The organism is Amycolatopsis sp. NPDC089917 (genome assembly GCF_040684635.1).
GTDB lineage: Bacteria > Actinomycetota > Actinomycetes > Mycobacteriales > Pseudonocardiaceae > Amycolatopsis.
This window is the reverse complement of record NZ_JBFBGL010000022.1, coordinates 1-115,343: the sequence shown is the minus strand read 5'-3', so window position 1 is coordinate 115,343 and position 115,343 is coordinate 1. Positions and strand designations below refer to the sequence as shown.

The window sequence follows — 115,343 nt, the reverse complement described above, 5'->3', positions numbered from 1 at the left end:
CCGTCGCCCGCCGCATGGGCCTTCGCGGCCTACGACTCGAACTGCTGAACCTACTCACGAAACTGCGCCTCTGGGTCGGTCCGCCGCCACTTGCTCTCCTCAGCCGACTTGACGAGCCGGGCAGTTCCACATCCGCAGAGCGGACATGATCAACTCACGCTGAAGAGGTTTCAGATGAGGACGATCCCGCGTACGCAGGACGAACGGAGCGGGTAGCGCACCGTTCGTACGTCTTGCGATCCCCACATACGCGGGGCAGACCCGCCCAAGATCCCGCTGAGCATGCAGCAGTACGGGCCATCCCCGCATACGCGGGGCCGACGTCGGCATGGACGTAGGACATGACCCAGGTGGTGGGGCCATCCCCGCATACGTGGGGCGGACGACGCCAGTGAGCAAGGAAAGAGTTCGGATCGCTACCCCAGCAGTCGTGATCGCACGGTTTCGTGAACCTGTGTTCGCCGTCGGTGACGTATAGAGACATGAAAAGGGGCCCCTGGTGGTGACAGGGGCCCCGTGGCGTCTCAGGTCTGGCTGGACCACCAGGCAACGCTTCGAGACGTTCCCAGTGTGTCAGCCGTTGATCTTGATCAGCAACCCGAGGGTGTTCGGTGGTTGTTCACTGAACGATGTCCTGATCAGTGGTAATCAATTCCTGATCTGCGAAAACAGTGCTGGCGGTGCCAGGCCGGGGAGGTCCGGTTCATGGCGCCGGTGATGTAGTGATGCTGGACGCGGTAGGGAACAGAGTGGCTTGCGCCATGTCGATCCCGAGAGGCTTGCAGATGGGACTGCCCTGTTCAGCCTTAATCGTGATCTTCAGACGCAGAACACCCGTAAGGTCGGTATCGAGCCGCAGCGCACCGGCTCCGAACGACAGCTGGTTGCTGGAAATCGTCCGGCCATCGGCCTCGATGACGATCGACGCCGTGGACGAGGAGTTCGGGCTGTTGTCGTCGATCCCGACGAACGCGACCAACCGCGTGAAGTTCTTCCCGAGGTTGTACTCAACCGCCGCTTCTGGCGCGGTGCACGGTTCCAGATTCTGGCGCATCGTGTCCGGATAGGTGGCCCCGCCGAGGTTGGCGGTCTGGCCCCTGAAGGCCCAGCCTCCCTCCACGATCGACAGTGTGTCCAGCGCTACCGCCGTGCCGACACGTTCCTCCTTCTGTCTGGCAGAGGGCTCGTCACTCTGACGTAGAACCGTCATGTAGGCGGTTATCGTCAGCGCTATCACCAACCCGAGGCATAGGGCAATCACCGTCGTACGGCGCGTGAAACGACGCCGGCGATAGTCCGACTCGGAGAAGAACTCGGGTCCCTGACGTACCCACGTTTCCTCAGGCTCCCAGGCCTGTTGATGGGGAGTGGGCTGTTCATCTGTCAACGTCGCGCGAACAGCGCTCCATCGTTCATGCCACGCCTGGACGTCACCGCCACACACCTCCACGTAGGCCTTGGTGACCTCCCAGCTTGGGAGTCGCTTGCCAGCGGCAGCGGTGGACAACGCGGTCGGGGAGTAATGGGCGAGAGGAGCCATCGCGCGATAGCTCAGCTTCTTCGCCGCCCTGAGGTCGCGCAGCCCGCGGGCGAACCGCGCGACCTCACCAGCGGCAGGATCGACTGGGATCTGCGGCCGTCCTGGTCCCGCCACCGCCGACTACCCGGCGACCCGGCGACCGAAAGGCGCGGCCGTGCTAGGCAGGCCGCCGGTGATCCACGGGCGGTGGTACGCACCGGCGAGAACCGTCCGGCGGATCACCTCCGCCGCCGCGAAACCGACGGAGATCGCGACCGCCTCCGCGACGAGGATGTCGATACCCAACAACTTCAGCACGATCACGTTGACCGCGATGATGCCGTACACGACCGGCACCCAGGTCACGAGAAACAACTCACGAAGCCGTTGCGACAACGGCAAGCACCGCATCATCCCGGCAGGCAGCATCGCCCCTTGAGCGGGGAAGTAGTTCACGAGAAGGTCCTCCGTCTCAACGTCGTCCTGGTGGTCCATACCGAGACCGAGACCGGGAAACCTGGTGTGCAGCCGCACCACACAGCTCCACACCACACCGAGCACGCTCTCAACCTCAGCAAGTATGGATTCCAGTCGAGAAAGGACGCCAGCCGAACAGCGAAGCTCTAATCAATTGCCCTGGCAACGAAGCCCACCATCGGCGATGATGGCCATCCGACAAGCACAATCCGCAGGTACTCGGTGCAGGCACCTGCCGCTGGTCCTAACGTGCCCGCAGCACCGGCGGCATGGTCCGAGCGCGCGGAGGTCATGAGCGCCCGTCAGTCGGCTGGTTTGCGTGTTCAGCGTTGGGTCCGGTTGCATCGTTGTAGATGCGTGCAGCGAGCCTAGTGTCGTCCTGCAGTATCGCCAAAATCGGCCGCCGAGACTCGTAGAACCGGTAGCGCTTCGATCGAGGAGCCCTTTTCGGTCGTTTCGCCCGTTTGATCTCGTCGTCGGTTAGTGGGACGGCGGCCATCTCGCGGAGCACGTCGCGCACGCCGTCGATAACGTCTGCGGCTGTTCGCGTCGACTTCTTCCAACTCACCGTCGGCATCTCATGACCAGCCGAAGCATCGGGATCACCGATGAAGGCCCGGTAGAGGCCGGCGAGGTCGTCCCCGCCTCGGGGAGTCAGATCGCCATCCGCGAACACCTGGCCACCGGCACGCAGCAACTTACGGAAGGCGCCCATAGGGTACGCCTCAGGCGCCTCGATCAGCCGTTTGCCTACGCAGGCGAGATTCTACGAGTCGCTGACCCAGCTCGGAAGGTCGTCGATGGTGGTGGTGGTGGTGGTGCTTAGCAGCGCAGCACCGGCAATATAGGGCAGAACCCGCTCGAGGACGACCTCGCCACCGAAGGTTTCCATCCGGAACGGGTAACCCTGCAGTTCTCGATCCCACGTCATGGCAACAAGTACAGTCTCGGGATCGACCACGATCTCACCCGCCTTCAACACCGCCCTTCGTCTGCCTTCAGGTAATGACGACATGACAGCAGGGGACGGCGCTACCCCTGGCCCCAGATCGTGTCGAGCATCGCGATGGTGTCGCGTGTCTGCGGTACGTCGTGGACCCGGACGACGTCGACGCCCGCCGACCACGCCGGAGCGAGAACGGCCAGCGAAGCCGGCAGCCGGTCTTCGACGGCACGTCCGGTGACCGCGCCGAGGAACGACTTGCGGCTCACCCCTAGCAGGACCGGGATCCCCAGACCACACAGTTCCGGCAAGGCACGAAGCAGCCGCAGGTTGTCCTCGGTCCCTTTGCCGAAGCCGATTCCGGGGTCGATCCAGACTTCGGTGGAGCCGTCGGCGTGCGCGGCCGCGGCGACGCCGAGCAGGTAGGCGCTCACCTCGGCGACCACGTCGCCGTACGCCGGCTGGGCGCCCGCTCGCACCGGCACCGCGGTGGAGTGCATGCCGACGTAGCCCGTGCCGAGCCGGGCGGCGAGCCGGTGCAGGGTGCCGGAGACGTCGTTGATGATCGAGGCGCCCTGCTGCACGGCCGCTTCCGCGACCCCGGGGTGGCGGGTGTCGACCGAGACACGTCCACGTGCCGCCAGCGCGGAGACGATCGGAGCGATCCGGTCCCATTCCTCGTCCGGGGACACTTCGGCGGCCCCCGGCCGGGTCGATTCACCACCGATGTCGACGGCCCAGGCGCCGTCCGCGAACATCTCCTCCCCGGCCGAGATCGCCCGTTCGGTGGCGTCGTACCTGCTGCCCTGCCAGAACGAATCCGGGGTGACGTTCAGGACGCCCATGATCTTGAGTTGCCCGACGTCCGGTCTCGTGACGGGACTGGGGCGGTCGAGGCCGGGCAGCGGTGACCGGTCGATCTTCATCATTTCACACCAAGCCCTTCGGGCATTTTGTCGTTCCACACCAAGGTTTCAGGCCCCGCGGTCGCCGTCGCGGCCCGGGCGGTTCGCGAGTTCGGCGAGCAGCTCGGGCGGGCAGGCGGGCAGGGCAGCCGCGACCTTTTCCAGGCGGTCGACGAACGCGTTGAGCTGGTCGAGCTGACCGCGCAGTGCCCGGACGCGAGCGCCCTGCGCGCCTGCCTGGCGTCGCTGGCCGTCCAGGCTTTCGTAGGCGGCTTTGGTCAGCACGACCAGCTCGGTTCCATCGACCCGGATCCGGCGCGGCTTGGGAGGCATCAGCCGGGTCCCGGGAGTTCGGCGACGACCTCCGTGGTGGCCTTGGCGTAGTTGAACGTGATGAAGTGCAGCCCGGGCGCGCCTTCCGCCTGCAGGCGGCGGGCGAGCAGGATCGCTTGTTCGATGCCGAGCGCGCGGACGGCTTTCGGGTCGTCGGCCACGGCGGCGAACCGTGCCGCCAGGTGCGGCGGGAACGGTGCGCCCGACAGCTGCTCCGACCGCGCGATCGTCCGCGTCGTGGTGACCGGCATCAGCGCGGGGATGATCGGTGTTTCGCAGCCCGCCTCGACGACCCGGTCCCGCAACCGCAGGTAGTCTTCGGCGTCGAAGACCATCTGCGTGATCGCGTAGTCGGCGCCCGCCCGGCATTTCGCGACGAAGCGCGCCGTGTCTTCCTCGACGCTCATCGAACGCGGATGACGATGCGGGAAGGCGGCCACGCCGACACAGAAGTCGCCGTGATCACGCAGCAGCCCGACGAGTTCGCTCGCGTAGGCGAGTCCCTCCGGATGTCGTTTCCACTCGCCGTCTACGTCGCCGGGCGGGTCGCCGCGCAACGCGAGCACGTTGACGACACGGGCGTCGGCGAGCTGCCCGACGAACGACCGCAGCTCCCGGACGGAATGGTCGACGGCGGTGAGGTGCACCACCGGCAGCATGGTGGTCTCCCTGGCGATCCGGGCGGCCACGGCGATCGTGTTGTCCCGGGTGGATCCGCCTGCCCCATAGGTGACGGAGACGAATCCCGGTCGCAGCGACTCCAGCTTGCGGACGTTCTGCCAGATCCGGTCCGCGTCGTCGGTCGGGCGTGGTGGCATGAACTCCAGCGAGATCATCGGTGTGCCGGAGGCGAGACGGTCACGGACCGTACGCGGGCGAGCGGTCCGCTGCGCGGGTACCGCGGCGGGTGGGAGGGCCACCCGCCGCGGGACGATAGAGCCAGCCGTCACGAACGGGCCCGCACTTGGCCGGTGGCCTCGACCAGGTTGGCCAAGGTCGCCCGCACCTCGGGGTAGCCACGGGTCTTGAGCCCGCAGTCGGGGTTGACCCACAGCCGGTCCGCGGGGAACGCCGAAGCGGCGGTCCGCAGATGGCCGGCGATCTCCTCCACCGACGGGACCCGCGGCGAGTGGATGTCCCACACCCCGGGACCCGCCTCGTTGGGATATCCGGCACGCGCGAGGTCGGCGACGATGGCCATGTTCGACCGGGCCGCTTCCAGGCTGATGACGTCGGCGTCCATGTCGATGATCGCCTGCAGCACGTCGCCGAACTCGGCGTAGCACATGTGCGTGTGGATCTGCGTCTCGTCCCGCACGCCCGAGGTCGCCAGGCGGAAGGACGCCACGGCCCACTCCAGGTACGCGGCACGGTCGGCCGTGCGCAGCGGCAGGGTTTCGCGCAGCGCGGGCTCGTCGACCTGGATGACCTTGATCCCGGCGTTCTCCAGGTCGACGACTTCGTCCCGCAGGGCGAGCGCGACCTGGCGGGCGGTGTCGCCTTCGGGCTGGTCGTCCCGCACGAACGACCACGCGAGCATGGTCACCGGGCCGGTCAGCATGCCCTTGACGGGCCGCTCGGTCAGGCTCTGGGCGTAGGTGGCCCAGGCGACGGTCATCGGCTCGGGGCGCGCGACGTCGCCGACGATCAGCGGCGGCCGGACGTAGCGGGTGCCGTAGGACTGCACCCACCCGTGCTGGGTGGCCAGGAATCCGGTGAGCTGCTCGCCGAAGTACTGGACCATGTCGTTGCGTTCCGGCTCGCCGTGCACCAGCACGTCCAGGCCGATCTGTTCCTGTTCGGCGATGACCGCGCGGATCTCGGCCTTCATCGCCTCCTGGTAGGCGTCACGGTCGAGCTTGCCCGCCCGCAGCGCCGCGCGCGCCTTGCGCAGTTCACCCGTCTGCGGGAACGAACCGATCGTGGTCGTCGGCAGCTCCGGCAGCCGCAGCCGATCCTGCTGTGCCTGGCGGCGCTTGCCGTACGGGGCCGCGCGGTGCAGGTCCGCGTCGGTGATCGCGGCGACCCGGTCGCGGACGGCGGGCACCCGCACGATCGGTGACGCCGCGCGCGAGGCCAGTCGGCTGGCGTTGACGTGCAGGAGGTTGTTGATCGCGCCGCGGTCCTCGGTCAGGCCCCGGCGCAGGGTGACGATCTCCTCGAGCTTCTGCCGCGCGAACGCGAGCCAGCCGGCGATCTCGGGGTCCAGGTCGGTTTCCAGGGTGACGTCCAGCGGGACGTGCAGCAGCGAGCAGGACGCGGCGACGTCAACGGTGCCCGCCAGCCCGAGCAGGGTGCCGAGCGTGGTCAGGGCGGCGGTCAGGTCCGCGGCCCAGATGTTGCGGCCGTTGACGATCCCGGCGACCAAGCGCTTGCGGGGAATACCTCCCGCGGCGGCGAGCCCGTCGACGTTGGCCGCGGCCGCGCCGGTGAAGTCGATCGCGAGGCCCTCGACCGGCGCGGCGGCCAGCACCGGCAGTGCCTCGCCGAGCCGGTCGAAGTAGGAGGCCACGAGGATCTTCGGGCGCGCTTCCTCGCGGGCGAGGGCGGCGTAGGTCTCCTCGACCTTGGCCAGCACGTCGGACGGCTGGTCGGTCACCAGCGCGGGCTCGTCCAGCTGGACCCATTCCGCGCCCGCTTCACGCAGCTGCCGCAGCAGATCGATGTACAGCGGGACGATCCGGTCCAGCAGGTCCAGGGGCCGGAAGCCGTCGGTCCCGGTCGGGTCCTTGGCCAGCAACAGGAAGCTGACCGGGCCGAGGATGACCGGCCGGGTGGTGGCGCCCTGGTCGAGAGCTTCGGCGAACTCGGCGAGCGGCTTGCTCGCGTCGAGGCTGAACCGCGTGTCCGGGCCGAGTTCGGGGACGAGGTAGTGGTAGTTCGTGTCGAACCACTTGGTCATCTCCATCGGCGGCGCGTCCGCGGTGCCGCGCGCCATGGCGAAGTAGCGGTCCAGCCGTCCTGCGGGCGTGGTCACGTCCGGGACCGCGGTGAGGTGCCGCTGCGGGATCGCGCCGAGCATCCAGGAGGTGTCCAGGACGTGGTCGTAGAACGAGAAGTAGTTGCTGGGGATCTCGTCGATGCCCGCGTCGCGCAGTTCCGTCAGGTTCCCCTGGCGCAGCTCGCGGGCGGTCGCGAGCAGGGCGTCGGCGTCGACGCGGCCCGCCCAGTAGGACTCGATCGCCTTCTTCAACTGCCGGTCGGCACCCTGGCGGGGGTAGCCGTACACGGTGGCGCGGCTGGTTGTGGTTGTCGAGGTCACGGGGCTCTCCTTCGCGAGTCCACGTGGACCCCGCGAGAGCGCGCGACAAATCACGACCGGCACCCGGTCGTGATTCGGCGAGACCCAACCCGCGAGGTCGCAGCCACCACCCCACGGTCGTGGGGTGCACAGCGGGCAGGTCTTCGGACTCGTGGGCGTTCCGACGCACGCCGGGTTCCTACTGTCCGTCGCTTCCCAAGCCATCCCGGCTCAGTGCTGTCTCCGGAGAGACTGACGGAGGTCGTTCCCACTCACCGCTGCGGGGCAGTCCCGGATTCGCACCGGGTTCCCTCTTGCCTCGACCACCACCGTGAAACTCGCGGCGGCCGAACCAGCTGCGTCGCCACTGTAGCGTTTCGCGCTCGGGTTTTCCTCAAGTCTTTTCGGGCCGGCCACGCCATCGAGCGTGGCCGGCCCGGCGATCAAGGACGCTCGATGGCGCGCTGCGCCTTACCGGAGTAGACGCTCGACGGACGGATGAGGCTGTTGGCCGCGAGTTGTTCGGTGATGTGGGCGGTCCAGCCGGTGATCCGCGCGGCGACGAAGATCGGGGTGAACACCGGGGTGTCGAATCCCATCAGGTGATACGCGGGGCCAGCCGGGTAGTCGAGGTTGGGGTGCAGGCCCTTCTCCGCGTACATCGCCCGGGCCAGCGCCTCGTACAGGTCGAGCAGTTCGTGCCCGTCGCGGAGTTCGGCGACCTCCTGCAGCGCCTGGCGCATGGTCGGGACACGGGAGTCGCCGCTCTTGTAGACCCGGTGCCCGAAGCCCATGATCTTCCGCTTCTCGGCCAGTGCGGTCTTCAGCCACGCTTCGGCCTTGTCGGCCGAGCCGATCTCCTCGAACGTGGCCATCACGGCTTCGTTGGCGCCACCGTGCAGCGGGCCCTTCAGCGCGCCGATTCCCGCGGTGACGGCGCTGTAGAGGTCCGACAGCGTGGACGTGACCACGCGCGAGGTGAAGGTGGAGGCGTTGAAGCTGTGCTCGGCGTAGAGCACCAAGGACGTCTCGAACGCGCGGACGATCACCGGTTCCGGCACTTTACCGAGTGTCATGTAGAGAAAGTTCTCGGCGTATCCGAGGTCGTCGCGCGGCGGGAGCGGGCGCAGGCCGTGCCTGCGGCGCTGGGTGATGGCCACGACCGCGGGCAGCACCGCGAAAAGCCGCAACGCCTTGGCGTGGTTGGCTTCGGGCGAGTTGTCGTCCTCGCTCGGGTCGTTCGCGCCGAGGATGCTCACCGCGGTGCGGAGCGTGTCCATCGGGTGCGCGGTGTCGGGCAGCGCGAGCAACGTCGTCACCAGGTCGGCCGGGAGATCACGCTGCGCCCGCTCGGTCTCGTTCTGCGCGGCCAGCTGGGCGGCGTCGGGTAGTTCGCCGTGCCAGAGCAGGTACGCGACCTCTTCGAACGAGCAGCGCGCGGCGAGGTCCTGGACCGGGTATCCCCGGTAGGTCAGGGAGTTGGTGTCGGGGTTGACCATCGACACCTCGGTGGTGTCGACGACGACCCCGGCAAGTCCTTTGTAGACAGTGGGTGCGGACATGGTTGTCCCCTTGAAGGAATTCGGGCGTCCCAGGAAATCTAGACGCGGAAATTGAAGATGTTCTCGTCGAAAGCGTTGTAGGAGTTGTAGTCGAGCAGGTCGTACAGGTCGCGCCGGTGCTGCATCCGCGGAAGCAGGCTCTCCTGACTTCCCTGTTCTTCGATGGTGCGCAGGCCGTTCTCGGCGGCTTCCATCGCGAGCCGGAGCAGGGTGACGGGGTAGATGACGATGTTCACCCCTAGCGAGTCCAAGGTCTTCACATCCAGCAATTCGCTTTTGCCGAATTCGGTCATGTTCGCCAGGATCGGAACGTCGACCGAAGCCCGCATACGTTCGAAATCGGCCGGTCCGCGCATCGCTTCGGGGAAGATGAGATCGGCCCCGGCGTCGGCGTAAGCCTTCGCCCGGTCGATCGCGTCGTCGAGACCGTTCACCCCGGCGGCGTCGGTACGGGCGGCGATGACGAAGTCCGGATCACGCCGGGCCGCGACCGCGGCGGTGATCCGCCGGACGGCGACGTCGCGCTCCACGACGTCCTTGCCGTCGAGGTGGCCGCAGCGTTTGGGGTTGACCTGGTCTTCCAGGTGCATTCCCGCGACACCGGCGTCTTCCAGCAACTGGGTGGTGCGGGCGGCGTTCATCGGCTCGCCGAATCCGGTGTCGGCGTCGACCAGCGCGGGCAGCGCGGTGACACGGGCGATCTGCTGGGAGCGGCCCGCGACCTCGGTGATCGTGGTCAGCCCGATGTCGGGCAGGGCGAGTTCGGCCGACAGGACCGCGCCGGAGATGTAGACACCCTCGAAGCCACGCCGCTCGATGAGTTTGGCGCTCAGAGGGTTGAAGGCACCCGGAAAGCGTTGCAAGGCGCCGGAGTTCAGTCCGGCTCGGAACGCGGCGCGTTTCTCGGCGGGACTGGTGGTGGCGTGCAGCATCAGAAGATCCCCTTGCTCGCCGGCGTGCTGTCGAGTCCGGCGGGAAGCGCGATTCCGGCGACCTCGGCCGCGTCAAGCTCCCCGAGCCGGGTGACGGTGTCGAGGAACCAGTCCTGATCCTCGGGAGTGATCACGCCGTCGGCGAGCGTGCGGAACTTCGCGATGTACTGCTCGCGGGCGAACGGCCGTGCCCCGGCCGGGTGGGCGTCGGCGACGGCGATCTCGTCCGACAGCACCGTCCCGTCGGCGAGGGTGATCTCGACACGGCCGCCGAACGCCGGTTCGGGCGCGTGATAGCGCTCGGTCCAGTGGGGATCCTCGACGGTGCTGATCTTCTGCCAGAGTTCGACGGTGTCCGGGCGCGCGGCCCGGTCCGGCGCGTAGGACTTCTCGTGGTGCCATTCCCCGTCCTGCAACGCGACCGCGAAGATGTACGGGATCGAATGGTCCAGCGTCTCCCTGCTGGCCTTCGGGTCGTACTTCTGCGGGTCACCGGCGCCGGAGCCGATCACGTAGTGCGTGTGGTGGCTGGTGTGGATGACGATCTTCTCCACCTTGCCGAACTCGCCGACCTTCGGGCCGAGCCGCCGCGCGAGATCGATCAGCGCCTGGCTCTGGTACTCGGCCGAGTGCTCCTTGGTGTAAGTGTCCAAAATGGCCAGTTTGGCTTCACCCTTGCCGGGCAGCGGCACGGTGTACTCGGCCTTCGGCCCGCTGAGCAGCCAGGCGATGAAACCGTCCTCACCCTCGTAGATCGGGCTCGGCGCGCCCTCGCCGCGCATCACGCGATCGACGGCCTCGATCGCGGCCTTGCCGGCGAACGCCGGGGCGTACGCCTTCCACGAGGAGATCTCGCCCTTGCGGGACTGCCGGGTCGTCGTCGTGGTGTGCAGCGCCTGCCCGATGGCCTGGTACACCGTCTCCGTGTCCAAGCCCAGCAGTGCCCCGATGCCACCGGCGACCGACGGGCCGAGGTGGGCGATGTGGTCGATCTTGTGTTCGTGCAGGCAGATCCCGCGGACCAGGTTCACCTGGAGTTCGTACCCGGCGGCGATCCCGCGCAGCAGGTCCGCGCCGGTGCGCCCGGTGTGCTGGGCGACGGCGAGGATCGGCGGGATGTTGTCCCCGGGGTGCGAGTAGTCCGCGGCGAGGAAGGTGTCGTGATAGTCCAGTTCCCGCACGGCGACGCCGTTGGCCCACGCGGCCCATTCCGGCGAGTACCGGCCTTCGACACCGAACACGGTCGCGCCCGGCTTGCCGAGGTGCGAGAGCGCCTGGTCCCGGGCGGAGCGGACCGGACGGCGGGTCAGCGACGCGGCGGCCACGGCGGCGTTGTCGATCACCCGGTTGATCACCATGTCGGCGACCTCGGGCGTGACCTCGACGTCGTCGGTGGCGACAGCGGCGAGCTTCCACGCCAGCTGCTCCTCGCGCGGCAGGGCTTCGGCGGAGGGATACGTGCGGACGGTGTGGTCGATCATCACTTTCCTTCGTAGACGTAGAAACCGCGGCCGGCCTTCTTGCCGAGCAACCCGGCGTCGACCATGCGCAACAACAAGGGAGGAGGCGCGTAGAGCGCTTCCTTGAATTCGGCGTAGAGCGAGTCGGCGATCGCGGCGACCGTGTCGAGGCCGATCAGATCCGTCAGCCGCAACGGCCCCATCGGATGCGCGGTCCCGAGTTCCATCCCCCGGTCCACATCGGACGCCGAGGCGAATCCCGACTCGACCATCCGGATCGCCGAAAGCAGATAGGGCACGAGCAGCGCGTTGACCACGAACCCGGCCCGGTCACGCGCCCGCACGGTCTTCTTGCCCAGCACGTCCTGGGCGAACCGTTCGGCCCGGTCGGTGGTGGCGGGGCTGGTCAGCAACGAGCCGACCACCTCGACCAGCGGCAGCACCGGGACCGGGTTGAAGAAGTGCAGGCCGACGACCTGCGCGGCCCGCTCGGTGGCCATGCCCAGCCGCATGATCGGGATGGACGAGGTGTTGGAGGCGAGGATCGCGTCCGGGGCCTCGACCACCTTGTCCAGCGTCGCGAACAGCTCGGTCTTGATCTGCTCGTCCTCGGCGACGGCCTCGATCACCAGCTGCCGGTCGGCCAGGTCACCGAGATCGGTGGTGAACCGCAGCCGCCAGGCGGCACGCTCGGCGGCCGGGCGTTCCAGCTTGCCCGCCTTCACCGCGCGGTCGAGGGACGCGAGGATCCGCGCGCGGCCGGCGTCGGCCGACGGGGCGTCCTGTTCGCAGACCACGACGTCCAGCCCGGCGCGGGCACAAACCTCGGCGATCCCGGCGCCCATCTGCCCGGCGCCCACGACGGCGACCCTGGCGATCTCGGTGCTCATGGAGCCCTCCTGTGAACCTTGTAGTGCCTGCGATCAGCGTGGCACCGAGATCACCGCCGGGTCGATAGCCTGCGGTTGTCAAATGTTGTGAACGTTTGAGGCCGATCTGTAAATGTTGTTACAGTCGCCGCTGTGGAGAAGCTGTATGCCGGGGCGCGGCTGAAGCAGTTGCGTGAGGACCGGTCGATGACGCAATCGGACCTGGCCCGGCTGCTGGAGATCTCGCCGAGCTACGTCAACCAGCTCGAGCACAACGGACGGCCGCTCACCCTGCCGGTCCTGGTCCGGCTCACCGAGCACTTCGGCGTGGACGCCGAGTTCTTCGCACCCCAGGACACCGCCCGGCTGGTCGCCGACGTCCGCGAAGTCTTCGCCGACGACACCGTCGACGGCACGATCTCCACCGGACAGGTCGACGAGCTGACCACCCAGCTTCCCGACGTCGCCCGGACCCTGGTGTCCCTGCACCGGCGCTACCGCGAGGCCATGGAAAACATCGCGACTTTGGTGTCCGAACAGGGGCTCGACCGCACCGCCGCCCAACAGCCGCACGAAGAGATCCGGGACTGGTTCTACCGGCGCCGCAACCACGTCGCCGAACTAGACGAACCCGCCGAGCGGCTGGCCTCACGGCTGCGACTGGTTCCCGGCGAGGTCCGCGCGGGACTCGCCGCCGGACTGAAGGAGCGACACGGCGTCGAGGTGACCGCAGCCGCCCTGGGCGCCGATCAGCACAGGTTCGACCCCACCGGCAAAGTCCTGCACCTCTCTCCCGCACTCCGCCCCGGGCAGGCCGCGTTCCGGCTCGCGTCGGAACTGGCGCTCCTGGAAGCCGGGGACGTGATCGACAAGCTGGTCGACGACGGGAACTTCAGCGGCGACACCGCGCGCCGTCTCGCGCGGATCGGACTGGCCAACTACTTCGCAGGCGCGCTCGTCCTGCCTTACCGGGTCTTTCTCGGCGCCGCGGAACGCTACCGCTACGACATCACCCGCCTCTCCGACCACTTCGGCGTGGGCTTCGAGACGATCTGCCATCGGCTCTCGACGCTGCAGCGCCGGGGAACACGCGGCGTGCCGTTCTCGTTCGTCCGGGTCGACCGCGCCGGGAACATCTCGAAACGCCAGTCCGCCACGGGTTTCCACTTCTCCCGCGTCGGCGGCTCGTGTCCACTGTGGATCGTCTACGAGGCGTTCAGCTCGCCCGGCCGGATCCTCACCCAGGTCGCCGAACTACCGGACGGCAAGAAATACTTCTGGCTCGCCCGCACGGTGAACCGCACCGTCGGCGGACACGGCGATCCCGGAAAGACCTTCGCCATCGGACTGGGCTGCGAACTGCGCCACGCGCGCAGGCTGATCTACTCCGACGGCCTCGCCCTCGGAACCGACGCCGCGGTCACCCCGATCGGGATGGGCTGCAAGGTCTGCGAACGCCCGGCCTGCCCGCAACGCGCGTTCCCCGCGATCGGGAAAACCCTGCGCGTCGACGAACACACCTCCAGCCTGCTCCCCTACCCGCCACTCGGATGAGGCACGCGCACCGCTCGACATGGCCGGGCTTCCCAGCCCCTTGGTCACCGCCAACGCGGTGGCGATTTCAGTCGCTCGCTCACATGTCGGACCGGTGCTCGGCGGGGACGAGTGAGGTGAAGGGGACTTTCCCCGTGTCGCATGAGCGGAAGGTCCCCTTCACCGCGGGACTTGCGGTCCGCAGGGGCGGAAGCGTCGCGAAAGGCAGGCGAGCGGTCGGTACAGTTGCCTTGACCGTCGCTAAATCCGGCTGCCCAGATGCCAGGTGGTGGCCTGGAGCACGAAGAGGTCGGGCCGGTTGACGAGGGCGACCGGGTCGGCGGGGTCGAGCAGCCGTGCCAATGCCGCACTGTCCTCTTCGAAGAGCGCGGGGCCGACGAGCCGCTGGATCCGGGTGAACCGATCGACCACGTGACCGCGGACTTCGGGACTGGCGGGGGCGGGCAGGTCGAGAAGAAAGGTCCGTGTCACGCGATGGCGGAGACCGGCGTCCGCGAGCAGCAGTGGCCAGTCCCGGCCGCCACCCACGGCGGCACCGGTGAGCGACCACGAACCGACGAAGTGGTCACTCAGGGCCGCCTCCAGCCTGCTCACGAAGCCGGGATTCCCGACGCCGTAACCGCCGGGCAGGAACCGCGCGGACAACCCGCCTTCGGCCACGGCCAGCACACCCGACCCCGGCACGAGCAGCGACGACAGTTCGCGCAGCGCCGCGACCGGATCGGGAAGGTGATGCACGACGTGTGCGCACCACACCAGATCGGCCGGTCCCAGCGCGGGCAGCGACGAAGTGCCGATCTCGCCATATCCGGCCCGCACCCGCCGCCCCAGCCCGTGTTCGGTGAACCGCGCGGCCGCCCGGGCGGTGAACCCCGCGGTGGGGTCGACCGCGATCACCTCACTGTCCGGGAACTCCTCGGCCAGGATCACCGTGGCACATCCCGGGCCGGAACCCACGTCCAGCACCCGGGAGCCGTCTCCCAGCGGATGCGTTCGCGCCAGCCAGCGGACCGCCTGGCGCACCATCGGCTCACTCACCGCCGCGTCACGTTCGACCGTGGCCAGTTCGTCTTCCCAGGTCGCGGCTTCGGTCATCGAGTACCCTCCCGCCGATCCGGACCCTCAGCCCTGGCGAGCCTTGTACTTCGGATTCTTCTTGTTGATCACATACGTCTTCCCGTGGCGTCGCACCACCTGCGATCCCGGCTTGTTGTTGAGTGAACGCAACGACTTCCGCACCTTCATCCGAGCTCCCTCCGCGATCTCCCGGTTTCTCGGCACACCAGGCCGACACCTCCACCATAACACATAACGATTATCATTTTCACTAAAGCACTGGTGGGTTACACCGGGTTGCCGAGGACATATCGCCATGTTCCTATGAATTGGCTCGCGAACCGACCACGAAGGAGACGGCGAGATGACCGTCCACACCGAACACCAGGTACACACCCATACCCACGGTGACAGCTGCGGCCACGTCGCGGTTCCACACGGAGACCACGTCGACTACGTCCACGATGGACACCTGCACCGTGAGCACGACGGCCACTGGGACGAATGTGAACCCACCGGCCACGTACCGCACGAACACGCCGAGCACACCCACGGCGGCGGCTGCGGCCACGTCGCGGTCCCACACGGAGACCACGTCGACTACATCCACGACGGACACCGCCATGCCGCCCACAACGGCCACTACGACGAACACTGACCCTCACCGGAGGAACCGGACTTCGCCCCGCCGGATACCCGCCGCGTCCTTCGAAGACAGTGGAGAAAGGACGCTTTCAGCCCGCGCAAGCGGCACAACGGCCGATGATCTCCAGCGAGTGGCTGACGTCGACGAAGCCGTGCTCGGTGGCGATCCTGCCCGCCCACCGCTCCACCGCGGGGCCGGTGACCTCGACGGTGCGGCCGCAGTCGCGGCACACGAGATGGTGGTGATGACCGCGCGAACATCGGCGGTAGTAGGCCTCTCCGCTTTCGAAACGCAGCGTGTCGATCTCGCCGGCGTCGGCGAGCGACTGCAGTGTCCGGTAGACCGTGGTCAGGCCGACCTCCTCGCCCCGGTCACGCAGGTGCTCGAACAGGTCCTGAGCGGAGCGGAACTCGTCGATCTCGTCGAGCAAGGCCGCGACCGCGGCCCGCTGCCGGGTCGATCGCCTGCCGGGAACGACCGGGACGGAACGATTGGTGCTCACGGGGACTCCATGGATCAGCCAGGTGGTTCCGGCCAAGAGTAGAGCGTCCGGTCCCGGTTCGCCGCCGGGCCGCGGGCCGGTCACGCGCACACGCCCGTGGCCATGACGAGCACGTGGACCGGGACCAGCCGTCAGCTCGCGGGAAGACGAGGCCGGTACTGATCAGCGGTTGTCCCAGTCCCGGCGGCCAGGTAGGTGATCCGAAGCGTGCCGGTGACGGGTTCATGGTCGATGAGCACGTCGACGCCGTAGACGGATTCGATCAGCTCGGCGGTCAGCACGGCCTCGGGCGCACCGGCGGCGACCACCCGTCCGTGTTCCAGGATGACGACGTGGTCGCAGTAGCGGGCGGCGAGGTTGAGGTCGTGCAGGGCGACGACGCAGGTGGCGTCCAGGGTTCCCAGCAGGCCGAGGAGTTCGAGCTGGTGGCGGATGTCGAGGTGATTGGTGGGCTCGTCGAGCAGGATCTCTTTCGGCTCCTGGGCGAGCGCACGGGCCAGCTGGACGCGTTGTTTCTCCCCGCCGGACAAGGTGTGCCAGCTCCGGTGCTGCTTGTCGGCGATGTCGACACGCGCGAGCGCCCCGTCGATGATCCGCAGATCGTCTTCGGTCAGGGCGTCGAATCGGCCGCGGAAAGGGGTGCGGCCGAGCTCCACCACCTGACGGACGCTGACGTGATTGTGCGCGGTCACGTCCTGCTCGACGACAGCGAGCCGCCGGGCGAGCACCCGGCGGCCGAGGTCGCTCAGGCCGGTGTCGTCGTAGCGCACCGACCCGCTGTCGGGGCGGCGCAGCCCGGCGAGCAACCGCAGCAGGGTGGACTTCCCCGACCCGTTGGGACCGAGCAACCCGACGATCTTCCCGTCGGGCGCCGCCAGGTCGATGGTGTCCAGCAGCCGGTGGCCCTTGACCGACCAGGAGAGTTCGGTGGCGGTGATGCGGCCCATCAGGTCTCCAGACGCTTCAGGATCAGCGCGAACACGGGCGCGCCGAGCAGCGCGGTGACGACGCCGGCGGGCAGTTCCTGCGGTGAGAACGCGGTCCGCGCGAACGTGTCCACCCAGATGAGGAAGATCGCGCCGATGATCGCGGAAAGCGGCAGCAGCGAGCGGTGCATCGGGCCAGCCAGGATGCGGACGGCGTGCGGGATGAGCAGCCCGATGAAGCCGATCGCACCGGAGGCCGACACGGCGGCCGCCGTGATGATCGAAGTCAGCACCATCAGCCAGACGCGGACCGCGGTGACGTTGACACCCAGCGCGGCGGCGGAATCCCAGCCGAAGGTGAAGGCGTCCAGTGCCGGCGCGAAGAACAGGATGGCCAGCACCCCGATCAGGATGATCACGACGGTGACGGTCACCCCTTCCCACCGGACGCCCGCGAGAGTGCCGAGCAGCCAGTAGGTGAAGCCCCGGGTCGAGTTCGCGTCCCCGCTGACCATGAGGACGAGCGAGGTGACGGCCGAGAAGAACCAGTACACGAGCATGCCGGTGAGCACCACGCGGGAGGGACTGGAGACGCGTCCCCCGCCGAGCAGGAGCAGCAGCAGGCCGAAGGCGGCCATTCCGCCGACGAACGCCCCTGTCGACAGGGAGACACCGCTGACGATGCCCAGCAAGAGAACGACCACCGCGCCGGTCGAGGCGCCGGAGGAGACCCCCAGCAGGTAGGGGTCGGCCAGCGGGTTCCGGGTGATCGCTTGCAGGACCGCCCCCGAGACAGCCAGGGCCGCGCCGACGCCGGCGGCGAGCAGTACCCGCGGGAAACGTGACTCCCAGATCAGGGCGTCCAGCAGTTTCGGCAGTGGCGGGGCCGGAGCGATCCCGCCGAGGCCGACGTGCCGCATGATCGTGGAGACGACATCGAGCGGGCCGACGTTCGCGCTCCCGAACAGGGACGTCACGATGATCGACACGAACAGCCCGGCGGCGGCCACGAAGAAGACGACCGCCATCGAAGTGCGCCGCGGGCGCGCCGGAACGGTCTTCCGGCTTGTGATCGGGTTCCTGGCGCTCCCGGCGGTGCTGGGTGAGCTCGTCATAGCGGCCGTCCGCTCACTGGACTTCGTTCAGGCCGTCGACGAGCGACGGAACCATCCGCACACTGCCGTAGCTCGGATCCATGTACGAGCCGGGGATGGTGATGAACCGGTTGCCCGCCACGGCGCCGAGCTTGCTCGTGAGCGGGTCCTTCTTGAGTAGGTCGATCTTCTCCTGCGCGGTGTCGTTGGGCTCGCCCCGGCTCAGGTCGGCCAGGATGATGACGTCGGGATTCCGGGCCGCGACCTCGTCCCAGCTCACCTCGGCCCATTTGGTCGGCGCGTCGTCGAAGATGTTCTTGACCCCGGCGAGTTCGGAGACGCGCTGAGGCAGCCCACCGGGACCGGCCGCCCATGGCGTTCCCGCGTAGGTGGAGTAGAACCACATCACCTTGAGCGGGGTGTCCCGCTTCTTGACCTCGCCCAGTGCCTTGTCCACCACGGCCTGTTGTTCGGTCGCCAGCTTCTCCCCCGCCGCGGGGACGCCGAAGATCTTGGCCAGCCGGCGGTATTCCTCGAACAGTATCGGGAAGTCCGCGTTCGCCACGCTGGCGTGATAGGTGCAGTCGAACTCGGTCACGTAGGTCGGCACGCCCAGCTTGTGCAACTGGTCCCGTTCACCGCCCTGCGCCGCCGTGAGGAAACTCGAGAAGGAGCTGTAGACGAAGTCCGGCTGCGCCTCCAGCAGTTTCTCGTGCTTGATCGTCTCCTTCTTCGCCGACAGGATCGGGATCTTCTTGTACTGCTCGGCGATGTCGTCCGGCGCCTTCGAGACCTCGTAGCCCGATCCGACGACGCGGTCTCCCACGCCCAGATGGATGAGGATCTCCGCCGCGGTCTGGTTCATCGTGACGGCCCGCTTCGGCGCCGCCTCGTAGGTCACGTCGACACCGCAGTTCTTGATGCTGAACGGATAAGCCGTCGCACCCTGTCCCGCCGCTTCTCGTCCGCTCGCGTCGGTGGAGCCGCCTCCGCAGCCTGCGAGCGCGACCAGCAGAGTAGCACTCATGACACTGATACCCGATTTCATTTTCATTAAGCGCACGATAGCAGGCTCCGCGCGAACAGCGAAGAGCCTTGGGGCGGAACAGAACGAGGGTCACCGATAGTAGATATGCGCGTCACCGAAACGATCGGGGCCGACTTCCGCTTCGACACCGAACACCTCCGCGATGCGGGCAGGTGTCAGGACGTCGAGCGGGGCCCCTGATGCCACCACCCTGCCCCCTCCCATCAGCGCGAGCCGGTCGCAGAACCGGGCCGCCAGGGACAGGTCGTGCAAGACGACGACCGCGGTCCGCCCGGCGCCGGCGAGCAGGCGCATGAGGTCGAGCTGGTGGGCGATGTCGAGGTGGTTGGTGGGTTCGTCGAGCAGGATGGCCGAAGGCTCCTGCGCGAGGGCGCGCGCGATGTGCGTGCGCTGACGTTCCCCGCCGGACAGGGTTTTCCACGGCCTGGCACGCAATTCGGCCAAGCCCATCCGTCGCAGCGCGGCGTTCACGACGGCGTCGTCCCGATGGTCGTGCCCCCGCCAGTTCGAGTGGAACGGGGTCCGGCCGAGCGCGACGAGGTCGGCGACGAGGAGGTCGCTCTCGGTGTCGGTGTACTGATCGACGAAGGCCACGCGGCGAGCGATCCGTTTGCTGTCCCAGTCCGCTATGTCCGAGCCGCCGTAGCGGACGGTCCCGCTTCGGGGTTTGCGCAGGCCCGCCAGGCAGCGCAGTAGTGACGACTTGCCGGAACCGTTCGGCCCCACCAGGCCCAGCACTTCGCCGGTATCGACGCTCAACGCGACATCGTCGACGATGACCCTCGCGGGCACACCCCAGCACAGGGATTCCGCGTCGATTCTCACAGCTCTCCCCGTTTGCGCAGGATGACCAGGAACAGCGGAACCCCGATCAGGGCGGTGACGACGCCGACCGGGACCTCCCTGGGGGCCAGCGCGACCCGGGCGAGCGCGTCGGCCCACACCAGGAACACCGCCCCCGTGAGGGCGGCGAACGGCATGAGGACCCGGTGCCGGGGGCCGATGATGAACCGGGCGGCGTGCGGGACGATGAGGCCGACGAAGCCGACCGCCCCGACCGAGGCCACCGCGACCGAGGTCAGCAGCGCGGTCAGGACGAGCGTGGTGATCCTGGTCGTGCGCACGCTGATCCCGAGTGACTCGGCGGTGTCCTCCCCGAAGGAGAAGGCGTCCAGCGCCTGGGACCGGGTCCAGCAGCCCACGAGTCCGGCCGCACAGGCGATCGCGCAGAGCACGACGGAGTCCCAGCGCGCCGAGGTCATCGAACCCAGCAGCCAGTAGGTGATGGCGCGGGTGGTCTCCGCGTCCGCGGACGCCATGATCAGCAGCGAGGTCAGCGCGGCGAAGAGCTGACCGACGACGACGCCGGTCAGCACGATCCGGACCGTCCGCATCCCGCCGCGCAGCAACAGCATCATCAACCCGAAGGACAGCAACGCGCCCAGCAGCGCCCCGCCGGACAATCCGAGCGCGCCAGCACCGAGCCCGAACAGGGTCACCGTGACGGCTCCGACCGAGGCGCCGTTGGAGACACCGAGCAGGTAGGGATCGGCCAGCGCGTTGCCGGTCAGGCCCTGCAGCACGGTGCCGGACACGGCCAGCATCGCACCGACGAGGGCAGCCAGCAGCACCCTGGGCACCCTGAGCTGCCAGATCAGCGAATCGAGCAAGCGGGACAACGGCTCCACGGGCAAGCCGAGCCTGCTCCCGACCGCCCTGGCGATCTCCGGCAGGCCTACGTCGTTGGCGCCGACACAGGCGGCGAGCCCGACCGAAAGCACCAGCGCCACCAGACCGATGGTGAACAGCGCCCAGGTGGGCATCGCGGTGCGCCGGGTCCGGGCCGTCACCGCCGGAGTGTCCAGGACCTGTTTCCCTGACGCGGTCACCCCAGCTTCGCCAAACCGTCGCTGATCAGCTTGAGGGCGTGCACACTGCGGACCGTGGCGTCCAGTTCGAGACCGGGAACGACGATGAACCGGCCGGCCCGGACGGCGTCCAGCTGCGACAGCACCGGATGCGCCCGCATCATCCGGATCTTCTCGTCGGCGGCATCGCCCTCTTCACCGCGATCCGGCAGGTCACCGAGCACGATGACGGACGGGTTCCGCGCGGCGATCTGTTCCCAGCCGACCTCGGGCCAGTCACTGTCGACGTCGGCGAAAACGTTGGTGGCGCCCAGCATGCGGCTCATGTCGGCGGGAAGCCCGCTGCCTCCCGCCACATATGGCGCACCGTTGTACACGGAGTAGAGGTAGGCCACGGTCGGCTTGACCGCCCGGGCCGCACCCGCCTTCTCCGCCTCGGCGACGACCTCGCGCTGCTTGGCGATCAAGGCGGCGGCACGGTCGGGAACCCCGAAGATCTTGCCGAAGTTCTCGTAGTCGGTGAACAGCCGCTCGAACGGGGTCTTGCCGGGCAGGAACTTCGGACAGTCCACGGAACTCACGTAAGTCGGCACCCCGAGTGTGGCGAACTCCTCACGAGGACCGACGCGCTCGCGGGTGAAGTCGCTGACGAACGCGGTCATCGCGAAGTCCGGGTCGGCCGCCCGGAGTTGCTCTCCCGTCAGTTCTTTCGGGTTGAGCATCGGGATCGCCGCGTAGTCGGCGCGGTATTCCTCCGCGACCGGCCCGGATTGCAGAGCGGTACCGGCGATGCGTTCGCGAAGGCCGAGTGCCAGCAACGTCTCGGTGACTTCCTGATCCAGCGCGACGGCCCGCCGCGGTGGCTTGTCCACGCGCACCTGGACGCCGCAGTTCTCGATGGTGACCCCTCCTGCCGCGACGTCCGGCTCCGTGGCACCACAGCCCGCGATGACCGCCAGAAGACCGGCCACGGCACTGAGACGAAGAAGATGCGACATCGGCACCCCCCAACAGATGACAACGATAATCACATCTAACAGCATGCGCGCGCGGAACGGAACCGGCACTCGCGAAGCCAGACGTGGCCCCGCCTTTCGCCTATTGCAAATGATAACCAATTGCAGTAGAAACCTTGGCGTGCCCATGCCTAGACAAGGACAGGGGTCCCTGCTGACCGCTGTCCGCCCCTTCCCGCTCCCCGCTCTCCGACATCCCGTCGTCTCCGCGCTCCTCGACGATCACCGGGCCCTGTTGTCCGACCTCTTGGACGGCCTGGGGTCACCTCTGCACATCGTGCTGCCGGAGGTCTTCGAGGAGAACATCGCCGGCCTCCGGCAGGCGTTCACCGAGACCGGCGCCGACGTCGACATCTTCTTCGCCAAGAAGGCGAACAAGGCAGGCTGCTTCGTCTCCTCGGCCGCCGCGCTCGACGCCGGGATCGACGCCGCCAGCGCCCCCGAACTGGTCAAAGCACTGGCAGGCGGGGTGCCCGGGCACCGGATCGGTGTCTCCGGCCCGGAAAAAGACGACGCCCTGCACTCGCTCGCCGTCCGGCACAACTGCCTGGTCGCGGTCGACTCGATCAGCGAACTCCGCAGGCTGGCCGCGACAGCGCGGCTCGCGGACCGCCGGGTCAGGGTGGTGCTGCGATCCCGCACCTCCGGCCAGCCGGGCAGCCGCTTCGGGATGGCCACCGCCGAACGCGACGCGGCGGTCGGCCTGTGCCTGGACCTCTCTGACCACGTGCGCTTCCAGGGATTCTCCTTTCATCTGAACGGTTATTCCCCTGAGGAACGGGCGACCGCGGCCAACGAAATGATCGAGCACTGCCTCGACGCCAGGCGCCGCGGCGCGCTCTCCGCCGAAGTCGTCGACATCGGCGGCGGCCTGCCGATGCGCTATGTCGAACCGCGGCTCTGGGACGAGTTCCTCCAGCAGAACGAACTCGCCCACTATCACGGAACCAAGGCCGCCAAGGGTTTCTCCTTCTACCCCTACGGCGGGCAGCCGACCGCCGAGGCCGCGCGCACGCTCATGAACCACCCCGTCGAAGGGAACGAGAGCCTGTCGGCGAAGGCGGCCCGGAACGGCATTCGTTTCATCGTCGAGCCCGGCCGGTCCATGCTGGCCCAGGCCGGCTTCACCGTGTACCGCGCACAACAGGTCGACGACCGGCGGGACACCGACGGGTACGCGATCGTCACCGTCGCGGGCAACAGCCTCAGTCTCAGCGAACCGTGGTTCAACACCGACTATCTTCCGGACCCCGTGCTGCTCTCGGCCGAGCCGAGCGCCGACGAGGTCTTCCCGGCCTGTGTCGCGGGTTCGACCTGCCTGGAAAACGACATGGTGACCTGGCGGAAGATCGGGTTCCCCCGGCCCGTGCGGACCGGTGATCTCCTGGTCTACCTCAACACGGCGGGCTACCACATGGACTTTCTCGAATCGCGGTTCCACGACGCCCCGCTGCCACGAAAGGCCGTTCTCCGGCTCGGCGACGGCGACGCCCCACCGCGCTGGCGACTGGACGGAATCTGAGCAGCCTCGAAACGAAGGAGATCTCTCGCATGTCACAGAGCTACGCCGAGCCCGGACAGCTGTGGCTGTTGCCGCAGTCCCACCAAGAAGGCCTGGACTTCGACTACGGGCAGGTGCTCGAAGTCGTCAGCGGGGCCTACCGCGCGGTCCGTGAACGCGGATCGGACAGCCCGGTCAAGACGATCATCGAAGACCAGGACGACCATTCGCTGAGCTACTCGATGGTCGCCAGGGACGCTTCCAGCGACACCGTGTGTTTCAAGGCGGTCTACGAGTTCGACCCGTGCCGACGCCGGGACGAATACCGGTTCCACTCCTTCATCTTCATCGCCGACGACACCACCGGGGCACCGATCGCGCTGATGGACGTCGTGAAACTCGGGCCATTGCGATCCTCGGCCACCAGCGCGCTGTTCGCCCGCGCGGCCTGTCCCGACGCCCGCAGCGCCCTGGTCGTCGGCACCGGCGTCCAGGGACAGATCGCCCTGCCGATGCTGCTCGCGGCGCTGCCGGATCTTGAGCGCCTGCAAGTGTTCGGCACCTACCCCGAGGGGTTGCGTGCCGTGCAGGACAGTGTCGAGGGCCGCGAGGTCGAGATCGTCGACGACCTGGAGAAGGCCGCGGGCGAAGCCGACATCCTGATCGGTACCTCCGGCCTGTCCGTGACGCAGACGGTCCAGCGGGACTGGGTGAAGCCGGGATCGATCTCCGTGCTGCTCGGCTACGGCGTGCACGACGTGTTCCACGGCGCGGACTACCGGATCGCCACCAACACCACGCAGATGCACGTCACCTGCGGAAAACTGCGCGCCCCGGACGGCAGCCTGCCCCCAGTGGACGCCGAACTACCGGACATCCTGCTCGGCGACACCCCCGCCCGCCGTGATCCCGACGACGTGGTTTTCGCCTACAACAGCGGGATGGCGGTCACCGACGCCGCACTGGGTCGTTACATCGCCGATCTCGCGCTGGCGGCGGGGCGCGGGGAAAGGGTCGGCTTCTGGTGAGCATCGGCACGTTCACGACCCGGCTCTCCTTGGTGCGCCAGGAGGTCGCGGGCCTTCCGGCCTACGATCCCGGCGCCGATCCGGACGAGGTGGCCCGCGTCAGCGGCATTTCCCGCGTGATCAAGCTGTCCAACAACGAGAGCCCGTTCGGGGTCTCCCCCGCGGTCGCCGAAGCGATGCGCCTGCGCCTGGCCGAGGGTTTCTCCCGCTATCCCGACCCCACCGGCAAACGGCTGGCCGAGGCCATCGGGCGGAACCTGGCCGTGCCGGTCGATCACGTGGTGCTCGGCAACGGTTCCGAGAACATCCTGGAACTGCTGTGCCAGGCCGTGCTCGATCCGGGCGACCTGGTCACCACCCAGGCACCGGGCTTCAGCCTGCACGAGATCTTCCCGCGCATGATGGGAGCCCGGGTCAGGAAGGTCCCGGTCACCGCCGAGTTCGGGTTCGACGCTCCCGCCTGGCGCGAGGCGCTGGCCGAGGACCCGAAACTGGTCTTCCTCGCCAACCCGTGCAATCCGACCGGCGCGATGCTCAGCACCGTGGAGCTGGAAGACGTCGTGGCGGGCACACCGGAGACGGCCTTGCTGGTACTTGACGAGGCCTACTGCGAATTCGCCCGGCCCGATCCCGCGTACCCCGACGGGCTGGCGGTGCTGCGCGGGCAGGACCGCCCGTGGATCGTGTTGCGCACCTTTTCCAAGGCCTACGGTCTGGCGGGCATCCGGGTGGGCTACGGCGTCGCCTCGGACGCCGATCTGGTTCAGGCCTTGAACCGGGTTCGCACTCCCTACAACGTCAATCAGCTCGCACAGGAGGCCGCTGTCGCGGCGCTGGACGATCACGAACACTTGGCGGACACGGTCCGCCGGACCCGTCTCGAAATCGGCAGGGTCGCGGATCGGTTGCGCGACGCGGGTTTCCGCGTGGCACCGTCCTCGGCCAACTTCCTGTTCGTCGACACGGGCCACAGCTCCGACCGGGTGACCCGGGAACTTCACCGCGCCGGAATCATCGTCAAGGCGTGGCGCGAACCGGGATACGAGACCTTCATCCGGGCCTCACTGTCGACCCCCGAAGAGAACGACGTCTTCGTCAGGTGCCTGACGGAGATCCGCGCGAAGGGCAATCCATGATCAAGGACAGGGTGTCCGACCTGGTCGGGCGAACGCCGCTGATCAGACTGGCGGTGGCGGACGGGGCCGGAACCGTCCTGCTGAAGATGGAGCAGTACAACCCCACCGGCACCGCCAAGATCCGGATGGCCAGGAACATGGTCGACGAAGCCGAGGAACAGGGTCTGCTCGCCCCTGGCGGCTGGCTGGTCGAGGCCACCTCCGGCAACACCGGGATCGGCTTGGCACTCATCGCCGCGGAACGTGGGTACAAGTTCACCGCCGTGGTGGACAACCACGCCAGTGTCGACAAGCTGCGCGGCATGCTCGCCTACGGCGCCGAACTGCTCAACGTCTCCGGAGACGAGGAAGGGCTCGCGACCGCCGCCCGGTACGCCACGGCCCGCCGGCTGGCAGCCGAGCACGGCGCCTTCCTGACCGGCCAGGACAGCAATCCGGGGAATCCCAACGGCTACCGGCCGCTCGCCCGCGAGCTGCACGACGACTTGGGCAAGGACATCGACTATCTGTACGGCGCGGTCGGCACCGGTGGTTCGCTCAGTGGCACCGGGGGTCTCCTGCGGGAGCTCGTCCCGGACCTGAAGATCATCGGTGTCGAGCCGGTGGGCTCCGTCAACTTCGGCGGGGAACAGGCGCCTTACCACCAATCCGGCACCGGGACGCCGGAAATCTCGGAGATCTGCGAGGTTCTCGACTACGACGTGATCGACGAGGGGATCAAGGTCAGCGATTCGGAGGCCTTCGAGACTTGTCGTTACCTGGCAAGGAACTTCGGCATCCTGATCGGCGGTTCGGCGGGCGGCGTGGTCTACAAGGCCCTGGAGCGGGCCCGGACCGTAGGACCCGAGACCACCATCGTCGTGCTGGTGTGCGACGGTGGCGAGCGGTACCTCGACACCGTGTTCAACGACGCCTGGATGGCGGCGAACGGCTTGTTCGACCCGCAGGTCACCGCTTGGCTCGCTTCGATGCTGCCGCACGCCCGAGCCGGCAGGACGCCTGCCGAAGTCCACTGATCCACCGGTAACCGAGATCGCCCGTTCACCGATGTGAACGGGCGATCTCGGTTTTGAGCGGTTCGCCGCTGGTGATCCGGTGCGGCGCACGGGCCGTGGTGCGTCTCCACCGGCGCAGTGTGCTGTCCACAAGGGACAGCAAATTCCGATCACGTGCCCGACTTGTTCGAGGGTAAGGCAAAGGTGTCCCCTTCACCCCGGGGCTTGCGGTCCTTGTGGGTGGCGAAGTCGCGGAGGTGTCGCGAAAGCCACTTTCGCGACATCGGTTGTCCTGAAAGTGGCTTTCGCGACACCCAAGTCGTGTATGCGGGCGAGCGACAGAGCACGCATATTTGGCTTACCCTCTCGGGGTCGTGACTGGATAAAGCGCGTTAGAACGACACTTGCCACTCACAACCACCTGTACCGAGCTGCTCGGCGGCCCCCTTGCCGGACGCGGTGCCGGTCAGGAAACGTCCTGCTCGATGAACCCTTCGAGTTGCGAGGCCAGCAACTCGACATAGGCGCCGTTGAGCACGAGGAGTTCTTCGTGGGTCCCGGTTTCGGCGACCCGTCCCTCGGAGATCACGACGATCCGATCCGCGGTGCGGATGGTGGAGAGCCGGTGGGCAATGACCAGGGTGGTGCGGCCGTGCCGGGCCTCGTCCATCGCCTCGGTCACCGCTTGTTCGCTGGCGGCGTCGAGGTTCGACACCGCCTCGTCCATCACCAGGATGGGAGCATCCTTCAGCAGGGCGCGGGCGATCGCGATCCGTTGCCGCTGCCCGCCAGACATGAGCGCGCCGAGTTCGCCGGCGACGGTGTCGTAGCCGTCCGGCAAGGTGGTGATGAATTCGTGCGCCTGCGCGGCCCGGGCGGCGGTTTCGACCTCTTCGTCGGAGGCGTCGGCGCGGCCGAGGCGGATGTTGTCCCGCAGACTGGTGTTGAACAGGAAGGTGTCCTGCGGCACCAGGGTCATCAGGCCACGCAGGTCCTCCTGCGGGAAGTCGCGGACATCGTGTCCACCGACGGAAACCGACCCGTCGGTCACGTCCCAGAAGCGCAGCAGCAGGTTGGCACAGGTCGACTTCCCCGCACCGGAACGTCCGACCAGTGCGACGGTTTCTCCGGGACGGATCTCGAAGTCGATCTCCCGCACAGCGGGACTCAGGTCACTGCGGTACGCGAAAGTCACGTCCGTGAAGCGGACGTGCGGCACGATCGGCCCTTCAGGCGGCCGGCTGACCAGGTCGGTGACCGGGGCGGGCGCGTCGAGCAGCGTGTTGATGCGGTCCGCCGACGACGCGACCATGGACAGCTCGCGCGCGACCTCGGTCACTTTCAGCACCGGCAGCATCGCCATCCCGGCGAGCACGACGGCGACCGGGAAGAGCGAGCGGTCGAGTTCACCCTCGATGACGAGCCACGCGCCCAGGACGAGCACCAGGAGTATGCCCAGGAGGGCGATGGTGTCCGTGGCGGCGTACTCGATGCCGCTGCGGCGCCCGTGCGCGGACTTCGCCTTCGCCAGCCGGGCACTCTGCTTGCGCAGCAGCCCGAGCCGCTGGGCGTGGGCGCCGAAGTTCACGAGTTCGCGCAGGCCCTGGAAGGTGTCGGTGCTGTCGGCGCTCATCCGGCCGAGGGAGTCACGCAACTCGTTCCCGTGCAGCTCGGCCTGGCGCCGCAACCATGCCGGGACCGACGCGAGCAAGATCAGGATCGGCACCAGGACGCAGGCCAGGGACCAGTGGAACCACCCCAGCGCGACGGTGGTGGCCACCGGAACGGTCGACGCGACGGCCAGCGGGCTGAGGGTGTGCGCGAAGAACAGCTCGATCTGCTCGACGTCCGAGACCGCGGCCGAGCCGAGGTCACCGGAGCGCCGTTCGAGCATGTACCCGGGCGAGAGCCGTTCGAAGGCGGCGAACACCTTGGCCCGGGTGTCGGCCAGGGCTCGAAAGGCTGCGACGTGGGCGTAGGTGCTGTCGGCGATGCTCAGGACGACCAGCGGAAGGATCAGGCAGCCGAGCGTGATCAGCCAGCCCGTGAGCTGATCCAGAGAGGCTCCCGAGGCTGCCCGCGCCACGACGTAAGCGCCGATTCCGGACGAGGCGAGCAGGAGCAGCTGGTGCAGCACTCCCGCCAGGTAGGCCACCGTGATGAGCCTGCGGTGCTCGCCCAAGAGCGGCATCAGGCTCCGCAGCCTGGCGACGAGCGACAGGCCGGACCCTGGCGCGCCCGCGGCGCCGTGCCCGTGAGAGTGGCCGTGGCCGTGCTCGTGGATGGTCGAGGTCATGCCGGCACTCCAGTCTGGGTCGCGACGAGTTCCGCGTAAAGGCCCTTGCGTGCCAACAGATCCGGGTGACTGCCGAACTCGACCACCCGGCCGGAGTCCATCACCACGATCCGGTCGGCGTCGCGCACCGTGGACAGCCGGTGCGCGATGATGATCGTCGTGCGGCCGCGGGTCAGGTCACCGATCGCCTGGGTGATCTCGGCTTCGTTGGCGGCGTCGATGGCCGACGTCGGCTCGTCGAGGACGAGCACGGGAGCGTCTTTGAGCAGGGCACGCGCGATCGCGATGCGCTGCCGCTCGCCACCGGACAGCTTCAGGCCGCGTTCGCCGACGATCGTGTCGAAGCCCTGGGGCAGGCGCGCGATGAAATCGGCCGCCTGAGCCGCCGTCACCGCACGACGGATCTCCTCGTCGGTGGCGTCCGGTTTCGCGAGCAGCAGATTCTCCCGAACCGTGCCGTGGAACAGATAGGTGTCCTGCGCCACGACCCCGATCAGTGATCGCAGGTGCGCCAGCGGGAACTCCGAGATCTCACGGCCGTCGACGCGGATGGAGCCCGCGTCCACGTCGAAGTAGCGCATCATCAGACCCAGCACAGTGCTCTTTCCCGCGCCGGAACGACCGACGATGGCCACCCGCTCCCCTGGCGCGACGTTCAGGTTGAACCCGTCCAGCGCCGGGACTTTCCGGGTCGGATAGCAGAACCGGAGATCGCTGAACTCCAGGCCGGGCGGATTCTGCCGCAGCTCCGGGGCCGTCTCCGCCGTGTCCCGCGCGTCCGGCTCCAGGCGCAGCACGTCGGCGACCGCGCGTCCGGCCGGGATGGCGTAGTACGCCGAGTGGTAGGCCGCTTCAAGCTCGGTCATGGGCCGGAAAGTCTCGCGGGTCAGCATCAGGATCGTGAACAGCCCCGCGACGCTCACCGCGCCGGTCGCCGCGTGCCAGGCCCCCAGGCCCACGGCGGCCGCCGTGCCGATCGGCACCATCAGCGCGCCGATGCTCGATGTGCCGCACCAGGCGATCATCAGCCGGATGGAGTCCCGGCAGAACGCCTCACCCCGTTCGACCATCTCCCGGCCGCGCCTGCCACTGGCGTTGAACGCCTTAAGCGTGCCCATCCCCTGCACCGCGTCCAGGCTTTCGGAATACATGCCGCGGTAGGACACCATCCAACGGCCACCGCGTTCCCTGATCGCGTTTTCCCCGAACAACTTCGACATCGGCGCCAGCAGAGCACACACGAGCACGACCAGACCCACCACCGGATCGACCGCGATCACGTACACCGAAGCCAGGCAGGACCCCAGCACGGACGCCACCACGGCGGGCACGAACCGGCCGACCAGCGGGTCGAGCAGTTCCACCGAGTCCACCAATGTCGACTGAAGATCGCCGGTGCGCATCCGCTGTGCCTGACCGGGCCCGATCTCCATCAGTTTGAGCGTCAGGCCTTCACGCACGGCCTCCTTCACCCGCGCCGACACCTTGGGCGCCCACCAGTCCCGCAGGACGATCAGGCCGATGCGGGCCAGCTGCAGCACGCCGATCACGGCCAGCGACGCCAGCAGCCCACCGATGTCACCCGAGGAGAACGCCTTCGACAGCAGGTCCGCGATCAGCAGGCCTTGACCGACATACGTGGCCGTGATGAGCAACATCAACCCGACGAGCCCGGCTATCTCCACCCAGGCTCGCGGACGCAAGCCCACGAATAACTTGATCGTCGACCACACGGCCGCACCTCCACAAAGTCTCGTTCACTCTCGCCGGACTCGCCCCGCAAAGCCTACAATGAAAACCGTTATCAATATCAGTCGGGTACGCGCTCCCCGCGCGGATCCACGACACGGCATGCGTCAACCTTATTGATAATGATATTCATGTCAAGGTGCAGCGGGCCTCAGCTCACGCCGTGGCGGCGGAGCAAGGCGTCGACGAGCAGTGTCAGATCTTCACGAGGCCGGTCGGGCCGCGGCTCGGTGGCCTGGACGACCCGGCTGATCGCCGGTGATTCCGCGCTGTGCATGAGCCGCATCGCGAAGGTTTCGGGTTGCGCGGTGGCGAGCGCCGATCCGAACACGTGGTCCCAGATCGTCCTGGACGCGGCGGCGATCGCCGAGTCCGGCACCCCCGCCTTGCGCAAAGCTTCGAAGACCCGTTCCAGCACGGGAAGGATGAGCGGCCCGGCCAGCCCGTCGACAGCGAGCGCGGGCACGGCCCAGGGGTCGGCGCGCAGCGCCTCGTGCACGGCGAGGGCGAGCGCCACCACTTCGTCCCGGGGTTCGGAGACCGGTGCCGGTACGACGATGTCTTCGGCGACGGCGTCGAGCATGGCGACGATGAGGCCGTCGCGGTCGCCGATCTCCCGGTACACCGCGTGAAGCCGGGCTCGCAGCCGGTCCGCGACGGCGTGCACGGTGACCGCGCCCAGTCCGTGCTCGCGAGCCAGTTCCCTGCCCTGGGCCACGATCGCGGCCCGGCCGGGTTCCCGGTCCGCGGCAGGCAACGGCTCGGGCGCGGCGACCGGGCCGCCGATCCGCGCCGCGAGCCCGTCGAGCAGGACGGCGACCTTTTCCGTGAGCCAGCCACGGCCCTGCAACGCCGACTCGTCCAGGACGTCCGCGCCGGCCAGCGCCGCGAACGACTCCGCGTACAGCTCGCGCAGGCTGCGCTTTCCGCGCGGCGTGTCGAACGTGCGGGCGAGGCCGCGCATGGCGATCTCGGTGGCCACCGTGAGATCGGCGACGAAGTCGACCGCGAGCACGGCGTCCCGCGCGCTCAGCCCCTCTTCGCGCAGCCGGTTCCCGTAGGTGCTTGCCAGTTCGGTGACCCGCGGGGGAAGCCCCGGTGCCTGCTGGATCGTCTCCGCCATACCCGGGTGGGTTTCCAGGAACCGCCACAGCGCGTCGGCGAACGCTTCCAGCAGCGCCCGCCACGGGCGATCCGCATTCGGCCACTCGAACTCGCGGACGGCGAGGTCGAGTGCGGCGAGCGCGAGGTCGTCGCGGTCGTGGACGTACCGGTAGAGCGTCGAATGGCTCACCCCGAGCCGCCGGGCCACGGCGGGCATCGACGCGGTCAGCACGCCTTCGGCCAGCGCGGCGCGTGCCACGTCGTCGCGGCTCAGGGTCGGTGCCGGGCCGGGTTTGCGGCCGAGCCGTCGCGGTGCGGTCATGGCCACGACGCTATCCGGCCGTCAGCCGCCATCCCTTCGCTCGGTCACGCTCGGCCCAGAACGCGGCGTACCGGCCACCGGCGGCCAGCAGTTCCTCGTGCGTGCCGCGCTCGGCAACGGCGCCGCCGTCGAGCACGACGATCTGGTCCGCGGCGACCACGGTCGGCAGCCGATGGGCGATCACCAGCAGCGTCGAGCGGCTCATCAGGGTCCGCAGCGCGGCACGCACGTACCGCTCGTTCTCCGCGTCGAGCGCGGCCGTCGCCTCGTCGAGCAGCACGATGGGCGCGTTCTTGACGATGGCGCGGGCGATCGAGACGCGCTGGCGCTCGCCGCCGGACAACGCTGTGCCGCCCTCGCCGACCCGGGTGGCGAAGCCTTGCGGGAGCCGGCTGACGATCTCGTCCACACCGGCGAGCCGGGCGGCGTCGCGCACTTCGGCGTCGGTCGCGCCGGGGCGGCCCGCACGGATGTTGGCTTCCAGGGTGTCGTCGAACAGGTAGACATCCTGGAACACCATGGCGACCTGGGCCATCAGGTCTTCGGTGCGCTGCTCGCGCACGTCCGCGCCGCCCACCCGGACGACACCGGCGTCGCTGTCCCAAAAGCGGGCGATCAGCCGCGTCACCGTCGTCTTCCCGGAGCCGGACGCGCCGACGAGCGCCGTCATCGTCCGGGGCGCGACGGTGAACGACACGTCGTCGAGCACGGGCCGCTCCGTCGTGTACCCGAACCGGACTCCCGACAGCTCGATCTCCCCCGGTCGCGGCAGCGCGGCCGTCGTATCCGGCTCGGCAAGGGGAGTCTCTTCCAGCACGGCCGCGATCCGGCGGACGTCGTTGTGCGCCATGCGGACCGCGCCGGAGAGCGCGGACAGCTCGGCCAGCGGCCCGGTGAACCGCGCGGCCAGGGCCAGCACGGCGACGAGCACGATCGCGTCGGCCGAGCCGCCCAGCGCGAGGAGCACCCCGACGACGATGAGCACCGTGAACGCCAGCTGCGTCGCGAAGCCGCCCGCCAGGATTCCCGGCACCGACAGCCACATCGCCTTGCGGCCGACGCGATGCTGTTCGGTGATCGCGTCGTCGAGCGGCGCGTGCCCCCGTGCGCCGCGGCCGAACGCCCGCAGCGTGCGCTGGTGACGCGCGAATTCGACGACGCGGTTCGCGGCGGTCACGGCGGCCGCGTCGGCCAGCTCGTCGCCCTTGCCGACCAGCCGTCCGGACCAGGCGAACACCAGGGACAGCAGCGGCGCGGTGACGAGCATCGCGACCGCGAGCCGCCAGTCGAAGAAGAATGTCGCGAGCGCGATCGTCGCCGGGGTGACCGCGCCGGTCACCAGCGGGGTCAGCAGGTGCGCGAACAGGCCGCCCACCATCATCGTGCCGCTGGTGACGATCCTGGAGAGCCTGCCGACCTTCTCCGTGGTGAACCACCCGACGGGCAGCGCACCGACGTGGTCGCCGACCCGCTCGTGCATGGTCTCCAGCACGATGATCGCGACCGCGAACCCCTTCATCGCCTGCACGTAGTTGGCCACGCAGGTCACGACGACGGCGGCGGCCAGCGCGCCGAGCCAGGACAGCGCGGCGCCGAGGTCGCCTGCGAGCAGCTCCCGCAGCACCGGAACCAGCAGCGCGGCCGCGATCCCTTGCAGTACCCCGAAAGCTGTGACCCACCCGAGATAGATTCGCAGGGCCCGGCGATTCTCCGGCCCGAGGATGGCTTCGAGGTCACGCAGCAGCGGACGCAGGTTCACGCCGGTCACTTCCCTTCGCTTGCTTGGGCTGCCCACAGCCGGGCGTACGCGCCGTCGCGGGTCAGGAGTTCCGTGTGGGTGCCCTGCTCGGTGACGGTCCCGCCGTCGAGCACGACGATCCGGTCGGCGGCGGTGATAGTCGACAGCCGGTGGGCGATCACCAGCAGTGTCCGGCCCCGCGCCAGCTCCGAGAGCGCGTCCTGCACGGCCGCTTCCGATTCCGGGTCGGCGTGGGCGGTGGCCTCGTCGAGGACGAGCACCGGGGTGTCGGCGAGCAGAGCGCGGGCGATCGCGACGCGCTGTGCTTCGCCGCCGGAGAGCTGCGCGCCAACGGTGCCGTAGCCTTCGGGCAAGTCCAGGATCCGGTGGTGGATCTGCGCCGCGGTCGCCGCGGCGCGCACGTCGTCGTCGGTGGCCTCGGGCCTGCCGAGCCGGATGTTGTCGGCGATGCTGCCGTGCACGAGGGCGACGTCCTGCAGCACGAAACCCACCCATCGGTACAGCTCGCCGGGCTCGATGTCGCGGACGTCCACGCCGCCGATGCGCACGGCACCGCCTGCCACGTCGAAGAATCTCGGCAGCAACGTGGCAAGCGTCGACTTGCCCGAACCGGACGGGCCGACGAGCGCGGTCACCGTGCCCGGGCGAAGCTCCAGCGACACGCCTTTGAGCACGTCGGTGTCGCCGTCGTAGCTGAACCGCACGTCGTCGAACTCGACGCGGTTGCCCTCCGGGGTTCGTGGGTTCGCCGGGACGGGCAGGGAGGGGGTGCCCAGGAGTTCGTGCAGCCGGAGCGCGGCGGTCGCGGCGGTGCGGCGCTCTTCGCCGCCGAAGCCCAGCGCCATCACCGTCGTCGGGAGCACCATGGCGACGAGCACCCCGGTCATCGCCTCGACCGGTGTCACCCAGCCCGCGTCGGTGAACCACAGCACGCCCAGCAGGCTCACCAGCCCGACGACCGGCGCGGAGACGAACATCGAACTGATCGCCTCCAGCCGCAGCATCGGACGTACCCAGTCCGCGTAGAACCGGCCGAACTCGCCCGCCGCCCGGTGGTAGGTCTCGTGCGCCCGCCGGGCACGGCCGAACGCCTTCACCACGCTGATCCCGGTGACGAACTCGACGACGGCGGAGCTGATCCGGCCCATCGCCGCGTTCATCAGCGCCATCTTCTCCTGGTAGCCCCGCATCATCCACGCGTAGGCCGCGCCGTAGAACGGCAGCGTCACGACCGCGAGCAGGGCGAGGCGCCAGTCGAGCCAGACCAGGTAGCCCAGCCCGCCCAGGGGCAGGACCACCGCCGCGGTCATTTCCACCGAGTGGTGCGCGACGAGGTGGTGCAGGTCGGCGATGTCGTTCTGCGCCGCCTTGCGCACCGTGCCCGACGAGTTCTCGGAGAACCAGCCCAGCGGCACACCGGAGAGCCGGCGCACGATCCGCCTGCGCAGAATCGCCTGCAGGTCGACGTCCGCGAAGTGCGTGACGGTGAGCGCCACCCCGATCAGCAGCCCGCGAGCCCCCAGGCCGGCGACCACGAGCCAGGCCACCGTGATCACCGCACCGCGGTCCAGCGGCCCACCGGCGGTCAGCAGAGTGCCCAGCTCGGCGAGCGCCACGAACGGCACCAGCGACGCGAGCGCCCCCACAGCCGCGAGCACCATCGCGAAACGGATACGCCAGATCACCGGGCGTCGCAGCTCCTTCAGCGCGGCGGCCGCCTGTTTGGCGCGTTCGCCCGCGGACGGCTCGCCGGAGTGCCGCGTGGCGATGTCGACTTCGGGGGCCAGCTCTGTCGCGGTCATGCCCGGCAGTCTAAGACAGGCTGTCTTGGTTAGGTAAGCCTCAATTTATCTTGGCCGGACCCTCGTTGACGATCACGAAGTCGAGATCGGCTGCCGCTGCCGTAGCCGCGCTGTTCGGCGCACGCCTTGCCCCGCCGATCTACTGGGGCGAGGAGTTCGGATGGACGTGTCATCCGCGATCCCGCCGGCTGGTGGGACGCCGTCCACCGGTCTGACCTGGGGCGGCGTGGCACTACCCGCTCGCGATCGTCGGATACCGAGTTCGAGAACGTCGGGGTGGGTCTCGTCGTGTGGACGACGTCGTTCGTGTGCCTCCGGAACGCCTTGCGACCGAAGGCTTCGCGGCTCTGGACGCGTTCGGGTCCTTGGTGCATGGCGAGGTGGCCGAGTTCGCGGGCCGCGTCGAACCGCTGCCGTTCAGCGGTTTTGCCGGCGTCGATGAAACGAACGGCTCGTTCTCCATGCAGAAGGAGAAGGCGTCGACGTCGCGGACCTCCTGAACGAGGGAGAACACGCGGACACCGCGGGCTTCGAGCAAGCCTGGTGCCGGTCAGCGCTCGCTCATGGTTCACGCATGCCGAGCTTTCACAACTGCGGTGCGCAGGTCGAAGACTACGTCGCGCATGAGGCCGGTGGCGTTAACGCCGGTATCCGTCGTGAGTCCGACGGTACGGCCCTCCACCAATGAGCCGGGCTACTGATCACGGCCCGGCGTACACAGGCTGCTCAGGCGTGGAGGGCGTTGGCGAGGGTGATGTGCACGGTCAGCACGCCGTCGAGGCCGGTGCGGCTGATCGTGAGACGGGCCGCGCCCGCGGCCACCACACTCACCGTGCTGCCCGCTGACGAGCACGTCGTATGTCCAGCTGCGCCAGCAGCTCCGCAAGACCAGGAGCGTGCACGCCTTCGCCCGCGTGCTCCCCCAGGTGATCTGCTTGGCATTCGAACACGGCCCCCACCATCGTGCTCACAGCCGACACAACCGGATCGCGCCGGTCCCCCACCGTCATCGTCCACACCAACCGGCAACGCGACCGCCCCAAGGCGTCTGGACCAAGCAACAGAACCCGGCATCTGCGAGCCCGAGAAGAGCCCGAGAAGTCTGAAACAGTCCGACACCAGGCGACACACCCCGACACAGCGGCTGCCCCGCGACCAGACGAAAAGGTCTTGTCCGGCATTACTCGACACCATCCGACACGCCCAGGTGCCGACTCTTAACCAGCTGGTTTCCAAGGGCAAACGAGCGGAACATGCGCACTAGGCTGTGAACACGGCCCCGGGAGCAGCTTCTCGCGGATCCGCTACGCTACGCACAGCTATCCAGGGCTGCGTATTACCGCTCGCGGGACTATCTGCCCACCACAGTCGCCGAGACATTCGTAAAGGCGGTGCGGTGATGCCTGCTGGTGTCCCTTTGCTCCTGATTGACGGTCACAACTTGCTCTGGCGCGCGGCGTTTGGGTTCCCCGCCGCGATCCTCTCCCGCGACAAAACCCGCGATCTCACCGCCGAGTTCGGGTTCTTTGCCCTGCTCCGCGTCGCGATCCGCGAGGAGATACCCGAACCACCCGAGGTCCTCGTCGTGTTCGACGGCGAACACGGCGCCGCTGGCCGCAAGGACAGCGACGCCGACTACAAAGCCAACCGCGTCCTCGACGAAGCCGCCCTCAAACCCCTGCGCGCGATCCCCCACGTCCAGCAGGCCCTGACCGGCTACGGCATCCACTGGATCGAGATCGACACCGCCGAAGCCGACGACGTCATCGCCACCCTCGTCGCCACCACCCGCGAACACGAACCCAGCCGCCGCGTCTGGATCATGTCCGGCGACCGCGACTTCTACCAACTCGTCGACGAGCACGTCCACGCGCTCAACACCGTCATGAAACGCGGCCGACGGCACATCGGCCCCGCCGAGGTCACCAAACGCTACAACATCACCCCCACGCAATGGCCCGACTTCTGCGCCCTCAAAGGCGACCCCGCCGACAACATCCCCGGCGTGCACGGGATCGGCGAAGGCACGGCGGCCACGCTCCTGGCAGGCGGGCTGCACCTCGACCAGCTCCCGGACTCCGGACGGCTAATCGGTGCGAGGAACGCCAAGGTCTCCGAGACCTGGGCGCAAGTACTCGCCTGGCGCGAACTCATCCGGATGCGCACCGACCTCACACTCCCACACCAGCCCACCGGTGATCCCACGCGAGAACTGCCCAAGCCCGCCGACGTCATCGAGAAACTCGGGCTCTGGTGAGCACCATGCCCTTCGACGCTCCGGCGTCCGTGCTGACCGTGATGGCCCACCCCGACGACGCCGAACTCTGGGCCGGCGGAACCCTCGCACGCTGCAGCGCCTCCGGGGCCGCCGTCACCATCGCCGTCCCGCACCACACCCTGGCGTCCCGATCCCGCGGGACGTCGATCTCGACCGGGCCGACGTCAGTCAGCACGGTCTTCGAGCGGGTGCCGTTGCGCGAGTTACCGGTCCCACGACCGGCTGGGTCGCGCTTGTCTTAGCCGAGGTGATCGGTGATCTCGCCCTCGAGCGCGGACTCCAGCAGCCGCTTGGTCAGCTACTGCAACACCCCGCCCTCGCCGGTCAGCGTCAGCCCACTGGCCTTGGCGCGGCTCAGCAGCTGCGCGACGAGCTGCTCATCCAGGCCGTCCAAGCCGGTCGCGGGCTTCGGGTCCTCAGCGTTCTCCACGCCGGACATCATGTCGGTCATCAGGTGCACTTCCATGATCGGGAGTGACACCGAACGTTTTACAGTCCCTCCGTGCAGTTCAACACGAACATCGCCGCCGAACCGGAGCTTAGGTCATACCGTCAGGTCACCGCGTGGATCCGGGTGACTTTCCGACTGTTCGATCGGGGCGGCGTCAGAGCTCACCGCCTGCCAAGCAGTGCGGCATTTTCTGCGAGTTCCTACGGCTTTCGGTCGTCGGAGTCGCCGGCGTGGTTCGCGCGGGTGTCGAGCTCGGCTATGCGGTTGGCGCCGAGTGCGGCGTCGACGGTGTCCTCCAGTTGTGCTCGCACTATGGGACAGTCTCGAATGGGGTTGTCGCGGGGACAAGTGAGCAGGTGTTCGAGAACGTGTTGTGCCGCGCGGAGCCGCTCTATCTGATGGTTCATCACGCGGATGGATTCGGCCACGACGTGCCGGGGCCCACTGCTCGGTGAGTTGTCGGTGCTCGGCGGGTTGTCGGCGAGTGCGGCCGAGGTGTCCGCCAGACTCATCATCCCGTCGTGGTGAAGCAGTTGGACGAGCGCGAGTCGGCGTAGCTCGTCCCGACCGTAGACGCGGACGGCCCCCCGTCGCCCGGTCGGGTGTAGCAGACCAACCTGGTCGTAGTAGCGCAGCGCCGAGACGGCGATACCGAAGCACCGTGCTACCTCGCTGATCGAGTAGTCCACATCACCATGATCGCAGGTTGCGCTCAAGTCCACTTGAGCGAGCACGGTGAACGCGGCGTGATCAGTGAGGAGAACATCGTGGAGCGATTCGAGGTAATAGTGACCGGCGCCGGACCGGTAGGGCTGTCGACGGCGTTGTTCCTGGCTGATCGGGGCGTCCGGGTGCTGGTGGTGGACAAGCGCGACCCGCTCGATGGCCCACCGCGTGCCAGCACGAGCGTGCGGACGTGGGAACTGTTCCGGGCCATCGGGCTGGGGCCGGCGCTGGATCGTGTCGGCTGGGACGGCCCGCTGCCCATGCGATCGATGATCAAGGACAGCGCGGCCGGCGCCGTGCTGCATCGGGCGGGCCCTCCCCCGCGCTACGCAGAACGACTGGACACTTGCAGCCCGATCGATGCCCGTCGCTGCATGACGCAGTACGAGCTGCAGAAGTTCGCCCTGGACGAGTTGCGGCGTCGTGGTGGGCAGGTTCGGTTCGGCGCCGAGTTGGTCGAGTTCACCACCGACGCCGAAGCCGTGCGCGCTCGGACGATCGACCTCGGCACCGGCCGTGAACAACAGCTGGTCGGCAGTTACCTGATCGGGGCCGACGGTGCTCGTAGCCGGATTCGGGAGCTGCTCGGTGTGGACATGCCCGACCGGCTGGTCGATGCCGGGCTCAACACGGCCTTCTTCCGAGCCGACCTGCGGAGCCTGCTGCCGGAGTCAGCCACCCACGCTTGTTTTGTCCGCAACGAACAGATCCACTGCACACTGTTCGCGAAAGGCGCGGCCGGTGACCGCTGGTCCTCGCACATCCTCGATTATCCCAGCAAACCCGCGGAACTCACCCAGCTGTCGCCGGAGAAGACCCTACAGCTGCTGCACGCGGCGATCGGCGACGACACCGTGCCGATCGACCTGATCGAGTGCAACGGATGGGAGGCCGCTGTCGGCATTGCCTCGGCGCTGCGCCGCGACCGGGTATTCCTGGTCGGAGACGCCGCCCATGTGCAGAGTTCGGCCGGCGGGCTGGGCATGAACACCGGCATCCAGGACGGGCACAACCTCGCCTGGAAACTCGCCGCCGTGCTCAGCGGGCAAGCCGACGACACCCTCCTCGACAGCTACGAACCCGAACGCCGAGCCGCCGCCGAGGCATCCCTGGCGCTGTCCCGCCGCCTGTTCCACGGCTACCAGGCCCGCCAGGACATCAACCAGCTGTTCGCGCAGGCGGCCGAGGACTATCTGCGCGGGATGATGTTCTATCGCTACGACTCCAACGCCGTGCTCACCGACGACTCCAGTGCCGCCGACATTCTCGACAACCAGGCGACACCTGGCTGCCGCCTGCCACACCGCTGGCTCACCGACAACGACCTCCGGCTCTCCACCCTCGACCTCGCTGGCGCGCAATGGACCCTGCTCGCCGGCCCTCACGGCTCCGGCTGGCTCACCGCGAACACGAACGACCTGCGGATCCGGCAGATCACCTCGGCCATGGTCGACGGCGACCCCGCCACATTCACCGAGATGGCCGGCACCGAACCGGATGGCGCACTCCTGGTTCGCCCCGACGGGTTCGTCGCCTGGCGATCGCGCACTACCCCCGACGACCCCAGCGACGCCCTCCGGACCGCTGTGGACACACTTCTCGGGCGCAACTAAGCATGGCGTCTGTCCCGAAAGAAGATTCCCCATTCTTTCAATTCGGCCTCTACAGCATGAGTCAATTCACAAGCCACCAGGAAAACTCCAGGAAATGAGCATGCGACTGCCACGCAATCGATGTTGCCGAACTGCCGTGACGACCGGTGATTTCGGCACCGGTGATCGAGCCACAGGCCGACCAGGGGCAGGCGCAAACTCGTCGATGGTGCTCCGGCTCGGTCCGCGCCCCTGCCTGATCAGCCCTGGGAATGAAGTCACGTTTTTGTTCGTCTGGAGATCCATCGGCATGGCGGAAAAGGGACACACCTGCCACGGACTCCCTCAAGGGCCCGGACCTGAAGGGGTGCGCCAGTGACCGCGGTTGCTGTGCCGAAGCCGCCGCTGCCCCGCTTCGCGACGGGACCGGTCGCGGCTGTCGCCGTCGTGCACATCGCCGTGCTCACCGCGTTGTCCAGCCGCTACGGGTTCCACCGCGACGAGCTGTACTTCATCGCCGCGGGTAACCATCCGGCTTCGGGTTATGTCGACCAGCCGCCGATCACCCCGCTGCTGGCCAGGGCCGCCACCGCGCTGTTCGGCGACACTCCGAGCGGGCTGCGGGTGGCGGCGACGCTGTGCGGCGGGGTGACCACGGTGCTGATCGCGCTTGTCGCACGGGAATTCGGCGGCGGACGCCGGACACAGTTCGCCGCCGCCACGGCAACGGCGTTGTCCGGGTACGTGCTCGTAATGTCGCACATGCTAGCCACCAACAGCGTCGACATGGTGATGTGGACGGCCATCGGGCTCCTCGGCCTCCGGCTGCTGCGCACCGGCGACGGACGATGGTGGCTCGCGATCGGCGCGGTCGTCGGCGTCGGCATGGCGAACAAGTGGCTCGTGCTCGTGCTGCTCGCCGCGCTCGGCATCGCCCTGCTCGTCACCGGACCGCGCGCTGTGTTCGCCAGCGGCTGGACGATCGCCGGGATCGCCATCGCGGTGGTGCTCGTGGTTCCGCAGCTGTTCTGGCAGATCAGGCACGGATTCCCGATGCTGACAGTCGCCAGCGGCATCCGCGCCGACGATGGCACCAAGAACCGCCTGCTCCTCGTGCCGATGCAACTGGTCTACCTTTCCCCCGTGCTCGTGCCCGTGTGGATAGCAGGCCTCGCCCGGCTCTGGCGCGCTCCGCAGTTGCGGTGGGCACGCGCGTACGCGCTGAGCTACCCGGCAGCGTGCCTCATCCTGGTGCTGGTAGGCGGAAAGCCGTACTACGCGGTGCCGCTGCTGCTGATCCTGCTCGCCGCCGGTGCCGATCCCACACTGCGATGGATCGCCCGGGGCGGGAAACGCCGGCACGGCTACGCCGGAATCCTCGCCGCCGCCGGAGCCGCGATCTCAGTCGTCGTCGCACTGCCGGTACTCCCGATCACCGCACTCCGCGGTCCAGTCATGGCATTCAACAAGGACCAAGGCGAACAAGTCGGCTGGCCCGAATTCACCTCCACCGTCGCCCGCGCCTGGCAGCGCATCCCGCCGGACCAGAGACCCAAGGCCGTCATCCTCACCGGAAACTACGGCCAAGCCGGCGCCCTCGAACGATTCGGGCCGGGGCTCGGCCTGCCCCGGCCGTACTCGAACCACATGTCCTACGCCGACTGGGGCCCGCCCCCGGACACGATGACCGGCCCCGTGCTGTACGTCGGCACACTCCGGCCCGCGGTACTCGCCGCGTTCGGCGACTGCCAGCGCGTCGCTGTCAACGACAATAGTTTCGGACTGCCCAATGACGAACAAGGCACGGAAATTTCGCTGTGCAGCCAAGGACACGAACCATGGTCGCGGATCTGGCCTCGGCTCAGGACGTTCTACTGAGCGACTGAGCCCGCCATCGGCCCCGGTCAAGCGCGCCCAGCATCTCGCGGCAGCGCCCACGTCTCATCCGATGGCCGAGCTCTCCAGCGGTTGTGCGGCGGGGGCGACGAGGGTCAGGGTGATGTCGCCTCCGCGCCGGCCGACGATGTGGACGCGATGTCCCAGGCGGGCAAGGAACTCTCGGAAGCTCGCTCGGGTGATGTCCGCCGTCCCGGGTGTCAGTCACATCGATTGCGTCGCACGCGGCGACGAACTGCAGATCCGCTATGCCCGTGAACCTGCCGACATGGTGTTGATCGGCACTCAGCGGGCGACCTCTGGCGGTGTCGACGCAACGCGAGGGCTCCTCGCTGTCAACCCGCGAGCGAACGTCATCGTGTTCGGCGCACCGGACGACGCGTCCACCATCGCGGCAGCTATCGCCGGAGGCGCCCGCGGTTATCTGCGCTGGGACGCCTCCCGTCCCGCGGTCATCGCCGCGCTCGCCAGCACCCTGGCCGACGTCACGTTTCCCGTTCCCCGAGAACCCTCGACGCCTGGAGTCGAGCTGACCAAGCGTGAGATGCAGGTGCTGCACGGAATGAGTCAGGGCAAAAGCAACGGGGAGATCGGCCGGGAGCTGTACCTGGCCGAAGACACCGTCAAAACCCACGCCCGACGCCTGTTCGGAAAACTCGGAGTCCGCGATCGCGCCCAGGCCGTCGCCCACGGCTTCCGCCGCGGCCTCATGACCTGAACCAAACCCACAACCCCGAGCCTGAACTCCCCTTCGCCGGGGTCCCGCTCGCCGCAGCGATCCGACGTCGCGTCGGGAGCTGGTCACCGTAGCGAACAGGTTGTCGAACAGCTGGTGCGACCCGATCCGCCGATCAGGCACCCCAGCTGCCCACTCATCGCGACCTGGCCGGGGAGCTGCGCGACATGGGCCTGCCGGTGGTACGCCGGAAGTGCGCTCACCGGAACCGGACATCGGGCGCGAGCACTCGCGCGGGAATACGGCGATGGCGGCGGCCTCGAGAACCAGCCTCCGCGGCCGCCGCCACGATAACCGCTACCTGCTGGTCGCCGGGCTCTCTGGCGTTTCCTCGTGGCGAATGGTCGCACGGTTTCGACGTTTGTGTCGTTCGACCAGGCCCAGGCTGATCAGCACCAGTTGGCTCGCGATTCCGAGCACGGCCGCTATCGCGGCCGTACCGGTCAGCGCGATAGCTACCAGGACCGCCAGGCGGAGGCCAGCAGGCCACGGCTCCATCAGCCGCGTCACACGACCGCACCACGTTCTGTCGACCAGTTCATGACGACCTCCTCGGCCTCCCCGTTCGGCCTGCGTGCGTTTCGCCACGCCGGCGGGGCTGTCGGCCGGAGTCGTGGCAGCACTGTGGGCGGCGGAGGATCCGGGGGCAGGGCGTTGACCGGTCGGTGAGCCGTGGATGACGAGGGTGATACGAGGCCGCTGCGGGGAAGACGCGCGGGGTGTCTCGTCTGGATTAGTCGGCGACGCGCCATCTATAGTGGGCACGCTGGATCTCCTCTTCCTAGGTGGTGGATTCAGCACAAGTCGGCTCCCTGTCGTCAGCAGGGAGCCGCACTATTTGAGGCCTGTTCGCCAGGGAAATGCACGACCTCGGCTAGCGCGGTGTTCCGACCCGTTAGTCAGTTTGCCCGGGGCACCTCGCGGTGGCGGCACTTCACGATCGGCTGCGCCGAACGGCGGCTATTTGACGACGAACGGTCAACGCCGATAGGCGCAACGAATAGGATGACATAAATTCACGATTACTATCGCCTTCATATTACCCGAATGCCACTGCTTTCACTCTTTTTGGTCGAGCATATCCTCGTGCTCACGACCCATCGTGACCTGACGACGGACACATTGCTCTGTCCTGGCGGCGCATGCTAACTCACTTGGCCGATCCGGCGATTAGTCGGCGGACACAGGTCACACCCGCGAAGAGTCTGCCCGGGCACTCGACGGGAGGACCAGGAGACGCTTCTACCAGCGAAGATGCCTAGACACGTGATCTACTGGGGAGCACGCGGGAATAGTCGGGAACCGCGACTAATCACGACACTCAGACTCGGGGGAGGCTGATTCGATCATGAGTACCAAGTCTCGGGAGCACGAACGCGGCGGCGACGGCGAAGCCCAATGGTTCCGGTCGAGCTACACGACACCGAACAACAACTGCGTGGAGGTGCGAATCGTCGAGTCCGGCGTTCACGTCCGGGACTCGAAGGACGCCGCGAGGAAAACGCTCCAGTTTGACGGAAACGCATGGAAGGCGTTCCTGACACATCTCATGCGCTAAGCTGGTTGTCACGGACAGTCGCGCCTACTCCGGTCACACGGTCCCCGTGACCCGATCGTTGGACGACGACTTTCCCAACCATGATTTTGGGTAGCTCTCGCGGGGCGAGAGTTCCTTCGAGAGGTGAGGCGGGGAGAAGGGCGTGCCACATGACGCCAACACGCGGCGCGTTCAGCTCGGCGCGAAACTGAAGGAGGCCCGTCTCGCCAAGGGCTGGCCCCAGAGTCAGGCCGCGGCGGCGATGCGCTGCACACAGTCGAAGATCAACAAGATCGAGAACGACAGGGTGGCGATCGGCACTACCGACCTCGAGCGCATGCTGCTCCTGTACGAGCTGTCCGGCGTCGAGGCCGAGGAGATCCGTTTACTGGCAATGCAAGCACGGGGTGGCGGTCCCCGCGCCGGGGCACCCGCCAACCGTGACTATGTGAAACTGCTGGACCTGGAACGCAGGGCCAGCAGGGTCTTCTCGTACCACGCCGAGCGTCTGCCGAACCTGTTCCAGAGCGAGCGGTACACGTTGAAGCAGTACGCACTTGCCGACGCACTGCACGACACGACAGCGGTACTCGACAGTCGCCAGGAGAGGGAAGAGCTCTTCCAGATCGAGCGACCGCCGCACTACCGGGCGATCTTCAGCCCGTCGTCGCTCTACCGCCTCCCCGGTGGCCGGTCGGCTGACCTGGCGCGAGATCAGATCCAGCACCTGCTCACGATGATGGCGACCTACCATCGTCATCTGTTCGTGCACCTCCTCCCCTGGGAGGCGCCACTGGCCATCACGCCTCACGACCTGACCATCCTGGAATTCGATAAGCGAGCCACTGACGAGCAGGACGCCGTCTACCACGAATACGCCGGAGGGCGCAGCCGGATATACACCGGCAAGCAACAGGTGAAGGAACACATCTCCCTGTGGAACACAGTGTTCGAACACGCCCTCGGCGTCGACGAGACCCGTGCCGCCTTGCTGAAAATGCTCGACGAAGCCAGCTACTGGTGATCCGGCACTGACGGTAACGGCTGACCAACAATGCCAGGCTCTGATGCGGAGCACACCATGTATTCGCTAGCATTAAGACTATTCCAGAAGGCTAGAACGGGGAGGCTCGGCCAGTGTCCGAGAAGCAGTCTGATCCGGTTCCACCAGAAGGGGTCGATCTGGACCGCCCGAGCGTCGCCCGGGTTTACGACTACTACCTCGGAGGTACCGCCAACTGGGCGGTAGACCGCGATTTCGGCGATCGAGTCTTGTCCAAGTTTCCACTTTTGAGGGATATCGCCCTCGCGAACCGTCAATTCCTGAACCGTGTTGTCAGGCATTTGACCAGACGTGGAGTCCGGCAGTTCCTCGACATCGGGGCGGGTGTTCCTACGGCCGGTAATACCCACCAGGTGGCTGACGACGCCCGGCGTGACGCCGGGGCGGTACCCGATGTCCGCGTCGTCTATGTCGACAACGACCCCGTCGCCGTCGCACACGCCAACATGCTCCTCAATCGCGAGGGCGACGCGACACGGCAGGTCGTCATCGAGGCCGATCTCCGCAACCCCGGAGACCTGTGGCAGCAAGCGGTCGACACCGAACTACTTGATCCGGACGAACCAGTTGCATTGTTGCTCATCGCGGTATTACATGTTCATCAACCGGACGCCGACGGCAACGATATCGGCCCTGAAGCAGTCGCACGGTTAAGGGATCTGCTGCCACAAGGCTCCTATCTCGCGATATCGCACGTCACCGATGAGGGAGTGCCCGATGATATCAGCGAGCACCTCGTTGAACTGAAGCAAATGTACGACGAATCGAGCAGCAGCAACGTCATCTGGCGGACTCGCGACCAGATCGCCCAGCTCGTCGCGGATTTCGAACTCATCGAACCGGGCTGGACATGGACACCTGACTGGCATCCGGAAGAAGCCGTCCCGACATCGCAGCCACTCTCGTTCCGCACACCGAGCGAAGCGGCGGTATGGGCAGGCGTCGCCCAAAAGCAGTAGACCAGACGTGGCCAAGCACTCCTGTCCACTCTCACCGGTACCCGCCCGGGGAGTTCGAGGCTGGCGTTCCCAGAAACCTGACGATGCCGGGTGGACATCGCGTCAGCCGTCGCGGTGAGCCGATCACCTCAGCCGGCGATCAGATCTCTGACGAACGCTGCGATCGCTGCGAACATACCCGCCCCGGCGATGGACATCATCACCCAGTCGTAAGCCGGCCGTTCCGCCCTCGAAGACATCGCTGCCGTGCCGCGGACAGCCGCATTCGGGCTGTGGCTCTGACAGGGCGCTTCGGTCGAAGGTGTCGCGCGGCCACATGAAGGTCGGAAGCCCGAGAAACCTCTTACCGCGGACAAGAACAGGAAGCCCGCGCTTGTAGCCGACGTGGAAGTCACACGTGCCGGCGATGCCCCGAACAAGCCAGAGGCACGGGCAATGCTTGACCGTCTCGACTCTGCAGCGGGTCACGTCGCTGGTCTGCGGGACCGGTTCCGGCCAAGTCCAGGTTTCGTCCTCGGTGCCCATTGAGATACCTCGCGGGCCGGGCGACCAACGATTCGCATTCAGGCAAGTTGCGAGCGGGTACGGCATGGCCGGAGTATGCATTTCGGCGTCTCAGCGAAGGAACGAGCGTCACGGTGGACGGTGGTCGTGATCGTGCGCATTCAGCTCGGGCGGATGCCTCTGGGACGTTCGAGTGGAGGGTGTCCCCCACGAGAGCGATAAACCTACGCGAGGTCGTGCGGAATACGGCGAGAACGGCCTACCGTGATGGACTGTGACACGCTCTACTCACCCGATTTGACAGGGGAGCGTCGTCGGCGCAGAAAGTAATCTCGGTCAAGGAGGATCGTATGCCGAAATATATTCAGCGCGCGGCCAGAACGACAACGGTGCTGGTGGGCTGCGTGGTGATGGTCATGGGCTTGACCAGCGTCGCTGGTGCCGCGCCGGCGGCGCGGGATGGGCTATGCCGGACCGGCGAGTTCTGCTTGAACTACAACCTGAACTTCTCGGGTGCGGATTCGGACTTCACCAGCTCCGTCCGCAATTACGGCACGTCACAGCCGAGGTGCTACGAGTTCATAGGACCCGGCGCCGGCGCCGGCCAATGCATGAAGAACAAGTCGAAATCAGCAACGAACAAATCCAGCAGGCCGGTGACCGTGTACTACAACAGCGATTACAAGGGTGATTTCGAAGTGTTCGCACCCGGCGCATATCGCAACCTGAAACCGGCGCTGAGGAACAACGTGGCCAGCCACAAATTCGGCTGACGAGCCGTGACACGGCGCATCACCGGCACGGGCAGATTCCACCAGCGAGGACGGGTGATCCGATCGTTCGTGAGCGTGACGGCGGCGCCGCACACCGGTCAGCCGGTCGAGGCGATTTGCGGATAGCCGACCTGCTCACCAGTCAGATGAGACGGGGCGATTCGCCGAAGCCGCCTGTATTGCTGCAGTTCCTGGTTGTGTGTTGAAGCCGGGTGCGAATCGGTGTCTGTCGTCAGTGCCGGTGGCGGTAGAGCAACAGGGCGGTGTCGTCGGGCAGGTCAGGGTCGGCTCGAGCGGCCAGCAGTGAGTCGGCGATCGCGTCGAGATCCTCGTCGTGGTTGGCGGTGAGTGTGGTGCCGATGCGGTTGATGCCGTCGTCGATGAGGTGGCCGCGGGCCTCGACCAGCCCGTCGGTGTAGAGCAGCAGGAGTGTGTCGTCGGTCAGTAGCAGGCTGGTCTGATCGCGTCCGTGTTTGGAGGGCACTCCCAGTGGCGGGCTGAGGGCATCGCTGAGACGGCTGTGGTCCTGGCCGGGTGAGGTGCTGAGAAGCGGGGGCGGGTGCCCGGCGGAGGCGTAGTCGAGGTGCCCGGTGCGCAGATGCACGATCGCGCAGAACATGGTGGTGCATAACGCGCCGGTGAGTTCGGTGGCGAATCTGTCCAGTGCGGTGAGAGTGTGGGCCGGTCCGCGGTTTTCCAGGAGCAGGGCGCGGGCGGCGCTGCGGATCTGTCCCATGACGGTGGCCGCGTGGAGGCCTTTGCCTACGACGTCTCCGACCACGAGGGCGCAGCGGTCTCCCGGTAGTGGTACGACGTCGTGGAAATCTCCGCCGACCAGGAGCACGGGGTCGATGTCGGTGAGTGGAGACGTTTCGTCGTGTGCGGGGCGGTATCGCACGGCGATATTGTCGGGCAGGGAGTGGGTGGGGCCGAGCATGGCGTGCTGCAAAGCCAGGGCGATCGCGGCGGTGCGGCGTTGGTCACGATCCCGGTCGAGGTCTCGTCGCGTGCGGGGGGTGACATCGGTGAGCATCATGGCGACCAGACGTTCCGGGCCACCCCCATCGACCAGATCGGTGCCGGTGGACTCGAGCGCGAACGCCGCGATTTCCAGCTGACGGTCGGTCTGCTCCAGGCTCTGCACACGACGGGTGGTGATCCCGGTTCGCCACACCTCTTCGTAAACCGCGTTCCAGCTCACCGCCTGGTCGCGGCTGAGACGTTCGCCGACAGTGTCTCCGGCGGGATCGGTCATGCCGGTGTGCAAGGCGACCGCTTCGTTGGCGTACACGCACAGGAAGTCGGCCGGTTCGCCAGGCTTCGGCTCACCACGCCGCCGCATCACCAGGACACCGTACGGCGCGTTGTCCAGCAGATCCCGGCTCCACCCTGCCGGGCGCACTGGATGAGCGGGAACGTTGTCGTCGCGGATCACGCCGACATCATCACCGAGCATCGACCTCACAGCTGACAGGACACGCAGCGCCACTAGGTCAGTGTCGTCGAACTTATGGAACGGGGCGGGAGCGGCAGGCGCGGGCGTGGTGGTCTGCGGCAGCTGCTTAGTCTCGACCTCTTCGGTCTCGGCGGCCTTGTCCTTGTCTCCGCCGGCTATGTCCTTGGTCTCGGCCTTGAGCCGTGATGTCGATCCGCTGCGCCGCGGTGGAGTCGGCCGGCGCCACCCGGGTGTCCGGGTTCCGGGCACGAACCTTCCGAGGAGGCCGGCACCCCCGGAAGGTCTTCTCTCCCGGCGGACCGCCCGAGGTGGAGCTATCGAACATAGGTTCGATTATGCATGACGTGGGTCGCGAGGCAACCCACGCTCCACGCGGGTTGCAGAAGGTCATTGTCCACTGTGGTGATTCGCGCCCGGCTGGTTGCCGATCGTGATCTCCGGTCGCTTGTCGTCACCCCTGTGTCGTGGTGTGGGATGCTCGCGGTGACGAAGGGTTTCCTGGTTCAGGAAGCTGAGGGCGGAGGGCCTGTGGTGGGTCGTGTGCGGGGAGTCATCGTGTTGATGGCTGCCGCTCTGCTGGTGTATCTGGTGATGCCGGACACGCCGGCCCTGCCCCTCGACAGCCCAGACGACATCCCCGCTAGACTGCGCATGCTCTTCAGCGAACTACGCGACGCGGCGGGCCGCTGACGACAAACCACCGCGGCCTGGATCTGTCGGACTCCGCCGGGCGAGCATGCGCGCCTTCCGCTGTTCATCGGTCGGCGGTGCCCACTGATGCCAACCGACCGAGGGCTTCCACCGGCGATAGTGCCCTCGCTCAGGAGCACCACACCATCTACACCCGTTCGGAGTAGTTCCTGCCGGGATACCCGCACCATCTTGCCTGGTCATCTGCCCTCCCGAGCGGTCACCACAGTTCTACCCCCACCACCGACAATTTCGCCCCACGCACGCCTCGGAGTGCCCCATGACCAGACAGCCCGTCGTCTCGACGAACATCACCTCGATCGGTTACGACCCGCAGACACGCACTCTCGAGATCGAGTTCCACAACGGCAGGGTTTACCAGTACCGCGGCGTACCAGAAGCGACCGCGACCGCCCTGCTGAACACGGCAAGCCACGGCCAATACTTCAACATGTACGTGAAGGACAGATACTCGACGCGACGCATCGCGTGATCCGAAAACGGCAAATATTCCCAAATCGCTCCAACCCAGAACCGCCGAAGCGCCCATCGCAACCAAGTGGGAATCGGTGCGTCAATCAACCAGGAGCGGTCGACAAGTCCCACCCAGTTTAGTTAAGTAGCGATGGCAGATCGGTAAAGAGTTTCGTCACAGGGCGTAGGCTCGTAAACCAAGGCCCTCATCGAAACCGAGCATTACGTTCATGTTCTGGACGGCCGAGCCAGCAGCACCCTTGACCAAATTGTCGATAACAGAAACGACTTTCACGGTACCTCGGGCATCGCGGTCGACCCCGATGTGACAGAAGTTCGAACCAACTACCCCGCGCAGGCTCGGGTAGATTTCGTAGCGCTTCTCATTCAGGGCGCCGGTTCGCTCAACGGTGTTCACAAGCACGAAAAACTCTTTGTCGTGCCCCTGGCCGTACTGATCCACGTAAAGGTCGAGAAGGTCGTTTCGAGTAAGTTCGTCAGGGCAGAACACGTTAGCCTGTAGGTGTATGCCCCGAGCGAAACTACCGTGCGCAGTGTTCAGGTCAACTGTCACGGGAGCCCCGGCGAGCGGCTCCAGGTGCACCTCGAGTTCGGGTCCGTGACGGTGTCCGTCGAGGCCATAGGCCATGACCGCCCCCGCCATCTCGGCGTGTAGCAGCGCCCGCTGTGGCGAGCTGCCGGCCCCGGTAGTGCCGTTGACTGCGTGGAGGGCGATCGGAGTTGTCAGGTCGGCCATCCCGGTGCACAACAACGGCGCCAGGCCGAGGATCGCGGCCATGGCGTAGCAACCGGGGTTGGCTACCAGTCCCGAACCAGCGATGTCCGCGCGGTGTAGCTCGGTGACCCCGTAGCGCGCCTCGGCCAGCAGTTCTGGAGCGACGTGCTCGATCCCGTGGACCCGACGGTAAACTTGAGGGTCGGCGAAGCGGAAGTCGGCACTCAGGTCCACTATCCGGACTCCCGCCGCACGGAAGTGGCCAGCCCGCCGCATCGCCTCCCCGGAGGGCGTGCAGAAGAAGACGATGTCGAAGTCGTCGGCGCGTGCCTCTACGTCGTCGGGCGTAACAAAGTCAAGTCCACAACCACTCAAGTTGGGGTGCACCAACGCAAAATCCGTGGCATTACGCGCCGTTGGGGTTATAGCGCGCACTGCGGGATGTCCGAGCAGTAGCCGGCACAGCTCCCGCCCGGTGTACCCGGTCGCACCTATCACCGCGACGTCGATCCGGCTGGAGGGACTCATGGGACCGCCCCGTCAGCCGAGAAAGAGACATTTGGGCACTTCACAACGCGCTTCACCACGAGCTCCTGCGCCGGTGGCGAGTAGAGGTGGCGATATCTCGAAGGCCGGGCCGGTCGGTGCTCATGAGCGGCTTTCACGACGCTGACGGTTTGGCATGCGCATCGCAGAACTAAGGGGATCACGAGTGGCTTGTGGCCGGGCAATCTCCGGTTCTGGTTCGTTCGCGCTCTCGCCACGGCGTTCCTCGTGTGCTTCCATCGGATCTCATGGGTGACTTGACGATACCGCAGTGCCCATCGATGGCGCTGCGATGTCACGCAGGATCGACTGGTCGGACGGAAAGGCCGGAGGGATCACTTGGCGGGAGTTGCACTCGTATCGCGGCGCATTCACACCTGCTCGATTGCCCACTCCTTCCCAACTTCTGCTGGCGCCGCCGCTGGAGCACAGCCCGTCCGACGGAAGCGCAACGGAGGTGCAGTGAACCATCTCCGCGTAACGTGGCCGTCAATCGACAGTCGGCGCTTCATGCTTCGCCGGCCCTTGGGCCGGGTGACGTCTCAGCTCGACCCCAGCGGCGATCGTGACTTCATCTTGGGTACACGCCTCGCCGGAGAAGATCGGCTAGCATACGGAGTAAAGCATGAAGAGACAACAATATCCCTCGTTCCGTACTGTCCTGAACCGCGATGGCATCGTCAGGGTCGCGGGGGCGCACGACGCGCTGGGCGCCGTTCTCGCCCAAGAGAGCGGGTTCGACGCCATCTGGTCCTCGAGCCTGGAGATCTCGGCCGGTCGCTGTCTGCCCGACTTCAGCTTGCTGACGATGACCGAGCTCCTTGCGGTAGCAGCGGACATGCAGAAGGCGCTTCGCGTTCCGGTGGTGGCTGATTGTGAGACTGGCTACGGCAACGCGCTCAACGTTGCACACATGGTGCACCAGTACCAGGCGGCGGGGATCTCCGCGGTCTGTCTAGAAGACAAGCTGTTCCCGAAGGCCAATAGCTTTGCCGTGGATGATCAGCCGCTCATGGATGCCGTCGAATTTGCCCACAAGATCGAGGTCGCCAAAGCCACCCAAGACGGTGACGACTTCTTGGTGATCGCCCGTACCGAGGCGCTGATCAGTGGGCTGTCGGTGGCCGAGGCTCTAACCCGGGCCCACACCTACGTCGACGCCGGCGCTGACGCAGTGCTCATCCACTCCAAGGCCCGGACCGAGGTCGAAGTGATGGAGTTCCTTCACGGCTGGCGAGGACGCCGACCTGTTGTCGTCGTACCGACCACCTATCCGAACTGGCATATAGACAAAGTGCGAGCGGCGGGTGTCTCAGTGGTGATCTATGCAAATCAAGGGCTCCGCGCGACCATCACCGCATTACGAAGCGCCTTCCGCTCGATCCTCAAGGAAGGCAGCTCCCAGTCGCTCGAGGGCGACATTGCGTCCATGTCAGAGGTGTTCTCACTGCAGCGCAATGCTGACTGGCGCAAAATCGACAATCCTGTTCGAGCCATCGCACCGCAACCCAACCAGGACTGTCCTTAGCGAGCAGCGTCTTGAGCTGCCATGCCCGTGACGACGGCGCGAATCAGCAGAGCCGGTTCGCCACCGGAGCGCCGGCGAGCGCCGCTGTCACCGACTCCACCACCGTCGCTCCGATCGCCCGCTGCGCGTCCGAGGACATGGCTCCGATGTGAGGTGTAAGGACAACATTATCAAGATGAGCGAAGGGGCTGTTGCCGCATTCCTCGTTGTGCACGTCCAATCCAGCTCCGGCAATCCCGCCGTCTCGCAATGCGGACAGCAGCGCGGTCTCGTTCACCACTCCACTGCGAGAAACGTTCACCAGAAACGCTGTCGACCTCATGGCTGTCAGCTCGGCCGAGCCGATCAGTCCGCGGGTCGCTTCAGTCAGCGGGACAGCCACGCAAACGGCGTCCGATTCGCGCAACAGTGTGTGCAGATCGGTCAGCACGGCCGCGTCGGCTGCCAATGCGGCCACCCGCGCAGCGGATGGCCGTTCTACCGTGGTCAGCATACGCAGCGAGAATCCTGCGGCAATTCGCCCTATTCGGGAACCGATGTTTCCGAATCCCACCACACCAAGTGTCTTACCGGACAGCTCACTGCCGACCAACGCCGGCTTGTCCCACACACCGGCCCTGATCTGTCGGTCTGCCAACGTGATCCGCCGCATTACCGCAAGCAGCAGGCCGAAGGCAAGCTCGGCGACCGCTCCAGCGGAACCCCCAGGCACATTGAAGACCACAACATTGCGGCGGCGCGCGGCAGCGATGTCAATATTGTCCACGCCGGCTCCAGCCCGCGCTACCACACGCAACCGAGGAGCTGCCGCGAACACCTCGTCCGACAGCTGCACACCACTGCGCAAGACGATGACGCTGACCGTACGGACCAGGGAAAGCAGCTCGGCCGTCGAAGGTTTTACCCGCACGGTCACGTCGAATCTTCCGGACAGCCGTGCGAGTGCATCTTCCTCGAGAGGGTCCAACACAAGTACGGCTGGACGGTCGGCTGGGTCGGTCGGCAACGCATTTCTCCTCACCGGCAGCGCTGAACTATTCGTCTGACAACTGCGTCATCGGTAGTCGCGGGTCCAGGGGGATTTTAGCCATCGAATCACGAACCCAGTCATGGTCTGGATCGAAGCTGACCTTCCAGGACCGATCTTCGGCTGGCCCGGCCATGACGTTGAGATAGTACATGTCGTAACCGGGAGCAGCCGCACACGGGCCGTGATAACCGTGTGGAACTAGTGCAATATCCCCATCAAATACGCACTCCTGGACCAATAGGGGTCGACTTGGCGTTCCGTAGGTTGTGAACGTCCCAAAACCACGACTGACGGACGCAGGACCCTCGCCGATCTCAAAGTAATAGATTTCCTCAAGCTCGCGTTCGGTCATGCTATGCTCGTCATGTTTGTGGGGCGGGTACGACGACCAACAGCCACCCGGAGTAAGAACCTCGCACACGAGCAGATGATCCGTCTCGAGTTCGTTGCCGATCGAATAATTGTTGACCTGCCTAGAGTTCGACCCACCACCACGCAGCTCACTGTTCACCGCCCTTACCGGCCAGTACGACACTGTCCGATCGGTCGACGCTCGCGCCGTTGCGAGCGCAAATCTTCCTCCAAGCTTCGACGAAACAGAGAAACTGGCATTGCGAGGGATGTAAAGGAAGTCAGATAGGGCCGTGAATACACTGTCGCGACCTCGTAGCAGGTACTTTGTTTCAGATATGACCACCTCGCAGGAGCCTGCGAGCGGAAGGACAATCACCTCGTCGGGACCACTTGATGTCTCCTCCACCGCACCTGCAGGCAGTACCAGAATCTTCAAGCCTGACCAGCTCCACCTAGCAGTTTCGGGCGAGAGGTCCGTCCGGTAATTACCGTGACCGGTCTCGCCACATCGAAGAAGAAGCTCACTACGCTCCACCAAACCTCCTGCAATGTCAACTGAACTACTCGTTGAGCCAGTCGCGATGCTGCCAAGCGAGACGAAGACAAGCTACAGTTACTGCGCCGACGGCGACATCTTGACACAGGCTGCCAATTACGTCCTCCTCGAAGGCAAAACCGAACAGGCGCTCACCTTCCCTTCTGCTACCTACGATAATCCCCTCATCATTTTTGCGCACAATATCGGGCAAGATTTCACCAAAAGCCCTCCGGTCAATAATGGAAATACACAGCAGCGTTGGCCAGGCTGACAATGGATCGATTCCAAGGCCGAGCAGTGCGACCCTAAGGCGCCCGGAGTCACGCAGCTCCGCTAATTGCGTGAACGGCGGAGTCGAGTACGATATGGCGCCGCCTCCTTCCCCGCTCGCTTCAGCAAAGCCAAGTAATTCCTCGGCGAACTCACGTACGAAGCTCTTCCAGAGGGTGGCCTCGCTCCTCGCGTCCAGCGCGTGCCGACTAGAGGGCTGCAGTTGCCCTCCGAATACCTGCATCAGCTGCCCATCCGAAGCAACGGCATTTCCGTCACGCGCGTGAAGTAGGAAACTCATGCATCCGTCGTTCTCACGTATAACCATAAGCCAAGCTAGGGCTGGCACTGCGATGCGCGCGCTCAAATCCGTGGGATCGCCGACGCGCTTTCTCAGTGAAGCTCTTTCCCGCTGGCGCCCGGCGGCGAACTCATGCGCAAGGGCCTCGCACACGTCAAAGGTATCGAAGTAGTGCGTGGGCCCCAATTCAATGGTCACCTTGGAGCCTGTTCGCCGCAACGATCGAAGGTCGTAGCTAGGTCCGTTCCAGAAGAGCCCGGGCCTGATGGATGCATCAGCTCCGACGAAGTCTGAGTAGGTCCGCAGCCCAGCCTTTCTTCGCGACACCGGAAGCAGTCTCCTAATACATTGGGATTCACCAGAGATCACAACATGTCGCGGCTCAGGACTGTACGAGACCAACACACTATCAAGACTGACGGGATGGCCAAGAACCCATTCATCACGAGTCAGACAGTTGCTGCCAGAAATGAATTCCGAACGCCGATACAGCTCGGCAGCAGAGAGCGCCAATGATGCCCGATTTGCTACAAGGTGATTCCTGATCTCGCGAAAACGTGCCATCTTCTTCTGATGACGAGCAGACCTAAAAGGTGGATAGGCAAGTACTGCTGCAACAATCGCGACTATCAACGCGAGGAGTGAAATCAGAATAGATGGCTGCGTGAGAATGCTGATCAATTGCTACCCCTCCGAGTTTCGGATCGCCCGACTCAGCCGCAAATCCTGATCGTAGCCAGGTCGACGAGACCAACACTGGACCGAGCTGACAGCTCTCCAAGTCGCGCCCGGCGGGCGCGCCCTTGACTGCCCGCGGAGTCGGCCAGTCCAGCGGGCAGTTCACATGTACTCCTCATACCGCCAGCGGGTATATTCAAGTTCGAGAAGGTAGCTCCGCGCAGACATCAACTGGGACTCCTCCGATCTCGTCGGCATCCTTCGGAAGGTCGCCGCCGTGACAGGTCATCCTGACCACTCGCAACCTATCCTTCCAGATGAGTCGCGTTTCACGCGTCAACGTTACTCCGTGACACCTGGCGCACCTTGCAGCCAACCGCCCACAAGTGAGCACCTTCGCAACCGTCGCGTTATCAGCATGCCGACGGCCGTCACGAAGACAAGTCCGTCGTTGTACGGCCAGTTCAGCCTCGCCCTTGTCGCGCATCCCCAGTCGCTCGCATCATGTCGTGGAACAGCTGGGGATCTTGACGCAATTGACGGTCAGACACTTTCGTGACCGGGTGGCGGACGGTCACGCGGTCGAAGGTGCCGTCCTGTTCGCATCGATGGAGAGCTGCACTCCAGCTTGCGTTGCCAGCCCGATGCCGCCCTGCAGGGCGGCGACGTTCGCCTCCCCACGGACTCAGACCAAAGACAGCAAGCTCCGCAGGCTCGGGATGCCTCGTACGAGATGAGCAGCCAAGCCGACGATGTCATACTGTTGTCGTAGAGTTCGTATGTCGAGGTACTGGAGATCGACAGGTCCTGTCAGATCAGCGGGCAGGCGCTCTACTTCCAGCCTCGCGTTGTTGACCAGAATCGGAACAACGGGGCCTTCATGCGAAAGTGGCTCCACGATCTTCTTGCGGACCCAATCATCTGGGTCATCGAGTGGTCGCTGATCGCGGCTACGGCGCTTGCCGGCATCCCCGCGGGCTAGCACCCCGCACCCGTCTGAACGCGCCGCTGAACCCGAACGCGTCCGCATAGCCAACGGCTTGCGCGACGTGGCGACGCTCATCACCTGCTCATCGAGGAGCAGGTCAGCCACCTTCGCCATTCGCCGCCGAGCTAGGTAAGTAGCGGGTGGCTCGCCGTGCAGCAGAGGTAAGCCGTGCCCCGACCCCACCGGGTCGCGTTGAGCCGGCCACCAGGCGGACGGCGTCCAGCCCGGTCAGCCAAACCAGGTTCGCAGGGTCACGCCAGTACCCAGTCCAGCAGCTGGTCGAGCACGACCTGCCGGGCAGATTGCGGTCCGGCGGTCGCGATTGAGGTTGATTAAGTGACAGGATTCGGTACCCGCGAGCCCGAGACGTGCCCGAGAGGTCTGAAACAGTCCGACACCAGGCGACACACCACGACACCACGGACGCACCGAGACCAGACGAAATGGTCTTGCTCGACATCACTCGGCATCGTCCGACACGCCCAGGTGCCGACTCTTAACCAGCGGGTTCGGGGTTCGAGTCCCTGATGGCGCACAGTTCCGAATCGAAGCCCACCTGCAGGATTTCTCCGCAATGAGGATCTTGCAGGTGGGCTTTGATCGTGAGCGGACCGAATGAGGCCGTAACCGTCACCCCTTTATTCTTGGCCCTCTTACCTCGGCTCCGGCCTCCTTTCTCATCGCCGGGCATGCTTTCCCTCGCGGTGAGGTCGTGGTGTCACAGGCCGTGGTCACTCGCTGCCGATGACGGTCAGGTCGTCCCAGTACGAGATGACGCTCCTCCGCGCGCTTCGGAGCAGGCCGTCCAGCAGTGCCAGGCTGCGCGAGTCGCGGGTCGGCTTGCCTTCTTCGGCCGCTTTTCGTGCCGCATCGTGCACGTGGCGCAGCAGGTGTGGTTGCACGATCACCACCCGGGTCTTGTTCAGGGTGGTGCGCGCCCGTAGTGCGGTCACGAACCCCGAGAGTTCCGTGTGCCGGATGCCGTCGAGCCAGGCCGCCGGGCGTGCGATCCGCGGGGCGGTGAAGCGTTCGACGAGCGCCTTGTTGTCCAGCAAGCGCAGGTTCTTCACGGCTTGCGCCACGACTTCCTGGTACGCCGTCACCGCGACGTTTCGGATCGGCGAGGTGCTTATCGCGCCCTTGACGTGGATGGCGGTCAACGTGCCGTCGACGAGGTGCAGGAAGTCGGCGACCTCCCCCGCGCCATCGTCACAGACGAGCCATCCGGCGGTGTAGGTCGCTTGGACCCAAGCGAACAACGAGTAGTCGTCGAGCAGGCCGATCGCGTCGTGGATGGCCTGATCGCCGCGCACCGAGGGCTTTTCCTGGTCCACTTGGTGAGCACCGAAATCGGCGAATTCCAGGTTGGCGAACGGCGGCGCGGTCTGGTTCCGCAGGTTGATCTGGTGCTCGTCGAACGTGTGCCCCGACTCGTAGTAGATCCTCAGCAATTCGCCATTACCGATGGCGTCCCGGATCTGCCTCGCCCTCGCCTCGTTCGACGGCGCCCCGGCGAAGCGGACGTCCAGATCGAAGCCGCCTCCCCGGGCGACCGGTTTGATCGACAGCGAGCCGACCTCGGCCCCCTCCCAACCGACGACCGCGGTGAACGCCGGGGACTTCGGGTTCCCGCGGACTCCGAGGAACGAGTTACGCAACAACTCTGCCCGTTCCGTCAGCTCCCCGTCCGGGTCTGCCGCGTCGGGCAGTTCATCCGGTTCGGCGATGGTGACGTCGTACGCGCCGCACACGTTGGCCAGTTCGGTCTCCGGCACGGCCAGTTGCCAGAACTGTTCCTCCGGCGGTTCGACCGCGAGAGACTTCTCGAACAGGGCGACGGTTTCGGTGGCCGCGGCGAGGAACGTCGGCAGATCGACCCGGAATTTCCAGTAGAGGCTTGACTTCCCCGGGGTGACGGTCAGTCGGCCGCGCACCACGGCGGATTTGTCCAGGGGTACGTAGTCGATCGCGGCCGCGCTCAACGCGAAGCTGCCGTCCTCATCGTCGAGTACCTCCTGGATCCGCAGCCCGCCCAAGGTTTTGCTGTCGGCCTTGGTGGCTCGGCGGCGATGGACCCCACGCAGCCACACGGTCTTCCCGTCACCCTGGAGCGCCCTCCGCAGGATCGTGCTCGGCAGGTACCGATAGAGCTTGTCGAACTTCTGCAACCACCTGCGCAACGCCTCTTCGCTCACCGGCGTGTGCATCACCACAAAAGCTCCACGGCGCACCGCGACCGTCAACTGGTTGGCGACGTCGAATACCTGGTGGTGTTCCCCGGACCAACTCGGGATCGTGCGACGCTCACGAGCGGACGCGTACAGGCCATCGATGCCCAGCTCCAACAGTGATCCGATTCCTTCGATCCGGTCGGACTCGGCGAGCACGACCTCGCCGAGGCAGCGAACCGATTGTGCCCGGCCTCGCGACTCCAGGGTGGTCCGGAGGAAATTGACGAGCGAGCGGAACGCGGCCTCCGGGTTCGCGTCGGGGTGGCAGTGCAACACGGACACCGAGAAGGTCGGTGTCAACTCGGCCAGACCGTCCAGCCCGGGCACCTCTGAGTCCACAAAGGATCTTTCGATGTCCATCGCACTACCGCCCTTCCGGCACCGTGGCGGCGCCTTCGGGAAGGATGAACTCAGTACGCGTACTGAACGTGGATAAGATGTGGACCGCTCAAGGGTTGGCCGGTTTCGAGTTCGCGGGTTCGTCAGCGCGAACGGACCGAGGTGGTTCGTGCCGAACACCTCGGTCAGCTCACGTTCCAGACCTGCTCTCCGGCGGAACCGGTGTCCCCCGGCGCGCTCCGATCCACACACGAACAGTGGTGTCCGTAGATTTCATTCCCCGCTTCATCACCGTCCCAGCGCGCGCCGTAGGAGCGGCCCGGCAAAAGCCGCCGGAATCGCTGGTGTATTTCTCCCGCACGGTCCACCGGTTGTTGGTGACCACCGTGCGAACCGGCGACATCGCGCAATGTCCACACCCGGCGCGGAATGCGATGTCCTCCGAAACGCACGCGCAGATCGAACAGCTCGCAGGACTGTTCCAGTTCACGCACCACGTACGACCGCAGCACTCGCGGCCGGGGAAAACGGTACCTCATGGCGAAGGCGTGCGTCTCGCCTTTCGCGAGCGGTTCGGGCAGGGTGAAGGACAGGCGCCCCCTCGCCGTGCCACCGGCACGCAGGGTGCCCCCATAGAGCACGTCCACCTCGAGCGGGCCCCGCGGTTCCAAAGCCGGCGAGGTGAAGTCGAGTTCGTGCAGTCCGTCGTGGTCGGCGACGACGCGGTACTGCTCCAGCACCTCGTGTTGCGGCCGGTCCAGCGTCACCACCACGGTGAGTTCCGCGGTGTGCCAAGCCCCGCCCGGCAGGGGCGGGATGGTCACCAACAGCTCAGCGAGCTGGTCGATGACCTCGTCGACCCGGCGGCGCACGGTACGCGTGTCCCGGTCGATCCGGGGTGCGGCCCACCTCACGCAATCCTGATACAGCGGCATGCGCACGTCGGCGGTGAGCCCGAAGGCGGCCACCGTGACCAGGCGCATGTCCTCTGGTAACTGCTGGGCCAGTCCGGTCAACCGCGCCACGAGCTTCTCCCGGATGGTGACCGGACCGTCGTCCTCCGTCACACCGCACAGCACGCGCAGCGTCGGGCCGATCCGCTCCCCGATCCTTCCGGCGTGTACCCCCCGGCCCTTGCGCAACGACTTGAGTTCCCGCACCAGTTCTTCATGGGTGTTCATCCGCAAGCCTCCCCGTCGATCTCCGATGACCGGCAGCTTGCGACGGGTAAGTGGACCAAAAGTGGACATGTCGTGGATCAGTCCGCGCCCGATGACAGACAGGTCGAAAATTTGCCATTTTCGGTGACACACGAATGGGCGCTTGCACGACATAGTGATGGACATCAAGCTCGCAAACAGGGAGGCGGAGTGGATTTTCGGATGCTGGGCCCGCTGGAGGCGTGGCACGACGGCGTTCCGGTGCCCCTGGGCGACCAGCAGCAGCGCTTCGTACTCATCGTGCTTTTGTTGCACTCCAACAAACCGCTTTCCGCCGATCGGCTGACCGAGATCGTCTGGGGTGCCAACCCCGAGCGCCGGACCCTGATCCGCGGCTATATCAACAAGTTACGCAAGGCCTTCGCCCCGGCCGACGACGTCGCGATCGAGACCACCGCGACCGGCTACCTGCTACGGGTTTCCCCGGAACAGCTCGACCTCCACCGCTTCGACCGGTGGCGTGAGCAGGCCCGTCAGGAGCAGGAGCCACGCCGCCAGATCGAGCTGCTCCGCGCCGCGGTCGATCTGTGGCGCGGACGCTTCCTCGAGGACATCGATATCGACCGGGTGGGCGGCACGGACGTGATCTCGCCGGCCGACAGCTATTTCGACACCGTCGGCGATCTCGCCGAACTGGAACTGACCACCGGCGACCACCGATCGGCGCGCGACCGGTTGCGTCGCATCGTCGGCAAGGAACCGGACCGTCAGCGCCACGCCGAGTTGCTGATGCGCGCCCTGCTCGCCAACGGCGATCGTGTGGAGGCGATCCGGGTGTTCCACAGCACCCGCGACGCGCTCGCCGAACTCGATCTCGAGCCGGGACTGAAACTGCGCAACATCGCAGCCCGGGCCGAACGCGGTGAACCCACCAGTTCTCTGCCGTCCCGGCCCGGTGGTTTCACCGGCCGCGAAGACGAACTCGCTCTGATCGCCACGGCGGCGGGCACCGGCGAGAAGGCCGTGTGGGTCAGCGGCGCGCCGGGGGTGGGCAAGACCGGCCTGGCCGTGGAAGCCGCGCACCGGCTACGGGAACGATTCCCCGACGGGCAGTTGCTGTTACGGCTGAACGGGTTCACCCCGAACGTCGCCGCGATGACCATGGGCGACGCGCTCACTCAGCTCCTGCTCGAACTCGGGGTACCCGCCGAACAGATCCCCGCCTCGCCGGGGCGCAAGATCACGATGTACCAGAACGAGTTGTACGGCACCCGGACGTTGATCCTGCTGGACAACGCGAAATCCGCCGAGCAAGTCCACGCCCTGCTCCCGGAGGCCCCGGACTGCTTCGCGATCGTGACGAGCAGGCGGGTGGGCGAGCCGGACACCGGGCAGCAGGTTCGGCTGGCTCCGCTGCCACCGGACGACGCCGCCGCGTTGTTCTGCACGCTGGCCGGGCCGCTGCGGGTCACCGGCCGGGCCCCCGAGGTGGCCGAGGTGGTCAAGCGGTGCGGTCACCTGCCGATGCCGATCCGCGTCTCCGCCGCGTTGTTCCGCCGTCACGACCGGTGGCCGCTGGAGCACCTGCTCCGGTTGCTGGCCGAAAGCGGGCCCTGGCACGCCGACACCGGTAACGACGCGGGTGCCGCGGCCGTCCGGGTTTCCTACCAGCAGCTGGGTGAGCACCAGCAGGAGATGTTCCGCCTGCTCGGGCACACACCGGGGCCGCACGTCACCGTGGCAGGTGCCGCGGCGCTGATGGACAACGCACTCACCCAAACCCGGCTGGTGCTCGACGAACTGCACGAGGTGTGCCTGGTCGAGGAGCTTACGCCGGAGCGGTATCAGATGCTGGACCCGCTCAAGGAGTTCGCCGCGGCCGAGCCCGGCGAGCACACCGATGCCGTGCTCCGGCTGCTCGACTTCTATCTGGTCACCCTGGCGGACGCGGCGGGGACGGCCTATCCGTTCGAGCGTGCCCGCCTGCCCGCCGTGACCCGCAAGTCGCCGGTGGCCCGCACCTTCGAGACCACCGCCGCCGCGGCGGCGTGGATCACCGCCGAGCGGGACAACCTGGTGGCCGCCATCCGCTACGCCGCCACGCACGACTTGCCCGAGCACTCCTGGCGGCTGGCGGTGCTCATCTGGCGCTACTTTCACACGACGAGCCAGTTCGACGACTGGGCCGAGACGATGGAACTGGCCCGGCGGCTGGTGACCGCGGACAAGGACAACACGGTCGGTCAGGCACACGTGCTGCTCAGGCTGGCCACCGTGCACAACCGCCGCGGCGAGCTGACCGAGGCCTTGGAGCTGGCGCGGCGGGCGCTGCCCTGCTGGGTGCGGCTGGGCGACGCCCGGGGTGAGGCCACCACGTTGTGCGCCATCGCCATCCCGACCATGGAACTCGGCAGGCACGCGGAAGCGATCACCCTCTTCGAGGTGGCGCTGGAGAAGTACGAAGAAGTCGGTGATCTGCGCGGACAGGCACACGCGCTGAGCAATCTGGGCTACCTCAACGAGCTGCACGGCGAGCTGGACGTCGCACTGCGCCAGCATCGCGCCGCGGTGCCGATCCTGCGTGAAATTCAGCACACGCAGGGGCTGGCGCACGTGCTGAACAACCTCGGCTCGGTCCGGCAGCGCCTCGGTTTCGCCAGCGAGGCGTTGATCGACCACAGGGAGGCGCACCAGCTCGCCGCCGAAGTGGGTGACGAGTGCGTCATGGCCTACGCGCTGTCCAACATCGGCAACGTGCACCGGTCGGCGGGCAGGATCCCCGAAGCCGAGCGCTACCAGGAAAAGGCCGCCGGCATCGCGGCCGGGGTCTTCGACGCGGACCTCCGCACCAGGCTCTTCCGCGACCGCGCGGCGACAGCGCAGGCCAAGGGCGACCACGTCGAGGCGTTGCGCCTCTACAAAGCCGCACTGGAGCTGGCGGCCACGTCAGGGAACCGGGGACATCGGGCTCACGCCGATCGGGGTGTCGCGCAGACCCTGCACCGGCTGGGCAGGCATGGGGACGCCGTCGCGAACTGGGAGGCGGCCGAAAAGGAGTTCACCGCGCTGGACCTGCCCGAGGCCGGCCAGGTGCGGGCCGAACGGGCGGAACTGACGTGCGCCTGCCGCGACGAGATGGGCTGAGCTTCAGACTCGCTGGTGCAGCGCGCGCCGCAGTTCCGGGTAGACCTCGCGGACCGAGGCGTGGTTATGCCACCGGCCCACGTTCCTGGCCAATTCCCGCAGGTCGAGCCGGATCGTCGCCGAATCCACGTGGGCCGCCTCCTCCAGTGTTTCGATCAGGGTTCGGCAGCTCTCGTCCACCTCGCCCGCCAAGGCGTAGGCCAGCGACCTGCGGACGCCGAACCGCGCCCGCGTGCGCCGCGAGTCCGCCGGCAGCCGGGCCAGCTCCCGGTCCAGGACTTCGGCCGCTTCACCGGGCCGGCCGAGGTCGCACAACGACCAGCCCCGGGCCAGCCCGATCGGGTCGGGGGCCGTGGAACCGAGGACCGGGTACACCGACGGGTCCGTGCCCGCCGCGGCGAAGTGAAACAGTGCCCTGTCCAGGGCGCGTTCGTACTCGCTGCGATCGCCGGCCAGGGCGTGGCCCTGTGCCTCCCGCCGTGCGGCCAGGGCGAGGGTGCGCGGACCGGCCGGCCCCGCTTGCTGGGCCCGGCGCGACAGTTCGATCGTGGTGATCGGATCGTGCCGATAGAGCGCGAGCCCGGCTTCCCGCACGAAGGCGTAGCTGACGATCTCGTGGTCCCCGCCCGCGACGGCGAGTTCCGCGGCCTTCCTTGTCCAGGACAGAGCGCGCTGATCGTCACCGGCTTCCTGCTGCATCCACCCGGTGTACTCGGCGATACGCGCGGCCAGCAGCAACAGTTTCGACCTGGTCGGCTCCGGGTTTTCCCCGGCCAGCGCGCCGAGTGTCTTCACCTGCGCGGTAAGCGATTCCAGCACCACCACCGGGCTGGTCTGCATGCCGAGGCGCCGCAGGTGCTCGAAGGTGGTCCGGATCCCGATGACCACCCGTTCGTCCGGCACCGGCCGCGGCCCGCCCGCGAGCGTCATGCCGAGCGCGGTGCCGGCCACCAGCACCTGGCGGCGGTCGAGGGTCACCTCGCTCTTCCGCTCCGACCGCGCCGCCGCCAGCAGCGCGCCGCCCGCGCCGAGCTCCCCGTCGCAGATCCGGGCCATCGAATCGTGGGGCGGTTTCACTCCGTTTTCGATCTTGCTGAGATATCCCTTGCTGTAGTGGATGCGCTTGGCCAGCTGCCCCATCGACAGGCCGGCGGCGATGCGATATTCACGCAACAATTCCCCGAATGTTCCGGTCACCAAAGCCTCCCGCTCCGACTGACTTCGAGTACAGCACCTGCCCTGAAGCCACGCAATCACCCGGTCGCCCGCGAGGTGATCGCGGGCGACCGAGTAGGCGCTTCACCGACAACTCAGTCGTGCCAGGGGTTTCCGTCCGGGTTCGGCGCGGAGGTGGTCGGCGACGCGGCAGGCGGCTCGTCCGAGGGCAGAGCGAAGCCGCTGGTGGAACCGGACGCGGCCAGGCACAGCACGGCCGTGGCCGAGGCGATGACGGCAGCGAAAGTGGGCACGAATTTGGACATGACGAATCCTCCCGAGGAATTGGTGAATTGATTTCGGGCTTTTCCGGATCTGTTCCGGCGCCCATATCGAGGATTCATCAGAGCCCGGACGGCCAACAAGGAGGTGAACGTTTCCCCCACGCCGCGGTCAACGGGAAACAGGCGGGGATCCACACCGCGTCCACTTCTGGTCGACACCGGCGGAGGAGTCTGCCCGGTACTCGCCGGTGTGGTGCCGGTGACGACCAGGAAGGTGGGTTATGAAGGAAAATGCGGCCTACGACGTCGCCGTTTCATTCACCGAGCAGTCGCGGTCCGCGGTCGGCGAGGTGGTCGAGAAGAGCCGGCAACGCGGGCTGACGGTCCTGCACGGGCCCGATCAGACTCACGAGTGGTGGGGGCACAAGGACCGGGGAGACCTGCCGACCGCACCCGTGCGGTTCTTCCTGCCCTTCGTCTCCACTGTGGACGATTTCGGTGCCGCGATGCTGCGCGCGGTCAAGAACGGGGACGAGCACGTGCTGCCGGTTCTCGTCGGCGAGCTCACCGTGCCCGCCGAACTGCGGCACCCGCACGTGAGCTACCTGCGGTTCGACCCCGCGCGGCCCGACCTGCTCACCGAGGCGCTGGCCGCCCGGGTCGAGGCCGCCGAGTCGGCGGGGGCCGAGCAGGCATCGGTCGCCGAGGTGGTGACCGGCGCCCGGCGGCTCACCTGCTCACCAGCCGTGCCCGCCACGTTCAGCCGGTACGCCGAGCAGGAAGCCACCCTCCGCTACCTTGGCGACCAGCTCACCGCGGCGATGCCGGGCCTGGAGCGCAGCGGGTTCGTCGGCACGGTGCACCGCGGTGACTCGTGCGTCAGCGTCCGGGTCGAGCAGACCGGTGACACGGTGTACGCGCTGGACATCCAACGCGGGGGCATCGGCGGCGACGAGACGGTGAACTTCGTGGTCGGCAGGCACCAGACCGACACCGGCAGCGTGTGCAGCAACGGCTGGGCCCGCCCGGTGTACAGCACCGAAACCGGTACCGCCGTGCTCGAACTGCACGACTTCTCGGTGCTCGGCCGCAGTACCGGCGAGCCTCGTGTCTACCGCCGGGAAGACCTGTTCGCCGCCCTGTGGCAACGCATCAACACCGTGGTCGCGGCCGTGGTGCGCTGACCGCACGCGAAAAGCGCCCCTCACCCGAAACGGGTGAGGGGCGCTTTCGCGTGGGTCACCGGTGCCCGCGGGCCCGGTCCAGCACCTCTTCGAGCCGCAGAGGACTCGGCGGGTGGTGGCTCAGGCACAGCGGCATCCTCATCCGGCGGAACGCGAAGTTCTCACCGGTGGCGTAGAACTGCCCGCGTTCCAGCCGCGAGATGTCGCCCACCGAACTGCTCTTCGCCTTGGCCATCTCGGTCGCGGCGGCGACCTGCGCAGGGCTGTTCAGTCTGCCGAAGAACTGTGTGGTGGCATTGCCGACCACCTGGTTGTGCACGCCCTTCGGTGCTTGAGTGGCCAGCACCAGACCGAGCCCGTACTTGCGCGCCTGTGAGGCGAGCAGGATGGTGCTGTGCGTGCTGGCCGTCAACGCCGTCGACGGCGCGATGGTCTGCGCTTCGTCCATCACGAACAGCCCTCCGAGTGGCCGGTCCACGGCCGGGTGGCGTTTGATCCAGGCGAACACCTCCCACTGGAGCTGGCTGACGAAGCCCTGCCTCTGCTCCTCCGACGGCAACCCGATGAAGCTGATCACCGAGATCCGGGCGCGCCTTCCTGCCGACGGCGTGAGCAAGACCCCCGGGTCTGTCGCTTCCCCCGGCCCGCCGAGGAGCGGGTCGTTGACCACGGCCGCCCGCAGGGTTTCCGCCAGATCGGCGGCCATCGCGGTGCCGGTGCTGAGTTTGCTCACCCCCTCCGGCAGTTCGGCGAGCAGTTCGATGAACCGGTTGAGATCCCGCTTCCCGGAACGGGCGTAGTGCGACAGCGCCTCGCGCAGCACCGCCCGGCCGCGAACGGCACCCTTGGTCCCGTTGGCGACCCTGGCGTGCGGCACCAGCCGGGCCACGGCGGCCTCGACCGAGGCGGCGAATTCGTCGGCGTCCTCGCGGACGTCGGCGAAGTCGGGTAACGGGTGGAAGCTGAGCGGACGTCCTCCCGCACGGCCGGGTGTCCACACCACGATCTCGGTGTTGGCCAGGTATTCCGCCGATTTGCCCGCGTCCCCGGGCAGCCAGTCGTCAGGCGGCTCGGGCCAGGCGTCGCCCAGGCGTGCCAAGTCGTTGTTGGGGTCCAGCACGATCGCCGATACCCCGCGCAAGGCACATTCCTCGACGATCCGGCGCAGCAGCACGGTTTTCCCGCTGCCGGACCCCGCGAACACGATGACGTGCTTGCGCAGCGACTCCAGCTCGATGCGGATTTCCCCGTCGAGCCCGAGCACGAGTTGCTCGCCCGCCGGTTCGGCAGGGGGTTCGGCTGTCGGGGATTCCGGCGGCGGCCGCGTTTCCTGATGGCCGCTCCTGGTCTGGGTGGGCTGGGGCAGTACGTGGCGCAGCAGCGTCCGGCCGCTGGCCGGCTTGCGCGCCACCAGCCAGGTGATCAGGCGGTGGGTCGGCGTGGCCAGCATTTCCCGGAGTGCGCTGAAGGTCCGCAGATCCTCGTCCGACATGTCGAGACGCCGCACTCCCAGTTGCTCCAGCGCGGTGAACTCCTTGCGGGTGGTCGGCCCGGTCCAGCCGCGGTTGCCCCACCGGATGAGCACGAGGTGCCGATCCTTGGCACCGGCCCGGATGCCCGCCGCGTCGCGGGCGTTGCGCAGCCGGTGCAGCACCGTCGTACCGTGGGCTCCCGAGATGACCCGGAAGGTCCACTGCTCCTGGATGTCGAGTGCGTCGTTGAGGAGCCGACGCAAGCCGGCGTGCAGCCTTTTCTCGTCCGCCAGTGACTCCGCCTGCCACTTCAGGTCGTCGTTGCCGACCTCGGTGATCCACGCCTTCAGCCCGGCCAACAGCAAGGGCGGGGTGACCTCGTTTTCGTTGTCCTTGCTGATGTCCAGCGCACTGAGGTCGACCTCGCTCCGCAGCCGGGCGAACTCCTCGTCGAGTTCGTCGAGGGAATGATCCGGCAGTTCGGCCATGGGTACGGGTATGACCACCTTCTCGTCGAAGGAACCCAGTTCCCGGATCTCACCGTGCAGGCAGGCTTCGGCGTGGGCGTGGATCCGCTTGAGCAACTGCCGCGGCGTGTAACTCGTCCAGCTCTCACCGAACGCGCCGGCGGCCACGGGCCAGGTCGAGTGTGGTGGCGTGACGCCGTGCTTTTCGTAGATCACCCGAAGCCATTTCTCGATCAGCTTCTTGCCCAGTGCCGGATCCTGGATCGCCCCCAGGAAGGAGGTCTGGGTGAACCGGTCGCCCACCGTGTCGCTGGCCACCTCCTTCAACCGCATCCAGGTGTTGGGCAAGGACGCCACGATGGTCAGCGTCCGCTGGGTGGATTCGCGCAGCGCCATCAGGCCGTCGGAGATCAGCGCGATTTCCCGGGTCACCTCGGCGTCGGTCTCCTGGGAGTCGAGGGCGTCCTGCCCTTTGTTGACCAGGGTGTCCAGCTGGTCGACACCCACGACGCACGGTCCCGTCAGGGCGAGGACGCGGGAGATGTCGCGCACCAGCACGCGGGACGACTTGGCGCGGTGCTGCATGCCCCAGGATCGGCGGTCGTCCTCGCTGCCTTCGTGGCCCTGGAGGTATTCCAGGCCGATGTCCGCGGCGTCCGACCCGTAGAGCACCAGAGCCCGGATGGTGTCACCACATTCCACGGCGATGCGGGCGTCGGCCTTCCTCAGGCCGCTGAGCAGGGCACGCAGGTGGTCGGGCCGCAGTGCCGATTCGCCCACGATGGCTCGGCTGACCTCTTCGGACACCGCGGCACCGGCGCACAACTGCCGCAACAGCACGGTGAGCTGGCGCTCGCCCTCGTCGTTGGCCCGGTGCAGCTCGCTGCGCATCGCCTCCGCGATGTCGTCCCAGAACGCGTCCCCGGTGGTGAGCTCGACCAGGAAGAAGTAGCCGCCCTTGCGCTGCACCATGCGGCGCACCGTGCCGAGCAGGTGGGTCTTCCCCACTCCCTTCTCGCCTTGCACGACCACGCCCACCGGGCTCGGGCCGGTGCTGGCCCTGGCGTCCTCGATGCCCGCCATGATGTTGTGCTCGACCCTGGCGTGCAGGCCGTCGATGTGCGAGGGCGAAGTGTGCCAAACGTCGTCCGGGGTCTCGGCGGAGTTGATCCGCAAGACGGCCAGGACCTCACGTAAGTCGTCGGTCATGATTCCTCGATCACGATGAGATGCTTGTCCTCGCCGCCGACCCGGACAGCGGCGGCGTGGTCGGCGTCGGTGAGCACCTTGCGGTTGGAGTCGGGGGCCAGGTGGACCGTGTTCGTCTTCGCCATCTTGATCAGCGTCGCGTCCACCTCGTCCTTGTCCGCACCGTTGAGCTTCGGCCGCAGCCGAGCCAGGCGGATCCAGTCCTGCACGCCCACCGACAGCTCGGCGTAGACGTCGCGGATGAGCGACTCCAGGTCACCGGACCGCAGCGCCTCGGCCAGCAGGCCGCGACTGCGGAGGAACGGCACCAGCCGGCGCAGCAGGTCGAGCTGCTGCCGGGCCTGCGGCCCCGAGCGGGACGGTAGTTCCGAGCGAACCAGGTCGGTCATGCACCAGCCGATCCCCTCGTCGGTGATCCGGTGCACGAACGGCCGGACGTTCGTCGAACTCTCCAGCAGCCCGGCGGCGTTCAGCCGGTCACGTTCGGCGGGACCGAGCCGGACCTTGTGGTCCTTGACCAATTCGGTGTTGAGCATGTCCCGGTTGGCCAGCACCAGCGCCAGTAGTGCCGCTCTGGCATTCGTTGAGTACTGCTCCGGCATTTTCGCCGCCTCTCATTCGGTGAACGCGTTGATCCGTCGGTCGATCCGGCTCAGCAATGCCCTCGTCGCGTCGAGGAGCGCACGGGGTGCGGGCACCCCGGCACCGTCGCCGTGGGCTCTGCCGAGGAAGTCCAGGTCCGCCGACCGGTCGAGCAGCAGGGCCAGGTCACCGTCGTCCAGCGCGGTGGCCATCCCGCGCACGGTGTCCTCGACCAGGGCGAAGCGTTCGGCGTAGGGCAGGGTGTCCGGCAGCGTGCGGAGAGCGGCCGCCGCGGCCCGCAGCGCCTCCTGGTCCGGCCCTGCCCCGGTGGCGGTGAGCAGGTGGTGCAGTTGTCTGGCCACCCGGACGGGCCGCACGTCCGGCGTGAATTCCAGATGGTGCAGATTGCGCACGAAGCCCGGCAGTCCGTCGCGATCGATGCCGCGGGCGATCAGGCAGAACAGTTGCCGATGCCTGCCCTCCGGCCCGAGCGTGTGCCGCAGGAACCGTTCGGACTCGGTGATCTGCCAGCGATTCAGCGGTCCCTCCACCACCAGGCACAGGTGCTGGGCCGAATCGGTGGCCTCGGCCAGGAATCCCGGGTCGCCGGACAACGACCGGTCGGCGCGCACCCCGAGCAGGCGCAGTTCGTGGATCAGTTCCGCGGCGACCTTGGACTGCCGCGCGCTCGACACCAGCACGTCCAGGTCGAACTCACGGCACCGGTCCCGCGCGGCGGCCACGTAGGCGTCACGGTTGTCGGCCAGCACGTCGGTGCGGTCGAAGTCCTGCGCGATGACCGACGCGACCGTCTCCAGCGCGTAGGAGATCTGGTCCGCCTTGGGCACTTCCTCCTCCAGGACCGGCAGCTGCTCGCCGAAGCTCCAGTAGGAGACGTAGGGCACCGTGAGGTGGCGCATCATCAGGTCCACGGGGACGGTCTGCGCCAGCCAGTTGCCGAACAGCGGCGCCACGGTCTCGGCGCATTTGCGCTGCCACCGCTCGGCGCGCTCGTACTCGACTCGATTGTCCAATCTGGACAGAATGGGGAGCACCGAGTGCCGTGGCCGGTCGTAGGGCATACGGTCACGGGCCTGGTCGGCTCGCCGGGCGACATCCACCACGTCGTCGAGGTTCTGGTCGTTGGCGGTGAAAACCACGATCAGCCGGTCCGGCAGATGCGCGGTGCAGATGCCGGCGATGTCGGAGACACCGGTCCGGCTGTCGAGCAGCACGAAGTCGTAGCCCTCGGTCCACGCCGCCCGGCACCGCTCCAGATACGCGGCGAACCCGCGCTGGTACAGCTCCTCCCAGTTCAGCGCCTGCATCCGCTTCGAATAGGAGTCTTCCAGTTTGCCGGAAACCACGCGTCCGGCGGCCAGCAGATCGAGCCGGCCACCTTCGACGCCGACCCGGACGGCGTAGGACTCCAAGTCCCGCGGGGCGTCCGGTGATCCGGCGCCGCGCAGGAAGTCGTGCGCGAGGTCGACCACCCCGCGTTCCGGCTGCTCGACCAGCTTCGGCCCGAAGTAGTGGTGCAGCCCGGGTGCTTCGAGGTCCCAGTCCACCGTGAGCACCCGGTAACCCCAGCGCGCCAACAGCACGGCCACGTTCGCCAGCGTGAAACTGCGGCCCACCCCGCCCTTGTACGAATAGAAGGTGAGCACGGTGCCGGTCGTCATTCGAACCTCGGCAGCGGAGGAGTCGGCAGCAGCACCGGTTCCGGTACCTCGACGAGCGGCCAATCCGGCTGCCACGGTGGCGCTTGGGCCACCAACTGCGCCAGATCCCTGGCCAGCTCCTTCACCTTGTGATGGAACTTGTTGTACTCAATGCTCTGCTGATAGGACGGATCCGGATAGGCGACATCCTTGAAATCCCGCCAGGCCCGCACCCTTCCCTCTTCGGGAAAATTCTCCGAGTCCGCATACAGGATCGGATAGATCAACCCCTGGGAAGAAACGCCGTGTCCCGCGAGTCCGAGCATCTTCTCCCTGGCCTGCATGCTGCGCATCTCGGCCATGCACCAGGGTGACTGGAAGTAAGGCGGGGTGAGCAACTGGACCATGATCTTGCTGTGCCGCAACGCGTCCCGCAGATTGGACGGCCAGTGCACCGCGCTGGGCATCTGCCGATCCATGTACACGTTCAGGCTGCCGTACTCGTCGGCGAGGCTTTCACGCAGTTTGCCGTAGAAATGGTTGAGCAGCCATTTCTGCACGCTGCCGTGACGGCTGTAGCTGATGAACAGATCGTATTCGTACTCGGACACGCCAACGATGATATGCGGCGGACAACGGGCAGAAATCGACAGATATTGGATATTACCGGGACAACTGGCCGGTCAACTGGCCAGAAAAGGGACAACGGCCGAGATAGAATGAGCCATGGGTTTCAACCTGCAAGCCGTCGTCGCCACTCAGGTGGTCCTGAGCGAGCTGGCCGACACGGCAGACGAGGCACACATCGTGCCGCTCGGGCACCTGTCCCTGCTTCCCATGACCGACGAACTGTTCGACGCGGTCACCGAAGCGGACGCGCCCCGGCTCAGCGGATTCTGGAAGATGCCCGGAGGGTTCGACCGCAGGCTGGCCGACTGCTCGACGAGCGGTCCTGTGGCCTACCTCGAGGCCGAGTACTTCGGAGGGGTGGGCATGCAGAACGCACAGGTATGGGATGGCGGACAGGTCGTCCTCGGACCGCTGCACCTCGAGGAGAACCAGCCGACTCCACCCGGCGGCAGCCCGATCTCCCAGGCGCTCCGGTTCCTCGGGGTCGACAAAGGCGACCATCACGACGAGTTCGACGCGATCGGGCTCGGCAGGCATCGCGACACCGGCGACTGGCTCGACCTGCGCGAAGAGGCGTAGAGCAGCCGGCAGGGGCTCCCGCTCGGGGAACCCCTGCCGTCCGGTCAGTCCTCGCCGGGGGTCCGGGCGAGGACCAGGGACACGAATCCCCAACTGTCCCGGTAGACGTGGAGCCATTCGGTCCGGCGCAGGTTCGCCATCGCGAGCGCTTCGGTGCTGCCCGTGCCGGCGAGATGGTCGAGCGCCCACGAGGCCAGTGATCCCCAGCAGGACCATTCGTAGGCGTCCAGTTCGTGACGGGTGCTGACGTGCCCGTGTACCGGAGTCCAGCCGTCGGCGACCACGCGATCGACGGTGGTGGCCAGGTCGGTGCCCTCCCCCAGCATCTCGACGGCTTCCGGGGACGGGCTCCGTTCCCAGAACCCGTCTCCGATCAGGACGCGGCCGCCGGGCGCCAGATGCCGTCGGGCCGCGGCCAGCGTGGGGAGCAGGCCGCCGAAAGCGTGGGTGGCGCCGACGCTGATCACCGAATCAAAGCGGTCAGCCGAAGCGAAACCCGCGGCGTCCTGGTGGTGCAGGACGAGGCGGTCATCGGCGGCACGGCGAGCCTGGCGCAGGGCGTCCTCGGAGATGTCGACGCCCTCCGCCCGCAGGCCCGGGCGGGCGGCCAAGGCGCGCAGCAGCCATTCCCCGGTGCCGCAACCGAGGTCGAGGACGCGTTCGTCGCCTCGGGGAAGTGCCGCTGCCAGCAGGCGGTCGACCGAGGTGTCGTCGAGCGGCGCCTTGATCGGGTGATCAGTGTGGGCGATGCGTGAGATCCGTTCGCGGTTCAAGTGCGAGGCCTTTCGAGAGGGTGACTGTCGAAATCGGGTTCGACGGCTCGACACTTGTGCGCATGTGCTGCACACCTCCTCCTCGTGGACGGACCTGGCCGCCCGCACCCTAGTCAGCCCGGAGGCGTGTCCACAACGCGTTTTTGGCTGAACCGCAGCATGTTCCCGGACGGATCGAGGAACGCGCAGTCGCGGACACCGCCGGGTCGGTCGATGGGTTCTTGCATCACTTCGGCACCGGTGGCCTCGATGTGCTCGAAGGTGGCGTCGCAGTCGCCGGTCACGAAGGTGAGCCTGCCCAGCAGCCGATCCCCCGGCATGTCCGGCGGTGCGAGGACGATCCGCAGCTCCGGCTGGGACGGCGGGCCGACACTCACAGCCTGTCCGTCGTCACGGATCTCGAAGCCGAGCACGTCGCGGTAGAAACCGATCGCTTCGTCGAGGTCGTGGACGGTGAGAGCGCAGCGCGAGAGTCTGAGATCCACGTGTCACTCGCCACCGAGATAGACCACGTCGAGGTCACCGAGGAGAGCCGGATCCGCCTGGAGTTCGATGCCGGTGATCTTCCCGTCGGTGACCGCGAACTCGAAGACGACCTGCGGCCGGCCTCGGTGCGCCCAGACCGCGGCCGGGACACCGTCCACCAGGGCGAGCCGGGCGGCCTGGGCTCGCCCGGCGAAGACGGCTGACACCGCGTCGGCGCCGCGGGCCTCGGCGGTCGCGCCCATCCGCACGGCCGCCGGGTCGGCGACGAGCACGGCGTTCGCGTCGAGCAGCGAGAGCAGGGCGGCGAAGTCCCCGTCACGCGAGGCGGCCAGGAACGCGCCGACGACCTCTCTCTTCCGGGAGCGCGCGGCATCGGACGTGGCGGCCGCTCCCCGCACCCGCCGCCGGGCCCGGCTGGCCAGTTGCCGGGCCGCCGCCGGGGAGCGGTCGATGATCTCGCCGATTTCGCCGAAGGACACGGCGAAGACGTCGTGCAGGACGAACGCGAGCCGCTCGGCGGGAGTCAGGGTGTCCAGCACCACCAGCAACGCCACCCCGACCGAGTCGGCCAGCACGGCGTCGTCCTCGGGACCTTGCCGCGGAGCGACCGGATCGGGTGGCAGCGCTCCGGCAGGCTCCTCCCGCCGGACCTGGCGCGCCTCGAGCATGTTCAGGCAGACCCGGGCGACGACCGTGGTCAGCCAACCACCCGGGTTCTCCACCTGCCCGGTGTCCGCGCGGCTGACCCGCAGCCACGCCTCCTGCACCGCGTCCTCGGCGTCACCGGCGGAACGAAGCATCCGGTAGGCCACCGCCCGCAGGCGATCGTGGTGTTCGGCGAACCGCTCGGTCAGCCAGTCCTGTTCGGCCATCTGTCACATTCCTCCGTCCGGACCTGTCATTCCGATTGACCGGCGACGCCACGCCGATGTGACAGCACGAAGGAGACAGGGAATGAAAGCGCACGTCAGCTCGATCCTCCTCGCCGTCGAGGACATGGACCGGGCCAAGCGGTTCTACACGGAGGGCCTGGGCTGGAAGATCAAGAACAACTACGGCGTCTCGGTGTTCTTCGAGTCGGACGGAGCGTCGCCCGTCGGCTTCTACCGGCGCGAAGGCCTGGCCGAGCAGGTGGGCACGAGCCCGGAAGGCAGTGGTTTCGGCGGGCTGGTCCTCACTTACGTCGTCCGCAGTGAAGAGCGCGTCGACGAGATCATCGCCGAAGCCGAGAAGGCGGGCGCCACCGTCCTCAAGCCCGCCGGCGCTCTGCCGTGGGGCGGCTACGGCGGCACCTTCGCGGACCCGGACGGCTACATCTGGAGCCTCGGCTACAGCGCCCAGGGAACGGATCAGCTCTACGCGGAATGAGCCGACGTCCACAGTGGACTAAATGCCTGGCCTGCCGGACTCGGCAGGCCAGGTCCAGGCCATCCCCCGGATCCCGGGCGTGACGGCGGTGGCGAAAGTGAGTGACGGCGAGAGCGGGGAGAGCGGCACGTCGGCGACGTCCCGCTCCGGACCCGAGACGTGGTCCAGCCGGTAGGAGTGGCAGCTTTCCGGCAGGGCGCCCGGAGCGAAGTGGATCTCCAGGAGGTGTTCGGGCACGGAGTGGCGGAATCGGCGATCGTAGCGGTCGTCGGGCACGCTGTCGGTGTACTCGAATTCGTATTCGAAGATCGCGGTCTCACCGGGCGCGAGCATCCGGTTCGCCACCAGTTCGCTGACGACGAGCGCCTGGTCGGTGAGCACCTCGGTGCGGCCGGGCACGCAGTAGCGGGTCGCCACCAGCTTCGGCGGGCTTCCCGGCGCGCAGCCGCGCAGGACCACGACCCTGGTCTGGACCGGTTCGTCGGTGGCGCGGACGACCTCCCGCACGCGCAGCCGGGTCAGCGTCCGGTCGGCGCCGACGTGCAAGGACTCGTGCAGGCTCAGCAGGACGACGGAAGGTTCGTCCGCCGACTCGAACGAGTGCAGCACGGAAAGCACCGGTTCCCGCGGATCCCAGAGCCGGTCCCAGCCGACCACGCGGCGTAGCGCGGGACAGTCGTCTTCCGGCCGGTGGAGCAGATCGAGCAACGACTTCGGCGGAAGACCGAGCAATTCCTCCAGCAGGCCGACCGCGCGCAGCGACTCGGGGCGCTCGGGCCGCGTCCGCCCGGTCCGCCAATAACTCAGCGTCGTCGTGCTGATCGACACGCCCGCTCGGGCGAGCCGCTCCTTCACCCTGCCCAGTCCCAGCCCGCTGCGGTCGATGGCCCGCGACAACGCCTTGCTGAAGGGCCCGGTGGCGAGCACGCGCGCCAGTTCCTCATCGGCACACGCACCAGGGGTGACGGCGAACAGCGACATCGGATTCTCGACCTCTATCCCCGAACGGGCTTCCGCGGTGATCTTGACCGTAATTTCGGCCGAAGCGCAATCCGCAGAAAGTACTGTCCTGTTCCGTTGACGCGGATTTCCCTATCCGGCGCACATAATCCCCGGGCGCGAACCTTTCGGCGATGACCGGATTTCGGACAATTCGGAGAAAACAATTCCGTCGGCACGATTTCCCGCCGCCGTGCTCCCACTCCCCGGGCGTGAACGTTCCGGGCTTTCCTCCGCGCCCGCGCCCGGCATACGGAAACGGCGAGGCAGGACGGGGTTCCGTGTGCCCGGCCCAGGGCGGAACGATCCGCGACGCTCATCTCCCTACCTAGGAAGGTATTCCGTCGCTCCCGTTTTCGGACATCTTGGATCGACCCGGCATCGAGCACGTCCGCCGGTTTCCCCATCCCCCTCGCTCATCCACGACCACCAGGCGGCTTTGCCGCCCGATTGTGAGCAACCATGCGAAAACTGGCTTCAGTCGCTCTCGGGATCCTGGCGGCGGCACTCGCGGTGTCCACGCCCGGAATCGCGAACGCTCAGACGGACTCGGGTGTCCAGCCCTCGATCATCGGGGGCGGCACCGCCACGGAGACCTACAGCTTCATGGTCTCGCTCAGCAACGGCTGCGGCGGCAGCCTCGTCGCACCCCAGTGGATCGTGACGGCCAACCACTGCGGCAGCGCGTCGCAGGGCCGGATCGGTTCGACGAACAAGAACTCCGGCGGCGAGGTCGGCAGGATCGACCGCCGGGTCACCAAACCCGGCACGGACCTCACCCTCATGCACCTGTCCACGGCCGCCCGGTCCACCCCGGTCCCGATGGCCACGAGCAACCCGGCGCCGAACACCACCGCACGGCTCCTCGGCTGGGGTTGCACCAGCTGGCCGAGCTGCAGCACGCCGACCACGCTGCGCCAGATCGACCTCCGGGTGCTGGCCAGCAGCTCCTGTTACGCCGGCGGTGGCGGCGCCGGTGACGTCTGCATCTCCGGTGACCGTACGCATTCCGCCTGCCACGGCGACTCCGGCGGACCGGCGGTCGTCGGCACCACCGGACGCTGGACCCTGGTCGGGGAGACGCACGGCCCCGGCGACAACGGCGGCGAATGCGCCACCAGCACCCTCTACACCGGCATCGCCCAGCACCTGAGCTGGATCAAGCAGCAGACCGGTCTCTGAGTACCGAACACGGAAAACGGCACGCCCCGGTCACCGGGGCGTGCCGTTTTCCGTCTATTTTGGACAATCGCGCGCCGCGCAATCCTCCGAAAGAACTGTTCTTTCCCGTTGACCGGCTCGGATCTTTTCGCGGATTTCCCGGGAGACCTCGTCCGAATACGTTTGAAGCGTCCCCCTCCCCTGCGTTTTCCGAGGAGTCCCCATGCGTGAGAACACCGGCAGCGTCGCCCGTGCCATCGCCCTTCTCGCCGGTACCTGTGCCGCGTTCGCGACCCTTGCCGCGGCACCCGCGGCGGCGAGCGCCCCGACCACACCCGGTGCCGCACCGTCGATCATCGGTGGCAGCACCGCCCAGAACCCCGGCTACATCGCGCGGTTCAACGGCCACGCCAACGGCTACACGTTCTTCTGCACCAGCACGCTGATCAGCTCGCGCTGGGTGCTCACCGCGAAGCACTGCCTGTACGACAACAACGGGCAGCGCCTGAAGGACATCGACCTCTACATCGGGTCCAACAGCGCTTCCGGTGGCGTGCACGCCAAGGCTTCGGCGACCTACCTGTACTCGGGCGGCGACCTCGCCCTGATCAAGCTGAACGCCGACGGCGGAAGCACTTTCGCGCGGCTCGCGAGCAGCACGTCCGACGCTCAGGAAGGCGACTCCGCCCGCGTGTACGGCTGGGGCGCGACCCAGGCCGATCACGAAGGCGACCACCAGTCGAAGGTGCTCAAGCAGGCCACGGTCCGCATCTCCGACACGAGCGCCCGGGACAACTACGGCGGCCCGGCGATCGACGCCGACACCCCGAACGGCGCGGTCGCGGGCGGGGACTCCGGCGGTCCGATGATCGACGACGGCGTCCAGGTCGGCGTTTGCTCGACCAGCGACCGGTCCAGCACCACCAGCTACGGCAGCGTCGCGGCGGGCCGTGACTGGATCCGTCAGACCAGCGGGGTCTGACGGCGAGGGCGGGCCGCCTGCCGATCCACGCCGGCGGGCGGCCCGCCCTCGATCGATCTCCTAGCTCCGGGCGAGGACCCGCTTCGCCAGCCAGCCGGCGTAGACGGCCAGGCCGGCGACGCCGGCTTTCCGCGTGGGGCGGGCCGCGATCGCCAGGCCGATGGCGAGTTCGGTGGCGCCGTTGCGGTAGGTCCAGTTGCGGATGTCGTCGGCGAAGGCCATCTTCGTCACGGGTTCGAAGGCGGCGGGGGCGGCGAAGTGGGCGAGCCCGGTCGCGGCGATGCCGAGGCCGAGGACCTTGCCGGTGCGTGCGGACATGGAGTTGCCTTCCTTGTTCAGTCGAGGACGCCGGCACGGCGCCAGAGCCGTCGGCTCGGGCCGCCGATGAGGCCGATTTCGGTGAAGTACTCGACGGCTTTGGCCGCCCACGAAGCCTTCGTGCGACGCCAGTGCGGGTTCGCGTCGGCGACCTGGCGGGCCGCGCGGGGGTCGAGGCCGACGGAGGTGTACGCCTTGGGGTGCAACAGTTCCGACGTCGCGACGTACGCCATCCCCGCGATCGCCCAGCGGATCAGCTCGCGGCCGATCCGGCCGTGACGGGCCCAGGCGCGGCCCAGTTCGTCCTTGGCGAAGCTGATGTGGCGGGCCTCTTCGATGACGTGGATGCGGGAGATCATCCGGATCATCGGCTGCAGGCTGTCGTCACGCATCATCTCGCGTTGCATGCCGTCGGCCAGCTCCTCGACGTAGATGGCTCCGGCGAACAGCAGCGCGGGACCGCAGACGGCGCCGAACACCTTGCCCGCCCGGTGCGCCGTGCGGCTCGGGCGACGGACGACGCCGCCGCTCTTCTCGATCGAGCGGGCGAACATGGTGCTGTGACGGCATTCGTCGGCGATCTCGGTGAGCGCGTACTGGGCGTTGTGCGTCGTCGGGTCGCTGTTGTACACGTGGCGCACCAGGCCCTGCATCAGGATCAGCTCGAACCAGATGCCCGACGCCGCCGCGGCCGCGGCCTCCTGACGGCTCAGCTCACCGCGCTGGTCCTCGTCGAGCCGGTCCCACAACTCGGTGCCGTACAGCGAACAGCGTTCCGGCGACTTGCCGTAGGCGCCGTCGACCAGCGGCGCCAGCCAGTCGACGTCGACGTCCGGGTCGTAGGAAAGCCGTGCGGAGGAGCGCTGCAGGCGCTCGGCGACGCGTTCGCTTTCGGTGTTCGCGGTCATGACGACCTCCTCGGATCCGTGCTTTCAGAGCCGCCCAGCGCGCGCAGCGTGAACGTGACCAGATGCGCGATCGTGTCCGGGCCGCCGTCCCCGGCCAGGGGGCCGACCAGCGTTTCCGCCCCCGCTCCGACCAGCGCCGCGGCGGTCGCTTCCGCGTCCTGCGGGGGCAGCAGGCCCCTCGCGACGCCGTCGGCGATGGCGTGAGCGATGACTTCGCGGAAGGCGCGGCGGAAGACCAGCCGTTCGGCCTCCACCACGGCGTCGACCGGTTCGGCCAGCAGCGCGTACGCGAGTCGCGGCGCCTTCAAGGCCCGGCCCGCGAAGGTCTCGATCACCCTGACCACGCGCTCGCGGACGTCGCCCTGCGCCGCGGCCGCTTCGACACTGGCGACCTCGCGGGAGACGACCTCGCGGAAGACCTCGACGACCAGGTCGGCCTTGGACGGGAATTGCCGGTACACGCTGCCGGTGCCCACGCCCGCCCGCGCCGCGACCGCGGCCATCGAGCAACCCGCGTAGCCGGTCTCGGCCAGGAGCGCGACGGCCGCGGCCAGGATCTCGCCTCGCTGCGAGTCCAGCCTGGCCTGCGTCTTCTCGGTACGTCGGTACGGCACGCAAGGAGTGAAGCACGGATTCCGCACTTCAGCAACGATCTTTCGCCGGAAGTCCGTGAAGGACTCCTTGAGGGACCCTGGGTCCCTCAAGGAGTCCTTCACGGACCGGGCTGCGCTAGTTGCGAGTGAGGGTGAAGGTGCTCGTCGTGTTCCGGATGTCCTGGGCGTTGTCGCTCAGGGTGAGCCCGGTGAACGTCGCCGCGCCGACGGCCGGGCCCTGCCCCGGTTCCGGCAGCTCGTTGACCCAGATCCCGATCCCCGACTTCGCGTCGAACTCGTCGCCGCTGCGCCGCGCGCCGGTGATCGACACGTTCGCCAGCACCGTGTCCTCGACCGGGTTCTCCGGACGGCCGCCGGTGTACTTGGTCTGGAACATGATGCCGCTGTACGTCGGGCTCTGGATGTCCACATCGGACACCCGGATGCCCCGGAACTCCTTGGAGGCGGAGAACATCCAGAGCGCGGGGAACGTCTGCTGCCCCCAGAAATGGCCGCCGGCGCGGACCAGCGAGACATTCTGGACGGTCGTCGGCTGCGGGCCGAACCCGAGGAACGGGTAGCCGAAGTCGAGCGAGCTGATCGTGATCCCCGAGTACGTCAGCGTGTCGGCGATGTACAGGTTCCGGAAGGTGTTGCCGTACCCGCCGTAGATCGCGAGCCCGGCCGCCCGCCACGGGAGCAGCACGGTCAGGTTCTCGAACACGTTGTCGTACTGGTTGCCCGCGTTGAGGTCCGTGGCGGCGAACAGCGCGAAGCTGTCGTCACCGGTCGAGCGGGCCTCGTTGTCGGTGACCCGGTTCCCCGTGCTGCCGTTGGTGAAGTTGACGCCGTCGGCGAACGTGTCGCGGATCCGCGAGTTCTTGACCGTGCTGTTGTCCACATTGGTCGCCCAGAGCAGGCACATCTGGTGCTCCACCCAGATGTCGTCGATGGTCATGTCCGAGACGTTCGTGAAGTCGAAGACCTTCCCCGGCCCGTCGTTGCGGGAGGTGTAGTTCCCGAATACCGCGAACCCGCCGAACGTCGAACCGCTCGCGCTCGCCTGCGCGCCGAAGCCGATGTCGGTGTTCTCCTGCCCGGCGGGCGCGGTGAACTTCGTGAACCACGGCCCGGCGCCGAGCACGGTGACCGGCTTGCCGTACACGGTGACCTTGTTCGTCATCGGGTACTGCCCCGGAGGCAGGAAGACGCCGGTGAGGTTCGGATCCTGGCGGACCTTGTCCAGCGCGGCCTGCACGTCCTGCTGCGTGAACCCGGCCGGGACGGCGTAGCGCGCCGGGTCGGGGTTCGCGGTCACCGTGGCGAGCTCGAAGTTCACGAAGTCGATCGCGTAGTTCAGGCCGTTGCCCGCGTCCTTCTGCAGTTTGATCCTGTGCCCGGCGGGCACGGTGGTGCCGAGCAGCATGCTGGCCTCGTCGTAGACGTGCCGCGCCGGACCGGCTCCCGGTGAGTTCTGCGGCGAGGCTTCGGGGCCGTAAAGCCAGGCGTGGCGCGAAGTGAGGTCGATGGCTTTGAGGAACGTGCCGTCGACGTAGACGTTCAGCGTCGAGTTCTGCCCGCCACCACCGGCGGCGTCCGGCATGGAGAACCGGGTCACCAGGGTGTTCGTCGCCGCGCGGGTGGTGAATTCGACCGAAGAGCCGGTCGAGTTCAGCGTGACGGCCTTGCGGCCCGACGCCTCGCCCGCGAGATCGCCGATCTTCCGGTTCGGGCCGATCACGGACGCGCCGCCCGCGACCACGCCGTCCTCGGCCTCGTACAGGTCGTAGGGCATGTTCGCGCCGCGGCCGACGAACAGCGCCTGCGTGCTCGTGTTGTTGGCCTGTTTGGCGGGGAGTTCGTTGGTGTCGTTCGCGACGACCGTCTTCACCGTGTACCGGCCGTTCCCGGCGGTCCAGGTGCCGGCGTTCACCGGCGGCGCGGTGGCCCCGGCCGCGATCGCGCCGGTGTACGCGCCACTGAGTGTCTTGACGACGGCGCCGTTCTGGTCGGTGATCGTCACCGTGACGCCGTGGGCGCCGCCCGCCGAAGCGACCGTGCCCTGGTTGCGCACCGTCGCACTGAAGGTCACTGTGTCGCCCGCCGTCGGGTTGTCCGGCGACCACGCCGTGGCCGCGACGAGGTCGGAACTCTGCACCGGGCTGACGACGAGCGCCGTCGAACCGGTGTAGGAGTTGTTGCCCTCGTCCTGCTCGATGACGGCGTTGGCCTCGTCGACCTTCGCGGTGACCTGGTGGCTGCCCGCCTCCCGGGTGCCGATGTCCGCCGACACCGTCGCCGACGCTCCGGCCGCGAGCGCGCCGACCTGGGCCGTGCCGACCTTCGCCGTGCCCAGGTAGAGGTTGACGTCCGTCGCGCCCGAAGCCGCGGTCCCGCCGTTGCGGACGGTCGCCGACACGGTGATCGCGTCGGTCTCCACCGGATTCCGCGGCGACCAGGACACACCCGAGACCGTCAGGTCGGGGTTCGGCGCGGGGACGCCGAAGACCTGGAACTCCGCCGCCTGACCGCCGGGAGCGCCGGAGTTGGCGGTGATCCGCAGGCGGACGTCGGCGGCGCGCCCGCTGACCGGGATCGTCACGGTGTTGCCGCTCGACGGAGTGAAGGTGTACGTCTGCGCGGGCGCCAGCGCGGTGAACGCCGTCGCGCCCTGGTCACGTCCTTCGACGGCGATCGCCTGCGTCCGCTGTCCCCAAGCGGGATCGGGGTTGAGCTTGACCACGACGCGGTCCAGCTCGGCGTTGGACCCGAGCGCCACGGTCAGCAGATTCGAGTACGCCGCGCCCTCCCAATAGGTGGTCACGGAGTCGTCGTTCGCGTTGGCCGCGACGTAGGTGTGCTGGACCGAGGACGCCGTGATCTGCTTGCCCAGCGCAAGATTCGTCCCGGCCCGCGTGCCGGCCCGGGTCACGGTGCCACTGCTGGGCGACTGGTTGCCCGCCGCGTCGCGGGCGCGGACGGAGTACGCGACGGTCGCGCTTTCCGGCTGGTCGTCGGTGTAGGTCAGGACGTCCCCGGCGACGCTGCCGCGAAGCTGCCCGTTGGCGTAGACGTCGTAGCCCGCGACGCCGGTGTTGTCGGCCGACGCCGACCAGCTGAGCCGGATCACGCCGCTCGAAGGTTCGGTATAAGTGAGATTCCCCGGCGCGGACGGCGGCTGCGTGTCCCCGCCCGCCGGACCGTGCACCTCGAACCCGGAGAGCTGGGCGGCGGGCCAGCCGGTGTTGGCGGTGATGTTCAGCCGCACGAAACGGGTGTTCCCGGTGACGTCGAGGGCGACCGTGTTGCCGGTCGCCGGGTCGAACCGGTGGACGGCCGACGGCACGAGATCGCTGAAACCCGTGCCGTTCGCGCTGCCCTGCACCGAGAAGGTCTGGGTGCGGGCTTCCCAGCCCGGCGGCAATTTCAGCACGAGCCGGGCGATGTCCGTGGCCGCGCCGAGATCGGCCTGGACCCACTGCGGGAACTGGTTGTTCGCGCTTTCCCAGTAGGTGGCCTGGTCGCCGTCCCCGACGTTGGACGCCGCGTAGCCGGCCAGCTGACTACTGGCGGTGTACGTCGCGTCGGCGGCTTCGACGGCGGCGGGGGTCACGGAGGCGGCTGGGGCCGGGGGCTCGCTCGCCGCGATGGCGGGCGGAGCCAGAAGGAGGGACAAGGCGGCGTACGTCATCGCGCGCGACAGAAGGCGCTTCGTTCTCATGACATTCCTCTGCTCCGGTGCGGGGACTGAGCGGGATCTTCCTGACTCTTGTCATGTTCTTGCGCTGAAATGTCCAAGAATTACAGCCGATGGCGCGCGTCAAGTCAACGCCCGGCCTTAAATCGCGTGACCGGCCGGAAACACGCTGCTAACGTCCGGCCGTCCAGGTGCTACCCGAGAGAAGGAGAACGGCGTGCGCCGAGCTGTCGAGTTCCCCAGTCGTACGGACCTTTCGACAGCCCTGGAGCCGTTCATCCATGACGTACCTGAACATCGGGATCCTCGCCCATGTCGACGCCGGTAAGACGAGCCTGACGGAGCGCCTGCTCCATCACACCGGTGCCATCGGCACCCTCGGCCGCGTCGACGCCGGGGACACCCGCACCGACACGATGGAGCTGGAACGCCGTCGCGGCATCACCATCCGCTCGGCCGTCGTGTCCTTCCGCGTCGACGACCTGCGCGTCAACCTGATCGACACGCCCGGCCACCCGGACTTCATCGCCGAGGTCGAGCGCGCGTTGCGGGTGCTCGACGGCGTCGTCCTCGTCGTTTCCGCCGTCGAGGGGGTGCAGGCGCAGACCCGCGTGCTCATGCGCGCGCTCGCGCGGCTGCGGATCCCCGTGCTGGTCTTCGCCAACAAGATCGACCGGGCGGGCGCACGCGACGACAGCCTCCTCGCCGATCTCACCGGACGCCTCGGCATCGCCTGCGTGCCGCTGTCCGAAGTCGACGGCGTCGGCACGGCGGACGCGAAGGTCCGGCCACGCGCGGTCTCGCCGTCGCCCTGGCTGGCCGAGCAGCTCGCCGAGCACAGCGATGCCTTCCTCGCCGCGTACCTCGAAGACACCGTGACGCCCGAGGACTACCGCGCCGAGATCGTCCGCCAGACCCGGCTCGGCGTCGTCTCGCCCGTCTTCTTCGGTTCCGCGCGCAGCGGCGAGGGAATCGGCGAACTGACCGCCGGCATCCGCGAATTCCTTGCCGGAGCGGGAAAACCGGCGCCGGACGACCGGTTGCGCGCCTCGGTGTTCAAGATCGAACGCGGCCGCGCGCACGAAAAGATCGCCTACCTCCGCGTGTTCTCCGGCGAGATCGGCGCACGGGACCACGTCGAGTTCCACCGCCGCGGCCCGGGCGGGCTCGTCACGACGGAGGCGAAAGTGAGCGCGGTACGCGTCTTCGAACTCGGCGACGACACCGTCGAGGGGCGAGCGAGGGCCGGGCAGATCGCCAAGGTCACCGGGCTCAAGGAGATCCGGATCGGTGACCACGTCGGCGTCCCCGATGCCGAGGGCGCCTCCACCCAGTTCCCGCCGCCCGCGCTGGAAACCGTGGTCAGTCCCACGCGCCCCGCGCAGACGCCGTCGGTGTTCGCCGCGCTGCAGGAGCTGGCGGAACAGGATCCGCTGATCACCGTCCGGCAGGACGACGAGACGCGGCAGATCTCGGTGCGCCTCTACGGCGAGGTGCAGAAGGAGATCATCGCGGAGACCCTGGCCGCGCAGCACGGCCTGGACGTCGGGTTCAGCCTCACCCGGCCGGTCTGCGTCGACCGGCTGACCGGCGCAGGGTCGTCGGTGTGGCTCATCACGGAGAGGCGGAATCCGCACTACGCGACGCTCGGGCTGCGGGTCGAGCCCGGCGCGCCGGGCTCGGGGCTGACGTTCGGCCTCGACGTCGAACTCGGATCCCTCCCGCTCGCCTTCCACAAGGCCATCGAGGAGACCGTGGACGCGACGCTGCGGCGGGGTCCGGCCGGCCGTGAGGTGATCGACTGCGTGGTGACCGTCACCCACACCGGCTATTTCAGCCCGGTCAGCGCGGCGGGCGACTTCCGCAAGGTCGCGCCGCTCGTGCTGGAGGAAGCGCTCCGCGAGGCCGGGACCGAGGTGCTCGAACCCGTGAGCCGGATCGAGGTGGAACTGCCCGCCGACTCGGTGACCACGACGCTCTCCAAGCTGGTCGAATGCGGTGGGACCGTCACCGGCTCGGGGGCGCGCGGCGACCGGGCCGAACTGACGGGCGTGCTGCCCACGGGCCAGGTCGCCCGGTTCGAGCAGCAGCTGCCCGGGGTCACCCGCGGTGAGGGGTCGATGACCGCCGAACCGGCGGGTCACCAGCCGGTTCCCCCGAACCGGTCAGTGTCTTGACGACGTCTTGGCGAACGACGGCGCGTCCGGGGCGAGTATTTTCTGGGGGTCGGCGAAATACGCCGTCCGGCGGAAAGGGACACGATGGATCAGTTTCGCGACACCGCTTCGGCGTTGCGGGAGCTCACGGAGTCGATGCGGCTCGACGAGCCCCGCGACGAGCTGCTGGAACGGGTGGCGAAGAAGGTCGTCGGGCTGCTGCCCGGCGCGGACGCGGCCACGGTCACGCTGTACTCCGACGACGAGCCGAGCACCGTCGCCGCCACCGACGAGTCCCTGCTCCCGCTGGACAAGGCGCAGTACAGCGCGGACGAGGGCCCCTGCCTGAAGGCCGCCGAGAGCGGGACGATCGTCCGGACCCGCCTCGACGTCGACGCCGCCGACCGCTGGCCGGAGTTCGCGACCGCCGCCGAACAGCTCGGCGTGCGGACCGCGCTGGCCTGCCCGCTGTTCGTCCCCGACGGCTCCCACGTCAGGCGGCGGGAAACCGAGCCGCTGTCCGGCGCGCTCAACGTCTGGAGCTTCAAGGAGAACGCCTTCGACCCGGTCGAGGCGGCCCTCGTCGCGATGTTCACCTCGGCGATCTCGGCGATAATCCTCACCGCGTCCCGCTGGGCCGCCGCCGAAAGGCAGGCGGAGACCCTGGTCGCCGCGTTGGAGACCAGGGACGCCATCGCCACCGCGAAGGGAATCGTGATGGCACGTCTGGAACTGAACGCCGAGGAAGCCTTCCGGTGGCTCACCGAGGCGTCCCAGCACACGAACCGCAAGATCCGGGAGATCTCGGTGCTGATCGCCGAGGACCCGGGGACGGTTTTCGGGCGCTAGCCGAGCGAGATCCGGCGGTTCTCGCGTGAGGACTCGAGGCCGGCTTCCGCGAGCCGGATGCCCCGCACCCCTGCCATGAAGTCGTAGGGGTGCGGCGCGTCCTCCACGACGTGACGGATGAACTGCTCCCACTGGGCGCGGAAACCGTTGCCGAAGTCCTCGTTGTCCGGCACTTCCTGCCACTGCGAGCGGTACGCCTGCGTCTCGGCGAGGTCCGGGTTCCACACCGGCTTCGGCGTGGCCTCCCGCGGCTGGATGACGCATTTGTGCAGGCCCGCGACGGCGCTGCCCTTGGTGCCGTCGACCTGGAACTCCACCAGTTCGTCGCGGTGGACCCGCACACACCAGGACGAGTTGAGCTGGGCGATGATCCCGCCTTCGAGCTCGAAGATCGCGTACGCGGAGTCGTCGGCCGTGGCGGCGTACCGCTCGCCCTTCTCGTCGACGCGTTCCGGGATGTGGGTGACGGCCTTCGCGGTCACGGCGTTGACGGCGCCGAAGAGGTTCTCCAGCACGTAGTTCCAGTGGCAGAACATGTCGACGACGATGCCGCCGCCGTCCTCGGCTCGGTAGTTCCAGCTCGGACGCTGCGCGGCCTGCCAGTCACCCTCGAAGACCCAGTAGCCGAACTCGCCGCGCACGGAGAGGATCTGGCCGAAGAAGCCGCTGTCGATCAGCCGCTTCAGCTTGAGCAGACCGGGCAGATACAGCTTGTCGTGGATGACGCCGTTCTTGACTCCGGCGGCCTCCGCGTGCCGGGCCAGCGCGAGCGCGCCTTCGACCGACTCCGCGACCGGCTTCTCGGTGTAGATGTGCTTGCCCGCGTCGATGGCGCGGACGATCGACTTCTCCCGGACGGCGGTCAGCTGCGCGTCGAAGTAGAGCGGGAGATCGTCGTCGCCGAGGGCGGCGTCGAGGTCGGTGGTCCAGCGGGTCAGCCCGTGCCGCGTGGCGATCTCTTCGAGCTTGTCCGCGTTGCGCCCCACCAGGACCGGCTCCAGCTGGACCCGTGATCCGTCGGACAGTTCGACCCCGCCCGCCTCCCTGATCGCCAGGACCGAGCGCACCAGGTGCTGCCGATAGCCCATCCGCCCGGTGACGCCGTTCATCACGACGCCGAGTTTCCGCGTGATCATCCGTTCTCCTTTGAAAGCGCTTTCCTGCCCTCATCCTGAAAGCGCTTTCTCGTACTGTCAAGCCCGGTGCGAGGAATGTCCCTCCGGCTCAGGACGCCGGGTCGTAGGCTCGGACGGCGTCGAGGTACTCCGTGATGGCGTCCCGGTTGCGCAGCAGGCATTCCGCGCGCCTGGTCATGCGGTCGCGCTCGGCCTCCAGGGTTTCCAGCATCTCGCTGGTCGCGTCCGGGAAGTAGATCTGCCGGGGTTTGTCCAGGCACGGCAGGATCTGCTTGATGATCCGGGTCGGCAGCCCGGCGTCGAGCAGCCCGCGGACCTGGATGACCCTGTCGACGGACGGCTCGTCGTAGTCGCGGTAGCCGTTGGCCCGCCGCCGCGAGATGATGAGCCCCTGCTCCTCGTAGTAACGCAGCAACCGTCGCGACGTCCCCGTCCGCTCCGACAGCTCCCCGATCCGCATGTGCGCCACCTCACCCCGGCCGACTTGACCTTCACATCTATGTGATGGTTCGAGCATACGGATCATGACTCCGAAACTCCCCCTCGGCGCACTCCTCGCGCTGACCACGGCGGCGTTCGTCACCGTCCTCACCGAGGCACTGCCCGCGGGCGTGCTGCCCGCGATGAGCGCCGGTCTCGGCGTCGGCGAAGCGGCGACCGGCCAGCTGGTGACGGTGTACGCGATCGGCACCGCCCTGACCGCGATCCCGCTGTCCGCCGCGACCGCGGGCTGGCGCCGCAAACGCTTGCTCCTGGCCGGAGTGGCCGGTTTCGCCGTCGCCAACACGGTCACGGCCATGTCCACGAACTACCCGCTGACCCTCGGCGCGCGGTTCGTCGCCGGGATCGCGGCGGGCGTGGTCTGGGCGCTGCTGACCGGGTACGCCCGGCGGCTGGCGCCGGAACCGGTCCAGGGCAAGGCGATCGCCGTCGTGATGACCGGCATCCCGCTCGCGCTCTCACTCGGCATCCCCGCCGGAACGTTCCTGGGCGGCGTCTTCGGCTGGCAGGTGACGTTCGCGATCATGTCCGCGCTCGCGCTCGGCCTGCTCGGCTGGATCGCGCTGGCCGTCCCCGACTTCCCGGGACAGGACAAGGGCGGCAGGCTTCCGGTGCGCAAGACCCTCGCCGTCCCCGGTGTCGCCGCGGTCCTGTTCGTGACGCTGACCTTCGTGCTCGCGCACAACATCCTCTACACCTACATCGCCACCTTCCTCGGGCACGTCGCGATGGGCGGTTCGGTCGACCGGATCCTGCTGGTGTTCGGGGTGGCGTCGATGGTCAGCATCTGGTTCGTCGGCGTGCTCATCGACCGGCGGCTGCGCCCGCTGACCGTCGCGGGCACCCTTCTCGTGGCGCTCGGAGCGACGATCTTGGCTCTGCTGGGAGAGAATCCGGCGCTGGTCTACGTCGCGGTGACGCTGTGGGGGCTCGGCTGGGGCGGCGTCCCGACGTTGCTCCAGACCGCCGCCGCGCAGGCGGGCGACAAGGGCGGCGCCGCGGACATCGCGCAGGCCATGCTGGTCACCCTGTGGAACGCGGCGATGGCGGGCGGCGGGATCGCCGGTGGCGTCCTCCTCGACGGTTTCGGCGCCGAGGCGTTCCCCTGGAGCGTCCTGGTGCTGCTCGCGCCGACGCTGGCCGTGGTGCTGGTGGCGCGGCGGCACGGGTTCACAGCGGCAGTTCGGGATGACTCCGGATCGCTTCGAGCACCAGGTCGACAGCGGCGCGAGGCGCGGACCCGCGCCTGATCGCGGCGGTGATGGACCGGTTGACCGGCGTCGCGAGCTCGCGGGTGGCGACACGGTAGCGCTTGTCGACGGCGAGGCCGGGCAGGAGCGCGATCGCGAGCCCGGCTTCGACGTGCTGCAAGGTCATCATGTAGTTGCTGAACCGCGCGACCACGCGCGGCTCGAAGCCCGCCTCGCGGCAGAGCCGGGTGGCGAGGTTCGCCATGTACGACTGGGGGATGTCGAACGCCCAGGGTTCGCTCGCGTAGGCGGCGAGGTCGGCGGGACCCCGGCCTGCGGCCGGATGGCCGGGCGGGACGACGAGCACGATCGGGTCGGTCGCGAGCGGCACGAGGTCGACGTCCGGCCCGAGAGGCTGTTCGACGAAGTCCGTGGTGGTGACGATGACGTCGGCGTCGCCGACGCGGAGCGCGGGCATGCTCACGTGCGGTTCGAGTTCGAGAAGTTCGATGTCCAGCTGCGGATGCGAGCGGGCCAGCCGGGTCACCGCGGGGACGGCGATGGTGTGGATCGCGCTCTGGAAGGCGCCGAGGCGGACAAGGCCCGCGGGCGCTTCGCCGAGAGCGCGCAACTCGGCCTCGACGGTGTCCATGTGGTCGAGGATCGCCCGCGCGCGGCGCGCCAGCATCAGCCCGGCGGGGGTCAGCCGGACGCGGCGGCCGGTGCGTTCCAGCAGCTGGGTGCGGGTTTCGGCTTCGAGGACCGCGAGCTGCTGGGACACGCTCGACGCGCTCATGTTGGCCGCCTTCGCGACCGCGCGGACGGTGCCGAGCGTGTCCAGCCGGCTCAGCAGGCCGAGCCTCCAAGGGTTGAGCATGAGGTCCATTGTTGTACGGATCAGCCGAACAGCACAGCCGGAATTGTGAGCTGGACGTGTCACTCGGATCCGCTTTACCGTCGAAGCATGGCTGCTCCGACCACCGAACTGTCCACCACCGACCGTTTCTGGGCCGACGCCGACCGGCACCTCGTGCGCTACGCCGGGGCCGGCGACTTCACCCGCGAGATCATCGACCACGCCGCCGGGAGCTATCTGTTCACCGAGTCCGGACGGCGGATCCTCGACTTCACGTCCGGGCAGATGAGCGCGATCCTCGGGCATTCGCATCCCGAGATCGTCGAGACCGTCCGGCGGCAGATCGGCTCGCTCGACCACTTGTTCAGCGGGATGCTGAGCCGCCCCGTCGTCGACCTCGCCCGGCGGCTGGCCGAGACTTTGCCGTCACCGCTGGAAAAGACACTCTTGCTGACCACCGGCGCGGAGTCGAACGAGGCCGCGATCCGGATGGCGAAGCTGGTGACGGGCAAGCACGAGATCGTGTCGTTCGCCCGGTCGTGGCACGGGATGACGCAGGCGGCGGCGAACGCGACCTACAGCGCGGGCCGCAAGGGTTACGGCCCGACCGCGCCGGGCAACTTCGCCATCCCCGCGCCGAACTCCTATCGTCCGGACTTCCTGACGGCGGAAGGGGAACTGGACTGGCGGCGTCAGCTGGACTTCGGGTTCGAGCTGATCGACGCCCAGTCCGTCGGCAGCCTCGCCGCCTGCATCGTCGAACCGATTCTCAGCTCGGGCGGGATCATCGAACCGCCGGTGGGCTATTTCGCCGCCCTGCAAGAGAAGTGTCGTGAACGCGGGATGCTGCTGATCCTCGACGAGGCGCAGACCGGCTTGTGCCGCACCGGGAACTGGTACGCCTTCGAGCGCGACGGCGTCGTCCCCGACATCCTGACGCTGTCCAAGACGCTCGGCGCGGGGCTGCCGCTGGCGGCGGTGATCACGAGCGCGGAGATCGAGCAGGAGGCGCACGACCGCGGCTACCTGTTCTTCACCACGCACGTCGCGGACCCGCTGGTGGCGGCCGTCGGGAACACCGTGCTCGACGTCCTCACCCGCGACCGCCTCGACGAACGCGCGACCGGACTGGGCGCCTTCCTGCGTCGCGGACTCGACGAGATCGCCGATCGCCATGACGTCGTCGGCGACATCCGCGGCCGGGGCCTGCTGGTCGGCGTGGAACTCGTCGCGGACCGTTCCACGAAGCAGAGCTCCGACGAACTGGGCGCGCGGGTCACGCGGCGTTGTCTCGAACTGGGGCTGCACATGAACATCGTGCAGTTGCCGGGGATGGGCGGGGTTTTCCGGATCGCTCCGCCGTTGACGGCCACCGAGGATGAACTGGCGGAGGGGCTGGGAGTGCTGGAGCAGGCCATCGGGGACGCTGCTAAGTGAGTGGGTACAGGTGGTGGCCGTCGCGCTCGGTCGGGTGCTCCGGACAGGGCTCAACGTCGCGAAAGCCACTTTCGGGACGTCGGGTGTCCTGAAAGTGGCTTTCGCGACACCCGGACCCCGGCAGGCACGCGAGCGGTCGAGCACGACACCTCTGCCTCGCTTTCGCGTGACCGGATGGACGGCACCTGTGATCAGACGGACGACACACGTGACTGGACGGACGACACGCGGCGACCCGAGTCCCGCCGCGTGCCGTCCGTCTGATCACGCGAGCCGTCCACCCAGTCACGTGTGTCGTCCGTGCGGTCACACGAAAACCGCCGGACCGTAGGTACTCGAGACACGATCGGCTCTAACGACCCGGATCACTCACGACCTTGAACTCCCGCAAGAGCCGAGCCACCTCGGCAGGCCGCTCCAGGAACGGCGAGTGGCCGACGCCTTCCACGACCTCCACCCGAGCCCCCACCGCCGAGTACCGGGCGGAAGTCTTGTCACAGTCGTAAAAGCGGTCCCGCCGCCCGAGAATCACCAGGCACGGCAACCCCAAAGCCACCACTTGCGCATCGAGAGGACTAAACGCGAGACGTCGCGCACGGTCCACGAGCACCACCCTGGCCATCTCGGGGGCCGTGACGGCGTGATCGGCCAAGTCCTGCAAGGGATCCTCGAACCAGCTCGCCCGGCGAAACCGGGAAGCGAACCGGATCCACCGCCGGCGGGCCACCATGCGCACGAGCGCACTGGCCATCGGCAGCAGAACCGAACTTCCGGGCGGAAACGACGCGTAGCTGTAGTCCGGGGCCTGCCCGATCAGCACCAAGGCCTTGACCCGCGGCGAGATCTCGGCCAGCGCGAGTGCGACATCGGCGCCGAAGGAATGACCGGCGACCAGAACGTCCTCGACGCCCAGCGCCTCGATGACCCCCGCCATCACGCGTGCCTGCGACACCGGGTCGAGACCGGAAGAACCGCCGGTGCACCCGTGCCCCAGCAGATCCACGCGGATCACGTGGTGCGCCGAGGACAGGCCGAGGGTGAGCCGGTCGAACCAGTGCACCGACCCGCAGTACCCGTGCAGCAACAGCACCGGCGGCCCGGCGCCGTCCTGGCGGACGTGCACGGGCACGCCGTTCACGTCGAGGATCTCTCCGATGGGGGAACGCCGCACGCCCCCAACGTAACTCAGACCCGCGCGGTCTCTTTGGCGCGGGACAACACCAGTGCCGCGATCCCGGCGGGGAAGAACATGAGCACGCCGTAGATCCCGGCGGGCACTGCCATCGTCTTGTCGCCGAGGACGGAGATCGCCACGGCGATAGCGAGGGTGGCGTTGTGGACGCCGATCTCCATGGCGGACGCGATCGACTGCCCGCGGTCCACCCGGAACAGCCGCGGCACGAAGTACCCGATCGCGAGGCTGAGCAAGGAAAGCGCCAGCGCCACCGGCCCGAGCGTCCCGATGTTGTCCACCAGGGTCCGGAACTCCTGCGCGATCGCGGCCGCGATCACCAGCACGAGCACCGCGGCGGACCCGATCTTGACCGGTTTGCGCATCCGCTCGGCCCAGCCGGTGAACCGGCTCCGCACCGCCATCCCGATCACGACCGGGATCAGCACGATCGCGAACACCTGCACGAACTTGGCGGGCTGGAGCCCGACCGAGACGCCGCCGTCGAGGAACCCGGCCATCGACAGGCCGACCACCAGCGGCAGCGTGAACACGGCCAGCACGGAGTTGATCGCCGTGAGCGTGACGTTGAGGGCGACGTCGCCACCGGCGAGGTGACTGAACAGGTTCGCCGAAGTCCCGCCGGGCGACGCGACGAGCAGCATCATCCCGACCGCGAGGACGCCTTCGAGACCGAACAGCAGGATCAGGCCGACGCAGATCGCGGGAAGCACGATCATCTGGCACACCAACGCGATGACGGCGGCCTTCGGGTACTTCAGCACCCGAGTGAAGTCGCCGGCGGTCAGGGTCAGCCCCAGTCCGAACATGACGAGCGCCAGCGCGACGGGCAACAAGATCGAGAACATCGCCGAACCCATCGTGGGGCCTCCGTCCGATATGCCCTTTTCAGAGCGGCAATGGTGTCAAGCGGCGGGAACCCGGTCAAGACACCGAAACGCAGCCGTGACCCCGCTTGACAATTCCGAGAGCAGTGCTCACTATGGTTACAGCTTCTAACGAACACAACAGGCACTCAAGGAGATCGAGATGAACACACTGACCGAGGTGGTACTGCCGGGCAAGGTCGAGCCGGAAGGTCTGGAGCTGCGGGAACGCCCGCTCCCCGCCCCCGGTCCGGGCCAGGTCGTGGTCGCGATGGAGGCGACCGGGGTCTCGTTCGCCGAGCAGCAAATGCGCCGCGGCAAGTACTACGACCAGCCGCCCTTCCCCTTCGTCCCCGGCTACGACCTGGTCGGCACGGTGCTGGCCACCGGCGACGGCGTCGACAGCGGACTCGCGGGCCGCCGGATCGCCGCGCTGACGAAGGTCGGGAGCTGGGCCAGCCACGTCGTCCTCGACGCCGCGGACGTCGTGCCCGTCCCGGACGGCCTCGGCGCCGAGGAGGCCGAAACCGCGGTGGTCAACGGCATCACCGCCTGGCAGATGCTGCACCGCAAGGCCCGCGTACGCGCCGGGCAGACGATCCTCGTCCACGGCGCGAACGGCGGGGTCGGCTCGCTGCTGGTCCAGCTCGCCGCGCAGGCGGGCGTCCAGGTGATCGGCACGGCGTCGAAACGGCACCACGAAGCGTTGCGGCGCTGGGGAGTCATGCCGATCGACTACCGGACCGAAGACATCTCCGCCCGCGTCCGCGAACTCGCACCCGAGGGTGTCGACGCGGTCTTCGACCACGTCGGCGGCGCCAGCGTGCCCGCGTCGTGGAAACTGCTCGCCCGCGGCGGCACCCTCGTCTCCTACGGCAGCGCCGCGACCCGCGACGACGAAGGCTCCAAGCAGTTGCCCGTGCTCAAGATCCTCGCCCGCGTGATGGTGTGGAACAGCCTGCCGAACGGCCGCAACGCGTACTTCTTCAACGTCTGGGCCGGCCGCTCCTTCGCCAAGAACCGGTTCCGCGCCCGCCTGCGCGAAGACCTCACCCAGGTCTTCGCCGCGCTGAAGGACGGCGCGATCACCGCACAGGTCGCGGCGCGGCTGCCGTTGAGCCGGGTCGCGGAAGCCCTGCGGCTGGCCGAATCCGGGACGGTCGCGGGCAAGGTGGTGCTCACGCCGTAAGGGTTCGGTAACCGCGCGAACCCGGCGATCCGGACGGTTCGCGCGGTTGAATGACCCCATGAAACGCAAGCGGGTGCTCGCCGTCCTGGCGGCGGGGCTGGTGGTGGCGGTGGCCGCGGGCCTCTACTGGTTCCAGCCGTGGAAGCTCTGGGTGAACGAGACGGTCCAAGAGGCGGTTCCTGTCGCGCACACCACCGAAAGTGCCGTGCCCGCCCCGAAAAAGCCCACGATCGTGGCGACCGGGGAACTGACGAGCCATGAGCACGAGACCAGCGGCAGCGTCCGGATCCTGCGCGCGGACGACGGGTCACTGGTGCTGCGCCTGGAGAATCTCGACACGAGCAACGGCCCCGACCTGCGGGTCTGGCTCACCGACGCGCCGGTGCTCCCCGGCAAGGACGGCTGGTTCGTGTTCGACGACGGCGCGCACGTGAGCGCCGGGAAACTGAAGGGCAACAAGGGAAGCCAGAACTATCCCCTGCCGGCGGGCACCGATCTGGCGCGCTATTCGAGCGTGACCATCTGGTGCGACCGGTTCGACGTCTCCTTCGGCGCGGCCGAGTTGACCAAACCCGTTTAGGCGAGCCGGTCCACGGCGTATTCCATCTCCGCGCGGACGGCGCGCAGATCGATTCCGCCGGGATCGATGATCACGGCCACGGCGATCCCCCGCAGCTGTCCGACCAGCGCCGCCGCGTACGCGTCGGGGTCGCGGACACCGGAGATGGAACCGTCGCTGATCCCGGCGGCGACGGTCTGCGCGATGGCGAACCGGTACCGGCGGTCGGCCTCGGTCATCGCCGACCGCACCGCCGGGTCGCCGACGGTCGCGTCCGTCCACAGCACCACGAACGCCCTGTTCAGCGGCGGCATGTCGGTGAGCAGCTCGAAGAAGATGTCCAGCAACGCGCGCAGCATGTCCATGGGGCCGGGTGTCAGCCCGCCGGTGCGGGTGGCGACGGCGGCGCTGAAGGCGTCGGCGAACTTCTCCGCGGCGAACTCGACGAGCCGCTGCACCAGCGTCTCCTTCGAGCCGAACAGCTGGTAGACGACGCCGCTCGGATAGCCTGTCCTGGCACAGATCATGCCGATCTTGAGCCGCGCGAAGCCCGTCTCGCCGACGAGGCGGGCGGCGGTGTCGAGAATCCGTGTCCTGGCGATCTCCTGGTCACGTTGGACCTGGCGCTCCTCCGCAGACGAGTCCACGACGCGATCCTCCCATGACTTCCGGTTCGTCACCTGTTGACGCGGCGTTACGATCCGGACATGAGGATCGCCTTCTCCGCCGACGACCGGAACGCCACCACGGACGCCGTCCAGGCCTTCTTGGCCGAGGCCGGTCACGAGGTGATCCACCCGGCGACATCGGAACTCTGGCCGGAACTCGGCGCCGCGGTGGGCAAGGCGGTCGCCGGCGGCGAGGCCGACTTCGGCGTGGTGATGTGCTGGACCGGGACGGGCACGGCGATCGCGGCCAACAAGGTCCCCGGCGTGCGCGCGGCACTGGCCTGGGACACCTGGATCGCCGCGGGGGCGCGCAAGTGGAACGACGCGAACGTGCTAGCACTGAGCCTGAAACGGCTCTCACCCGACGTCGCCGTCGAAATCACCGAGGTGTTCCTTTCCGGTATCGCTCCGGACGCCGACGAATCGGCGAATATCGCCAGGCTCGGCGAAATGGACGAATTCCGCCGTTGAGCGGCACCGAACCTGTGAACGGTTAACGCTGTCGAACGTATTAGGCCGTTCGCAGGAAAATCACCACTCTGCGTAGTGATGCTTCCCATATTGGTCCAGACCACGTACCGTCTCCCGCAACAAAGCGTTCCGCATGGAGGTGGTCGATGAAGACGCATCCCCGCCTGCCCGGTTTCGACCGTGGCAACGCGATGTCACCGATTTCCCTTTGACGAAATCTTCTCCAAGATCATTTCCCTGCACCGTGTTGTAAGGAGTGAAATGTCAAGAAAGAGATGGCATCTGGTCGGCCTGTTCACGGCCGTCGCGGCACTGGCGGTCGGTCTGGTGACCGTGCCGGCGGCCGCGGCGGGCGGGGTCGGGGCCACGCTGACCAAGGGCTCGGATTGGGGCTCCGGCTGGGAAGGCAAGTACACGATCACGAACAATTCGGGATCGGGCCTCACCTCCTGGACGCTCGAGTTCGACCTCGCGGCCGGCCACTCGATCGCTTCACTGTGGGACGGCAGCTACTCCGTCTCCGGTCAGCACGTGACCGTCAAGAACACCTGGAACGGCAACGTTTCCAACGGCGCCTCCATCAGCTTCGGCTTCAACGTCAAGTACTCCGGCGCCTACACGGCGCCCGCGAACTGCAAGATCAACGGCGGCTCTTGTGATCCGGGTGGGGGCACCCCGACGACGAGCAACCCGCCCACGAGCACGACGTCCAACCCGACGACGTCGAACCCGCCCACGACGACCACCACGAGCAACCCGCCGACCACGACGACTTCGAACCCGAACCCGGGCGCGAAGAAGAACCTCGGCTACTTCGTGCAGTGGGGCGTCTACGGCCGTAACTACCACGTGAAGAACATTCACACTTCTGGTTCCGCCGCGAAGCTGACGCACATCAACTACGCGTTCGGCAACGTCACCAACGGTTCCTGCTCCGCGAACGACGACACCTACGCCGACTACGACAAGTTCTACGACGCCGGGTCCAGTGTGGACGGTGTCGCGGACACGTGGGACGCGGGCGCCCTGCGCGGCAACTTCAACCAGCTGCGCAAGCTGAAGAAGATGTACCCGGGCCTCAAGGTGCTGTGGTCGTTCGGTGGCTGGACCTGGTCCGGCGGCTTCGGCCAGGCCTCGAAGAACCCGACCGCTTTCGCCGAGTCCTGCTACAAGCTGATCAAGGACCCGCGATGGGCCGACGTCTTCGACGGCATCGACATCGACTGGGAGTACCCGAACGCCTGCGGTCTCACCTGTGACACCAGCGGCCCCGCCGCGATCAAGAACGTGGCCCAGGCGCTGCGCACCAAGTTCGGTTCCTCGTTCCTGGTCACCGCCGCGATCACCGCGGACGCCAGCAGCGGCGGCAAGCTCGACCTCGCCGACTACGGCCCCGCGTCGGCGTACCTCGACTGGTACAACGTCATGACGTACGACTTCTTCGGCGCCTGGGCGGACAAGGGACCGACGGCCCCGCACTCGCCGCTGACCGCGTACCCGGGCATCCCGCAGCAGGGCTTCAACTCCGACGAGGCCATCCAGAAGCTCAAGGCCAAGGGCGTTCCGGCCAGCAAACTGTTGCTGGGTATCGGTTTCTACGGCCGAGGCTGGACCGGGGTCACGCAGGACGCCCCGGGCGGCACCGCGACCGGTGCGGCACCGGGCACGTACGAAGCGGGCATCGAGGACTACAAGGTCCTCAAGAACAGCTGCCCGTCGACGGGCACTATCGCGGGCACCGCGTACGCGAAGTGTGGCAACAACTGGTGGAGCTACGACACTCCCGCGACCATCAACTCGAAGATGGGCTGGACCAAGAACCAGGGTCTCGGCGGCGCGTTCTTCTGGGAGCTCAGTGGCGACACCGGCAACGGTGAACTGGTCACGGCCATGCGCAATGGCCTGAACTGAGAGGTTTGAGAAGTGGCTAAGCGGACTTGGATCCAGGCCGTCGGCCTGGCCGCCGCTGCCGCAACGGCCGGCGCGGTCCTCGTGATCGCGCCGGCCTCCGCGGCCGGCGGCGTCGGCGCCGCCTTCAGCAAGGGCTCCGATTGGGGCTCCGGCTGGGAGGGCAAGTACACGATCAGCAACAACTCCGGATCGAGTCTTCCCACGTGGACGGTCGAATTCGACCTCCCCGCGGGACATTCGATCGCCTCGTTGTGGGACGGCAGCTATTCCGTCTCCGGTCAGCACGTGACGGTGAAGAACACCTGGAACGGCAACCTTTCCAACGGTGGCAACACCAGTTTCGGCTTCAACGTCAAGTACTCCGGGACCTACGTCGCCCCGGCGAACTGCAAGATCAACGGTGGTTCCTGTGACCCGGGCGGCGGGCCGACCACGACGCCGACCACCACCACCTCCTCCCCGACCACGACCACGTCGACGTCGAACCCGCCGACGACCACCACGAGCAATCCGCCGCAGCCCGGCGGCCGTGGCGCGCCGTATCTGTACATGGGCTGGGGCAGCCCGCCGAACCCGCAGACGGTCATGAACGCGACCGGCATCAAGTGGTTCACCCTGGCTTTCGTGCTGGCCTCGAACGGCTGCAACCCCGCGTGGGACGGCAGTCGTCCGCTGCAGGGCGGCCCCGACGCGAACGCGATCTCGCAGATCAAGGCCGCGGGCGGGCAGATCGTGCCGTCCTTCGGCGGGTGGAGCGGCAACAAGCTCGGCCCGAACTGTTCGACGCCGGAAGCGCTCGCCGGCGCCTACCAGAAGGTGATCGACGCCTACGGTCTCAAGGCGATCGACATCGACATCGAGAACACCGACGAGTTCGAGAACGCGACCGTGCAGGACCGCGTCCTCAACGCGTTGAAGATCGTGAAGGCGAAGAACCCCGGTATCCAGACCATTCTCACCTTCGGCACGACGACCAGCGGCCCGAACTCCTGGGGCAACCGGCTCATCGACCAGTCGAAGGCGCTGAACGCCGGTGTCGACGTCTACACGATCATGCCGTTCGACTTCGGTGGCGGCGCGGACATGTACGGCAACACCATCAAGGCCGCGAACGGCCTGCGGGACAAGCTGAAGTCGACCTTCGGGTGGGACGACGCCACGGCGTACGGCCACCTGGGCATCAGCGGGATGAACGGCCTTTCGGACCAGCAGGAGCTGACGAGTCTCGACGCCTGGACCAAGATCACCACCTGGTCCAAGACGAACAAGATCGCCAGGCTCGCTTTCTGGTCGGCCAACCGCGACCGGCCCTGTCCCGGTGGCGGTGTCGCCGAGAACTGCAGCGGTATCGCACAGAACGACTGGGACTTCACGCGGATCACCGCGGGCTTCTGACGTCCCTTCCCGATAGGTAACTCCCCGAACTGCGGGCCCGCACCGAAGCTGCACGGTGCGGGCCCGCTCCTTTTGCGCATGCCGCGCTGGGAGAAAGGTGCTGCGAAAGCCACTTTCGCAACACCTCCACCGCCGGACACTCCAAGCACACCACCCCGCGGTCCGTGAAGGCCTCCTTGAGGGACTCTGGGTCCCTCAAGGAGGCCTTCACGGACCTACAGGAAAGGGGATCAGGGCAGGGCGTTCAGGAACGGTTCGTGGGCGTTCTGGAATTCCCAGCCGTAGTACCGGTCCCAGTTGATCGACCAGGTCATCAGCCCGCGCAACGCAGGCGAAGCGCCGCCGCGCAAGGAATACGACCCGCACCCGGAGTTCTTCACCAGGCAGTTCAGCGCCGACTGCACCGCCGCCGGAGCGGTGTGCCCATTGCCCGCGCTCACCGCGGCGGGCAGGCCGAACGCGATCTGGTCCTCACGCAGCCCCGGGAACCGGAACCCGGTCGACGCCACCGTGAAGCCCGCCTTGATCATATCGGTCATCGCGATGTGGAAGTCCGCGCCGCCCATGAAGTGGTACTGGTTGTCCAGGCCCATCACCGGTCCGGAGTTGTAGTCCTGGACGTGCAGCACGGTCAGCGCGTCCCGCATCGCGTGGATCACCGGCAGGTACGAACCCGTCCGGTTGTCGGCACCGCCGAGTCCACCGTAGTACTGGTACCCGGTCTGCACGAAGAACGTCTCCGGCGCCATGGTGAGCACGAATCCCGCTCCATAGCGAGCTTTCAACGTCTTCAGCGCCGAAATGAGATTGACGATCACCGGCGTGGTCGGATTCCGGAAATCGTTGTCGCCGGAGTTCAGGTACAGCGAGTGGCCCTCGAAGTCGATGTCGAGCCCGTTCAGCCCGTACCGGTCGATGATCGCGGAAACCGAGCTGACGAAGGCGTCGCGCGCGGCGGTCGTGGTCAGCTGGACCTGGCCGTTCTGCCCGCCGATCGAGATCAGGACCTTCTTGCCCTGCGCCTGCTTCGCGCGGATCGCGGCGATGAAGTCCGCGTCGCTTTCCACCGTCGGGCATTCCGCCACCGGGCACCGCGTGAACCGGATGTCACCCGAGGTCACCGAAGTCGGCTCACCGAAGGCCAGGTTGATGATGTCCCACGCGGCCGGGACGTCGGCCATCCGGGTGTACCCGGAACCGTTGGCGAAACTCGTGTGCAGGTAACCGATCAGCGCGTGCTTCGGCAGTCCGGTGTCGACGCAGCCGGAAGTCATGGCACTCACTTCGGCGGTCTTCGGCGATTCGCCCGCGCTGTTGTACGCGGCCACCGAATAGTTGTGCGATGTACAGGAAGTCAGCCCCGAAATCGTCACCGAAGTGCCGGTCGCCGTCGCGACGACGTTCCCGCCTTCGTACACGCGGTACCCGGTCACCGTGCCCGCCGAGGCTCCCCACGACAGCGCGATCGATGAGTTCGTCACCGTGCCCAAGGCCGGGTTTCCCGGCGCCGGAGGCGCTCCCGGGTTCCCGCCGCCGGGTCCGTCGAGGCTGACGTCGTCCGCGTAGAAGGTGCCCGATCCGTACCAGCCGTGGACGTACACCTCCGCCGTCGTCTGCGTCGCCGACGTCGTGAACGACAGCGAAAGCTGGGTGTACGAGGTCGCCGCGGTCCAGGTCGACGGTCCGCCGGTGACCCCGAGGTACACCGGATTCCCGTTCACCCAGGCGGAAACCGCGTAGGTCGTACTGGGCTTGACGGACACCGTCTGTGCACACTTCCCGATCGTCGAGCCGGGCGTGACCGAAACGGCGTAACCGCCTGAGTGGGCCGGTGTGGTGACGGCCGTTCCCGCCGCACAGGACCAGCCGGACGTCGAACCCGCCTCGAAGCCGGGATTGAGAAGCAGATTGGCCGCGCTCGCGGTACCGCCTCCCGTTATCAGCCCGGCGAAGGTGAGCACCGCAACGGCCAGAAAGGCCAGGGATCTGGAACGCCTCATCGCGATTCCTCCGGATCAAGGGCGGCCTGCCGCCGCGCTGGGCTAATTGTCTAGACCAATCTGGCGAAAGTCCAGAGCCGGGCGGCACCAGGGTCCAAAGGCCCGACTACTCCGGGCTCCTATACCGGTGTGACGTGAGAGCGGCCTCCGTAACGTCGGAAGGGCCAAAGAGGGCTGGGGGCTTTCGGGAGGTGGGGACGATGGGAACGCACAGGGAAACGCCGAGAACGGCCCATCCGGCGTGATGGCCGTGGCCGAAGCCGTGCGCCCGACTTATTCGCCCCGGCCGGGAGAGCCGGACGGCGAATTGATCCGCGCGGCGATCCAGGGTGACCGGCGGGCCATCGGGGGCCTGCTGACGCTTCTCCGGCCGATCGTGATCCGGTACTGCGCGGGCAGGCTGGGCGGGACCATGCGCGGCATCTCCAACGCCGAGGACTGCGCGCAGGAAGTCCTCATGGCCGTCCTGGTCGCTTTGCCGCGCTACAGCTACCAGGACAACAGCTTCCTGCCGTACGTCTTCGGGATCGCCTCGCACAAGGTCGCCGACGTCCGCCGGAACCTCGCGCGCGACCCGTCCGCGCCGGTGCCCGATCCGGAGCCCGAGCAGGACGGGCCGTGGAACCCGACGTTCGAAGAGGTCGAGAAGGCGGACCGCAACCGCCGGATGTCCCGGCTGTTCGAGGTCCTTTCGGCCAGGCAGCGCGACGTGCTGGTACTCCGCGTGATCCACGGCTTCAGCGCCGAGGAGACCGCGGGCGCGCTGGGCATGGCGAGCGCGGGCGCCGTCCGGGTCACCCAGCACCGGGCGCTCAACGAACTGCGGCGGGTGCTGCGCGAGGACCCCGGTTACGCCGGCGGGTTCACCTTCTTCTAGGAGGTGGGCTTGCGGCGTTGCGTGGCGTAGACGGCGGCGGCGGTGCGGCGTTCGAATCCGAGCTTGTGCAGCAGCGACGACACGTAGTTCTTGACCGTCTTCTCCGCGAGGAACAGCTTTTCCGCGATCTGGCGGTTGGTCAGCCCGTCGGCGATGTGGTCGAGCACCCGCCGTTCCTGCGGGCTCAGCTGTTCGTACCGCGGGTCCGGGAGGTCGCTCTCGCCGCGCAGCCGGTTCATCACCGACGCCGTCAGCGTGCTGTCCAGCAGCGATCCCCCGGCGGCGACCGTGCGGACGGCCTTGACCAGCGCGCCACCGGAGACCTGCTTGAGCATGTACCCGGCCGCGCCCGCCATGATCGCGCCGAACAGCGCGTCGTCGTCGGAATACGACGTCAGCATCAGGCACGCGGGCGGCGGGTCGACGGACGCCCGGATCTCCCGGCAGACGCTGACCCCTTCACCGTCCGGCAGCCGGACGTCGAGCACCGCGACCTGCGGTTTGATCGCGGGGATCCGCACGAACGCCTCGGCGGCCGTGGACGCTTCGCCGACCACCTTGAAATCGTCCTCGGCCTCGAAGACGGTCTTCAACCCGGTACGGACGAGTTCGTGATCGTCCAGCAGGAACACCGAAATCGTCATCCCACACTCCCCTGTCGGGCCGGCAGCTCCACCGACCAGTCGAGTCTCGTCCCGCCTTCCGGCCTCGCTTCGACGCTGAACGACCCGTTCCAGCGGGCCGCGCGTTCGGCGAGGTTCGAAACCCCGCTGCGATGCCCGGGTTCGGCGGGCATGCCGACTCCATCGTCCACCACCGTGAGCTTCAGCCACCGTCCGTCACGATCGACCGAGACGTCGACCGACACCGCCGTCGCCTCGGCGTGTCTGACCACATTGGACAGTGCTTCCCGCAGGGTCGCGATGAGATCGGAGCGGACCGTGTCCGGCACGGTCGAGTCGAGCGGCCCGTCGAACCCGACCCGGGGTTCGGACGCGCAGCCCGCGTCGAGCGCGACTCGCAGCAACTCGGAGCGGAGACTTCCCTGCGCCTCCGCCGGTTCCTGCAGCGAGAAGATGCTGTTGCGGATCTCGCGGATGGTGCGGTCGATCTCGTGCGCGAAACCGGTCACGCGGTCGGCGATGGCGGGTTCGGACGCGAGCCTGCTGAGCCCCTCCAGACCGAGCCCGATCGCGAACAGCCGCTGGATCACCAGATCGTGCAGATCGCGGGCGATCCGGTCGCGGTCCTCGAAGACGGCGAGCCGCTGCCGGTCCTGTTGCGCGCGGGCGAACTCGACCGCGAGCGCGGCGTGTGCGGCGAAGGTCTCGGCGAGCTGGACGTCGTAGGCGGAGAACGGGGTCCGGTCGCGGAACTTCGCCACCAGCAGGACGCCGAGTTTCTCTTCGCCGACGATCAGCGGGACGGCGATCGTGGAGTCCAGGTCCTTGATCGCCGCGGGCATCGCGGAGGCGTTGTCGCCCTGGTATTCGAGCACCTTCTCGCCGTAGTCCCGGACCACGACGGGCTTCCCGGTGGTGAACGCCATCCCGGTCGCGGTGCCCTCGGTCGGCACGGCGACACCGGCGAGCCTGTCGGCGTCCGGCCCCGGCGGCTCGACGATCTCGAAGACCAGCTGCCCGTCGCCGCTGGGCAGGGCCACCGCCCCCGCGGTGCCGCCGGCGACGACGCGGGCGCGTTCGGCGATGAGGTGCAGGGTCGCGGTCAGATCCTGGTCGGTCAGGAGCGCGCCGGTGACGTGGTACGACGCTTCGAGCCAGCGCTCGCGCCGCTGCACCTGGTCGAACAGCGCGGCGTTCTCGATCACCACACCGGCCGCGGCGGTGAGCGCGACGAGCAGGTCGTCCTCGGCTTCGGTGAACTCCTCGCCGTCCGGTTTGCGGGCGAGGTACAGCATCCCGAAGATGCGGCCGCGCAGGCGGATCGGCATGACCCGCGACTCGTCCTCGGACGGCGGCCGCTCCCAGGCGTCACCGAAGCGGATGAACTCGTCCGAGTCGAGCACGCTCAGCGCGCCGAACGGCGCGCCGGTCAGCTCGCAGGCGGATTCCACCATGCGTCTCAGCACGTCGGAGAGGCTGAGATCGTGGGCGATCCCGGCCACCGCGTCCAGAATCCTGGGCGCCTTGGCGTCACTCGCCGCACTCACCCGCCGCACCGCCGTCACCGTCCCGGACTACCGCGCCGGGCAGTGGGGGTCAGGAATGACAAACGCGCCCGGATCGCTCATCTGGTGCGTCGATCACGGACAGGGCTTCGTTACTGCACACGCCGAGGATCCTTCGTCCGGTTACCGACTCGATGGGGATCCGGAGGTATCGCGAGTCCGTCCGTCCGGTCCAGCAGCCCAGCGGGAGGGTCTCGAGTTCGGCGGTGACCAGCGGGTCGCGCACCTCGGAGGCCCGGCCGACGACGGTGACGAACCAACCGCTTCCCAGGTCCTTGGCGAACTCGTCGACCGCGAACGCCACCACACTGTCGAGTATCCCGGCGAACAACGCGCTCTGCGACGGCGTCCGCACCACGATCGCACCGTGGTGGAGCGCGAACCGGGCGGGCTGGATCGCCGGCAGGGCGCGGGAGGTGAACACCACCCGGCCGAGCCCGGCGCCCGCGAGCAGCGCCAGGCACTGCTCGCGGTCGAGCATCTCGAGACCCAAGGAGTCGGACATCGGCATCCCCGCGTTCTCGTAGTTCCACTGCGTCGAGATCCACGGTCCCCCGGCGCACCGACTCACCGGTAGGGCCAATGGACCCGCCTCAGGCGGGGATGCCCTGCTAGACCTTCGGCGAGAGCAGGACCACGGGGATCTCCCGGTCGGTTTTGGTCTGGTACTGCGCGTAGTTCTTGTAGTCCGCGGTGATCTTCGGCCACAGGCGGGCGCGCAGGTCGGCGTCGGCGACGCTCGCGACCATCGGCCGCGCGCTCTCGCCCTTCAGGGTGACCTGGACCTCGGGGTTGTCGCGGAGGTTGAGGAACCACGCCGGGTGCTGGTCGTCGCCACCGCGGGAGGCGACGATGACGTACGCGTCGCCTTCGCGCAGCGGCGAGGTCAGCAGCACGGTGCGGGGCTGGCCGGATTTGCGGCCGATGGTGGTCAGTTCCAGGACGGTCATCCCGGCGACCTGCCAGCCGGCGCGGCCGCCGCTGACCTTCTGGATGACGCGGTGGACGGCGTTCATGGTCTTCAGGGCGAAATCACTGGGCATACGGAGAAGGCTACTCCGCTTTCATCGAGACTTCGATTCCGTCCAGGAGAACGGCCAGCGAGAGTTCGAAGGCCTCCCGCGCCTCCTGCTCCAGGTAGGACATCGTCTCGTCCTCCATCCGGAAGGCGTGCTCGCCCTCCATCCAGGTCAGCGTCGGGAACCGTTCGGCGAAGTCCGGCGAGACCTCCCGCAGATGCGCGGACCGCGCGTACCACCACTCGTCGTCGGACTGGCCCGTCGCCTTCTCGGCCTGCCGCGCCTCCGAGGCCGTCCTCGCGGGCTCGCGGACACACGAGTACAGCGCGCTGACCAGCCGCCGCAGCATCACCGGGCCCAATCCGGTCCGGCGCAGGATCTTCACCAGCGCCTCCAGTACGACGTACTCGTTCGGCCCGAGCACCGGCCGCGCCTGCGAGATCTGCAGGACCCAGGGATGCCGCAGGTAGAAGGCCCAAAGTTCCTCGGCCCAGCGCGTGACGTCGGCCCGCCAGCCGTCGCCGTCGTGCGAGACGGGCAGCTCGGCGAGCACCTTGTCGTACATGAGATCGAGCAGCTCGCTCTTGCTCGGGACATAGGTGTAGAGCGCCATGGCCGTGCGGCCGAGCGTGTCCCCGACGGCCCGCATCGACAGGCCCGCCATGCCCTCGGCGTCCGCGATGGCGAGCGCCGTCTCGACGATCAGCTCCACCGAAAGCCCCGGTTTGGGGCCGGGTCGCTCGGCGTCCGGCGATTCGGTCCGCCACAGCAGCGCCATCGTCCGCCGAGGGTCTCCCTGCGCCGCGTAGACGACCACTTGCTATCTCCTTACACCATAAAGTAACCTCTGCTACCCTCACTTTACAGGCTAAAGAGTTCCAACCAGGGGAGAGCCATGCCTTCGGCCGCCGACAGCCACGACATGATCCAGGTGCGCGGAGCCAGAGAGAACAACCTCGCCGACGTCTCGGTCGACATCCCCAAGCGCCGCCTCACCGTCTTCACCGGTGTCTCGGGTTCGGGGAAGTCGTCCTTGGTGTTCGGCACCATCGCCGCGGAGTCGCAGCGGCTGATCAACGAGACCTACACCGCGTTCATCCAGTCCTTCATGGCCCCCGTCGGACGGCCGGACGTGGACGCGCTGCGGAACCTGAGCGCCGCGATCGTCGTCGACCAGGAGCGGATGGGGGCCAACTCCCGCTCCACGGTCGGCACCGCGACCGACGCGCACACGATGTTGCGGATCGTCTTCAGCAGGCTGGGACAGCCGCACGTCGGAACGTCCGGGGCGTTCAGCTTCAACCTTCCCGAGGGGATGTGCCCCGAATGCGAAGGGCTGGGGAAGGTCTCCACCATCGACATCGACCAGCTCGTCGACAAGGAGCTTTCGCTCGACGAAGGCGCGATCACCGTCCCGAACTTCGCGCCGGGCGGCTGGTACTGGAAGGGGCTGGCGGAGTCCGGGTTCGTCGATCCCGCGGTCAAGCTGAAGGACTACACCCCTCAGCAGTGGGAAGACTTCATGCACAAGCCCGCCACCAAGATGAAGCTCGGCGGGATCAACACGAACTACGAGGGCCTGCTGGTGAAGGTCCAGCGGCTGTTCCTGTCGAAGGACAAGGAAGCGACGCAGCCGCACATCCGGGCCTTCGTGGACCGGGCGATCACCTTCCGGCGATGCCCGGCGTGCGACGGCGCCCGGCTCAACCAGGCGGCGCTGGCCTCGAGGATCGAGGGGCTGAACATCGCCGACTGCTCGTCGATGCAGATCAGCGACCTGGCCGACTTCGTCCGCAAGATCGACGACCCGTCGGTCGGACCGCTGATGCAGACCTTGCGCGACACCCTCGACTCGCTCGTGGAGATCGGCCTCGGCTACCTGAGCCTCGACCGCGAGTCCGGGACGCTTTCGGGCGGCGAGGCGCAGCGCGTGAAGATGGTGCGACACCTGGGTTCCAGCCTCACCGACGTCACCTACGTCTTCGACGAGCCGACCGTCGGGCTGCACCCGCACGACATCCAGCGCATGAACGGCCTACTGCTCCTGTTGAAGGACAAGGGGAACACGGTGCTCGTCGTCGAGCACAAACCGGAAACGATCGAGATCGCCGACCACGTCGTCGACCTCGGACCGGGCGCCGGTCCGCACGGCGGGCAGATCTGCTTCACCGGCGACGTCGCCGGGCTGCGCGCGTCCGGCACGCTGACCGGGCGGCACCTCGACCACCGGGCACGGCTGCGCGACGACGTCCGCGAGCCGACCGGGCGGATCGAGATCCGGAACGCGACCCGGCACAACCTGCGCGGTGTCGACGTCGACATCCCGCTGGGCGTGCTGACCGTGGTCACCGGGGTCGCCGGTTCGGGCAAGAGCTCGCTCATCCACGGCTCACTGTCCACAAGGGATGACGTAGTGGTGCTCGACCAGTCGGCCATCCGCGGCTCGCGGCGGAGCAACCCGGCGACCTACACCGGTCTGCTCGACCCGATCCGCACCGCGTTCGCCAAGGCCAACGGCGTCAAGGCCGCCCTGTTCAGCGCGAACTCCGAGGGCGCGTGCCCGAAGTGCAAGGGCATCGGGCTGATCTACACCGACCTGGCGATGATGGCCGGGGTGGCGACGGTCTGCGAGGAATGCGAGGGCAAGCGGTTCACCGCCGAGGTCCTGACCTATCGGCTGCGCGGCAAGAACATCAGCGAGGTCCTCGCGATGCCGGTCGCCGAGGCGCGCGACTTCTTCCCCTCGGGGCAGGCGCGGACGATCCTGGACCGGCTTTCCGACGTCGGCCTCGGCTACCTCGGACTCGGGCAGCCGCTCACGACGCTGTCCGGCGGCGAACGACAGCGGATCAAACTGGCCATCCGGATGGCGGAGAAGTCGGCGACCTACGTCCTCGACGAACCGACCACCGGCCTGCACCTCGCCGACGTCGACCAGCTGCTCGGACTGCTGGACCGGCTGGTCGACGACGGCAACACGGTGGTGGTCATCGAGCATCACCAGGCGGTGATGGCGCACGCGGACTGGATCGTGGACCTGGGGCCGGGCGCCGGTTCGGACGGGGGCCAGGTGGTGTTCACCGGGACTCCGGCCGACCTGGTCGCCTCCGGTGACACTCTTACGGCACAGCACCTTCGCGCTTACGTGGGCCGGTAGCGCTTAGCTCACCCTCCCGCGAGTGTCATGAAAGGGTCGTTCAGGACATTTTTTGTCCTGAACGACCCTTTCATGACATCCAGGAGCGAGTACGGAGGGCTTCACGGGCAGCACCGACCCCGACCAGCCCCAGCACCCCCAGCGCCACCCCCGACGTCACCATCTCCACCGGCGAGGCCGCCAGCGGCGAAACCCCGGTCACCGATTCCACCCCCACCACCGCGGTCAGCACCGCGTAAGCACCGATCGCCACCCCCACCAGCCGCACGCGCCGCCGCTCCGTCCAGTCCGCGAATCGCAGCAGCCAGGCGAGTCCCGGCACGATGAGGATCGCGTGCATCGCGACCGCGTGCAGGGGCTTCAGCGCGCCGGCCGTCGTGTACGCGACCTGCGGGTTCCCGCCCCGCGCCTCGACGACGCCGCTCGCGATCATCGCCGCGCCCGCGCCCAGCGCCACCAGCAGCGCGACGAAACCGAACCGCACCGCGAGCCGCATGCTCGCCGTCGTCTCCCCTTCGCCGCGCATCGCGGCCGCGGTGAACGAGACCGCCGTCAGGATGAGGACGCCGCCGCCCGCCGCGAGCGTCGTCGACACCGCGTTGTCGAACCCGGTCTCGAAGTTGAAGTGCGACGGCACCCCGCGCCAGGCCTGCATGCTCACCAGCACCGTCTCGACGACACTCGCCCCGGTGAAAACGCCGAGCAGCGCGTTCCGCACTCGCGGCCGCACCGCGACGTACGACGTCGCCCAAGCGACGGAGGCCAGCGTCAGCCCGAACGACAGGCCGAAGGTGACCGCCTTCCGCATCGACAGCGGCCCGGTCCACGAACCGCCGGACGCGATCAGCACGACCGCGTGCACGAGACCGCTCAGGAACAGGAGCGCCCCCGTCACGTAGGCGACGCGCTCGATCGTCCGTATCTCCTTCATACGGAAGAGTGTCTTTCGGCGCCGCTCACAAAGCGTCGGCCGTGAAGCGACACCTCGCGTACGCCCGCCTGCGTAGCTGAGAGCCCCTCAGCGAAGGCCGCGGTAGAGACCGATGGTCTGTTAGTCTGGCCGTCATCATGCCTCGCATCCTCGCCCGCGTCGCCGCGCTGATCGCTGTTCTCGCCCTCCTGTTCGGAGTGCCGTGGTGGACGATCGTCGGCTCCCCCGCACTCCCGGCCGCGCTCGAAGTCCTCGGCACGATCGTGTTCGCCGCCGCGGCGGTCGTCGTGCCCGCGAGCATGATCCTCGGCCACGGGCCGTGGCAGCGCGACCTCGCGGCGAAGATCGGCGACCTCTCCCTCGGCTTGATCTGGCTGCTGTTCTCGTTGTCCGTGCTCGGAAACGTGCTGCGGCTCGTGCTCTCGGTGTCCGGAGTGGACAGCGCGGCGGGGATCGTGTCCGGCGTCGTCCTGGTGGCCTTCGCGGCGCTGGCGGCGTACGGGATGGTCGAAGCCCGGCGCGTGCCGAGGCTCAAGGAGCTCGACGTCGTGATCCCCCGCCTCGGCGCGGGGCTCGACGGTCTCCGGTTCGCGATCATCACCGACACCCACTTCGGCCCGCTGAACCGGACCGGGTGGTCGGAGAAGGTCGTCGAGGTGGTGAACGAACTCGACGCCGACGTCGTGGCCCACGCGGGTGATCTCGCCGACGGTTCCGTCGCCAAGCGCGCGCAGCAGGTCGCGCCGCTCGGCAAGGTGCGCGCGAAGCTCGGCAAGTTCTACATCACCGGCAACCACGAGTACTTCGGCGAGGCGCAGGCCTGGCTCGACCACATGCGCGACCTCGGCTGGGAGCCGCTGCACAACCGGCACCTGCCGGTCTCCCAAGGCGGGGACACGCTCGTCTTCGCCGGGATCGACGACCCGACCGGCGCCGCCTCCGGTCTGCCCGGCCACGGCCCGGACCTGCCGGCCGCGCTCGACGGCGTCGCCGCGAGCACCCCGGTCGTCCTGCTCGCCCACCAGCCGAAGCAGGTCAAGCAGGCCGCCGAGGCCGGGATCGACCTCCAGATCTCCGGGCACACCCACGGCGGCCAGATCTGGCCGTTCCACCTCCTGGTCCGGCTCGACCAGCCCGTCCTGGCCGGGCTTTCCCGTCACGGCGAGCGCACGCAGCTCTACACGAGCCGCGGCACGGGCTTCTGGGGACCGCCGCTGCGCGTCTTCGCGCCGAGCGAGATCACCCTCCTGACCTTGCGAAACGGCAAGTAGTCGCCTGATTGCGGCACCCTCGGGCGTTGCGATCCGCGTCACCGACAAATTTTTTTGTCTTGACAACTGGACCGTTCGGGGCGAGAGTTGTGCTCGTCGAACCCCGCTCCGAAAGGCCGAGACGATGACCATCGCCGTCACCCGAACCATCACCGCCGTTCCCGCCCGCGCCCTGCTCGCCGCCGGCGCCGCGTCGGGCCCGCTGTACTTCCTGGTCTCGCTCACGCAGGCGGCCGTCCGCGAAGGCTTCGACATGACGAAGCACCCGGCGAGCATGTTGAGCAACGGCGACGCCGGCTGGATCCAGGTGACGAACTTCCTGGTCAGCGGCGTCCTGATGCTCGTCGGCGCGATCGGCTTGAGCCGGACGCTCGAACCGGGCAGAGGCAGTACCTGGGGCCCACGGCTGCTGGGCGCCTTCGGTGTCAGCCTGCTCTTCGCCGCGGTCTTCAAGGCCGACCCCGGCAACGGCTTCCCGGTCGGCGCGGGCCAGGCCACCATCAGCACCGCCGGGATCCTGCACATGGCCGCCGGTTCGGTCGGCTTCCTCTCGCTGATCGTCGCGACCTTCGTGTTCGCGAGCCGCTTCGCCCGCGAAGGCCACCGCGGCTGGGCCGTCTACTCCCGCGCCACCGGTGTCGCGTTCTTCGCTTCCTTCGCCGGGATCAGCTCCGGCAACGCGAACGCCGTCGTGATGCTCGCCTTCTGGGCCACCGTGATACTGGCCTGGGGCTGGGTCACCGCCGTCATCCTTCGTACCGCCCGCTAGACAAGACCAGGAGAATTCCCGCCATGAGCACCGTGACCTCGCAAGACGGCACCACCATCGCCTACACCCGCACCGGCTCCGGCCCCGCGGTCATCCTGGTCGACGGCGCGATGTGCCACCGCGAGTTCGGCCCGGCCAAGCCGCTGGCCGCCGAACTGGCCCCGCACTTCACCGTCTACACCTACGACCGCCGCGGCCGCGGCGAAAGCGGCGACACCGCGCCGTTCTCCGTCGCTCGCGAAGTCGAGGACATCGCCGCGCTGATCAAGGAAGCCGGCGGGACCGCCCACGTCTACGGGATCTCGTCCGGCGCCGCACTCGCCCTCGAAGCCGCGAAAGCCGGGCTACCGATCACGAAACTGGCGGTCTACGAATTCCCGCTGGTCGTCGACGACACCCGCCCGCCGGTCCCGGCCGACTACACCGAGCGGCTGGAGAACGCCATCGCCGACGGGAAGCCCGGCGCCGCGATCAAGACCTTCATGCGCGACGGCGTCCGCGTCCCGGCGCCGGTCGTGTTCATGATGCAGCTGATGCCCACCTGGCCGAAGATGAAGAAGGTCGCGCCGACCCTGCGCTACGACGCCGCGCTGTTCGACGACCTGCAAGACGGCACCCCGCTGCCCGAAGGCCGCTGGGCGAGCGTCTCCGTGCCGACGCTGGTCATGGACGGCGGCAAGAGCCCCGCGTGGATCCGCAACGGTGTCGCCGCGCTGGCCCAGGCGGTGCCCGGCGCCGAGCACCGCACGATCGAAGGCCAGACGCATATGCTCAAGCCGAAGGCGGTTGCCCCGGTACTGATCGACTACTTCACCGGCTGACGGAGCTGTCATGAGGATCGAACTGGTCGAAGGCGACATCACCGAACAGCAGGTCGACGTCGTGGTCAACGCCGCGAACTCGTCCCTGCTCGGCGGGGGCGGGGTGGACGGCGCGATCCACCGCCGCGGCGGACCGGAGATCCTCACCGAATGCCGGGCCCTGCGCGCGGGGCACTACGGCAAGGGACTGAAGACCGGACAGGCGGTCGCCACCACGGCGGGCCGCCTTCCGGCGCGCTGGGTGGTGCACACCGTCGGACCGGTGTGGTCCGACTCGGAAGACCGGTCCGCGCTGCTGGCTGCCTGCCACCGCAACTCGCTGCACGTGGCCGCCGACCTCGGCGCGCACACCGTGGCGTTCCCCGCGATCTCGACCGGGATCTACCGGTGGCCGGTCGAATCCGCCGCGGAGATCGCCCTCGAAACGGTGCTGGGCACGCTTTCGGCCGGGTCGTGTTCGGTTGGACTGGTGCGGTTCGTGCTGTTCGGTCCCGAGGCCTACGCCGTCTTCCGGGAGCAGGCGGACGCGCTTGGGCTGAGTGGGTCGTGAGTGGCGATTCGGGTCAGGGCCACGAGTGTCTCAAGTACCTCCGCCGGGCGGTTTCGCGTGACTGGACGGACGACACGCGTGATCAGACGGACGACACGTGTGTCCAGGCGGACGACTCGAGGCGAGGACCTGCCCGCCCGCGTGTCGTCCCTCCCATCACGTGGAGTTGCCCCTGTGGTGCGGACACCTTGATTCCAGACAGTGGTCTGGAGGGAGGATGTCCTGGTGTCTCGTTCGAAGTATCCGGAGCAGTTC

At 67.7% G+C, this 115,343-nt stretch carries 102 protein-coding genes, 2 pseudogenes and 1 riboswitch (1 of these 105 running past the window's edge); of the genes and pseudogenes, 38 read left to right on the top strand and 66 right to left on the bottom strand.

What is annotated here, in order from left to right; genetic code table 11:
* From AB0N89_RS18360 to AB0N89_RS18300, 13 genes and pseudogenes are all read right to left on the bottom strand, one after another.
* A pseudogene (locus AB0N89_RS18360) lies at positions 1–113 on the bottom strand (DUF349 domain-containing protein); its annotated part reaches 82 nt to the left of the window's first position; the annotation flags it as partial.
* A 590-nt stretch (positions 114–703) separates the two neighbouring features.
* Positions 704–1,654 (bottom strand): NPCBM/NEW2 domain-containing protein, encoded by a 951-nt coding sequence (locus AB0N89_RS18355; RefSeq protein WP_364205794.1) that lies wholly within the window; start codon positions 1,652–1,654, stop codon positions 704–706.
* Positions 1,655–1,660: 6 nt separating this feature from the next.
* The gene (locus AB0N89_RS18350) at positions 1,661–2,080 is read right to left on the bottom strand and encodes a hypothetical protein (protein ID WP_364205792.1); all 420 of its coding nucleotides are present in this window, start codon (positions 2,078–2,080) and stop codon (positions 1,661–1,663) included.
* A gap of 205 nt (positions 2,081–2,285) precedes the next feature.
* Entirely contained in the window at positions 2,286–2,711 is a 426-nt protein-coding gene (locus AB0N89_RS18345) for a hypothetical protein (protein WP_364205790.1), read from the bottom strand.
* Positions 2,712–2,762: 51 nt separating this feature from the next.
* Positions 2,763–3,011, bottom strand: a complete 249-nt coding sequence (locus AB0N89_RS18340; protein ID WP_364205788.1) for a hypothetical protein — start codon at positions 3,009–3,011, stop codon at positions 2,763–2,765.
* 17 nt (positions 3,012–3,028) lie between these two features.
* Positions 3,029–3,868: a dihydropteroate synthase gene (gene folP / locus AB0N89_RS18335; RefSeq protein ID WP_364205786.1), complete on the bottom strand. Its 840-nt coding sequence runs from the start codon at positions 3,866–3,868 to the stop codon at positions 3,029–3,031.
* A 45-nt stretch (positions 3,869–3,913) separates the two neighbouring features.
* Positions 3,914–4,177, bottom strand: coding sequence for a hypothetical protein (locus AB0N89_RS18330; protein ID WP_364205784.1), 264 nt, complete (start codon positions 4,175–4,177; stop codon positions 3,914–3,916).
* On the bottom strand, positions 4,177–5,097 hold the full coding sequence (locus AB0N89_RS18325) for a methylenetetrahydrofolate reductase (protein ID WP_364205782.1): 921 nt from the start codon (positions 5,095–5,097) through the stop codon (positions 4,177–4,179). Before AB0N89_RS18325 ends, AB0N89_RS18330 begins: the two co-directional genes overlap by 1 nt.
* 26 nt (positions 5,098–5,123) lie before the next feature.
* Positions 5,124–7,439, bottom strand: a complete 2,316-nt coding sequence (gene metE / locus AB0N89_RS18320; protein WP_364205781.1) for a 5-methyltetrahydropteroyltriglutamate--homocysteine S-methyltransferase — start codon at positions 7,437–7,439, stop codon at positions 5,124–5,126.
* Positions 7,440–7,555: 116 nt separating this feature from the next.
* Positions 7,556–7,775: riboswitch (cobalamin riboswitch) on the bottom strand.
* Between the two features lie 86 nt (positions 7,776–7,861).
* Entirely contained in the window at positions 7,862–8,980 is a 1,119-nt protein-coding gene (locus tag AB0N89_RS18315; protein WP_364205780.1) for a bifunctional 2-methylcitrate synthase/citrate synthase, read from the bottom strand.
* Positions 8,981–9,018: 38 nt separating this feature from the next.
* The gene (gene prpB / locus AB0N89_RS18310; protein WP_364205778.1) at positions 9,019–9,912 is read right to left on the bottom strand and encodes a methylisocitrate lyase; all 894 of its coding nucleotides are present in this window, start codon (positions 9,910–9,912) and stop codon (positions 9,019–9,021) included.
* Positions 9,912–11,393 (bottom strand): MmgE/PrpD family protein, encoded by a 1,482-nt coding sequence (locus AB0N89_RS18305; RefSeq protein WP_364205777.1) that lies wholly within the window; start codon positions 11,391–11,393, stop codon positions 9,912–9,914. The genes prpB and AB0N89_RS18305 overlap by 1 nt, the downstream gene beginning before the upstream one ends.
* The gene (locus AB0N89_RS18300) at positions 11,393–12,262 is read right to left on the bottom strand and encodes a 3-hydroxybutyryl-CoA dehydrogenase (RefSeq protein ID WP_364205776.1); all 870 of its coding nucleotides are present in this window, start codon (positions 12,260–12,262) and stop codon (positions 11,393–11,395) included. The genes AB0N89_RS18305 and AB0N89_RS18300 overlap by 1 nt, the downstream gene beginning before the upstream one ends.
* A 132-nt stretch (positions 12,263–12,394) precedes the next feature.
* On the opposite strand from AB0N89_RS18300, the gene AB0N89_RS18295 reads away from it, so the two are divergent.
* Entirely contained in the window at positions 12,395–13,795 is a 1,401-nt protein-coding gene (locus AB0N89_RS18295) for a short-chain fatty acyl-CoA regulator family protein (protein WP_364205774.1), read from the top strand.
* A gap of 240 nt (positions 13,796–14,035) precedes the next feature.
* Here AB0N89_RS18295 and AB0N89_RS18290 read toward each other — a convergent pair whose 3' ends face one another.
* The gene (locus AB0N89_RS18290) at positions 14,036–14,890 is read right to left on the bottom strand and encodes a class I SAM-dependent methyltransferase (protein ID WP_364205772.1); all 855 of its coding nucleotides are present in this window, start codon (positions 14,888–14,890) and stop codon (positions 14,036–14,038) included.
* A 27-nt stretch (positions 14,891–14,917) separates the two neighbouring features.
* Positions 14,918–15,040: a type B 50S ribosomal protein L36 gene (gene ykgO / locus AB0N89_RS18285; RefSeq protein WP_364205770.1), complete on the bottom strand. Its 123-nt coding sequence runs from the start codon at positions 15,038–15,040 to the stop codon at positions 14,918–14,920.
* 175 nt (positions 15,041–15,215) lie between these two features.
* Here ykgO and AB0N89_RS18280 point away from each other — a divergent pair, with 175 nt between their 5' ends.
* Complete coding sequence (locus AB0N89_RS18280) at positions 15,216–15,509, top strand: hypothetical protein (RefSeq protein ID WP_364205768.1); 294 nt, start codon at positions 15,216–15,218, stop codon at positions 15,507–15,509.
* 76 nt (positions 15,510–15,585) lie between these two features.
* Here AB0N89_RS18280 and AB0N89_RS18275 read toward each other — a convergent pair whose 3' ends face one another.
* The 7 genes from AB0N89_RS18275 to AB0N89_RS18245 form a co-directional block, all read right to left on the bottom strand.
* On the bottom strand, positions 15,586–15,999 hold the full coding sequence (locus AB0N89_RS18275; protein WP_364205766.1) for a Fur family transcriptional regulator: 414 nt from the start codon (positions 15,997–15,999) through the stop codon (positions 15,586–15,588).
* Between the two features lie 131 nt (positions 16,000–16,130).
* On the bottom strand, positions 16,131–16,946 hold the full coding sequence (locus tag AB0N89_RS18270; RefSeq protein WP_364205764.1) for an ABC transporter ATP-binding protein: 816 nt from the start codon (positions 16,944–16,946) through the stop codon (positions 16,131–16,133).
* On the bottom strand, positions 16,946–17,953 hold the full coding sequence (locus tag AB0N89_RS18265; protein ID WP_364205763.1) for an iron chelate uptake ABC transporter family permease subunit: 1,008 nt from the start codon (positions 17,951–17,953) through the stop codon (positions 16,946–16,948). The genes AB0N89_RS18270 and AB0N89_RS18265 overlap by 1 nt, the downstream gene beginning before the upstream one ends.
* A 100-nt stretch (positions 17,954–18,053) precedes the next feature.
* Positions 18,054–19,046, bottom strand: a complete 993-nt coding sequence (locus AB0N89_RS18260; RefSeq protein ID WP_364205761.1) for an ABC transporter substrate-binding protein — start codon at positions 19,044–19,046, stop codon at positions 18,054–18,056.
* Between the two features lie 90 nt (positions 19,047–19,136).
* Entirely contained in the window at positions 19,137–19,892 is a 756-nt protein-coding gene (locus AB0N89_RS18255; protein ID WP_364205759.1) for an ABC transporter ATP-binding protein, read from the bottom strand.
* Positions 19,889–20,917 carry an iron ABC transporter permease gene (locus AB0N89_RS18250; protein WP_364205757.1) on the bottom strand — a complete coding sequence of 343 codons (1,029 nt, stop codon included), beginning with the start codon at positions 20,915–20,917 and terminating at the stop codon, positions 19,889–19,891. The genes AB0N89_RS18255 and AB0N89_RS18250 overlap by 4 nt, the downstream gene beginning before the upstream one ends.
* 35 nt (positions 20,918–20,952) lie before the next feature.
* The gene (locus tag AB0N89_RS18245) at positions 20,953–21,906 is read right to left on the bottom strand and encodes an ABC transporter substrate-binding protein (RefSeq protein WP_364205755.1); all 954 of its coding nucleotides are present in this window, start codon (positions 21,904–21,906) and stop codon (positions 20,953–20,955) included.
* Positions 21,907–22,078: 172 nt separating this feature from the next.
* On the opposite strand from AB0N89_RS18245, the gene AB0N89_RS18240 reads away from it, so the two are divergent.
* From AB0N89_RS18240 to AB0N89_RS18225, 4 genes are read left to right on the top strand one after another with little or no spacing between them, the layout of a single operon-like run.
* Positions 22,079–23,473 carry an alanine racemase gene (locus AB0N89_RS18240; protein ID WP_364205809.1) on the top strand — a complete coding sequence of 465 codons (1,395 nt, stop codon included), beginning with the start codon at positions 22,079–22,081 and terminating at the stop codon, positions 23,471–23,473.
* A 29-nt stretch (positions 23,474–23,502) separates the two neighbouring features.
* A complete protein-coding gene (locus tag AB0N89_RS18235; protein WP_364205753.1) occupies positions 23,503–24,480 on the top strand; it encodes an ornithine cyclodeaminase in 978 nt (325 codons plus the stop codon).
* Positions 24,477–25,616 carry a histidinol-phosphate transaminase gene (hisC, locus tag AB0N89_RS18230; protein WP_364205751.1) on the top strand — a complete coding sequence of 380 codons (1,140 nt, stop codon included), beginning with the start codon at positions 24,477–24,479 and terminating at the stop codon, positions 25,614–25,616. Before AB0N89_RS18235 ends, hisC begins: the two co-directional genes overlap by 4 nt.
* Positions 25,613–26,632, top strand: a complete 1,020-nt coding sequence (locus AB0N89_RS18225) for a cysteine synthase family protein (RefSeq protein ID WP_364205750.1) — start codon at positions 25,613–25,615, stop codon at positions 26,630–26,632. The genes hisC and AB0N89_RS18225 overlap by 4 nt, the downstream gene beginning before the upstream one ends.
* A 445-nt stretch (positions 26,633–27,077) precedes the next feature.
* On the opposite strand, the gene AB0N89_RS18220 is transcribed toward AB0N89_RS18225, so the two are convergent.
* From AB0N89_RS18220 to AB0N89_RS18195, 6 genes are all read right to left on the bottom strand, one after another.
* Positions 27,078–28,907, bottom strand: a complete 1,830-nt coding sequence (locus AB0N89_RS18220; protein ID WP_364205748.1) for an ABC transporter ATP-binding protein — start codon at positions 28,905–28,907, stop codon at positions 27,078–27,080.
* Positions 28,904–30,616, bottom strand: coding sequence for an ABC transporter ATP-binding protein (locus tag AB0N89_RS18215; protein ID WP_364205746.1), 1,713 nt, complete (start codon positions 30,614–30,616; stop codon positions 28,904–28,906). Before AB0N89_RS18215 ends, AB0N89_RS18220 begins: the two co-directional genes overlap by 4 nt.
* 191 nt (positions 30,617–30,807) lie before the next feature.
* A complete protein-coding gene (locus AB0N89_RS18210) occupies positions 30,808–32,082 on the bottom strand; it encodes a TetR family transcriptional regulator (protein ID WP_364205744.1) in 1,275 nt (424 codons plus the stop codon).
* Positions 32,083–32,092: 10 nt separating this feature from the next.
* Positions 32,093–33,850, bottom strand: a complete 1,758-nt coding sequence (locus AB0N89_RS18205; protein ID WP_364205742.1) for an ABC transporter ATP-binding protein — start codon at positions 33,848–33,850, stop codon at positions 32,093–32,095.
* On the bottom strand, positions 33,847–35,643 hold the full coding sequence (locus AB0N89_RS18200) for an ABC transporter ATP-binding protein (protein ID WP_364205740.1): 1,797 nt from the start codon (positions 35,641–35,643) through the stop codon (positions 33,847–33,849). Before AB0N89_RS18200 ends, AB0N89_RS18205 begins: the two co-directional genes overlap by 4 nt.
* 29 nt (positions 35,644–35,672) lie before the next feature.
* On the bottom strand, positions 35,673–36,215 hold the full coding sequence (locus tag AB0N89_RS18195; RefSeq protein ID WP_364205738.1) for an ImmA/IrrE family metallo-endopeptidase: 543 nt from the start codon (positions 36,213–36,215) through the stop codon (positions 35,673–35,675).
* A gap of 827 nt (positions 36,216–37,042) precedes the next feature.
* On the opposite strand from AB0N89_RS18195, the gene AB0N89_RS18190 reads away from it, so the two are divergent.
* Complete coding sequence (locus AB0N89_RS18190; protein ID WP_364205736.1) at positions 37,043–37,900, top strand: 5'-3' exonuclease H3TH domain-containing protein; 858 nt, start codon at positions 37,043–37,045, stop codon at positions 37,898–37,900.
* On the opposite strand, the pseudogene AB0N89_RS18185 reads toward AB0N89_RS18190, so the two are convergent.
* The 3 genes and pseudogenes from AB0N89_RS18185 to AB0N89_RS18175 all read right to left on the bottom strand — a co-directional run.
* Positions 37,875–38,099 (bottom strand): annotated as a pseudogene (locus AB0N89_RS18185) (hypothetical protein); the annotation flags it as partial. The gene AB0N89_RS18190 and the pseudogene AB0N89_RS18185 overlap by 26 nt on opposite strands.
* A gap of 120 nt (positions 38,100–38,219) precedes the next feature.
* Complete coding sequence (locus tag AB0N89_RS18180; RefSeq protein ID WP_364205734.1) at positions 38,220–38,372, bottom strand: hypothetical protein; 153 nt, start codon at positions 38,370–38,372, stop codon at positions 38,220–38,222.
* A gap of 200 nt (positions 38,373–38,572) precedes the next feature.
* Positions 38,573–39,061: a MerR family transcriptional regulator gene (locus tag AB0N89_RS18175; RefSeq protein ID WP_364205732.1), complete on the bottom strand. Its 489-nt coding sequence runs from the start codon at positions 39,059–39,061 to the stop codon at positions 38,573–38,575.
* A 57-nt stretch (positions 39,062–39,118) separates the two neighbouring features.
* On the opposite strand from AB0N89_RS18175, the gene AB0N89_RS18170 reads away from it, so the two are divergent.
* From AB0N89_RS18170 to AB0N89_RS18140, 7 genes are all read left to right on the top strand, one after another.
* Positions 39,119–40,711 (top strand): FAD-dependent oxidoreductase, encoded by a 1,593-nt coding sequence (locus AB0N89_RS18170; RefSeq protein ID WP_364205730.1) that lies wholly within the window; start codon positions 39,119–39,121, stop codon positions 40,709–40,711.
* A gap of 354 nt (positions 40,712–41,065) precedes the next feature.
* Complete coding sequence (locus tag AB0N89_RS18165) at positions 41,066–42,568, top strand: glycosyltransferase family 39 protein (protein ID WP_364205728.1); 1,503 nt, start codon at positions 41,066–41,068, stop codon at positions 42,566–42,568.
* A gap of 145 nt (positions 42,569–42,713) precedes the next feature.
* Positions 42,714–43,304 (top strand): response regulator transcription factor, encoded by a 591-nt coding sequence (locus tag AB0N89_RS18160; protein ID WP_364205807.1) that lies wholly within the window; start codon positions 42,714–42,716, stop codon positions 43,302–43,304.
* Positions 43,305–44,670: 1,366 nt separating this feature from the next.
* A complete protein-coding gene (locus AB0N89_RS18155; protein ID WP_364205727.1) occupies positions 44,671–44,880 on the top strand; it encodes a DUF397 domain-containing protein in 210 nt (69 codons plus the stop codon).
* Positions 44,881–45,022: 142 nt separating this feature from the next.
* Complete coding sequence (locus AB0N89_RS18150) at positions 45,023–45,883, top strand: helix-turn-helix transcriptional regulator (protein WP_364205725.1); 861 nt, start codon at positions 45,023–45,025, stop codon at positions 45,881–45,883.
* A gap of 113 nt (positions 45,884–45,996) precedes the next feature.
* Positions 45,997–46,881 (top strand): SAM-dependent methyltransferase, encoded by an 885-nt coding sequence (locus AB0N89_RS18145; RefSeq protein ID WP_364205723.1) that lies wholly within the window; start codon positions 45,997–45,999, stop codon positions 46,879–46,881.
* Positions 46,882–47,735: 854 nt separating this feature from the next.
* Positions 47,736–48,158 carry a peptidase inhibitor family I36 protein gene (locus AB0N89_RS18140; RefSeq protein WP_364205721.1) on the top strand — a complete coding sequence of 141 codons (423 nt, stop codon included), beginning with the start codon at positions 47,736–47,738 and terminating at the stop codon, positions 48,156–48,158.
* A gap of 232 nt (positions 48,159–48,390) precedes the next feature.
* Here the strand turns inward: AB0N89_RS18140 and AB0N89_RS18135 are convergent, their stop codons facing one another.
* Entirely contained in the window at positions 48,391–49,863 is a 1,473-nt protein-coding gene (locus tag AB0N89_RS18135) for a PP2C family protein-serine/threonine phosphatase (RefSeq protein WP_364205719.1), read from the bottom strand.
* Between the two features lie 150 nt (positions 49,864–50,013).
* Here AB0N89_RS18135 and AB0N89_RS18130 point away from each other — a divergent pair, with 150 nt between their 5' ends.
* Together AB0N89_RS18130 and AB0N89_RS18125 are read left to right on the top strand one after the other, a co-directional pair.
* Positions 50,014–50,304, top strand: coding sequence for a hypothetical protein (locus AB0N89_RS18130; RefSeq protein WP_364205717.1), 291 nt, complete (start codon positions 50,014–50,016; stop codon positions 50,302–50,304).
* A 280-nt stretch (positions 50,305–50,584) separates the two neighbouring features.
* Complete coding sequence (locus AB0N89_RS18125) at positions 50,585–50,797, top strand: KTSC domain-containing protein (protein WP_364205716.1); 213 nt, start codon at positions 50,585–50,587, stop codon at positions 50,795–50,797.
* 156 nt (positions 50,798–50,953) lie between these two features.
* Here the strand turns inward: AB0N89_RS18125 and argC are convergent, their stop codons facing one another.
* Positions 50,954–52,042, bottom strand: coding sequence for an N-acetyl-gamma-glutamyl-phosphate reductase (gene argC, locus AB0N89_RS18120; protein ID WP_364205714.1), 1,089 nt, complete (start codon positions 52,040–52,042; stop codon positions 50,954–50,956).
* A gap of 643 nt (positions 52,043–52,685) precedes the next feature.
* Between argC and AB0N89_RS18115 the strand changes: the two genes are divergently transcribed.
* On the top strand, positions 52,686–53,588 hold the full coding sequence (locus AB0N89_RS18115) for an isocitrate lyase/phosphoenolpyruvate mutase family protein (RefSeq protein WP_364205712.1): 903 nt from the start codon (positions 52,686–52,688) through the stop codon (positions 53,586–53,588).
* 43 nt (positions 53,589–53,631) lie between these two features.
* Here AB0N89_RS18115 and AB0N89_RS18110 read toward each other — a convergent pair whose 3' ends face one another.
* The 6 genes from AB0N89_RS18110 to AB0N89_RS18085 all read right to left on the bottom strand — a co-directional run bounded on the left by AB0N89_RS18110 (position 53,632) and on the right by AB0N89_RS18085 (position 61,663).
* A complete protein-coding gene (locus tag AB0N89_RS18110; RefSeq protein ID WP_364205805.1) occupies positions 53,632–54,558 on the bottom strand; it encodes an NAD(P)-dependent oxidoreductase in 927 nt (308 codons plus the stop codon).
* Positions 54,559–54,622: 64 nt separating this feature from the next.
* Complete coding sequence (gene iolB, locus AB0N89_RS18105; RefSeq protein ID WP_364205710.1) at positions 54,623–55,507, bottom strand: 5-deoxy-glucuronate isomerase; 885 nt, start codon at positions 55,505–55,507, stop codon at positions 54,623–54,625.
* A gap of 25 nt (positions 55,508–55,532) precedes the next feature.
* Positions 55,533–56,762: a hypothetical protein gene (locus AB0N89_RS18100; RefSeq protein ID WP_364205708.1), complete on the bottom strand. Its 1,230-nt coding sequence runs from the start codon at positions 56,760–56,762 to the stop codon at positions 55,533–55,535.
* 682 nt (positions 56,763–57,444) lie between these two features.
* Positions 57,445–57,852 (bottom strand): hypothetical protein, encoded by a 408-nt coding sequence (locus AB0N89_RS18095; protein ID WP_364205706.1) that lies wholly within the window; start codon positions 57,850–57,852, stop codon positions 57,445–57,447.
* A gap of 626 nt (positions 57,853–58,478) precedes the next feature.
* Entirely contained in the window at positions 58,479–60,338 is a 1,860-nt protein-coding gene (locus AB0N89_RS18090; RefSeq protein ID WP_364205704.1) for a hypothetical protein, read from the bottom strand.
* Between the two features lie 164 nt (positions 60,339–60,502).
* Positions 60,503–61,663 carry a hypothetical protein gene (locus AB0N89_RS18085; protein WP_364205702.1) on the bottom strand — a complete coding sequence of 387 codons (1,161 nt, stop codon included), beginning with the start codon at positions 61,661–61,663 and terminating at the stop codon, positions 60,503–60,505.
* Between the two features lie 24 nt (positions 61,664–61,687).
* Between AB0N89_RS18085 and AB0N89_RS18080 the strand changes: the two genes are divergently transcribed.
* Complete coding sequence (locus tag AB0N89_RS18080) at positions 61,688–64,621, top strand: tetratricopeptide repeat protein (protein ID WP_364205700.1); 2,934 nt, start codon at positions 61,688–61,690, stop codon at positions 64,619–64,621.
* Positions 64,622–64,624: 3 nt separating this feature from the next.
* Here the strand turns inward: AB0N89_RS18080 and AB0N89_RS18075 are convergent, their stop codons facing one another.
* Together AB0N89_RS18075 and AB0N89_RS18070 are read right to left on the bottom strand one after the other, a co-directional pair.
* Complete coding sequence (locus AB0N89_RS18075) at positions 64,625–65,818, bottom strand: helix-turn-helix transcriptional regulator (protein WP_364205698.1); 1,194 nt, start codon at positions 65,816–65,818, stop codon at positions 64,625–64,627.
* Between the two features lie 113 nt (positions 65,819–65,931).
* A complete protein-coding gene (locus AB0N89_RS18070; protein WP_364205696.1) occupies positions 65,932–66,102 on the bottom strand; it encodes a hypothetical protein in 171 nt (56 codons plus the stop codon).
* Positions 66,103–66,341: 239 nt separating this feature from the next.
* On the opposite strand from AB0N89_RS18070, the gene AB0N89_RS18065 reads away from it, so the two are divergent.
* The gene (locus tag AB0N89_RS18065; protein WP_364205694.1) at positions 66,342–67,244 is read left to right on the top strand and encodes a hypothetical protein; all 903 of its coding nucleotides are present in this window, start codon (positions 66,342–66,344) and stop codon (positions 67,242–67,244) included.
* A 55-nt stretch (positions 67,245–67,299) separates the two neighbouring features.
* On the opposite strand, the gene AB0N89_RS18060 is transcribed toward AB0N89_RS18065, so the two are convergent.
* The 4 genes from AB0N89_RS18060 to AB0N89_RS18045 are packed head-to-tail and all read right to left on the bottom strand — an operon-like array spanning position 67,300 to position 73,246.
* Positions 67,300–70,392, bottom strand: coding sequence for a DUF87 domain-containing protein (locus AB0N89_RS18060; RefSeq protein ID WP_364205693.1), 3,093 nt, complete (start codon positions 70,390–70,392; stop codon positions 67,300–67,302).
* Positions 70,389–70,994: a hypothetical protein gene (locus AB0N89_RS18055; RefSeq protein WP_364205691.1), complete on the bottom strand. Its 606-nt coding sequence runs from the start codon at positions 70,992–70,994 to the stop codon at positions 70,389–70,391. Before AB0N89_RS18055 ends, AB0N89_RS18060 begins: the two co-directional genes overlap by 4 nt.
* 12 nt (positions 70,995–71,006) lie before the next feature.
* Positions 71,007–72,656, bottom strand: coding sequence for an ATP/GTP-binding protein (locus tag AB0N89_RS18050; protein ID WP_364205689.1), 1,650 nt, complete (start codon positions 72,654–72,656; stop codon positions 71,007–71,009).
* Complete coding sequence (locus AB0N89_RS18045; RefSeq protein WP_364205687.1) at positions 72,653–73,246, bottom strand: TIR domain-containing protein; 594 nt, start codon at positions 73,244–73,246, stop codon at positions 72,653–72,655. The genes AB0N89_RS18050 and AB0N89_RS18045 overlap by 4 nt, the downstream gene beginning before the upstream one ends.
* A gap of 115 nt (positions 73,247–73,361) precedes the next feature.
* Here AB0N89_RS18045 and AB0N89_RS18040 point away from each other — a divergent pair, with 115 nt between their 5' ends.
* Entirely contained in the window at positions 73,362–73,844 is a 483-nt protein-coding gene (locus AB0N89_RS18040; protein ID WP_364205685.1) for a hypothetical protein, read from the top strand.
* A 44-nt stretch (positions 73,845–73,888) separates the two neighbouring features.
* Here AB0N89_RS18040 and AB0N89_RS18035 read toward each other — a convergent pair whose 3' ends face one another.
* The 3 genes from AB0N89_RS18035 to AB0N89_RS18025 form a co-directional block, all read right to left on the bottom strand.
* Positions 73,889–74,617, bottom strand: coding sequence for a class I SAM-dependent methyltransferase (locus AB0N89_RS18035; protein WP_364205683.1), 729 nt, complete (start codon positions 74,615–74,617; stop codon positions 73,889–73,891).
* A gap of 113 nt (positions 74,618–74,730) precedes the next feature.
* Entirely contained in the window at positions 74,731–75,102 is a 372-nt protein-coding gene (locus tag AB0N89_RS18030) for a VOC family protein (RefSeq protein ID WP_364205681.1), read from the bottom strand.
* A 3-nt stretch (positions 75,103–75,105) separates the two neighbouring features.
* Positions 75,106–75,975 (bottom strand): sigma-70 family RNA polymerase sigma factor, encoded by an 870-nt coding sequence (locus AB0N89_RS18025; protein ID WP_364205679.1) that lies wholly within the window; start codon positions 75,973–75,975, stop codon positions 75,106–75,108.
* Between the two features lie 82 nt (positions 75,976–76,057).
* Here AB0N89_RS18025 and AB0N89_RS18020 point away from each other — a divergent pair, with 82 nt between their 5' ends.
* Positions 76,058–76,471 (top strand): VOC family protein, encoded by a 414-nt coding sequence (locus tag AB0N89_RS18020; protein WP_364205677.1) that lies wholly within the window; start codon positions 76,058–76,060, stop codon positions 76,469–76,471.
* Positions 76,472–76,489: 18 nt separating this feature from the next.
* Here the strand turns inward: AB0N89_RS18020 and AB0N89_RS18015 are convergent, their stop codons facing one another.
* Complete coding sequence (locus AB0N89_RS18015; RefSeq protein ID WP_364205676.1) at positions 76,490–77,452, bottom strand: hypothetical protein; 963 nt, start codon at positions 77,450–77,452, stop codon at positions 76,490–76,492.
* A 480-nt stretch (positions 77,453–77,932) separates the two neighbouring features.
* Between AB0N89_RS18015 and AB0N89_RS18010 the strand changes: the two genes are divergently transcribed.
* The gene (locus AB0N89_RS18010; protein ID WP_364205674.1) at positions 77,933–78,652 is read left to right on the top strand and encodes a trypsin-like serine protease; all 720 of its coding nucleotides are present in this window, start codon (positions 77,933–77,935) and stop codon (positions 78,650–78,652) included.
* 202 nt (positions 78,653–78,854) lie between these two features.
* Positions 78,855–79,613: a trypsin-like serine protease gene (locus AB0N89_RS18005; protein ID WP_364205672.1), complete on the top strand. Its 759-nt coding sequence runs from the start codon at positions 78,855–78,857 to the stop codon at positions 79,611–79,613.
* 60 nt (positions 79,614–79,673) lie between these two features.
* On the opposite strand, the gene AB0N89_RS18000 is transcribed toward AB0N89_RS18005, so the two are convergent.
* The 4 genes from AB0N89_RS18000 to AB0N89_RS17985 all read right to left on the bottom strand — a co-directional run bounded on the left by AB0N89_RS18000 (position 79,674) and on the right by AB0N89_RS17985 (position 85,153).
* Positions 79,674–79,931, bottom strand: coding sequence for a hypothetical protein (locus AB0N89_RS18000; protein WP_364205671.1), 258 nt, complete (start codon positions 79,929–79,931; stop codon positions 79,674–79,676).
* 17 nt (positions 79,932–79,948) lie between these two features.
* A complete protein-coding gene (locus AB0N89_RS17995; RefSeq protein WP_364205669.1) occupies positions 79,949–80,839 on the bottom strand; it encodes a diiron oxygenase in 891 nt (296 codons plus the stop codon).
* Positions 80,836–81,453 carry a TetR/AcrR family transcriptional regulator gene (locus AB0N89_RS17990; protein WP_364205668.1) on the bottom strand — a complete coding sequence of 206 codons (618 nt, stop codon included), beginning with the start codon at positions 81,451–81,453 and terminating at the stop codon, positions 80,836–80,838. The genes AB0N89_RS17995 and AB0N89_RS17990 overlap by 4 nt, the downstream gene beginning before the upstream one ends.
* 115 nt (positions 81,454–81,568) lie before the next feature.
* Complete coding sequence (locus AB0N89_RS17985; protein WP_364205666.1) at positions 81,569–85,153, bottom strand: discoidin domain-containing protein; 3,585 nt, start codon at positions 85,151–85,153, stop codon at positions 81,569–81,571.
* A 257-nt stretch (positions 85,154–85,410) separates the two neighbouring features.
* Between AB0N89_RS17985 and AB0N89_RS17980 the strand changes: the two genes are divergently transcribed.
* Entirely contained in the window at positions 85,411–87,306 is a 1,896-nt protein-coding gene (locus AB0N89_RS17980; RefSeq protein ID WP_364205664.1) for a translation factor GTPase family protein, read from the top strand.
* Positions 87,307–87,390: 84 nt separating this feature from the next.
* Positions 87,391–88,134 carry a GAF and ANTAR domain-containing protein gene (locus tag AB0N89_RS17975; protein WP_364205662.1) on the top strand — a complete coding sequence of 248 codons (744 nt, stop codon included), beginning with the start codon at positions 87,391–87,393 and terminating at the stop codon, positions 88,132–88,134.
* Here AB0N89_RS17975 and AB0N89_RS17970 read toward each other — a convergent pair.
* Positions 88,131–89,270, bottom strand: a complete 1,140-nt coding sequence (locus AB0N89_RS17970) for a Gfo/Idh/MocA family oxidoreductase (protein WP_364205660.1) — start codon at positions 89,268–89,270, stop codon at positions 88,131–88,133. The two genes, AB0N89_RS17975 and AB0N89_RS17970, sit on opposite strands and share 4 nt — an antisense overlap.
* An 88-nt stretch (positions 89,271–89,358) precedes the next feature.
* A complete protein-coding gene (locus AB0N89_RS17965) occupies positions 89,359–89,730 on the bottom strand; it encodes a MerR family transcriptional regulator (RefSeq protein WP_364205659.1) in 372 nt (123 codons plus the stop codon).
* A 64-nt stretch (positions 89,731–89,794) separates the two neighbouring features.
* Between AB0N89_RS17965 and AB0N89_RS17960 the strand changes: the two genes are divergently transcribed.
* Complete coding sequence (locus AB0N89_RS17960) at positions 89,795–91,021, top strand: MFS transporter (RefSeq protein ID WP_364205657.1); 1,227 nt, start codon at positions 89,795–89,797, stop codon at positions 91,019–91,021.
* On the opposite strand, the gene AB0N89_RS17955 is transcribed toward AB0N89_RS17960, so the two are convergent.
* Positions 90,942–91,838, bottom strand: a complete 897-nt coding sequence (locus AB0N89_RS17955; protein ID WP_364205655.1) for a LysR family transcriptional regulator — start codon at positions 91,836–91,838, stop codon at positions 90,942–90,944. The two genes, AB0N89_RS17960 and AB0N89_RS17955, sit on opposite strands and share 80 nt — an antisense overlap.
* Before the next feature lie 87 nt (positions 91,839–91,925).
* Here AB0N89_RS17955 and AB0N89_RS17950 point away from each other — a divergent pair, with 87 nt between their 5' ends.
* On the top strand, positions 91,926–93,254 hold the full coding sequence (locus AB0N89_RS17950; RefSeq protein WP_364205653.1) for an aspartate aminotransferase family protein: 1,329 nt from the start codon (positions 91,926–91,928) through the stop codon (positions 93,252–93,254).
* Positions 93,255–93,606: 352 nt separating this feature from the next.
* Here AB0N89_RS17950 and AB0N89_RS17945 read toward each other — a convergent pair whose 3' ends face one another.
* Complete coding sequence (locus AB0N89_RS17945; RefSeq protein WP_364205651.1) at positions 93,607–94,425, bottom strand: alpha/beta hydrolase; 819 nt, start codon at positions 94,423–94,425, stop codon at positions 93,607–93,609.
* A 14-nt stretch (positions 94,426–94,439) separates the two neighbouring features.
* Complete coding sequence (locus AB0N89_RS17940; protein WP_364205649.1) at positions 94,440–95,306, bottom strand: bile acid:sodium symporter family protein; 867 nt, start codon at positions 95,304–95,306, stop codon at positions 94,440–94,442.
* 169 nt (positions 95,307–95,475) lie between these two features.
* Here AB0N89_RS17940 and AB0N89_RS17935 point away from each other — a divergent pair, with 169 nt between their 5' ends.
* Both AB0N89_RS17935 and AB0N89_RS17930 read left to right on the top strand, forming a co-directional pair.
* A complete protein-coding gene (locus AB0N89_RS17935; protein WP_364205648.1) occupies positions 95,476–96,501 on the top strand; it encodes a medium chain dehydrogenase/reductase family protein in 1,026 nt (341 codons plus the stop codon).
* 58 nt (positions 96,502–96,559) lie between these two features.
* A complete protein-coding gene (locus tag AB0N89_RS17930) occupies positions 96,560–97,081 on the top strand; it encodes a DM13 domain-containing protein (protein WP_364205646.1) in 522 nt (173 codons plus the stop codon).
* Here AB0N89_RS17930 and AB0N89_RS17925 read toward each other — a convergent pair.
* A complete protein-coding gene (locus AB0N89_RS17925; RefSeq protein ID WP_364205644.1) occupies positions 97,078–97,707 on the bottom strand; it encodes a TetR/AcrR family transcriptional regulator in 630 nt (209 codons plus the stop codon). The two genes, AB0N89_RS17930 and AB0N89_RS17925, sit on opposite strands and share 4 nt — an antisense overlap.
* Positions 97,708–97,767: 60 nt before the next feature.
* Here AB0N89_RS17925 and AB0N89_RS17920 point away from each other — a divergent pair, with 60 nt between their 5' ends.
* The 3 genes from AB0N89_RS17920 (at position 97,768) to AB0N89_RS17910 (ending at position 101,505) form a co-directional block, all read left to right on the top strand.
* Positions 97,768–98,199: an RpiB/LacA/LacB family sugar-phosphate isomerase gene (locus tag AB0N89_RS17920; protein ID WP_364205642.1), complete on the top strand. Its 432-nt coding sequence runs from the start codon at positions 97,768–97,770 to the stop codon at positions 98,197–98,199.
* A gap of 261 nt (positions 98,200–98,460) precedes the next feature.
* Entirely contained in the window at positions 98,461–100,110 is a 1,650-nt protein-coding gene (locus AB0N89_RS17915) for a glycosyl hydrolase family 18 protein (RefSeq protein ID WP_364205640.1), read from the top strand.
* Positions 100,111–100,122: 12 nt separating this feature from the next.
* The gene (locus tag AB0N89_RS17910; protein ID WP_364205638.1) at positions 100,123–101,505 is read left to right on the top strand and encodes a cellulose binding domain-containing protein; all 1,383 of its coding nucleotides are present in this window, start codon (positions 100,123–100,125) and stop codon (positions 101,503–101,505) included.
* Between the two features lie 230 nt (positions 101,506–101,735).
* Here the strand turns inward: AB0N89_RS17910 and AB0N89_RS17905 are convergent, their stop codons facing one another.
* Positions 101,736–103,505, bottom strand: coding sequence for a glycoside hydrolase family 18 protein (locus AB0N89_RS17905; protein WP_364205636.1), 1,770 nt, complete (start codon positions 103,503–103,505; stop codon positions 101,736–101,738).
* A 244-nt stretch (positions 103,506–103,749) separates the two neighbouring features.
* On the opposite strand from AB0N89_RS17905, the gene AB0N89_RS17900 reads away from it, so the two are divergent.
* Entirely contained in the window at positions 103,750–104,382 is a 633-nt protein-coding gene (locus AB0N89_RS17900; RefSeq protein WP_364205634.1) for a sigma-70 family RNA polymerase sigma factor, read from the top strand.
* Here AB0N89_RS17900 and AB0N89_RS17895 read toward each other — a convergent pair.
* From AB0N89_RS17895 to AB0N89_RS17875, 5 genes are all read right to left on the bottom strand, one after another.
* Positions 104,379–105,026: a response regulator transcription factor gene (locus AB0N89_RS17895; protein WP_364205632.1), complete on the bottom strand. Its 648-nt coding sequence runs from the start codon at positions 105,024–105,026 to the stop codon at positions 104,379–104,381. The genes AB0N89_RS17900 and AB0N89_RS17895 overlap by 4 nt on opposite strands.
* On the bottom strand, positions 105,023–106,570 hold the full coding sequence (locus AB0N89_RS17890) for a GAF domain-containing protein (RefSeq protein WP_364205630.1): 1,548 nt from the start codon (positions 106,568–106,570) through the stop codon (positions 105,023–105,025). The genes AB0N89_RS17895 and AB0N89_RS17890 overlap by 4 nt, the downstream gene beginning before the upstream one ends.
* Positions 106,571–106,601: 31 nt before the next feature.
* Positions 106,602–107,081: a pyridoxamine 5'-phosphate oxidase family protein gene (locus AB0N89_RS17885; RefSeq protein WP_364205628.1), complete on the bottom strand. Its 480-nt coding sequence runs from the start codon at positions 107,079–107,081 to the stop codon at positions 106,602–106,604.
* Positions 107,082–107,181: 100 nt separating this feature from the next.
* Positions 107,182–107,613 (bottom strand): nitroreductase family deazaflavin-dependent oxidoreductase, encoded by a 432-nt coding sequence (locus tag AB0N89_RS17880; protein ID WP_364205626.1) that lies wholly within the window; start codon positions 107,611–107,613, stop codon positions 107,182–107,184.
* Positions 107,614–107,623: 10 nt separating this feature from the next.
* Positions 107,624–108,406 (bottom strand): TetR/AcrR family transcriptional regulator C-terminal domain-containing protein, encoded by a 783-nt coding sequence (locus AB0N89_RS17875; RefSeq protein WP_364205624.1) that lies wholly within the window; start codon positions 108,404–108,406, stop codon positions 107,624–107,626.
* A 78-nt stretch (positions 108,407–108,484) separates the two neighbouring features.
* Here AB0N89_RS17875 and AB0N89_RS17870 point away from each other — a divergent pair, with 78 nt between their 5' ends.
* A complete protein-coding gene (locus tag AB0N89_RS17870) occupies positions 108,485–110,746 on the top strand; it encodes an excinuclease ABC subunit UvrA (protein WP_364205622.1) in 2,262 nt (753 codons plus the stop codon).
* Positions 110,747–110,816: 70 nt separating this feature from the next.
* Here the strand turns inward: AB0N89_RS17870 and AB0N89_RS17865 are convergent, their stop codons facing one another.
* Positions 110,817–111,677, bottom strand: a complete 861-nt coding sequence (locus tag AB0N89_RS17865; RefSeq protein ID WP_364205620.1) for a hypothetical protein — start codon at positions 111,675–111,677, stop codon at positions 110,817–110,819.
* A gap of 137 nt (positions 111,678–111,814) precedes the next feature.
* Here AB0N89_RS17865 and AB0N89_RS17860 point away from each other — a divergent pair, with 137 nt between their 5' ends.
* The 4 genes from AB0N89_RS17860 (at position 111,815) to AB0N89_RS17845 (ending at position 115,088) form a co-directional block, all read left to right on the top strand.
* On the top strand, positions 111,815–112,948 hold the full coding sequence (locus AB0N89_RS17860; protein ID WP_364205618.1) for a metallophosphoesterase: 1,134 nt from the start codon (positions 111,815–111,817) through the stop codon (positions 112,946–112,948).
* A gap of 124 nt (positions 112,949–113,072) precedes the next feature.
* A complete protein-coding gene (locus tag AB0N89_RS17855) occupies positions 113,073–113,717 on the top strand; it encodes a DUF998 domain-containing protein (RefSeq protein ID WP_364205616.1) in 645 nt (214 codons plus the stop codon).
* Positions 113,718–113,740: 23 nt separating this feature from the next.
* Positions 113,741–114,538 (top strand): alpha/beta hydrolase, encoded by a 798-nt coding sequence (locus tag AB0N89_RS17850; protein ID WP_364205614.1) that lies wholly within the window; start codon positions 113,741–113,743, stop codon positions 114,536–114,538.
* A 10-nt stretch (positions 114,539–114,548) separates the two neighbouring features.
* The gene (locus AB0N89_RS17845; protein WP_364205612.1) at positions 114,549–115,088 is read left to right on the top strand and encodes an O-acetyl-ADP-ribose deacetylase; all 540 of its coding nucleotides are present in this window, start codon (positions 114,549–114,551) and stop codon (positions 115,086–115,088) included.
* Positions 115,089–115,343 lie beyond the last annotated feature (255 nt).

Coding starts and splice junctions, on each gene's coding strand:
- AB0N89_RS18345 (WP_364205790.1), bottom strand. CDS start 2,711: ATGGGCGCCTTCCGTAAGTTGCTGCGTGCCGGTGGCCAGGTGTTCGCG.
- AB0N89_RS18340 (WP_364205788.1), bottom strand. CDS start 3,011: ATGTCGTCATTACCTGAAGGCAGACGAAGGGCGGTGTTGAAGGCGGGT.
- folP (WP_364205786.1), bottom strand. CDS start 3,868: ATGATGAAGATCGACCGGTCACCGCTGCCCGGCCTCGACCGCCCCAGT.
- AB0N89_RS18330 (WP_364205784.1), bottom strand. CDS start 4,177: ATGCCTCCCAAGCCGCGCCGGATCCGGGTCGATGGAACCGAGCTGGTC.
- AB0N89_RS18315 (WP_364205780.1), bottom strand. CDS start 8,980: ATGTCCGCACCCACTGTCTACAAAGGACTTGCCGGGGTCGTCGTCGAC.
- prpB (WP_364205778.1), bottom strand. CDS start 9,912: ATGCTGCACGCCACCACCAGTCCCGCCGAGAAACGCGCCGCGTTCCGA.
- AB0N89_RS18305 (WP_364205777.1), bottom strand. CDS start 11,393: ATGATCGACCACACCGTCCGCACGTATCCCTCCGCCGAAGCCCTGCCG.
- AB0N89_RS18300 (WP_364205776.1), bottom strand. CDS start 12,262: ATGAGCACCGAGATCGCCAGGGTCGCCGTCGTGGGCGCCGGGCAGATG.
- AB0N89_RS18290 (WP_364205772.1), bottom strand. CDS start 14,890: ATGACCGAAGCCGCGACCTGGGAAGACGAACTGGCCACGGTCGAACGT.
- ykgO (WP_364205770.1), bottom strand. CDS start 15,040: ATGAAGGTGCGGAAGTCGTTGCGTTCACTCAACAACAAGCCGGGATCG.
- AB0N89_RS18280 (WP_364205768.1), top strand. CDS start 15,216: ATGACCGTCCACACCGAACACCAGGTACACACCCATACCCACGGTGAC.
- AB0N89_RS18270 (WP_364205764.1), bottom strand. CDS start 16,946: ATGGGCCGCATCACCGCCACCGAACTCTCCTGGTCGGTCAAGGGCCAC.
- AB0N89_RS18265 (WP_364205763.1), bottom strand. CDS start 17,953: ATGGCGGTCGTCTTCTTCGTGGCCGCCGCCGGGCTGTTCGTGTCGATC.
- AB0N89_RS18260 (WP_364205761.1), bottom strand. CDS start 19,046: ATGAGTGCTACTCTGCTGGTCGCGCTCGCAGGCTGCGGAGGCGGCTCC.
- AB0N89_RS18240 (WP_364205809.1), top strand. CDS start 22,079: ATGCCTAGACAAGGACAGGGGTCCCTGCTGACCGCTGTCCGCCCCTTC.
- AB0N89_RS18235 (WP_364205753.1), top strand. CDS start 23,503: ATGTCACAGAGCTACGCCGAGCCCGGACAGCTGTGGCTGTTGCCGCAG.
- AB0N89_RS18225 (WP_364205750.1), top strand. CDS start 25,613: ATGATCAAGGACAGGGTGTCCGACCTGGTCGGGCGAACGCCGCTGATC.
- AB0N89_RS18220 (WP_364205748.1), bottom strand. CDS start 28,907: ATGACCTCGACCATCCACGAGCACGGCCACGGCCACTCTCACGGGCAC.
- AB0N89_RS18210 (WP_364205744.1), bottom strand. CDS start 32,082: ATGACCGCACCGCGACGGCTCGGCCGCAAACCCGGCCCGGCACCGACC.
- AB0N89_RS18200 (WP_364205740.1), bottom strand. CDS start 35,643: ATGACCGCGACAGAGCTGGCCCCCGAAGTCGACATCGCCACGCGGCAC.
- AB0N89_RS18190 (WP_364205736.1), top strand. CDS start 37,043: ATGCCTGCTGGTGTCCCTTTGCTCCTGATTGACGGTCACAACTTGCTC.
- AB0N89_RS18180 (WP_364205734.1), bottom strand. CDS start 38,372: ATGACCGACATGATGTCCGGCGTGGAGAACGCTGAGGACCCGAAGCCC.
- AB0N89_RS18160 (WP_364205807.1), top strand. CDS start 42,714: ATGTGGACGCGATGTCCCAGGCGGGCAAGGAACTCTCGGAAGCTCGCT.
- AB0N89_RS18155 (WP_364205727.1), top strand. CDS start 44,671: ATGAGTACCAAGTCTCGGGAGCACGAACGCGGCGGCGACGGCGAAGCC.
- AB0N89_RS18140 (WP_364205721.1), top strand. CDS start 47,736: ATGCCGAAATATATTCAGCGCGCGGCCAGAACGACAACGGTGCTGGTG.
- AB0N89_RS18125 (WP_364205716.1), top strand. CDS start 50,585: ATGACCAGACAGCCCGTCGTCTCGACGAACATCACCTCGATCGGTTAC.
- argC (WP_364205714.1), bottom strand. CDS start 52,042: ATGAGTCCCTCCAGCCGGATCGACGTCGCGGTGATAGGTGCGACCGGG.
- AB0N89_RS18115 (WP_364205712.1), top strand. CDS start 52,686: ATGAAGAGACAACAATATCCCTCGTTCCGTACTGTCCTGAACCGCGAT.
- AB0N89_RS18090 (WP_364205704.1), bottom strand. CDS start 60,338: ATGGACATCGAAAGATCCTTTGTGGACTCAGAGGTGCCCGGGCTGGAC.
- AB0N89_RS18085 (WP_364205702.1), bottom strand. CDS start 61,663: ATGTCCATCACTATGTCGTGCAAGCGCCCATTCGTGTGTCACCGAAAA.
- AB0N89_RS18070 (WP_364205696.1), bottom strand. CDS start 66,102: ATGTCCAAATTCGTGCCCACTTTCGCTGCCGTCATCGCCTCGGCCACG.
- AB0N89_RS18065 (WP_364205694.1), top strand. CDS start 66,342: ATGAAGGAAAATGCGGCCTACGACGTCGCCGTTTCATTCACCGAGCAG.
- AB0N89_RS18060 (WP_364205693.1), bottom strand. CDS start 70,392: ATGACCGACGACTTACGTGAGGTCCTGGCCGTCTTGCGGATCAACTCC.
- AB0N89_RS18055 (WP_364205691.1), bottom strand. CDS start 70,994: ATGCCGGAGCAGTACTCAACGAATGCCAGAGCGGCACTACTGGCGCTG.
- AB0N89_RS18050 (WP_364205689.1), bottom strand. CDS start 72,656: ATGACGACCGGCACCGTGCTCACCTTCTATTCGTACAAGGGCGGGGTG.
- AB0N89_RS18040 (WP_364205685.1), top strand. CDS start 73,362: ATGGGTTTCAACCTGCAAGCCGTCGTCGCCACTCAGGTGGTCCTGAGC.
- AB0N89_RS18025 (WP_364205679.1), bottom strand. CDS start 75,975: ATGGCCGAACAGGACTGGCTGACCGAGCGGTTCGCCGAACACCACGAT.
- AB0N89_RS18020 (WP_364205677.1), top strand. CDS start 76,058: ATGAAAGCGCACGTCAGCTCGATCCTCCTCGCCGTCGAGGACATGGAC.
- AB0N89_RS18015 (WP_364205676.1), bottom strand. CDS start 77,452: ATGTCGCTGTTCGCCGTCACCCCTGGTGCGTGTGCCGATGAGGAACTG.
- AB0N89_RS18010 (WP_364205674.1), top strand. CDS start 77,933: ATGCGAAAACTGGCTTCAGTCGCTCTCGGGATCCTGGCGGCGGCACTC.
- AB0N89_RS18005 (WP_364205672.1), top strand. CDS start 78,855: ATGCGTGAGAACACCGGCAGCGTCGCCCGTGCCATCGCCCTTCTCGCC.
- AB0N89_RS18000 (WP_364205671.1), bottom strand. CDS start 79,931: ATGTCCGCACGCACCGGCAAGGTCCTCGGCCTCGGCATCGCCGCGACC.
- AB0N89_RS17995 (WP_364205669.1), bottom strand. CDS start 80,839: ATGACCGCGAACACCGAAAGCGAACGCGTCGCCGAGCGCCTGCAGCGC.
- AB0N89_RS17985 (WP_364205666.1), bottom strand. CDS start 85,153: ATGAGAACGAAGCGCCTTCTGTCGCGCGCGATGACGTACGCCGCCTTG.
- AB0N89_RS17980 (WP_364205664.1), top strand. CDS start 85,411: ATGACGTACCTGAACATCGGGATCCTCGCCCATGTCGACGCCGGTAAG.
- AB0N89_RS17975 (WP_364205662.1), top strand. CDS start 87,391: ATGGATCAGTTTCGCGACACCGCTTCGGCGTTGCGGGAGCTCACGGAG.
- AB0N89_RS17970 (WP_364205660.1), bottom strand. CDS start 89,270: ATGATCACGCGGAAACTCGGCGTCGTGATGAACGGCGTCACCGGGCGG.
- AB0N89_RS17965 (WP_364205659.1), bottom strand. CDS start 89,730: ATGCGGATCGGGGAGCTGTCGGAGCGGACGGGGACGTCGCGACGGTTG.
- AB0N89_RS17960 (WP_364205657.1), top strand. CDS start 89,795: ATGACTCCGAAACTCCCCCTCGGCGCACTCCTCGCGCTGACCACGGCG.
- AB0N89_RS17955 (WP_364205655.1), bottom strand. CDS start 91,838: ATGCTCAACCCTTGGAGGCTCGGCCTGCTGAGCCGGCTGGACACGCTC.
- AB0N89_RS17950 (WP_364205653.1), top strand. CDS start 91,926: ATGGCTGCTCCGACCACCGAACTGTCCACCACCGACCGTTTCTGGGCC.
- AB0N89_RS17940 (WP_364205649.1), bottom strand. CDS start 95,306: ATGGGTTCGGCGATGTTCTCGATCTTGTTGCCCGTCGCGCTGGCGCTC.
- AB0N89_RS17935 (WP_364205648.1), top strand. CDS start 95,476: ATGAACACACTGACCGAGGTGGTACTGCCGGGCAAGGTCGAGCCGGAA.
- AB0N89_RS17930 (WP_364205646.1), top strand. CDS start 96,560: ATGAAACGCAAGCGGGTGCTCGCCGTCCTGGCGGCGGGGCTGGTGGTG.
- AB0N89_RS17920 (WP_364205642.1), top strand. CDS start 97,768: ATGAGGATCGCCTTCTCCGCCGACGACCGGAACGCCACCACGGACGCC.
- AB0N89_RS17915 (WP_364205640.1), top strand. CDS start 98,461: ATGTCAAGAAAGAGATGGCATCTGGTCGGCCTGTTCACGGCCGTCGCG.
- AB0N89_RS17905 (WP_364205636.1), bottom strand. CDS start 103,505: ATGAGGCGTTCCAGATCCCTGGCCTTTCTGGCCGTTGCGGTGCTCACC.
- AB0N89_RS17900 (WP_364205634.1), top strand. CDS start 103,750: ATGGCCGTGGCCGAAGCCGTGCGCCCGACTTATTCGCCCCGGCCGGGA.
- AB0N89_RS17895 (WP_364205632.1), bottom strand. CDS start 105,026: ATGACGATTTCGGTGTTCCTGCTGGACGATCACGAACTCGTCCGTACC.
- AB0N89_RS17885 (WP_364205628.1), bottom strand. CDS start 107,081: ATGCCGATGTCCGACTCCTTGGGTCTCGAGATGCTCGACCGCGAGCAG.
- AB0N89_RS17880 (WP_364205626.1), bottom strand. CDS start 107,613: ATGCCCAGTGATTTCGCCCTGAAGACCATGAACGCCGTCCACCGCGTC.
- AB0N89_RS17870 (WP_364205622.1), top strand. CDS start 108,485: ATGCCTTCGGCCGCCGACAGCCACGACATGATCCAGGTGCGCGGAGCC.
- AB0N89_RS17865 (WP_364205620.1), bottom strand. CDS start 111,677: ATGAAGGAGATACGGACGATCGAGCGCGTCGCCTACGTGACGGGGGCG.
- AB0N89_RS17860 (WP_364205618.1), top strand. CDS start 111,815: ATGCCTCGCATCCTCGCCCGCGTCGCCGCGCTGATCGCTGTTCTCGCC.
- AB0N89_RS17855 (WP_364205616.1), top strand. CDS start 113,073: ATGACCATCGCCGTCACCCGAACCATCACCGCCGTTCCCGCCCGCGCC.
- AB0N89_RS17850 (WP_364205614.1), top strand. CDS start 113,741: ATGAGCACCGTGACCTCGCAAGACGGCACCACCATCGCCTACACCCGC.
- AB0N89_RS17845 (WP_364205612.1), top strand. CDS start 114,549: ATGAGGATCGAACTGGTCGAAGGCGACATCACCGAACAGCAGGTCGAC.